At 72.1% G+C, this 112,832-nt stretch carries 100 protein-coding genes, 2 pseudogenes and 1 riboswitch (1 of these 103 only partly in view); of the genes and pseudogenes, 62 read left to right on the top strand and 40 right to left on the bottom strand.

Going from position 1 to position 112,832, the window contains the following annotated elements; all coding sequences use genetic code 11:
• Positions 1-175 precede the first annotated feature (175 nt).
• From ACFY0D_RS17695 to ACFY0D_RS17720, 6 genes are all read left to right on the top strand, one after another.
• Complete coding sequence (locus ACFY0D_RS17695) at positions 176-2,449, top strand: protein kinase (protein WP_390799149.1); 2,274 nt, start codon at positions 176-178, stop codon at positions 2,447-2,449.
• A 78-nt stretch (positions 2,450-2,527) separates the two neighbouring features.
• On the top strand, positions 2,528-5,086 hold the full coding sequence (locus ACFY0D_RS17700; protein WP_390799150.1) for a protein kinase: 2,559 nt from the start codon (positions 2,528-2,530) through the stop codon (positions 5,084-5,086).
• A gap of 125 nt (positions 5,087-5,211) precedes the next feature.
• The gene (locus tag ACFY0D_RS17705) at positions 5,212-6,855 is read left to right on the top strand and encodes a serine/threonine-protein kinase (protein ID WP_390799151.1); all 1,644 of its coding nucleotides are present in this window, start codon (positions 5,212-5,214) and stop codon (positions 6,853-6,855) included.
• A 103-nt stretch (positions 6,856-6,958) separates the two neighbouring features.
• Complete coding sequence (locus ACFY0D_RS17710; protein ID WP_301367122.1) at positions 6,959-8,590, top strand: succinic semialdehyde dehydrogenase; 1,632 nt, start codon at positions 6,959-6,961, stop codon at positions 8,588-8,590.
• An 11-nt stretch (positions 8,591-8,601) separates the two neighbouring features.
• The gene (locus ACFY0D_RS17715) at positions 8,602-10,389 is read left to right on the top strand and encodes a GMC oxidoreductase (protein WP_390799152.1); all 1,788 of its coding nucleotides are present in this window, start codon (positions 8,602-8,604) and stop codon (positions 10,387-10,389) included.
• A gap of 189 nt (positions 10,390-10,578) precedes the next feature.
• Positions 10,579-12,240 carry an LPXTG cell wall anchor domain-containing protein gene (locus ACFY0D_RS17720; protein ID WP_390799153.1) on the top strand — a complete coding sequence of 554 codons (1,662 nt, stop codon included), beginning with the start codon at positions 10,579-10,581 and terminating at the stop codon, positions 12,238-12,240.
• 273 nt (positions 12,241-12,513) lie between these two features.
• Here ACFY0D_RS17720 and ACFY0D_RS17725 read toward each other — a convergent pair whose 3' ends face one another.
• Positions 12,514-12,774 carry a chorismate mutase gene (locus ACFY0D_RS17725; RefSeq protein WP_030712793.1) on the bottom strand — a complete coding sequence of 87 codons (261 nt, stop codon included), beginning with the start codon at positions 12,772-12,774 and terminating at the stop codon, positions 12,514-12,516.
• A gap of 301 nt (positions 12,775-13,075) precedes the next feature.
• Between ACFY0D_RS17725 and guaA the strand changes: the two genes are divergently transcribed.
• The 4 genes from guaA to ACFY0D_RS17745 all read left to right on the top strand — a co-directional run bounded on the left by guaA (position 13,076) and on the right by ACFY0D_RS17745 (position 17,462).
• A complete protein-coding gene (gene guaA, locus ACFY0D_RS17730) occupies positions 13,076-14,662 on the top strand; it encodes a glutamine-hydrolyzing GMP synthase (RefSeq protein WP_327736944.1) in 1,587 nt (528 codons plus the stop codon).
• 145 nt (positions 14,663-14,807) lie between these two features.
• On the top strand, positions 14,808-15,569 hold the full coding sequence (locus ACFY0D_RS17735; protein WP_390799154.1) for a class II aldolase/adducin family protein: 762 nt from the start codon (positions 14,808-14,810) through the stop codon (positions 15,567-15,569).
• Between the two features lie 102 nt (positions 15,570-15,671).
• A complete protein-coding gene (locus ACFY0D_RS17740) occupies positions 15,672-16,928 on the top strand; it encodes a hypothetical protein (protein ID WP_390799155.1) in 1,257 nt (418 codons plus the stop codon).
• A gap of 18 nt (positions 16,929-16,946) precedes the next feature.
• Positions 16,947-17,462 carry a TQO small subunit DoxD gene (locus ACFY0D_RS17745; RefSeq protein ID WP_390799156.1) on the top strand — a complete coding sequence of 172 codons (516 nt, stop codon included), beginning with the start codon at positions 16,947-16,949 and terminating at the stop codon, positions 17,460-17,462.
• Here ACFY0D_RS17745 and ACFY0D_RS17750 read toward each other — a convergent pair.
• Positions 17,408-17,632: a hypothetical protein gene (locus tag ACFY0D_RS17750; RefSeq protein WP_390799157.1), complete on the bottom strand. Its 225-nt coding sequence runs from the start codon at positions 17,630-17,632 to the stop codon at positions 17,408-17,410. The two genes, ACFY0D_RS17745 and ACFY0D_RS17750, sit on opposite strands and share 55 nt — an antisense overlap.
• Complete coding sequence (locus ACFY0D_RS17755; RefSeq protein ID WP_390799158.1) at positions 17,619-18,947, bottom strand: PspC domain-containing protein; 1,329 nt, start codon at positions 18,945-18,947, stop codon at positions 17,619-17,621. The genes ACFY0D_RS17750 and ACFY0D_RS17755 overlap by 14 nt, the downstream gene beginning before the upstream one ends.
• A 131-nt stretch (positions 18,948-19,078) precedes the next feature.
• Between ACFY0D_RS17755 and ACFY0D_RS17760 the strand changes: the two genes are divergently transcribed.
• From ACFY0D_RS17760 to ACFY0D_RS17775, 4 genes are all read left to right on the top strand, one after another.
• The gene (locus tag ACFY0D_RS17760) at positions 19,079-20,374 is read left to right on the top strand and encodes a PspC domain-containing protein (RefSeq protein WP_351159939.1); all 1,296 of its coding nucleotides are present in this window, start codon (positions 19,079-19,081) and stop codon (positions 20,372-20,374) included.
• Positions 20,371-21,069 carry a response regulator transcription factor gene (locus tag ACFY0D_RS17765; RefSeq protein ID WP_327264045.1) on the top strand — a complete coding sequence of 233 codons (699 nt, stop codon included), beginning with the start codon at positions 20,371-20,373 and terminating at the stop codon, positions 21,067-21,069. The genes ACFY0D_RS17760 and ACFY0D_RS17765 overlap by 4 nt, the downstream gene beginning before the upstream one ends.
• A gap of 92 nt (positions 21,070-21,161) precedes the next feature.
• Entirely contained in the window at positions 21,162-22,265 is a 1,104-nt protein-coding gene (locus tag ACFY0D_RS17770; RefSeq protein WP_390799159.1) for an alpha/beta hydrolase, read from the top strand.
• 149 nt (positions 22,266-22,414) lie between these two features.
• Complete coding sequence (locus ACFY0D_RS17775; protein ID WP_390799160.1) at positions 22,415-23,512, top strand: NYN domain-containing protein; 1,098 nt, start codon at positions 22,415-22,417, stop codon at positions 23,510-23,512.
• Positions 23,513-23,518: 6 nt separating this feature from the next.
• Here the strand turns inward: ACFY0D_RS17775 and ACFY0D_RS17780 are convergent, their stop codons facing one another.
• The 3 genes from ACFY0D_RS17780 to ACFY0D_RS17790 form a co-directional block, all read right to left on the bottom strand.
• Positions 23,519-24,616 carry an NlpC/P60 family protein gene (locus ACFY0D_RS17780; protein WP_390799161.1) on the bottom strand — a complete coding sequence of 366 codons (1,098 nt, stop codon included), beginning with the start codon at positions 24,614-24,616 and terminating at the stop codon, positions 23,519-23,521.
• Between the two features lie 143 nt (positions 24,617-24,759).
• Positions 24,760-25,113 carry a hypothetical protein gene (locus ACFY0D_RS17785; protein ID WP_351159954.1) on the bottom strand — a complete coding sequence of 118 codons (354 nt, stop codon included), beginning with the start codon at positions 25,111-25,113 and terminating at the stop codon, positions 24,760-24,762.
• Between the two features lie 26 nt (positions 25,114-25,139).
• The gene (locus ACFY0D_RS17790; RefSeq protein WP_390799162.1) at positions 25,140-26,099 is read right to left on the bottom strand and encodes an alpha/beta fold hydrolase; all 960 of its coding nucleotides are present in this window, start codon (positions 26,097-26,099) and stop codon (positions 25,140-25,142) included.
• Positions 26,100-26,218: 119 nt separating this feature from the next.
• On the opposite strand from ACFY0D_RS17790, the gene ACFY0D_RS17795 reads away from it, so the two are divergent.
• Positions 26,219-26,569, top strand: a complete 351-nt coding sequence (locus ACFY0D_RS17795; RefSeq protein ID WP_390799163.1) for an ArsR/SmtB family transcription factor — start codon at positions 26,219-26,221, stop codon at positions 26,567-26,569.
• Positions 26,553-29,075, top strand: coding sequence for a DNA helicase PcrA (pcrA, locus tag ACFY0D_RS17800; protein WP_390799164.1), 2,523 nt, complete (start codon positions 26,553-26,555; stop codon positions 29,073-29,075). The genes ACFY0D_RS17795 and pcrA overlap by 17 nt, the downstream gene beginning before the upstream one ends.
• Before the next feature lie 146 nt (positions 29,076-29,221).
• Here pcrA and ACFY0D_RS17805 read toward each other — a convergent pair whose 3' ends face one another.
• Together ACFY0D_RS17805 and ACFY0D_RS17810 are read right to left on the bottom strand one after the other, a co-directional pair.
• Entirely contained in the window at positions 29,222-30,796 is a 1,575-nt protein-coding gene (locus tag ACFY0D_RS17805; RefSeq protein WP_390799165.1) for a M23 family metallopeptidase, read from the bottom strand.
• A gap of 221 nt (positions 30,797-31,017) precedes the next feature.
• Positions 31,018-31,797: an esterase/lipase family protein gene (locus ACFY0D_RS17810; protein ID WP_390799166.1), complete on the bottom strand. Its 780-nt coding sequence runs from the start codon at positions 31,795-31,797 to the stop codon at positions 31,018-31,020.
• 174 nt (positions 31,798-31,971) lie between these two features.
• On the opposite strand from ACFY0D_RS17810, the gene ACFY0D_RS17815 reads away from it, so the two are divergent.
• The gene (locus ACFY0D_RS17815) at positions 31,972-32,373 is read left to right on the top strand and encodes a cobalamin B12-binding domain-containing protein (protein ID WP_030012651.1); all 402 of its coding nucleotides are present in this window, start codon (positions 31,972-31,974) and stop codon (positions 32,371-32,373) included.
• A gap of 111 nt (positions 32,374-32,484) precedes the next feature.
• Here the strand turns inward: ACFY0D_RS17815 and ACFY0D_RS17820 are convergent, their stop codons facing one another.
• Together ACFY0D_RS17820 and ACFY0D_RS17825 are read right to left on the bottom strand one after the other, a co-directional pair.
• Entirely contained in the window at positions 32,485-34,068 is a 1,584-nt protein-coding gene (locus tag ACFY0D_RS17820; protein ID WP_390799167.1) for a DUF5691 domain-containing protein, read from the bottom strand.
• Positions 34,069-34,330: 262 nt separating this feature from the next.
• Positions 34,331-35,674 (bottom strand): SWIM zinc finger family protein, encoded by a 1,344-nt coding sequence (locus ACFY0D_RS17825; protein ID WP_390799168.1) that lies wholly within the window; start codon positions 35,672-35,674, stop codon positions 34,331-34,333.
• Positions 35,675-35,808: 134 nt separating this feature from the next.
• Here ACFY0D_RS17825 and ACFY0D_RS17830 point away from each other — a divergent pair, with 134 nt between their 5' ends.
• The 5 genes from ACFY0D_RS17830 (at position 35,809) to sucD (ending at position 42,917) form a co-directional block, all read left to right on the top strand.
• A complete protein-coding gene (locus ACFY0D_RS17830; RefSeq protein WP_389119612.1) occupies positions 35,809-36,915 on the top strand; it encodes an AAA family ATPase in 1,107 nt (368 codons plus the stop codon).
• Complete coding sequence (locus ACFY0D_RS17835; RefSeq protein ID WP_390799169.1) at positions 36,912-39,179, top strand: DUF5682 family protein; 2,268 nt, start codon at positions 36,912-36,914, stop codon at positions 39,177-39,179. Before ACFY0D_RS17830 ends, ACFY0D_RS17835 begins: the two co-directional genes overlap by 4 nt.
• Positions 39,180-39,379: 200 nt before the next feature.
• A complete protein-coding gene (locus tag ACFY0D_RS17840; protein WP_390799170.1) occupies positions 39,380-40,549 on the top strand; it encodes a VWA domain-containing protein in 1,170 nt (389 codons plus the stop codon).
• Between the two features lie 280 nt (positions 40,550-40,829).
• Positions 40,830-42,008 (top strand): ADP-forming succinate--CoA ligase subunit beta, encoded by a 1,179-nt coding sequence (gene sucC, locus ACFY0D_RS17845; RefSeq protein ID WP_030389142.1) that lies wholly within the window; start codon positions 40,830-40,832, stop codon positions 42,006-42,008.
• Positions 42,009-42,029: 21 nt separating this feature from the next.
• A complete protein-coding gene (gene sucD / locus ACFY0D_RS17850; RefSeq protein ID WP_189733229.1) occupies positions 42,030-42,917 on the top strand; it encodes a succinate--CoA ligase subunit alpha in 888 nt (295 codons plus the stop codon).
• Positions 42,918-42,988: 71 nt separating this feature from the next.
• Here the strand turns inward: sucD and ACFY0D_RS17855 are convergent, their stop codons facing one another.
• Positions 42,989-44,263: an RNA polymerase sigma factor gene (locus tag ACFY0D_RS17855; RefSeq protein ID WP_390799171.1), complete on the bottom strand. Its 1,275-nt coding sequence runs from the start codon at positions 44,261-44,263 to the stop codon at positions 42,989-42,991.
• Between the two features lie 119 nt (positions 44,264-44,382).
• On the opposite strand from ACFY0D_RS17855, the gene ACFY0D_RS17860 reads away from it, so the two are divergent.
• Positions 44,383-45,954 carry a DUF6350 family protein gene (locus ACFY0D_RS17860; protein ID WP_390799172.1) on the top strand — a complete coding sequence of 524 codons (1,572 nt, stop codon included), beginning with the start codon at positions 44,383-44,385 and terminating at the stop codon, positions 45,952-45,954.
• A 359-nt stretch (positions 45,955-46,313) separates the two neighbouring features.
• Here the strand turns inward: ACFY0D_RS17860 and ACFY0D_RS17865 are convergent, their stop codons facing one another.
• Positions 46,314-46,895 carry a hypothetical protein gene (locus ACFY0D_RS17865; protein ID WP_390799173.1) on the bottom strand — a complete coding sequence of 194 codons (582 nt, stop codon included), beginning with the start codon at positions 46,893-46,895 and terminating at the stop codon, positions 46,314-46,316.
• 243 nt (positions 46,896-47,138) lie between these two features.
• On the opposite strand from ACFY0D_RS17865, the gene purN reads away from it, so the two are divergent.
• Together purN and purH are read left to right on the top strand one after the other, a co-directional pair.
• Positions 47,139-47,762, top strand: coding sequence for a phosphoribosylglycinamide formyltransferase (gene purN, locus ACFY0D_RS17870; protein WP_109783989.1), 624 nt, complete (start codon positions 47,139-47,141; stop codon positions 47,760-47,762).
• A complete protein-coding gene (purH, locus tag ACFY0D_RS17875) occupies positions 47,759-49,354 on the top strand; it encodes a bifunctional phosphoribosylaminoimidazolecarboxamide formyltransferase/IMP cyclohydrolase (RefSeq protein ID WP_390799174.1) in 1,596 nt (531 codons plus the stop codon). Before purN ends, purH begins: the two co-directional genes overlap by 4 nt.
• Positions 49,355-49,439: 85 nt before the next feature.
• Here the strand turns inward: purH and ACFY0D_RS17880 are convergent, their stop codons facing one another.
• On the bottom strand, positions 49,440-50,111 hold the full coding sequence (locus ACFY0D_RS17880) for a hypothetical protein (protein WP_390799175.1): 672 nt from the start codon (positions 50,109-50,111) through the stop codon (positions 49,440-49,442).
• A 246-nt stretch (positions 50,112-50,357) separates the two neighbouring features.
• Here ACFY0D_RS17880 and ACFY0D_RS17885 point away from each other — a divergent pair, with 246 nt between their 5' ends.
• Both ACFY0D_RS17885 and ACFY0D_RS17890 read left to right on the top strand, forming a co-directional pair.
• Positions 50,358-51,218 carry a bifunctional methylenetetrahydrofolate dehydrogenase/methenyltetrahydrofolate cyclohydrolase gene (locus ACFY0D_RS17885; RefSeq protein ID WP_390799176.1) on the top strand — a complete coding sequence of 287 codons (861 nt, stop codon included), beginning with the start codon at positions 50,358-50,360 and terminating at the stop codon, positions 51,216-51,218.
• Positions 51,208-51,771, top strand: coding sequence for a DUF3017 domain-containing protein (locus ACFY0D_RS17890; RefSeq protein ID WP_390799177.1), 564 nt, complete (start codon positions 51,208-51,210; stop codon positions 51,769-51,771). Before ACFY0D_RS17885 ends, ACFY0D_RS17890 begins: the two co-directional genes overlap by 11 nt.
• Here ACFY0D_RS17890 and ACFY0D_RS17895 read toward each other — a convergent pair.
• Complete coding sequence (locus ACFY0D_RS17895; RefSeq protein WP_390799178.1) at positions 51,758-52,711, bottom strand: LysR family transcriptional regulator; 954 nt, start codon at positions 52,709-52,711, stop codon at positions 51,758-51,760. The genes ACFY0D_RS17890 and ACFY0D_RS17895 overlap by 14 nt on opposite strands.
• 71 nt (positions 52,712-52,782) lie before the next feature.
• Here ACFY0D_RS17895 and ACFY0D_RS17900 point away from each other — a divergent pair, with 71 nt between their 5' ends.
• The 5 genes from ACFY0D_RS17900 (at position 52,783) to ACFY0D_RS17920 (ending at position 57,646) form a co-directional block, all read left to right on the top strand.
• The gene (locus ACFY0D_RS17900) at positions 52,783-53,412 is read left to right on the top strand and encodes a short chain dehydrogenase (RefSeq protein ID WP_390799179.1); all 630 of its coding nucleotides are present in this window, start codon (positions 52,783-52,785) and stop codon (positions 53,410-53,412) included.
• A gap of 195 nt (positions 53,413-53,607) precedes the next feature.
• The gene (locus tag ACFY0D_RS17905) at positions 53,608-54,597 is read left to right on the top strand and encodes a malate dehydrogenase (protein ID WP_390799180.1); all 990 of its coding nucleotides are present in this window, start codon (positions 53,608-53,610) and stop codon (positions 54,595-54,597) included.
• A 134-nt stretch (positions 54,598-54,731) separates the two neighbouring features.
• On the top strand, positions 54,732-56,441 hold the full coding sequence (locus ACFY0D_RS17910; RefSeq protein WP_390799181.1) for a hypothetical protein: 1,710 nt from the start codon (positions 54,732-54,734) through the stop codon (positions 56,439-56,441).
• Positions 56,438-56,812 (top strand): hypothetical protein, encoded by a 375-nt coding sequence (locus ACFY0D_RS17915; RefSeq protein WP_390799182.1) that lies wholly within the window; start codon positions 56,438-56,440, stop codon positions 56,810-56,812. Before ACFY0D_RS17910 ends, ACFY0D_RS17915 begins: the two co-directional genes overlap by 4 nt.
• A gap of 3 nt (positions 56,813-56,815) precedes the next feature.
• On the top strand, positions 56,816-57,646 hold the full coding sequence (locus tag ACFY0D_RS17920; protein WP_390799183.1) for a hypothetical protein: 831 nt from the start codon (positions 56,816-56,818) through the stop codon (positions 57,644-57,646).
• Positions 57,647-57,652: 6 nt separating this feature from the next.
• Here the strand turns inward: ACFY0D_RS17920 and ACFY0D_RS17925 are convergent, their stop codons facing one another.
• Positions 57,653-58,144 (bottom strand): carboxymuconolactone decarboxylase family protein, encoded by a 492-nt coding sequence (locus tag ACFY0D_RS17925; protein ID WP_390799184.1) that lies wholly within the window; start codon positions 58,142-58,144, stop codon positions 57,653-57,655.
• A gap of 47 nt (positions 58,145-58,191) precedes the next feature.
• Here ACFY0D_RS17925 and ACFY0D_RS17930 point away from each other — a divergent pair, with 47 nt between their 5' ends.
• Complete coding sequence (locus ACFY0D_RS17930; RefSeq protein ID WP_390799185.1) at positions 58,192-59,586, top strand: PLP-dependent aminotransferase family protein; 1,395 nt, start codon at positions 58,192-58,194, stop codon at positions 59,584-59,586.
• A gap of 158 nt (positions 59,587-59,744) precedes the next feature.
• Here the strand turns inward: ACFY0D_RS17930 and ACFY0D_RS17935 are convergent, their stop codons facing one another.
• Positions 59,745-60,575 (bottom strand): hypothetical protein, encoded by an 831-nt coding sequence (locus ACFY0D_RS17935; protein ID WP_390799339.1) that lies wholly within the window; start codon positions 60,573-60,575, stop codon positions 59,745-59,747.
• Between the two features lie 116 nt (positions 60,576-60,691).
• Between ACFY0D_RS17935 and ACFY0D_RS17940 the strand changes: the two genes are divergently transcribed.
• Both ACFY0D_RS17940 and ACFY0D_RS17945 read left to right on the top strand, forming a co-directional pair.
• Entirely contained in the window at positions 60,692-60,994 is a 303-nt protein-coding gene (locus ACFY0D_RS17940) for a hypothetical protein (RefSeq protein WP_301367082.1), read from the top strand.
• Between the two features lie 8 nt (positions 60,995-61,002).
• The gene (locus ACFY0D_RS17945) at positions 61,003-62,205 is read left to right on the top strand and encodes a glutathionylspermidine synthase family protein (protein WP_390799186.1); all 1,203 of its coding nucleotides are present in this window, start codon (positions 61,003-61,005) and stop codon (positions 62,203-62,205) included.
• Positions 62,206-62,221: 16 nt separating this feature from the next.
• Here the strand turns inward: ACFY0D_RS17945 and rocD are convergent, their stop codons facing one another.
• Positions 62,222-63,427: an ornithine--oxo-acid transaminase gene (gene rocD / locus ACFY0D_RS17950; RefSeq protein ID WP_373042693.1), complete on the bottom strand. Its 1,206-nt coding sequence runs from the start codon at positions 63,425-63,427 to the stop codon at positions 62,222-62,224.
• Between the two features lie 131 nt (positions 63,428-63,558).
• A riboswitch (ZMP/ZTP riboswitch) is annotated at positions 63,559-63,649 on the top strand.
• Between the two features lie 34 nt (positions 63,650-63,683).
• Between rocD and glyA the strand changes: the two genes are divergently transcribed.
• The 4 genes from glyA to ACFY0D_RS17970 all read left to right on the top strand — a co-directional run bounded on the left by glyA (position 63,684) and on the right by ACFY0D_RS17970 (position 68,138).
• Positions 63,684-64,952: a serine hydroxymethyltransferase gene (glyA, locus tag ACFY0D_RS17955; RefSeq protein ID WP_390799187.1), complete on the top strand. Its 1,269-nt coding sequence runs from the start codon at positions 63,684-63,686 to the stop codon at positions 64,950-64,952.
• Between the two features lie 343 nt (positions 64,953-65,295).
• A complete protein-coding gene (trpS, locus tag ACFY0D_RS17960) occupies positions 65,296-66,309 on the top strand; it encodes a tryptophan--tRNA ligase (protein WP_301367079.1) in 1,014 nt (337 codons plus the stop codon).
• Between the two features lie 97 nt (positions 66,310-66,406).
• Complete coding sequence (locus ACFY0D_RS17965) at positions 66,407-67,030, top strand: 2'-5' RNA ligase family protein (RefSeq protein WP_390799188.1); 624 nt, start codon at positions 66,407-66,409, stop codon at positions 67,028-67,030.
• A 202-nt stretch (positions 67,031-67,232) separates the two neighbouring features.
• Positions 67,233-68,138 (top strand): YihY/virulence factor BrkB family protein, encoded by a 906-nt coding sequence (locus ACFY0D_RS17970; RefSeq protein WP_390799189.1) that lies wholly within the window; start codon positions 67,233-67,235, stop codon positions 68,136-68,138.
• 73 nt (positions 68,139-68,211) lie between these two features.
• Here ACFY0D_RS17970 and ACFY0D_RS17975 read toward each other — a convergent pair whose 3' ends face one another.
• The 3 genes from ACFY0D_RS17975 to ACFY0D_RS17985 all read right to left on the bottom strand — a co-directional run bounded on the left by ACFY0D_RS17975 (position 68,212) and on the right by ACFY0D_RS17985 (position 71,173).
• Positions 68,212-68,640, bottom strand: a complete 429-nt coding sequence (locus ACFY0D_RS17975) for a hypothetical protein (RefSeq protein WP_390799190.1) — start codon at positions 68,638-68,640, stop codon at positions 68,212-68,214.
• Positions 68,641-68,699: 59 nt separating this feature from the next.
• Positions 68,700-69,596, bottom strand: a complete 897-nt coding sequence (locus tag ACFY0D_RS17980) for a hypothetical protein (RefSeq protein WP_390799191.1) — start codon at positions 69,594-69,596, stop codon at positions 68,700-68,702.
• Between the two features lie 152 nt (positions 69,597-69,748).
• Positions 69,749-71,173, bottom strand: coding sequence for a D-alanyl-D-alanine carboxypeptidase (locus ACFY0D_RS17985; RefSeq protein WP_390799192.1), 1,425 nt, complete (start codon positions 71,171-71,173; stop codon positions 69,749-69,751).
• On the opposite strand from ACFY0D_RS17985, the gene ACFY0D_RS17990 reads away from it, so the two are divergent.
• From ACFY0D_RS17990 to ACFY0D_RS18000, 3 genes are all read left to right on the top strand, one after another.
• Positions 71,112-71,423: an SCO4848 family membrane protein gene (locus ACFY0D_RS17990; protein ID WP_390799193.1), complete on the top strand. Its 312-nt coding sequence runs from the start codon at positions 71,112-71,114 to the stop codon at positions 71,421-71,423. The two genes, ACFY0D_RS17985 and ACFY0D_RS17990, sit on opposite strands and share 62 nt — an antisense overlap.
• Positions 71,420-72,676, top strand: a complete 1,257-nt coding sequence (locus ACFY0D_RS17995) for a metallophosphoesterase (protein ID WP_390799194.1) — start codon at positions 71,420-71,422, stop codon at positions 72,674-72,676. The genes ACFY0D_RS17990 and ACFY0D_RS17995 overlap by 4 nt, the downstream gene beginning before the upstream one ends.
• A 122-nt stretch (positions 72,677-72,798) precedes the next feature.
• On the top strand, positions 72,799-74,355 hold the full coding sequence (locus ACFY0D_RS18000) for an ABC transporter substrate-binding protein (RefSeq protein ID WP_390799195.1): 1,557 nt from the start codon (positions 72,799-72,801) through the stop codon (positions 74,353-74,355).
• 18 nt (positions 74,356-74,373) lie between these two features.
• Here the strand turns inward: ACFY0D_RS18000 and ACFY0D_RS18005 are convergent, their stop codons facing one another.
• From ACFY0D_RS18005 to ACFY0D_RS18025, 5 genes are all read right to left on the bottom strand, one after another.
• Positions 74,374-75,114 carry a TetR/AcrR family transcriptional regulator gene (locus ACFY0D_RS18005; RefSeq protein WP_390799196.1) on the bottom strand — a complete coding sequence of 247 codons (741 nt, stop codon included), beginning with the start codon at positions 75,112-75,114 and terminating at the stop codon, positions 74,374-74,376.
• Positions 75,115-75,125: 11 nt separating this feature from the next.
• A complete protein-coding gene (locus ACFY0D_RS18010) occupies positions 75,126-75,554 on the bottom strand; it encodes a thiol-disulfide oxidoreductase DCC family protein (protein WP_390799197.1) in 429 nt (142 codons plus the stop codon).
• Between the two features lie 3 nt (positions 75,555-75,557).
• Entirely contained in the window at positions 75,558-75,962 is a 405-nt protein-coding gene (locus tag ACFY0D_RS18015; RefSeq protein ID WP_301367068.1) for a hypothetical protein, read from the bottom strand.
• A gap of 96 nt (positions 75,963-76,058) precedes the next feature.
• Positions 76,059-76,229, bottom strand: coding sequence for a hypothetical protein (locus tag ACFY0D_RS18020; protein WP_390799198.1), 171 nt, complete (start codon positions 76,227-76,229; stop codon positions 76,059-76,061).
• 190 nt (positions 76,230-76,419) lie between these two features.
• Positions 76,420-76,704, bottom strand: coding sequence for a hypothetical protein (locus ACFY0D_RS18025; protein ID WP_390799199.1), 285 nt, complete (start codon positions 76,702-76,704; stop codon positions 76,420-76,422).
• 132 nt (positions 76,705-76,836) lie between these two features.
• Between ACFY0D_RS18025 and ACFY0D_RS18030 the strand changes: the two genes are divergently transcribed.
• The gene (locus ACFY0D_RS18030) at positions 76,837-78,189 is read left to right on the top strand and encodes a tetratricopeptide repeat protein (RefSeq protein ID WP_390799200.1); all 1,353 of its coding nucleotides are present in this window, start codon (positions 76,837-76,839) and stop codon (positions 78,187-78,189) included.
• Positions 78,190-78,347: 158 nt separating this feature from the next.
• Here ACFY0D_RS18030 and ACFY0D_RS18035 read toward each other — a convergent pair.
• From ACFY0D_RS18035 to ACFY0D_RS18070, 8 genes and pseudogenes are all read right to left on the bottom strand, one after another.
• Positions 78,348-78,620 (bottom strand): annotated as a pseudogene (locus tag ACFY0D_RS18035) (UTRA domain-containing protein); the annotation flags it as partial.
• Between the two features lie 45 nt (positions 78,621-78,665).
• A complete protein-coding gene (locus ACFY0D_RS18040) occupies positions 78,666-79,226 on the bottom strand; it encodes a hypothetical protein (protein ID WP_390799201.1) in 561 nt (186 codons plus the stop codon).
• A gap of 56 nt (positions 79,227-79,282) precedes the next feature.
• The gene (locus ACFY0D_RS18045) at positions 79,283-80,401 is read right to left on the bottom strand and encodes a serine hydrolase domain-containing protein (RefSeq protein WP_390799202.1); all 1,119 of its coding nucleotides are present in this window, start codon (positions 80,399-80,401) and stop codon (positions 79,283-79,285) included.
• 325 nt (positions 80,402-80,726) lie between these two features.
• Positions 80,727-81,485, bottom strand: a complete 759-nt coding sequence (locus ACFY0D_RS18050) for a succinate dehydrogenase iron-sulfur subunit (protein WP_052873174.1) — start codon at positions 81,483-81,485, stop codon at positions 80,727-80,729.
• Entirely contained in the window at positions 81,485-83,248 is a 1,764-nt protein-coding gene (gene sdhA, locus ACFY0D_RS18055) for a succinate dehydrogenase flavoprotein subunit (protein WP_351154707.1), read from the bottom strand. The genes ACFY0D_RS18050 and sdhA overlap by 1 nt, the downstream gene beginning before the upstream one ends.
• 23 nt (positions 83,249-83,271) lie before the next feature.
• On the bottom strand, positions 83,272-83,754 hold the full coding sequence (locus tag ACFY0D_RS18060) for a succinate dehydrogenase hydrophobic membrane anchor subunit (RefSeq protein ID WP_390799203.1): 483 nt from the start codon (positions 83,752-83,754) through the stop codon (positions 83,272-83,274).
• 5 nt (positions 83,755-83,759) lie between these two features.
• Complete coding sequence (gene sdhC, locus ACFY0D_RS18065; protein WP_301367063.1) at positions 83,760-84,140, bottom strand: succinate dehydrogenase, cytochrome b556 subunit; 381 nt, start codon at positions 84,138-84,140, stop codon at positions 83,760-83,762.
• Positions 84,141-84,292: 152 nt separating this feature from the next.
• Positions 84,293-84,925, bottom strand: coding sequence for a 2-oxo-4-hydroxy-4-carboxy-5-ureidoimidazoline decarboxylase (locus ACFY0D_RS18070; protein WP_390799204.1), 633 nt, complete (start codon positions 84,923-84,925; stop codon positions 84,293-84,295).
• 340 nt (positions 84,926-85,265) lie between these two features.
• Between ACFY0D_RS18070 and ACFY0D_RS18075 the strand changes: the two genes are divergently transcribed.
• Together ACFY0D_RS18075 and ACFY0D_RS18080 are read left to right on the top strand one after the other, a co-directional pair.
• Positions 85,266-86,009: an RNA polymerase sigma factor gene (locus ACFY0D_RS18075; protein ID WP_390799340.1), complete on the top strand. Its 744-nt coding sequence runs from the start codon at positions 85,266-85,268 to the stop codon at positions 86,007-86,009.
• Positions 86,009-87,040, top strand: a complete 1,032-nt coding sequence (locus ACFY0D_RS18080) for a hypothetical protein (RefSeq protein ID WP_390799205.1) — start codon at positions 86,009-86,011, stop codon at positions 87,038-87,040. The genes ACFY0D_RS18075 and ACFY0D_RS18080 overlap by 1 nt, the downstream gene beginning before the upstream one ends.
• Positions 87,041-87,307: 267 nt before the next feature.
• Here the strand turns inward: ACFY0D_RS18080 and ACFY0D_RS18085 are convergent, their stop codons facing one another.
• Entirely contained in the window at positions 87,308-88,186 is an 879-nt protein-coding gene (locus ACFY0D_RS18085; RefSeq protein ID WP_390799206.1) for a peptidoglycan-binding protein, read from the bottom strand.
• A gap of 206 nt (positions 88,187-88,392) precedes the next feature.
• On the opposite strand from ACFY0D_RS18085, the gene ACFY0D_RS18090 reads away from it, so the two are divergent.
• Both ACFY0D_RS18090 and leuE read left to right on the top strand, forming a co-directional pair.
• The gene (locus ACFY0D_RS18090) at positions 88,393-89,973 is read left to right on the top strand and encodes a methylmalonyl-CoA mutase (RefSeq protein ID WP_390799207.1); all 1,581 of its coding nucleotides are present in this window, start codon (positions 88,393-88,395) and stop codon (positions 89,971-89,973) included.
• A 45-nt stretch (positions 89,974-90,018) separates the two neighbouring features.
• Positions 90,019-90,669, top strand: coding sequence for a leucine efflux protein LeuE (gene leuE, locus ACFY0D_RS18095; RefSeq protein WP_390799208.1), 651 nt, complete (start codon positions 90,019-90,021; stop codon positions 90,667-90,669).
• On the opposite strand, the gene ACFY0D_RS18100 is transcribed toward leuE, so the two are convergent.
• Both ACFY0D_RS18100 and ACFY0D_RS18105 read right to left on the bottom strand, forming a co-directional pair.
• Entirely contained in the window at positions 90,662-92,008 is a 1,347-nt protein-coding gene (locus ACFY0D_RS18100; RefSeq protein WP_390799209.1) for a polysialyltransferase family glycosyltransferase, read from the bottom strand. The two genes, leuE and ACFY0D_RS18100, sit on opposite strands and share 8 nt — an antisense overlap.
• Positions 92,008-92,991: a glycosyltransferase family 2 protein gene (locus ACFY0D_RS18105; RefSeq protein ID WP_390799210.1), complete on the bottom strand. Its 984-nt coding sequence runs from the start codon at positions 92,989-92,991 to the stop codon at positions 92,008-92,010. Before ACFY0D_RS18105 ends, ACFY0D_RS18100 begins: the two co-directional genes overlap by 1 nt.
• 176 nt (positions 92,992-93,167) lie before the next feature.
• On the opposite strand from ACFY0D_RS18105, the gene ACFY0D_RS18110 reads away from it, so the two are divergent.
• The 12 genes and pseudogenes from ACFY0D_RS18110 to ACFY0D_RS18165 all read left to right on the top strand — a co-directional run bounded on the left by ACFY0D_RS18110 (position 93,168) and on the right by ACFY0D_RS18165 (position 106,857).
• Complete coding sequence (locus ACFY0D_RS18110) at positions 93,168-94,529, top strand: DUF6716 putative glycosyltransferase (RefSeq protein ID WP_390799211.1); 1,362 nt, start codon at positions 93,168-93,170, stop codon at positions 94,527-94,529.
• Positions 94,526-94,894 (top strand): annotated as a pseudogene (locus ACFY0D_RS18115) (cytidylyltransferase domain-containing protein); the annotation flags it as partial. The gene ACFY0D_RS18110 and the pseudogene ACFY0D_RS18115, both read left to right, overlap by 4 nt.
• A gap of 426 nt (positions 94,895-95,320) precedes the next feature.
• Positions 95,321-96,229, top strand: coding sequence for an N-acetylneuraminate synthase family protein (locus ACFY0D_RS18120; protein WP_390799341.1), 909 nt, complete (start codon positions 95,321-95,323; stop codon positions 96,227-96,229).
• A 50-nt stretch (positions 96,230-96,279) separates the two neighbouring features.
• On the top strand, positions 96,280-97,455 hold the full coding sequence (locus ACFY0D_RS18125; RefSeq protein ID WP_390799212.1) for a hypothetical protein: 1,176 nt from the start codon (positions 96,280-96,282) through the stop codon (positions 97,453-97,455).
• Between the two features lie 137 nt (positions 97,456-97,592).
• Positions 97,593-98,837: an amidohydrolase gene (locus tag ACFY0D_RS18130; RefSeq protein WP_390799342.1), complete on the top strand. Its 1,245-nt coding sequence runs from the start codon at positions 97,593-97,595 to the stop codon at positions 98,835-98,837.
• 230 nt (positions 98,838-99,067) lie between these two features.
• Entirely contained in the window at positions 99,068-100,129 is a 1,062-nt protein-coding gene (locus ACFY0D_RS18135; RefSeq protein WP_390799213.1) for a BMP family protein, read from the top strand.
• 232 nt (positions 100,130-100,361) lie between these two features.
• Positions 100,362-102,023: an ABC transporter ATP-binding protein gene (locus tag ACFY0D_RS18140; protein ID WP_390799343.1), complete on the top strand. Its 1,662-nt coding sequence runs from the start codon at positions 100,362-100,364 to the stop codon at positions 102,021-102,023.
• A complete protein-coding gene (locus ACFY0D_RS18145; RefSeq protein ID WP_390799214.1) occupies positions 102,020-103,135 on the top strand; it encodes an ABC transporter permease in 1,116 nt (371 codons plus the stop codon). Before ACFY0D_RS18140 ends, ACFY0D_RS18145 begins: the two co-directional genes overlap by 4 nt.
• Positions 103,132-104,394 (top strand): ABC transporter permease, encoded by a 1,263-nt coding sequence (locus ACFY0D_RS18150; protein WP_390799215.1) that lies wholly within the window; start codon positions 103,132-103,134, stop codon positions 104,392-104,394. Before ACFY0D_RS18145 ends, ACFY0D_RS18150 begins: the two co-directional genes overlap by 4 nt.
• Complete coding sequence (locus tag ACFY0D_RS18155) at positions 104,391-104,789, top strand: cytidine deaminase (RefSeq protein WP_373042655.1); 399 nt, start codon at positions 104,391-104,393, stop codon at positions 104,787-104,789. Before ACFY0D_RS18150 ends, ACFY0D_RS18155 begins: the two co-directional genes overlap by 4 nt.
• Positions 104,790-104,892: 103 nt before the next feature.
• A complete protein-coding gene (locus tag ACFY0D_RS18160; RefSeq protein WP_390799216.1) occupies positions 104,893-106,170 on the top strand; it encodes a thymidine phosphorylase in 1,278 nt (425 codons plus the stop codon).
• A 96-nt stretch (positions 106,171-106,266) separates the two neighbouring features.
• Positions 106,267-106,857, top strand: a complete 591-nt coding sequence (locus ACFY0D_RS18165; RefSeq protein WP_390799217.1) for a Uma2 family endonuclease — start codon at positions 106,267-106,269, stop codon at positions 106,855-106,857.
• Positions 106,858-106,859: 2 nt separating this feature from the next.
• Here ACFY0D_RS18165 and ACFY0D_RS18170 read toward each other — a convergent pair whose 3' ends face one another.
• Positions 106,860-107,462, bottom strand: a complete 603-nt coding sequence (locus tag ACFY0D_RS18170; RefSeq protein ID WP_390799218.1) for a hypothetical protein — start codon at positions 107,460-107,462, stop codon at positions 106,860-106,862.
• A gap of 56 nt (positions 107,463-107,518) precedes the next feature.
• Between ACFY0D_RS18170 and ACFY0D_RS18175 the strand changes: the two genes are divergently transcribed.
• The gene (locus ACFY0D_RS18175; RefSeq protein WP_382539979.1) at positions 107,519-107,857 is read left to right on the top strand and encodes an STAS domain-containing protein; all 339 of its coding nucleotides are present in this window, start codon (positions 107,519-107,521) and stop codon (positions 107,855-107,857) included.
• Here the strand turns inward: ACFY0D_RS18175 and ACFY0D_RS18180 are convergent.
• Positions 107,753-108,751 carry a sigma-70 family RNA polymerase sigma factor gene (locus tag ACFY0D_RS18180; RefSeq protein WP_390799219.1) on the bottom strand — a complete coding sequence of 333 codons (999 nt, stop codon included), beginning with the start codon at positions 108,749-108,751 and terminating at the stop codon, positions 107,753-107,755. The two genes, ACFY0D_RS18175 and ACFY0D_RS18180, sit on opposite strands and share 105 nt — an antisense overlap.
• Positions 108,752-108,967: 216 nt before the next feature.
• Between ACFY0D_RS18180 and ACFY0D_RS18185 the strand changes: the two genes are divergently transcribed.
• Positions 108,968-110,284 carry an MFS transporter gene (locus ACFY0D_RS18185; protein WP_390799220.1) on the top strand — a complete coding sequence of 439 codons (1,317 nt, stop codon included), beginning with the start codon at positions 108,968-108,970 and terminating at the stop codon, positions 110,282-110,284.
• Here the strand turns inward: ACFY0D_RS18185 and ACFY0D_RS18190 are convergent, their stop codons facing one another.
• The gene (locus ACFY0D_RS18190) at positions 110,285-110,983 is read right to left on the bottom strand and encodes a L,D-transpeptidase family protein (RefSeq protein ID WP_390799221.1); all 699 of its coding nucleotides are present in this window, start codon (positions 110,981-110,983) and stop codon (positions 110,285-110,287) included.
• Positions 110,984-111,072: 89 nt separating this feature from the next.
• Entirely contained in the window at positions 111,073-112,356 is a 1,284-nt protein-coding gene (locus tag ACFY0D_RS18195) for an MFS transporter (protein WP_390799222.1), read from the bottom strand.
• Positions 112,357-112,418: 62 nt separating this feature from the next.
• Between ACFY0D_RS18195 and ACFY0D_RS18200 the strand changes: the two genes are divergently transcribed.
• Positions 112,419-112,832: the 5' end (the start) of a LysR family transcriptional regulator gene (locus ACFY0D_RS18200; protein WP_390799344.1), read on the top strand. It continues 561 nt past the right edge of the window; the window shows 414 of its 975 coding nt (coding positions 1-414); the start codon lies at positions 112,419-112,421; the stop codon falls past the right edge of the window.

Below are 112,832 nucleotides of genomic sequence, written 5' to 3' on the forward strand. Positions count from 1 at the left end.
CGCGGGCACGCCGGCGGGCGCTGCGCCTGCGGATGCGAAGCCTGTGCTGAGCGAGCGTGCGGGGTCGCCTGCGGCGAGGGCGGGCAGTGAGGAGTCCCCGGCCGACGCCGCGGACAAGGCGGAGCCCGGCGCGGAGAAGTCTGCGGCTGGTGCCGCGGATTCGGATGCGCCCGCGATGCAGCTCGTCGCCGACGCTGTTCCTGAGACGAAGCCCGGGGACTCCGGTGCTGCCGGGGCGTCTTCGGCGAAGCCCGCCGAGAGCAAGCCGGCCGACGCCGTGCCCGGGGCGAAGCCCGTGTTGAGCAAGGCCGCGGTGACGCCTGCGGCGAAGTCCGGCGATGAGGCGTCCGCGGCCGCGAAGCCCGGGTCGGGCCGGGCGGCCGGCGCGGCTGCGGCGGAGGCCGTCGGTGCCGAGCCCGCGGCCGGCGCTGCGCCTGCGGTGAAGCCCAATCCCGTCGTCGAGAAGGCCGATGCCATGGCCGCCGCCGTCAAGGCCGCCGCGGCCAAGGCCGCCGGGAGCGGGCAGGACGAGGGACGGCTGCTGGCCGGGAGGTACCGGCTGGGAGCCGTGCTCGGCAAGGGCGGGATGGGTACCGTCTGGCGGGCCCAGGACGAGACCCTGGGCCGGACCGTCGCCGTCAAGGAGCTCCGCTTCAGCACCGGAGTCGACGAGGACGAGAAGCGACGCCTCATCACCCGTACCCTCCGTGAGGCCAAGGCCATTGCCCGGATCCGCAGCGGCGGCGCCGTCACCGTCTACGACGTCGTCGACGAGGACGGCCGGCCGTGGATCGTCATGGAGCTCATCGAGGGCCCCTCGCTCGCCGAGTTCATCCGGGAGAACGGCCCCCTCACCCCGCACCGCGCGGCCGAGGTCGGCCTCGCGGTGCTCGACGTGCTGCGCGCCGCGCACGGCCAGGGCATCCTGCACCGCGACGTGAAGCCGTCGAACGTGCTCATCGCCGGCAACGGCCGTGTCGTCCTCACCGACTTCGGCATCGCGCAGGTCGAGGGCGACCCCTCGGTCACCTCCACCGGCATGCTCGTCGGCGCCCCCTCCTACATCTCTCCCGAGCGCGCCCGCGGCCACAAGCCCGGCCCGCCCGCCGACATGTGGTCGCTCGGCGGTCTGCTGTACGCCTCCGTCGAGGGAGTGCCCCCGTACGACAAGGGATCCGCGCTCGCCACCCTCACCGCGGTGATGACCGAGCCGGTGGACCCGCCGAAGAACGCCGGTCCGCTGGCCGAGGTCATCTACGGCCTGCTCGCCAAGGACCCGACCCACCGGCTCGACGAAGCCCGCACCCGGGCGATGCTGGGCGCCGTCCTCGCGGCGCCCGTGCCCGTGCCCGCCCCCGTAGCGGCTCCGGCGGCCGAGGAGACCCGGCAGATATCGCTGGCCGACGCCAAGCAGGCCGTGGAGAAGGCCGCCGCGGACAAGGCGGAGAAGGCGGCCGAGCGGGCGGCGAAGAAGGAACGCGAGCGGCGCGACCGCGAGCAGCGCGACCGCGCCCGCGTCGCGCTGAAGGCTGCCCGTAAGGCGGCGACGGCCGCGGCCGCCACCACGGCCGTCTCCGCCGCGGAGCCGCCGAAGTCCAAGCCGTCCCCCGTCAAGGCTCCGCTCACGGACGTCATGCAGCGCCGCACCATCGTGCTCGCGGCGACGGCCCTGGTCGTGGTGCTGGCGGTCGTCGGCTCGCTCATCGCCTACGCCTTCAGCGGCGACGACGACAAGGGCACCAAGGACGAGAGCAAGGGCGACGGCAAGCCCACTCCGGCGGCCTCGGCCCCGAAGGACCCGGGCAGCGGCAGCGGCAGCGGCGGGACCGGGGAGACCTCCCCGAAGCCCTCGGGGAACACGGGTGAGACGGCCGGTAGCGGCAGTGCCGGTACGGGTACCGCCACCGGTGGCCAGCCGGGCCAGGGCCAGCAGTCCCCGGGCGTGGGCCAAGGCCAGGGCGCCACGTCCGGCGGGGCCGGCGGCGCACTTCCGGCGGGATACGCCCTGGTTCAGGAGTTCGGCTTCCACTTCTCGATGGCGATGCCCGAGGGCTTCAAGCAGATAGGCATAGCGGGCGAGAACTCCGGCGCCATATACGCCCGTGAAAGCGGCGGATTCCCGCGGATCCAGGTCGACTACACCAGCAAGCCGGGCGACGACGCGCGCCTCGCCTGGACCAATTCGGTTGCCGGCGTGGCCGGCAGCAGCAAGGGGTACCGGACGATCCGCATCGACGTGGTGGACTACCGGGGCTATCCGACCGTCGCCGACTGGGAGTTCGAGCGGGAGCAGAAGGGGACCAAGGTCCGGGTGCTCAACCGCGGCTTCAAGCTGGATGCGACGCACGGCTACGCGATCATGATCAGCTGCGCCGCCGACCAGTGGGACGGCCCCGAGTGCACCCAGATGCGCAGCGTCGCCTTCGAGACCTTCCAGCCGCTCGGCTGACCTCGGGACGCGGGCGGCCCTGGCGACGTATCGTGTCGGAGGGGCCATGGGGAGCCCGCCGCACTCGGGGGAGGCGATGTGGAGGAGTACGCGGGCCGGATCCTGGCCGGCCGCTACCGCCTGCCCCTGCCGCCGTCCGACGAGTACGAACTGATAGAGACCCGCGCCTTCGACACACGCAGCGGGCAGGAAGTCCTGGTACGGCAGGTGCCGTTGCCGGAGGTCGTGGACGCGGAGCTGCTGGACGGGCCGCGGGCCGTCCCGGCGGCGCGCCGCTCGCCCGCCGATCTGCCGGCCGTGCGTCGCGCCATCGAGGCGGCGCAGGCCGCGGCTTCGATCCCGGACCATCCGCGGCTGGACCAGGTCTTCGACGTGTTCGCCGAGGGCGAGTCGCTGTGGATAGTGAGCGAACTGGTCCCGGCCCGGCCGCTGGCCGCGCTGATAGCCGATGAACCGCTGAGCCCCTACCGGGCCGCCGAGGTGGCGTCGGACGTGCTGACCGCGCTGCGGGTGCTGCACGCGCACGGCTGGACGCACCGGAACATCACCGTCCGGACGGTGTTGGTGTGCGAGGACGGCCGCGTCGTGCTGACGGGCCTCGCGGCCGGCGCGGCGGAGGAGGCCCTGTGCGGGTACGACCCCGTCCCGAGCGCGGAGGACACCGGCGGCGGAGGAGCGGGATGGGGTACCGCCACCGCCACCGCCACCGCCGCGGTTCCGACTCCGGTCCCCGCCCGAGCCCCCGCCCCTGTCCCGGCTCCGCCGCCCGTCTTGGACCCGGACCCGGACCCGGTCCCTGATCCGGTCCCGGACCCGCCCCCGGCCGCCGCCGGCCCGGTGGACGTCGCGTACGCGCCGCTCGTGGCCCCCGGATACGACACCGGGCCGCGGTACACCGATCACATCACCCCCGGCCGTCCGCAGGACCGCCCCGACGTCCAGGCCGCCGCGCGTGCCGGGGCCATCGCCGCCTACCGGGCCGGGGCGCGGGCCGCCGCCGCCCGGGTGATCGAGGAGCGCAGGGCCGGGACGGCGGCCGAGATCGAGGCCGGTGCGCCGCCGGAGCGCCGACCCGAGGGGTCGACCCTTCCGCAGGGGTACTCGTACCCGTACGGCGGCCCGGAGACCGGCGCCGCCGCCCCCTGGCACGGCGCGACCCCCCGCCGGGCGGAGCTTCCCGCGCCCGCACCCGCGCCCCCACCCGCACCCGCATCGGCGCCCGTGCCCGCCCCGGAACCGGAGCGTGCGCCCGTACCCGATCCCGAGCCCGAGTCCCTGCCCGTACCCGTACCCCAGCCGGATCCGGAGCCGGAGCAGGCAGCGCAGGCGCAGCCCGAGCGTCCCGCCCTGCCCGCCCAACTCGCCCTCCCCCAGGGCTACCGACAGGCCGACGCCCCGGCCCCGGCCGCCCCCGACCGGCCACAGCCCACCGGCAACGGCTGGTCCGGGCCGCGGACCGGCCTGGACGCCGAGCGCGCGCGGCAGACCCGGATGGCCGTCGTCGGGGCCGTCACCGAGCGGTGGGCCCCCGAGCAGGCCGGACCCGTGCACGGGCACTGGCAGCTCGCGGCCCCCGTCGGGCCGGCCACCGACCTCTGGGCGCTCGGCGCGCTGCTCTACCGCGCGGTGCAGGGGCATGCCCCGTACCCGGAGGACAACGTCGCCGAGCTGGTCGAGATGGTCTGCGCGGAGCCGCCCGCCTTCGCCGAGGAGTGCGGCGCGCTGCGTCCGATCGTGGAGTCGCTGCTGCGCCAGGACCCCACCGAGCGGCCCGACTTCGAGGAGCTCCGCGGCTGGCTGCGGTCGCTCGTACGGTCCGCGCCCGAGCCGGACGCCGGGTTCGGGGCGCTTCCGATGCCGGAACCGGATCCGGCGCGGCTGCCCGTCGTACGCCGCCGCGGTGAGGTCCACGGGCGCCACCGCAACCCCGCGGGCCCCCGTAAGCCGCGTGCCCTCGGGCGGACCCTGCTCGTCGGGATCCTGGTCCTCCTCGCCGGCGGGGTGGCGTACGCGATGCTGTTCCTGCCCCGGGCCGCCGACCAGGAGCCCGCGGGCGCTTCCCAGGGCGGCACCGCGCAGGCGCCGGCGAAGCCGAGCCCCTCCCGGGTCCCTTCGGGCACGCCCGAGTCCAAGCCCGCCCCGCAGACGACGGCGCCCGCCGAATCACCGGCCGCCCCGGCCCCCGCCCCGGCCGGTTACACCACCCAGCAGGACCCGGAGCACTTCGAGATCGCCGTGCCCGACGGCTGGGAGCGTCGCGGAATCAATGAGTCCGGTCAGGTCCGTTACACCGACGGGCAGTTCGTGCTGACCGTCGTCCCCGGCCGCGACAAGGTCCAGGGCAATCCGGATCCGGCGGCGTACCAGAAGGACAAGGAGCCGGAGCTGACCCCGTACCGGACGTCCACCTGGTCGACCGTCGGCGATGTGAAGACCACCAAGGTGGGCCAGCAACTGCGGGCGACGGGCCGGTACACGTGGATCGACGGGACCGGCCGCAACGTCTTCGCCCGCAACTTCGTCGTGGCGCTGGGCGGCAGCTACCACGTCGTCCTGGTCACCGGTCCGGAGGACGAGCAGTCCAAGGTCACCGAGGTCTTCGAGAAGGCCACGGCGAGTTACAAGGCGGGCGGTTGAACGGATACTGACGACTGATCAGTACGGCGATTGCGTCACAGTGCCGTCTTTCGGCGCCCGGGCGGTTCCGGCAGCCCCTCCGGGCTCCGTAATCTGGCCTGAAGTGCAGAGAGCGGCGGGATTTCGTGGAACAGCAGACAGGTGGGGGCGCCGTGCTGGCGGGCCGGTACCGGCTCGTCGAGCCGATCGGCCGGGGCGGCATGGGCAAGGTGTGGCGTGCGCATGATGAGCTGCTCCACAGGACCGTCGCCGTCAAGGAACTGACGGCGGGTCTGTACGTCGCCCAGGCCGACCGGGACGTCATGCACGCCCGGACGCAGAAGGAGGCCCGGGCCGCGGCCCGGATCCAGCACCCGGCGGTCGTCACCGTCCACGACGTCCTGGAGCACGACGACCGGCCGTGGATCGTCATGGAGTACATCGACGGGCCCTCCCTCGCGGATGCGGCCAAGGCGGCCGGGCGGATCGAGCCCCGCGAGGCGGCCCGGATCGGCCTGCACGTGCTGGGCGCGCTGCGCGCCGCGCACGCGGTCGGCGTACTGCACCGTGACGTGAAGCCGGGCAACGTGCTGCTCGCCAAGGACGGCCGGGTGCTGCTCACGGACTTCGGCATCGCCGCGATCGAGGGCGACTCGTCGATCACGCGCACCGGCGAGATCGTGGGCTCCATCGACTACCTGGCGCCCGAACGGGTCACCGGCGGCATCCCCGACCCCTCCTCCGACCTGTGGTCGCTGGGTGCCACCCTCTACACGGCGGTGGAGGCCCGTTCGCCGTTCCGCCGTACGTCGCCCATCTCCAGCCTGCAGGCCGTGGTCAACGACGAGCCGCCGGCGCTGCGCCAGGCCGGGGCGCTCGGGCCGGTCATCACGGCCCTGCTGCGCAAGGATCCGACGGAGCGCCCCTCGGCCGAGGAGGCCGAGCGGATGCTGCTGGAGGCGATGGAGGGCCGCGAGCCGAAGGCCGCGCAGGCGTACGTGCCCACGCGCGCGGTGACCCCGGAGGAACTGGCGCCGGCGCAGGAACGATCCGAGGTGCCGGCTCCGCCGGGGGACGTCGCGCCGACGGCCGCGCTGGCGGAGCCCGCGGTCTCCGGGGCGGTGTCCGCGGCCGCGCCCGCCGAACGGGACGGCGGCTGGCTCAAGCGCGCCGCGGTGGTGGCCCTGGTGGCGGCGCTGCTCGGCGGCGGCGGTGTCTTCGGAGTGCTCAAGTACAACGGGGACTCGGGGACGGAGGGTGATCCGGACCGGGTCGCGAGCTCGACGGGCGGGCAGTCGGGCGACGACGGGAAGGCGCAAGAGGCGACCCCTCCGGCCGGCTACAACAAGGTCACCGACCCCATCGCCGGTTTCACGCTGTTCGTCCCGGAGGGCTGGACGCGCAAGGCGAACGGCGACCAGATCGACTACACCCCGGATGACGGGAAGCACTTCATCCGGATCGCCTCCGATTCCACCCCGGACTACAAGGACCCGTACACGCACCTGCTCGACCTGGAGAAGCAGGTGGCGAAGCGCACCGACTACAAGAAGGTGCGGCTGAACCAGAACACCTTCCGGGACAGCACCAGGGCAGCGCTCTGGGACTTCACCTGGACGGAGAAGCAGAACCACCCCGGCCCGCGCAGGGCCAAGGAGCAGATGTACGTGGCCCCGGACGGCACCGAGTACGCCGTCTACATGTCGAGCCCGGTCGCGAGCTGGGCCACGACCGAGCAGCAGTTCGACATCGTGCTCAGCGGCTGGGAGCCGCCCGCCGGGAAGCCCTGATCCGCCCCGATTCCGGCATCCTGCCAGCGATCGCTGGCGGAAATGACAAAATCCGGTTACCGGCGGGTACCCAAAGGCTGTCCGGCGCAATACGCTCACCGGCATGACGGACTCGCAGGCCCCCGCCGCCCCCCTCCGGACCGCACCGGAGCCCACCAACCCGGTCGCCCCGGCCCCGGCCGGTGCCCGCACCGCCGCCGACGTGGTGACCCCCGACCTGGTCGCCCGGCTGACCCGCGGAGTGATCGGATCCGGCCGCACCGCCAACCACACCCCCTTCACCGGGGACCGGCTGGCGGAGCTCCCGGAGGCCACCCCCGAGGACGTGGCCGAGGCCTTCGACCGGGCCCGCGCCGCCCAGCCCGCCTGGGCGGCGGTCCCCGTCGCCAAGCGGGCTGCGGTCCTGCTGCGCTTCCACGACCTGGTCCTCGACCGGCAGGCCGAGGTCCTCGACCTGATCCAGCTGGAGACCGGCAAGGCCCGCCTGCACGCGCACGAGGAGGTCCAGGCGGTCGCCGTCTCGGCCCGCCACTACGGGCGCAAGGCCCCCGGGTACCTGCGCCCCAAGGGCCACACCGGCGCCATGCCCACCCTCACCAAGGTCACCGAGCTGCGCCAGCCGCGCGGGGTCGTCGGCCAGATCGCCCCCTGGAACTACCCGCTCGAACTGTCGGTCGGCGACGCCCTGCCCGCCTTCGTCTCCGGCAACGCGCTCGTCATGAAGCCCGACACCGAGACCGCGCTGACCGCCCTGTGGGCCCGCGACCTGCTGATCGAGGCCGGCCTGCCCGCCGAGGTCTTCCAGATCGTCCTCGGCGAGGGCCCCGTCGTCGGCCCCGAGGTGGTCCGGCACGCGGACTACGTCTCCTTCACCGGCTCCACCCGTACCGGCCGCGAGGTCGCCCGGGGCGCCGCCGACCGCCTCGTCGGGGTCTCCCTCGAACTCGGCGGCAAGAACGCCATGCTCGTCCTGCACGACGCCGACATCGAGAAGGCCGCCGCGGGCGCCGTCCGCGCCTGTTTCTCCTCCGCCGGACAGCTCTGCATCTCCATCGAGCGGCTCTACGTCCACGCCTCGATCGCCGACGCCTTCGTCGAGCGGTTCGCCGCCCGTACGAAGGCCATGCGGCTCGGCGCCTCCCTCGCGTACGGCGCCGACATGGGCTCCCTGGTCGGCGAGCGCCAGCTGGAGACCGTACAGCGGCACGTGGACGAAGCCGTGGCCAAGGGCGCCACCCTCGTCGCCGGCGGCACCGCCCGCCCCGACATCGGCCCGCTCTTCTACGAGCCCACCATCCTCGACGGCGTCGAGGCCCCCATGGCGGTGTGCGGCGAGGAGACCTTCGGCCCCGTCGTCTCCATCTACCGCTTCACCGACGAGGACCAGGCGATCGCCGAGGCCAACGCCACCGCGTACGGCCTGAACTCCAGCGTCTGGACCAAGGACTCCCGCCGCGGCCACGCCGTCGCCGCCCGCCTGCGCACCGGCACCGTCAACATCAACGAGGGTTACGCCCCCGCCTACGGCAGCGCCCAGGCGCCCATGGGCGGCATGAAGGACTCCGGCCTCGGCCGCCGCCACGGCTCCGAGGGCATCCTCAAGTACACCGAGGCCCAGACCGTCGCCCACCAGCGGCTGCTCCCGATGGCGCCCTCGCTGGGCATGGACGACGAGAAGTACGCGGCGTTCATGACCCGCAGCCTCAAGGTCATGAAGGCCCTCCGACTCCGCTAAGGGGCAGCACCGTGTCTGAGTCTGCATCTGATTCCCACGACTACGACGTCATCGTCATCGGGTCGGGCTTCGGCGGATCGGTCTCGGCGCTGCGCCTGACCGAGAAGGGCTACCGGGTCGGCGTCCTGGAAGCGGGACGCCGCTTCACCCGCGAGAGCCTGCCGAAGAACAGCTGGGACCTGCGCAACTACCTGTGGGCACCGGCCCTCGGGCTCTACGGGATCCAGCGGATCCACCTGCTCGGCAACGTGATGGTGCTCGCGGGCGCCGGCGTGGGCGGCGGCTCGCTCAACTACGCGAACACGCTGTACGTGCCGCCCACCGCCTTCTTCGAGGACCGGCAGTGGGCCTCCATCACCGACTGGCGCGAGGAGCTCACCCCCTACTACGAGCAGGCCAAGCGGATGCTCGGGGTGCGCCTCAACCCGACCATGACCCCCTCCGACGTCCACCTCAAGGCGGCCGCCGAGAAGATGGGCGTCGCGGACTCCTTCCACATGGCCCCGGTCGGCGTCTTCTTCGGCGACGGCGGCGACGGCGAGGCGCAGCCCAAGGTCCGGCCCGGGGACGAGGTCCCCGACCCGTACTTCGGCGGCGCCGGCCCCGCCCGCAAGGCCTGCACGGAATGCGGCGAGTGCATGACCGGCTGCCGGCACGGCGCGAAGAACACCCTGAACGAGAACTACCTGCACCTCGCCGAGCGCGCCGGCGCCGTCATCCACCCGATGACCACCGTCACCGCGCTCTCCGACCACCCCGAGGGCGGTTACCGCGTCCGCACCGTCCCCACCGACGGCCGCCGGCGGGGCCGGGCGAAGGTGCTGCGCGCCCGTTACGTCGTCGTCGCGGCGGGGACCTACGGCACGCAGACCCTGCTGCACACGATGAAGGACCGCGGCGAGCTCCCGCGCCTCTCGCACCGGCTCGGGGAGCTGACCCGGACCAACTCCGAGGGCCTGGTCGGCGCGCAGACCGACGACCGCCGCTACCGCAAGCGGCACGGAGGAGACCGCGGGGCCGACTTCACCCGGGGCGTGGCCATCACCTCCTCCGTGCACCCCAACGCCGACACCCACATCGAGCCCGTCCGCTACGGCAGGGGCTCCAACGCCATGGGGTTCATGACCGTCCTCCAGGTCCCCCACAGCAAGCACCGGGTCCGTGCCTGGCTCGGCCGGACCGTGCGGCACCCGGTGCAGCTGGCACGTTCGCTGTCCAACCGGCGCTGGTCGGAGCGGACCATCATCGGCCTGGTCATGCAGTCGCTGGACAACTCGCTGACCACGTACCGCAAGCCCGGCGGGATCGGGAAGGGCCTGCTCACGGCCCGCCAGGGCCACGGCGCCCCGAACCCCGTCCAGATCGCGGAGGCCACGCAGGCCGCGACCCTGCTGGCCGAGGAGATCAACGGCTTCCCGGGCAGCAACATCGGCGAGCTGATGGGGACCCCGCTGACCGCGCACTTCCTGGGCGGCTGCCCGATCGGCGCCTCGCCGGAAGAGGGCGTGGTGGACCCGTACCACCGGCTCTACGGGCACCCGGGCATCTCGGTGGTGGACGGCTCGGCCGTCTCCGCGAACCTCGGGGTGAACCCGTCGCTGACGATCACCGCGCAGGCGGAACGGGCGATGTCGTACTGGCCGAACATGGGCGAGCGGGACCCGCGGCCCGAGCAGGGTGCCGCGTACGTCCGCCTGGACGCGGTGGAGCCGGTCCGTCCGGCGGTCCCCAAGGAGGCCTTCGGCGCGCTGCGGCTGCCGTTCCTCGGGGTCCCGGAGATTCCGCCGCGCCGGTCCTGAGCGATCCGGAACCTGTCGTGTGACAGCGGTGGGTACCGCGCTCCCCCTCCGAGCGCGGTACCCACCGCGGTACATACGTGACAGATGTTCAGCCTTGATGGTTGTACCGGAATCCACGGTGCCGGGCTGTGGTGTCGATCACACGGTGAAGTGTGCAACTGCGACTGATGTTCGACGGTCAACGGCTGCATGAGAAAGCGCATCTCGTTGCTGGCTGTCGGCGCCCTCGTGGCCCTGGGGCTCGCCACCACTCCCGCACACGCCGCGGACCCCGTCTTCACCCTGGCCGGACCGGCCGGGATCGGTCTGCGCCCGCACCCCGGGCAGAGGGGCGAGCCGCAGAAGACCTCGGTGGAGTTCCGGATCGTCAACGACTCCACCAAGACGTTCGACCGCCCGAGCACCTTCACGATCGACCTGAGCGGCCTCAAGGGCATCGCCGACGTGAAGCTCGCCAAGGACCGGGGCGCGGACTGCAAGCTCACGGCCGCGGCCGTGACCTGCAAGCGCTGGGCGCTGTGGACGGGCGAGACCACCGTCGTGAACCTGGACCTCAGCGCCGCCAAGGACAGCAAGGCCGGTACGACCGCCGACCTGACGCTCACCGGCACGGCGGAAGGCGCCACCTTCAAGGCCGCCACCACCAAGGTGCGCGTCGGCGGCCCCGACCTGGTGCTGGAGCGGGCCCGGCTGAAGGCGGAGCAGAAGCCGGGCGACAAGCAGAACCTGTCGATCATCTTCGCCAACGAGGGCACCGACCCCGTCAACGGCGTCGTGCTCGAAATGCGCACCACGCACGGCATCGACCTGGTCGAGCAGTACGACAACTGCTCCTACTCCTCCGACGACACCAGCGCGAGCCAGCCGTGGAACACGGGCTGGACCACGGTGCAGTGCCTGCTGGAAGGCGAGTACGAGCCGGGCGCGGTCTACGGCGTCGACGGCCCGCTCACCCTCAAGGCCGCCCCGCACGCCTTCATCGACGGCCTGACCTACGCGGTGTACGCGGCCGGCGACCAGCCGAAGGCGGCGAAGAACCGCGCGCCCGCGGCCGCGGCCGCGAGCAACAAGCTGGCCGCGGCGAAGCAGGCCCCCAAGGCCGCGGCCCGGTCCGCCCAGCAGACGGCTGACCTCGACCCCTGGAACAACATCCAGGAGTTCGACTTCGCGACGAGGAACACCGCCGACATGGTGGCCACGGGCGTGTCCCTCAAGGGCAAGGCCGGCGAGACGGTCACCGCCGACTTCGGCTTCCGCAACGACGGCCCCGCGTACCTGCGCTCCGGTGAGGACGTCGCCCGCACCGACATCGTGATCCCGGCGGGCGCGAAGGTCACCAAGGTCCCGGCCGGCTGCACGGGGGTCAACGCCGACGGCACCCACCGCGACCAGACCCTGGGCGCGCCGCGCTACTTCTGCTCCACCGGCCACGTCGTAGGGGAGAAGGAGACGTTCGCCTACCCGTTCCGGCTGAAGATCGAAACGGTCGTGGCGGACGCCAAGGGCTCGATCACCGTCGGCCAGCGGACACCGGAGGGCACCACGGCCCAGCGCTGGGACCCGAACCACGGCAACAACAAGGCGGCCTTCGTGCTCAACGCGAAGGACACCGGACCGGCCCCGACCCCGACCGCCACCACCTCGGCCACGCCGGCCCCGACCGGCTCCGCGACGCCCACCGCGACCGCGACGCCGAGCGCCTCGGCCACCGGCACGGGTGTCACGCCCAACGGCGGCCTCGCCTCCACCGGCAGCTCCGCCCAGGCGATCGCGCTCGGCGGCGCGGTGCTCCTGGCCGTCGGCGGCGGGCTGTTCCTGGCGTTCCGCCGCAAGGCGGGCGGGCACGCGTAACGGCGTACGCCACGCAGGCGCGACGAAGCAGAACGACCGGCCCGGGGCGTCCCCTGGGCCGGTCGTCCTTTACGGGATGACCGGGCTGCTGTCCCCTGCCGTCCGGTCACGCGAAGGAGCGAGGTCCCACGACGCACGCTCCACGCGGCGTGCGTCTCATCGCTCCAGCGGATCCACGCGTGGTGTTGCGGTTCCGCGGCTGGCTGACGCGGACACCCTCACCAACGAAGGGCCCCGGGGCCGGTCACGGTCCGGACGGGTGACGAACAGCCGTCACACGCGCCCCCGGCACAGCTCCAGCAGGGTCATGGCGAGGGCGGTGCCGGGCTTTCCGAGCGCATCGCTCCAGTGGGAGAGCACCTCCATCTCGCGCGACAGGTGCACCCGGCGCCCGCCGGACGCGATCCGGGCGTCCTGGATGACGGTCGAGACGGCCATCCGCTCCTGGATCAGACCGATGATCCGGTCGTCGAGGGCGTCGATGCGCGTACGGGAGTCGGCGATCAGCTGCTCGGGGGTGGTGGTGACGCTCATGGTGTTCTCTCCTGTGGGTCGTGTCGTGCCGACAGGAGCGGAAACGCGGAAGCGCCCCGGTCCTGTCGGACCGGGGCGCTTCCGGGAAGTCAGTGGCTCAAGCGAGCATCACGAGGACCCATGGCGACCGGACCGACCGGTGCCATAGGTAAAGAGGAAGCTCAGCTGCTTGCGCATGGGACGGATTATTACCTTCCGTCGGCCCCGGGGCCAAGCCGATTCGGATGGTGAGACGAAGAGGGCCCTGCGTCCCCCGTTAGAATCGACAAAACAGCCACCTCTTCCGCCGGAAGGCCGCCCCGTGCCAGAAGCACCCTCCGCCGCCCACGACAGCGCCCCGGACACGGTTCTCGTCGTCGACTTCGGCGCCCAGTACGCCCAGCTCATCGCCCGCCGCGTCCGCGAAGCACGGGTCTACAGCGAGATCGTGCCGAGCTCGATGCCCGTCGACGAGATGCTGGCCAAGAACCCCAAGGCGATCATCCTCTCCGGCGGTCCGTCGTCCGTGTACGAGGAGGGCGCCCCGCAGCTCGACCGTGCGATCTTCGAGGCCGGCGTCCCCGTCTTCGGCATGTGCTACGGCTTCCAGCTGATGGCGGTCACCCTCGGTGGCCAGGTCGACAACACCGGCGCCCGCGAGTACGGCCGCACCCCGCTGGCCGTCTCCAAGGCCGGCTCCACCCTCTTCGAGGGCACCCCCGAGAACCAGTCGGTGTGGATGTCCCACGGCGACGCCTGCTCCGCCGCCCCCGAGGGCTTCACCGTCACCGCGTCGACGAACGTCGTCCCGGTCGCGGCCTTCGAGAACGACGAGAAGAAGCTGTACGGCGTGCAGTACCACCCCGAGGTGATGCACTCCACGCACGGCCAGCAGATCCTGGAGCACTTCCTCTACCGCGGCGCGGGCCTCGCCCCCACCTGGACCACCGGCAACATCGTCGAGGAGCAGATCGCGGCGATCCGCGAGCAGGTCGGCGACAAGCGCGCCATCTGCGGCCTCTCCGGCGGCGTCGACTCCGCCGTCGCCGCGGCCCTCGTGCAGAAGGCCATCGGCTCGCAGCTGACCTGCGTCTACGTCGACCACGGCCTGATGCGCAAGGGCGAGACCGAGCAGGTCGAGAAGGACTTCGTCGCCGCGACCGGTGTGCAGCTGAAGGTCGTCGACGCGCAGGAGCGCTTCCTGACCGCGCTGGCCGGCGTCTCCGACCCGGAGACCAAGCGCAAGATCATCGGCCGCGAGTTCATCCGCGTCTTCGAGCAGGCCCAGCTGGAGATCCTCCAGGAGGACGGCCCCGCGGTCGCCTTCCTCGTGCAGGGCACCCTGTACCCGGACGTCGTCGAGTCCGGCGGCGGCACCGGCACCGCCAACATCAAGTCCCACCACAACGTGGGCGGGCTCCCCGACGACATCGAGTTCGAGCTCGTCGAGCCGCTGCGCCAGCTGTTCAAGGACGAGGTCCGGATGGTCGGCCAGGAACTCGGCCTGCCCGACGAGATCGTCCAGCGCCAGCCCTTCCCCGGCCCCGGCCTCGGCATCCGCATCGTCGGCGAGGTCACCAAGGAGCGCCTGGACCTGCTCCGCGAGGCCGACGCCATCGCCCGCCACGAGCTGACCGCGGCCGGCCTGGACCGCGAGATCTGGCAGTGCCCGGTCGTCCTGCTCGCGGACGTCCGCAGCGTCGGCGTCCAGGGCGACGGCCGCACCTACGGCCACCCGATCGTGCTGCGCCCCGTCTCCTCCGAGGACGCGATGACCGCGGACTGGACGCGCATGCCGTACGAGGTGCTCGCCCGGATCTCGACCCGCATCACCAACGAGGTGCCGGAGGTGAACCGGGTGGTCCTCGACTGCACGAGCAAGCCCCCGGGCACCATCGAGTGGGAGTAGTCCCACCCGGTCCCACCCGGTCCCACCCGGATCGCCGTGAAGCCGCCGCCCCGCACCCGCGGGCGGCGGCTTCGCCGTTTCTCTGGCCACTTGGCAGGGCCCCGGGTACCTTGCGCGGCGAACCGAGCCGTTCGAAGGAGCGCCCATGCCCGACCAGCCCGTACCCGTGCCCGTGGAGCGGCTGGGCTTCGAGATGCCGCCCGTGCACGACACCGCCGACGCGGCGCGCGCCCACCGCAAGGAGCGGCTCGCCGAGGCGCTGCGGCTGCTGGGGCGCCTCGGGTACGAGGACGGGGTGGCGGGGCAGATCACCGCACGGGACCCGGAGTTCGAGGACTGCTACTGGGTGAACCCCTTCGGCCGGGCCTTCACCGCGCTCACTGCCGACGACCTGCTGCTGGTCGACGGGGACGGGCGGGTGGTCCGGGGCGGGCGCCGGGTCAACCAGCTGGCCTTCGCCGTGCACGCGGCGGTCCACCGCCGGCGCCCCGAGGTGGTCGCCGTCGTCCGCGCGCGGGGCCCGTACGGCCGGGCCCTCGCGGCGCTGGGCGAGCTGCTGGCCCCGATCACCGAGGAGGCCTGTGCCTTCTTCGAGGACCACGCGCTCCTCGACGAGTACTCCGGGGCCGGCGAACCGGAGCGGACCGCGCTCGCGCTCGGCCCGTACAAGGCGCTGATCCTGCGCAACCGGGGGCTGCTGACGGTGGGGGACTCGGTGGACGCCGCCGTCTGGTGGTTCATCGAGGCGGAACGGGCCGCGCAGGTGCAGCTGATCGCCCGGGCGGCCGGGAAGCCGGTGTCCATCGACCACCGTGCCGCGGCCCTGACGCGCGAGCGGTTCGGGTCCGATCTGGCCGCCTGGGTGAGCTACCAGCCGCTCAGGGAACTGGTGGCGTCAACATCATGAACCGTTAATCACCTGCTCTGACATCGTGCGCAATCCGGAGCACTGCCGCAGTGGTGCACAATTCGCTGGCATTGCACCGTAGTTCAGAGAGGCGGCACGTACGTGGCTGTCCAAGAGATGTCCCGAGGTACCCATACCACCGCCTGCGCCTGCGACGAGTGCGCCCGCGAGGGCCACCGGCGCGCGGTCGCGGCGTTCCTGGAGAAGCGCGACGAGTTCGCCTCCGGGCAGGGCGTGCCGGCCGCCGTGGCCCACTCGCTCGGAGCCTCCCGCCAGTGGGTCTCCGACGAGCTGACCCTGTCGGCCCGTACCGTCGCCGACCGGGGCCGGGAGGCCGGGAACTCCTGGCTGTACCTGTTCTCGCGGCGGGCCGTCCTCGCCGTCTGGATCGCCGCCGGGGTCCTGCTGCTGGTGCAGGTCGCCGCCGCGCTCGGCACCGGCTGGTCCACGGCGCGCACCGCCGGGCTGCTGGCGGCCCTGGTGCTGGCCGGACTGCTCACGGTCGCGGCCCGCGCCCAGTCCGTGCGCGGCGGGCTGCTGGCCCCGCTGGTCGGCGAGGACAACCGGCTGTCCACCTCGAAGGCCGTGCCCAGCGCCTGGGTGGTGCTGACGGCCTTCGCCACGCTGCTGCCCGCGCTGCGGCTGGCCGCCTCGGCGCCGGGACCCGAGCGGCAGGCGCTGTACGCGGGCCTGGCGCTGGACCGGGCGCTGCCGCTGCTGGCGGTGGTCTCGCTGACCTCCGCCGTGGCGGTGCTGGTGCGCCGGGTGGTCTCCGTACGGATCATGGGCCAGCGGCTGCAGAAGCTGCCGGCCGACCGGCCGCGCGGGGTGGACCTGCTGACGGACGACGCGGGCCGCGGGAGCTTCCCGGACGCGCAGTACGTGCTCGTCTCGACGGTGGTGCTCTGCTACGCCGGGGCCTCGCTGGCGCGCTTCCCGGCCCGGCTGCCACAGCTGCCCTGGGCGCTGGCCCTGCTGGTGGCGCTGTCGGCGGCGGTGTACCTGGCGGCGAAGTACGCGGAGGGCAGCCGCCCGCTGGTGCTGTCGGTGGTGCGCAGACGGGAGCCCGGGGATCTGGACGCGGCCGTCCGCCCCGGGGACGACATCGAGATCCGGGGCGTGGGCTTCGTACCCCCGGGGGCGCAGACGCCGGAGATGCTGGCCCGTCTGGTCGTACGGGTCGGGGCGGTGCACGTGCACGTGCCGTTGGTCCCGGTGGCGGGCGGATTCACCAACCCCTCCGATGCCGTGCTGACCGTGCCGGTCCCGGCGGAGGTGGAGCCGGGGCGCGTCGAGATCCAGGTGGTCACGGCCGCGGGGGTGGAATCCAACCGCTGCACCATCGATGTTGCCGAGTGATCGGGGTACACATGTTCCGTGAACCGAACCGATGTTCTTGAAACCGACGCCCCTCGCGAGGTCGTGGGCCTGCGCGAGCTGGCCTCCCGGCACGCGCTGCTGCCCTTGCGGCTCTTCCTCGGCGTGACCTTCGTGTACGCCGGTCTCGACAAACTGACCGACCCGGCGTTCCTCTCCGCCTCCGGCGACGGCTCCATCGGCGACCAGATGCGCGGGGTGCGCGACACCTCCGCGATCCCCGGCCTCGTGGACCTGTCGCTGAACTCGCCCGTCGGCTTCGCCGTCGCCCTGGCCATCGGGGAGATCCTCGTCGGCCTCGGGGCCCTGGCCGGCCTGCTGACCCGTATCGCGGCCGTCGGCGGGGCGCTCATCGCGCTCAGCCTGTGGATCACGGTGTCGTGGGCGGTGAGCCCGTACTACTACGGCAACGACCTGATCTACCTGATGGCGTGGACCCCGCTGATCCTCGCCGGAGCGCCCTACCTGTCGCTGGACTCGGTGATCCGGTCGCGCCGGTCCCGGCGTACGGCATAGGTCACCAGCCCGACCAGCGCGGCGAGCGTGAGCCCGCCCATGGTGATCGGGATGACCGCGAACCAGGGCAGGTCCGCCTCGCCGGTGGTCTCCAGCAGGTAGAGCACGCCCGCCACCACCAGGACCAGCCCCGCGATCAGCCGTCCCGGCTGGAACTCATGACGCCGCACGGGCCACCTCCACCTGTCCGAAGTCCGCACTGAGGTGCAGTTCGATCGTCCCGCCGGCCTCGGTGCCGGCCGCCGGCGCGAGGGTTTCCGTACGGTTCTGCTCTCCGACCCGCTCGATCCGGTCCGCGCGGTCCCCGGGCATCTGTACGTCGCCCATCCGCCGGATGGTGACATCGGCCAGCGCGGTGACCTCCCGCGGCAGGACCACCTTGAGCCGGCCCGCGTCGATGGAGGCCCCGACGGCCACGGTGGTGCCCTTCGGCACGTCCAGGCGGCTCAGATCCAGCGTGGCGAGCCCGGTGCCCGCCTCGTACACGGGTTTCACGTCGGCCACCGCGGCCGGACGCCACTCGACCTCCCGCCAGTCCGTGCCGATCTCCCGGGGCAGTACGGCCGCGCCCGCGAGCAGGCCCGCGGTGAACACGGCCAGCACGATCGTGCCGAAGCCGGTGCGCCCCAGCAGAGAGCTGACCGCGAGGCCCAGACCGAAGACGACCAGCGCGGCGGCGAGCCCGGTCTGCAGGGCCTCGCCGAGCGGGTTGCCCTCCCAGGTGGCGGCGGTGCCCGCGATCCCGGCCAGCAGCGCCAGCACGAAGACCCGGCCGCCGATGCCGCCGCGCGGGCGGGCCGGGGCGGCGGGCGGCTTCGCGGCCGCCGCCGGGGCGCGGCCGGTCACCACCGGGTCCGCCGAGTCGTCGGGCCCCCACAGGTATCCCGTCCCGCCGACCGGGCCGGTCGTACCGTCCTTGACCAGCGGGTCCCGCCACCAGGACGGGCCGCCGGGGGTGGGCGGCGCCTGCGTCTCCGGCGGGGCCGGCGAGTGCCCGGCGCGGGAGGCGCTGCCGGCCGGGTCGGGCGCCGCCTGCGGCTCGGGCCGGTAGGTGTGCCGCTTGCGCTGCGACCAGTACGAGGCCCCGCCCAGCGCGAGGACGACCAGCACCGAGAAGGCCGCGAGCCCGCCGTTGTCCAGCATCGAAAGGAACAGCGCGCAGCCCACCAGCGCGGCGAACACCGCCGCCAGCGTGGCGCCCTCGACCCGGCCGGTCAGCAGTTTCTTCGCCTCGCTGTCGTCCTCGCCCTCCTGGGGGAGCAGCAGCCACGCGAAGCCGTAGAAGATCAGACCGACGCCGCCGGTGACCGCGAGGACACCGAGGACGATGCGGAAGACCACCGGGTCCAGGTCGAAGTACCGGCCGAGACCGCCGCACACGCCCGCGAGGACCTTGTCGCGCTTGCTGCGGCGCAGGGGCGGCCTGGCGTCGGCGGCGCGCGGGGCCCCGGGCTCGGCCGGCGGGGCGTCGTGTACTTCGGTCATGGGTCCATGGTGACGGCCCGCCGGAGCGCGTGGCATCCGGCCCTACCCTGGTGCAACCCTGATATCCCCCCGGCAGATGTGGGGGGATGCCCTGATGACCGGCTCCCGCCGGGCGTGTGACCCTTGGTGACATGCCCGTAGCCGCCGCTCCCCGTACCCCGCACGCACCGGACGCCGACGAGGTCCCGCAGCGCAAGCTCTACCGCAGCGCCGACGGCCGGATGCTCGGCGGTGTCGCGCGCGGTCTCGCCGGGCACCTCGGGCTTCCGGTGGGCTGGGTCCGGCTCGCCTTCCTGCTGCTCTTCATGTGGGGCGACGGGCTGGGCGTGCTGCTGTACGCCGCGTTCTGGGTCTTCGTACCGCTCGGCGTCGGCGGCCGGACCGGACACCGCTCCTTCTTCGAGACCCTCCCCGACGGCACCCGCCGGCTGCGCAAACCCGACCGCGGGCAGATCACCGCGCTGATCGCCCTGTTCATCGGCGCGGGCATCTTCATCTCCAAGGTCCAGCTCGGCGGCGCGTCCGGCCGGTACGTGTGGCCGACGCTGCTGGTCGGGGCCGGGGTCGTGCTCGTATGGCGGCAGGCCGACAACGCCCGCCGCGCCCACTGGTCCACGGCCGCCGAACGGCGCGGACGCCTCTTCCAGGTCGCGCGGGCCCTCGCCGGCGTCGTCCTGGTCGGGGTGGGCCTGACCGTCTTCATCGTCGTACGGGGCTCCGCCGCACAGCTCGGCAACGTCCTCACCGCCACCCTCGCCGTCCTCGTCGGCGTGGCCCTGCTCGCCGGACCCTGGCTGATCCGGATGACCCAGGACCTGTCCGAGGAACGCCTGATGCGCATCCGCGCCCAGGAGCGTGCCGAGGTCGCCGCCCACGTGCACGACTCGGTGCTGCACACCCTCACCCTGATCCAGCGCAACGCGGAGGACGTGGGCGAGGTACGCCGCCTCGCGCGGGCCCAGGAACGCGAACTGCGGAACTGGCTCTACAAGCCCGAGGGCACCGGCAAGGACGAGGCGGAGGAGCCGGCCACCCTCGCGGAGGCCGTGAAGAAGACCGCCGCCGAGGTGGAGGACCACCACGGCGTCCCGATCGAGGTCGTGGTCGTCGGGGACTGCCCGCTCGACGAGCGGCTGGCCGCACAGATCCAGGCCGCGCGCGAGGCGATGGTCAACGCCGCCAAGTACGGTGGCGACGGCGGGCCCGTACAGGTGTACGCGGAGGTGGAGGGGCAGACGGTGTTCGTGTCCGTACGGGACCGGGGGCCGGGCTTCGACATCGACGCGGTACCCGGCGACCGCATGGGCGTACGAGAATCGATCATCGGCCGGATGCAGCGCAACGGCGGGACCGCACGACTGCGGTCCGCGCCCGACGGCGGCACGGAAGTCGAGCTGGAGATGGAGAGGGCGGCGAACACAGCATGACCGAGGCCGGAGAGAACGCAGGCGCGGGGGAGACCAGGCGCGTCCGGGTGGTGCTCGTCGACGACCACAGGATGTTCCGTACAGGGGTGCAGGCCGAGATCGGCGAGACCGAACGCACGGGCGTCGAGGTCGTCGGCGAGGCGGCCGACGTCGACCAGGCCGTCACCGTCATCACCGCCACCCGGCCCGAGGTGGTCCTGCTCGACGTGCACCTGCCCGGCGGCGGCGGCGTCGAGGTGCTGCGGCGCTGCGCCCCGCTCATGGCGGCGGCCGAGAACCCGGTGCGGTTCCTGGCGCTGTCGGTGTCGGACGCGGCCGAGGACGTCATCGGGGTCATCCGGGGCGGAGCGCGCGGCTACGTCACCAAGACCATCACCGGCACCGACCTGGTGGACTCGGTCTTCCGCGTACAGGACGGGGACGCGGTGTTCTCGCCGCGGCTGGCGGGCTTCGTGCTCGACGCGTTCGCCTCGACGGACGCGCCGCCGGTCGACGAGGACCTGGACCGGCTCACGCAGCGCGAGCGCGAGGTGCTGCGGCTGATCGCGCGCGGGTACGCGTACAAGGAGATCGCCAAGCAGCTCTTCATCTCGGTGAAGACGGTCGAGTCGCACGTCTCGGCCGTCCTGCGCAAGCTCCAGCTCTCCAACCGGCACGAACTGACCCGCTGGGCGACGGCCCGCCGCCTCGTCTGAGCCCCGGGTCCCACGTCCGGCCTGCGGTGTGACCCACACCGCAGGCCGACCTGGCAACCGGGAGCGCGCACGCCGCCCTCTAGGCTGACGTGATGAGCTTGACCGGTACACCTTTCTTCGCGACGGTGATCGCCCTGACGGTGATCGCCGTCGTCCTTCCGCTGGCCGTGTGGAGCAAGGTGCGCGGCCCGGCCGCCGTACGCACCGCCCTGCGCGCACTGATGGTGGTGTTCGCCCAGGTCACAGCCGTCGCCGTGGTGTTCGTCGCGGTCAACCGGGCCGAGCACTTCTATGCCTCCTGGAGCGACCTGCTCGGCACCGGCAAGTACGTCACGGCAGCCCCCGACCTCGGCCCGGACGGGCTCGGCGGCAACAAGGTCGAAGAGGCGCCGAAGGTCAAGCAGGAGTTCCAGCCGGTGGAGGGGCTGGGCGGGCGGGTCAAGAAGACCGAGCTCGACGGCAAGATCTCCGGGGTCAAGGGCGACGTCATGGTGTGGCTGCCGCCGCAGTACGACGACCCGGCCTACAAGGACAAGAAGTTCCCGGTGGTCGAGCTGATACCGGGCATACCGGGGACGGGGAAGTCCTGGTTCCAGGGGCTCAAGGCGCACGAGGTGCTGGAGCCGCTGATGAAGAGCGGCAAGGTGCAGCCGTTCATCCTGGTCTCGCCGCGCGCCATGCTGCTCGGCAACGGCGACACCGGCTGCGCCAACATCCCCGGCAAGGTCAACGCGGACAGCTGGTTCAGCGTCGACGTCCGCAAGATGGTCGTCGACAACTTCCGGGCCTCGGACGAGGCCCGCACCTGGGGTGTGGCCGGCTACTCGGCCGGTGCCTACTGCGCCGCCAAGCTCGCGATCGCCCACCCCGACCGCTACAGCGCGGCCGTCTCCCTGTCCGGCTACAACGACCCGGGGCAGGAGCCCTCGTCGCTGGTCGCCAAGGACCCCGAACTGCGCAAGACGCACAACCTGAAGAACTGGCTCCAGGCCGCGCCCACCCCGCCGCCGGTGGCGCTGTGGATGTCGGGGGCCGAGCAGGACGGCTACCTGTCCGGCACGGACCTCAAGGCGATCGCCAAGAGCCCGACCGCGGTGCACGCGGAGAAGGTCGTCGGCGGGCACAACCTCGAATCGTGGTCCAAGCAGCTGCCGCAGACCTTCGCCTGGCTGAGCGGCGTGGTCAAGGCCCCGTAGGCCCCGTAGGCCGCGCCGGGCCCTGCGTCTGCCGATCGGCAGACGGCCCCCGCAGAGCCCGCCGCCGATCTCTGCCGGTCGGCCGATGTGCCCGGCGGCGGCCGGCCGGGAGTCTGGTCCCAGGACGGAATCCAAGGGGGATCAGGGCCATGGCACACGCGGTGAGCAGCAGGAACGTGCAGGACCAGGCGGCGGTGCGCCGCCGGTGGTGGTCGGGCTGGCCCCACTGGGCCCCGTACGCGGCGGCCGTGTGGTCCCTCGCCTACGGACTGGCCGGACTGTACTGGGCCCTGGGCGGCGCCGGTTACCCGTTCGGGCCGGTCCCCGGGGACCGCTCGACCGGATCCGTCCTCGAACCGAGCCCGGCCGCCGTCGTGAGCCCGGTCATCGCGGCACTCGGCCTCGCGGGGGCGGTCTGCGGGGTCCTCATGGCACGCCGCCCGGTGGGCGGCCGCGCCGCGCGGTGGTTCCTGCTCGGCTTCGGCTGGGCGCAGGCCCTCGCGCTCACGGTGGCCCTGCAGGACTACACGCTGATCGCCGTGGTCGCCTTCGCGCCCCTGCTCGTGGTGTTCGCCTTCACCGGGGTGCCCGGCCCGCAGGGCGGCGTCGGCGAGATCCTCTACTGGCACCGGGACAACCTGCTCATCCTGTTCGTGGGCGGTGTGCTCTGGACCCTGGCCGTGCTGGCGTACCAGCGGCGCACCCGCGGACTGTGCGCGCACTGCGGGCGCGGAGGCCGGGCCGCGGCCTGGACCGCACCGGAGTCGGCGGCTCGCTGGGGGCGCAGGGCCGTACTGATCGCCGTGCTGTCGAGCATCCCGTACGACGTGACCCGGGTGGCCTGGTTCCTCGGCTACCCGATGGGCATCACCGACGCGTTCCTCAAGGACATGCAGGACACCCCGGGCATGCTCGGGATCGGGCTGGGCCTCGCGATCGCGTCGACCGTCGGCGGCGTGCTGACGCACGGGCTGGTCGCGCGCTGGGGCGAGGTCTGGCCGCGGTGGGTGCCGTTCAAGGCGGGCAGGCCGGTCGCGCTCGCCACCGCGATCGTCCCGGCCCTGCTCGTGGCCGTGGTGCTGATCCCCGGCGGCCTCCAGATGATCCGGGGCGGGGACCAGCCCTTCGGCTGGGGGACCAACTACCCGGCGATGCTCTGGGTGGTGTGGGGAGCCGCGCTGGGCGCCGCCACCCTCGGCTACTACTTCCGCCGGCGCGGGACCTGTGGGCACTGCGCCCGCGGCTGAGGCTGCTTAGGCGGGGCGGGAGGCGCCGGCCCAGGGCATGGAGTCGATCGGCGCCAGCCGGACCGTCGACCCGGGGCGCGGGGCGTGGACCATCTGGCCGTTGCCGACGTAGAGGCCGACGTGGGTGACCCCGGAGTAGAAGAACACCAGGTCGCCGGGGGCCAGCTGGTCGCGGGACACGCGCCGGCCGGCGTTGATCTGGGTGTAGGTGGTGCGGGGCAGGGAGACTCCTGCCGAGCGCCAGGCCGCCTGGGTCAGGCCGGAGCAGTCGAAGGACCCCGGGCCCGTCGCGCCCCAGACGTACGGCTTGCCGATCGCCCCGTACGCGAAGGCCACGGCGCGGGCAGCGCGCGAACCGTCGGCCGGGGGCGGGGGCGTGCTGCCCTTGGACGCGGCGGACGCGGCGGACCCGGCGGGCGCGGCGGACGCGGCGGACGCGGCGGGCGCGGCGGCCGGACCGCCGGGCGACCGGGCCTCGTAGGCGGCCCGCTCCTCGGCGGTGAGCCGGGCCAGCAGGTTCTTGGCGGTGGTGAGCTTCTCCTCGATCACGGCCTTGTGCCCGGCGAGTTCGTCCTGCCGGGAGCGCAGGTCCGCGAGCCGCCCGGCGGCCTGTTCGCGGAGCTTGCCGACCTCGTCGAGCCGGCGGCGCACGGTGGTGACCCCGGCGGCGTTGCGGTCCCCGGCGCGGGCGATGAAGGCGGCCTGGGAGAGGTACTCCTGCGGGTCGGAGGCCAGCGCGAGCTGGACGGCGGTGCCCAGGGACCCGCTGCGGTACTGGGAGGCGGCGAGCGTTCCGAGTGCGCTGCGGGCGGTGTTGAGCTGGTCGGTCTTGCGGGCGGTCTCCTCGCGCAGTCCGGTCAGCGCGCGTTCGGCCTCGTCCGCTTGTTCCTTCGCCCCGTTGTACTGCTCGGTCGCCGCCTCGGCCTCCTCGTAGAGCCGGTCCACCTCCGACTTGATCTGGGCGGGGGTGGGCCGGGGGTCGGCCTGGGAGGTGCCTTCGAAGACGGTGGCGGTGGCAGCGCCCGCGAGGGCGAGGGTGGCGGCGGTCGTCCGTACCGGGCCGCCGGAGAGCGGGCGCTGCCTGGGCTTTCGATGACTGGCCACGAGGGCCTCACGTCCTTCCTCTGTCGGTGCTTGGAGGAGGACGCTAGACCCGGAGGTAACGGGCGGATGACGAGATGATCGTAAGTGGCCCGATACGACCGGAGCTGGCCGCCGAGGATCGGAGTGGATCGTTCCGGTGTGGGTCAGTGCCAGAGAACGGCGATGAAGATGTTGATCACGGTCAGCCCGCCGACCGCGCCGAACAGCGCCTTGTCCACGTGCTCCTCGTCGCGCTTGACGTAGACGAGGCAGAGGATCACGAAGAGGATCGCGAGCTTCACCCCGACCTTGACGTTGTTGACGGGGTCCCCGGCCATCTGGTTGAAGCCGACCAGGAGTACGCCGGTGACGAGCATGGTGAGCGCGCCGTGCAGCATGGCGGGCGTGAAACGGGCGGTGCCCGCGCTCATCGCCTTCATCTGGGTCAGGAAGCCGCCGAGGAGCGAGGCGATTCCGATGATGTGCAGGCCGACGAAGACATCGATGAGTACGTCCATGGCGTCGAGCGTACGAGGCGGCCCGGTCAGCCGAAGAAGCGGGTCAGTTCGGCCGTGACGAACTCCGGCCGCTCCTCCGGGAGGTAGTGGCCGCTGCCGTCGACGCGGACGACCCGGGTGTCGGTGCCGAGCGCCGGAACCGCGGCGAGCAGGCGTTCGTAGTTGCTGTGCTCGCCGCCGAGCGCGAGCAGCGGGGTGGTCACGGGGGAGTAGCCGGCGAGGTCGTCGATGTCCTGGCGGAACGCCTGGTACCAGGCGTTGCCGGCCCGGATCGCGTCCGGGGAGTCGTACGCGCGGGCGTACACCGCGCGGGAGTGGTCGTCGATGGCGGCGGGGTCGGCGGTCATGGCCGCGAACAGCCAGTCCAGCAGCACGCGGTAGCGGCCGGCGAGGAGCTGCTCGGGCAGGCCCGGCACCTGGTTGAAGGCGAACCACCACAGGTGGCGGAGCCCGGGGCTGGGCAACAGGGGCATCTGCGCCCAGGCCTCCTCGGGGTGCGAGACGTCGAGAAGGGCGAGCCGGCGGGTGGCGTCCGGGTGGTTGGCGGCGTGGGCGTAGGCGACCATCGCGCCGATGTCGTGCCCGGCGAAGTGCGCCGATCCGATCGAGAGGTGCCCGAGGAGGGCGTGGACGTCGGCGGCCATCGTCTTCTTGTCGTAGCCGGTGTCGGGCTTGGCGGAGCCGCCCATGCCGCGCAGGTCGACGGCGATCACCCGGTACCGGCGGGCCAGGGCCGGCAGCACCTTGTGCCACTGCCACCAGGTCTGCGGCCAGCCGCCGAGGAGGACGAGCGGTGTGCCGCTGCCGCCCTCCACGTAGTGCAGCCGTGTGCCGTTGACCTCGGCGTGGCGGCTGGTGAAGCCCCCGTCGAGGGAGGCGGCCAGGGCGGCGTCGTCGAGCGGGGCGGTGGTGAGCTGGGCGGTGGCGGTGAGCTGGGTGGCGGTGAGCTGGGCGGTGGTGAGCTGGGCGGTGGTGAGCTGGGGCATGGCGGTTCCGTCCTGGCGGCGTTGACCGTTCGAAGATTTCGTACGGTTGGACGAGTGGACTGTACGAGATCTTCGAATGGTTTGGCAATGTCCGTACGAGATCTGCGTACAGTGGGGTCATGCCTGCCACCGCCGCCGAGCCGACCCACCCCGCCGCCGCCCGCATCGAGCTGGTCGAGGTCCTGGCGGCGCTCGGACACCCCGTCCGGCTGGAGATCGTCCGCAAGCTGTCCTCCGGCGAGGAGGTGTTCTGCGGCGAGGTCGTCCCCGACCTGCCCCGCTCCAGCGTCACGCACCACCTCAAGACGCTGCGCGAGAGCGGCGTGATCTGCCAGCGCCCCCAGGGCCGCAAGCTCTTCCTCGCGCTGCGCCGCGAGGACCTGGAGCTCCGTTTCCCCGGTCTGCTCGAACTCGTGCTGGCCTGTCGGTCCCGCCCCCTAGACTCGGAATGCGATGAGCAGCCTCTTTGACGACAGTTTCCTGGCGGACCTCACCCCCTCCGACGAGGTCCCGCCGCCGCCCGAGGACCACGCCGCCCCCGAAGCGGGCGCGGACGATCTCTTCGGGGGGCGGTTCGACGTACCCATGAGCGGGGACGCGTACTACCGGGACGGCGCCCCCAGGCCCGTCATCGACCCGGCGACGCTCCTGGACGGGCTCAACGAGGAGCAGCGCGCGGCCGTGGTGCACGCGGGCTCGCCGCTGCTCATCGTGGCCGGCGCCGGCTCCGGCAAGACCCGGGTGCTGACCCACCGCATCGGACACCTGCTGTCCGCGCGGAACGTCCACCCCGGTCAGATCCTGGCGATCACCTTCACCAACAAGGCCGCCGGTGAGATGAAGGAGCGCGTCGAGGGTCTGGTCGGCCCGCGCGCGAACGCCATGTGGGTCTCCACCTTCCACAGTGCGTGCGTGCGCATCCTGCGCCGCGAGTCCAAGCGGCTCGGCTTCACCTCCTCGTTCTCGATCTACGACGCGGCCGACTCGAAGCGCCTGATGGCCCTCGTCTGCCGCGACCTGGACCTGGACCCGAAGAAGTTCCCGCCGAAGGCCTTCAACGCCAAGATCTCGAACCTGAAGAACGAGCTGATCGACGAGGAGGCCTTCGCCGACCAGGCCGTCGACGGCTTCGAGAAGACCCTCGCCCAGGCGTACGCGATGTACCAGGGGCGGCTGCGCGAGGCCAACGCCCTCGACTTCGACGACATCATCATGACCACGGTCCACCTGCTCCAGGCGTTCCCGGACGTCGCCGAGCACTACCGGCGCCGCTTCCGGCACGTCCTCGTCGACGAGTACCAGGACACCAACCACGCCCAGTACACGCTGGTGCGCGAGCTCGTCGGCACCGGCTACCCGGACCTGCCCCCGGCCGAGCTGTGCGTGGTGGGTGACGCCGACCAGTCGATCTACGCCTTCCGCGGCGCGACCATCCGCAACATCCTCCAGTTCGAGGAGGACTACAAGGACGCGACGACGATCCTGCTGGAGCAGAACTACCGCTCCACCCAGACGATCCTCTCCGCGGCCAACGCGGTCATCGAGCGCAACGAGAACCGCCGCGCCAAGAACCTGTGGACCCAGGCCGGCACCGGCGCCGTCATCACCGGATACGTCGCGGACACCGAGCACGACGAGGCCCAGTTCGTCGCCGACGAGATCGACCGGCTGACGGACGCGGGCGACGCCAAGGCGGGCGACGTCGCGATCTTCTACCGGACCAACGCGCAGTCCCGCGTGTTCGAGGAGATCTTCATCCGGGTCGGACTGCCCTACAAGGTCGTCGGCGGCGTCCGCTTCTACGAGCGCAAGGAGGTCCGCGACGTCCTCGCGTACCTGCGTGTCCTGGCGAACCCGGAGGACAACGTCCCGCTGCGGCGCATCCTGAACGTGCCCAAGCGCGGCATCGGCGAGCGCGCCGAGGCGATGATCGACGCCCTCGCGATGCGCGAGAAGATCACCTTCCCGCAGGCGCTGCGCCGTGTGGACGAGGCCTTCGGCATGGCCGCGCGCTCCACCAACGCGGTGAAGCGGTTCAACGTGCTGATGGAGGAGCTGCGCACGATCGTCGACTCGGGCGCGGGTCCGGCGGTGGTGCTGGAGGCGGTGCTGGAGCGGACCGGCTACCTCGCCGAACTCCAGGCGTCGACCGACCCGCAGGACGAGACGCGCATCGAGAACCTGCAGGAGCTCGCGGCCGTGGCGCTGGAGTTCGAGCAGGCGCGGGAGGCCGCGGCGGCCGAGGCCGCGGAGACCGGGGCCCCGGCTCCCGGGTCCGGCACCCTGGCCGAGTTCCTGGAGCAGGTCGCGCTCGTCGCCGACTCCGACCAGATCCCGGACGAGGACACCGAGGGCACGGGCGTCATCACGCTGATGACCCTGCACACCGCCAAGGGCCTCGAATTCCCGGTGGTCTTCCTGACCGGCATGGAGGACGGGGTCTTCCCGCACATGCGGGCGCTGGGCCAGACCAAGGAGCTTGAGGAGGAGCGCCGCCTCGCGTACGTCGGCATCACGCGGGCGCGCGAGCGGTTGTACCTGACCCGCTCCAGCATGCGCAGCGCGTGGGGCACGCCCTCGTACAACCCGCCGTCGCGGTTCCTGGAGGAGATTCCGGCGGAGTACCTCCAGTGGAAGCGGACGGGTGCGACGCAGAAGCCGGCCGGTCCGATGCGGAGCTCGGGGTACGGGTCGTCGTCGTCCGGATCGGGCAAGGCGACGTTCGGCACCTCGCCGGAGGCGTTCCTGTCCTCGTCGCGTACGAAGTCGGGCCCGTCCGGATTCGCGACGCGGCGGGCCGCCGACAAGCCGGTCATCGCCCTGGTGGTCGGGGACCGGGTCACGCACGACCAGTTCGGGCTCGGCACCGTCATGGAGGTCAAGGGAGCGGGCGCGGACGCGCAGGCCACCATCGACTTCGGGGACGACAAGCCCAAGCGGCTGCTGCTGCGATACGCGCCGGTGCAGAAGCTGTAGGACGGGACGGCGGGCGGCCGCGCGGCCTTCGGGCCGCGCGGCGGTTACGCCGGGGGATTGCGTGGCGCGGTTACGCCGGGGGATTGCGTGGCGCGGTTACGCCGGGGGTTTCGCCGGGCTGCTGCGCCGGGGGATGGGTGGGGCGGTTACGTCGGGTCCAGGCCGTGGCTGCGGAGCCAGGGCAGGGGGTCGATCGCGGATCCGCCGCCGGGCCGGACCTCGAAGTGGAGGTGCGGGCCGGTGGAGTTGCCGGAGTTGCCCGAGTAGGCGATGACCTCGCCCGCCTTGACCTTGCCGCCGCGGATCTTGGTGGAACTGAGGTGGCAGTACCAGGTCTCGGTGCCGTCGGGGGCGGTCACTATCGCCATGTTCCCGTAGGCGCTGTTGTACTGCGTGCGCACGGTGCCGTCCGTGGCCGACATGACCGGTGTCCCGTAGGAGACCGGGAAGTCGATGCCGGTGTGCACCGACATCCACATGCCGCCGGCCTGGCCGAAGTTGGCGCTCAGGCCGTGCTGCTCGACGGGGATGGCGAACTTGGGGCGGGCGGCCTCCTTGGCCGCGGCCTCCTCCGCCTTCTTCTTCTTTTCCTCTTCCTGGCGCTCGCGCAGGTCGATGCGCTCCTGCGTGCGGCTCGCGCGGTCCGCGAAGTCGCCCGCGTCGGCGCTGAGCGCGACCAGTTGAGTGTCGAGCTTGGTGTTCGCCGCGACCGGTTTCACCGAGGCCGGGTCGGGCGCGGCCATCGTGGTGGGCTCCTCGGCGGGCCGGTCGGTGCCGGTGAGGCCGCCGACGGAGGCGGCCGCGACGCCCGCGACACCCATCACGCAGGCCGAGGGCACGGCCACGGTCAGCAGGGCGGAACGCTTCGCCGGGTTGCGGCGACGGCTGCTGCCGCCGGCGCCGGCGCCGGTGCTGCTGCTCGCCTTGGAGCCGGTGCCGGCCTTGCCGTTGCCCTTGGCGGCGGTCCGGCGCGCGGAGCGCGGAGCCGAGGTCACGGGCATGGCCTGGGTGGGGAGGTCGTGGACCTCGGGCGGCTCGGGTGCCTCGTGGACCTGCGGCGTTTCGTCGGAGAGCGACTCGAAGACGGCGGTCTCGGTGTACGTGTCCGTGTACGTGTCCGTCCCGGTCTCGAAACCGGTCTCGAATCCGCTCTGGTGCCCGGAGTCGATGGTGACGGCCTGGGTGGCCTCGTAGGCGTAGCCGACGGAGGTCGCCTGGTACGTGTACTCCTGCGGCGCGGGCTCGGGCTGGGGCGCGGCCTGGTACTCGTACGCGTAGGCGGCCTCGGGCTGGGCCGGGGTCTCGGCGACGGTGTTCCAGGCGGTGGCGTCGTAGGCTCCGGTCTCGGTGCCGGTGGTGCCGTAGCCCGGCATCGCCCAGTGACCGGTCTGCTCGCCGGAGGTGTCGTAGCCGAAGGAGGGCTGCTGGTACTGCGCATAGCCGGAGTAGTCCGCGCTCGGCGTGTTCCAGGCGCTCGCGTCCCAGCTCCCGGTGGTGTCCTCGGGGGCGGCCTGGGTCGGGATCGTGGACAGGTAACTGTCCTGCGAGGCCCACGCGGTGGTGTCGTACGCGCCGGTGTCGTAGGAGCCGTAGGCGGCGTAGTTGACCCCCTGGCCCTGCGTTTCGTAGGAAACGTAGGTCGAGTCACCAGCGAAAGCGGTGGTGGAGAGGCCGTCGTACCCGGCATCCGGATACTGGCCCGACGTGGGGCGGTCGTTCACCAACTTCTCTTTCGCCTCGGCAGTGGGGGCCTGGGTGGCCGGGAACTCAAGGTTCACCGGAGGAGAGCAGTGGCGTGACTGTACCCGGCGGTTACTCGCATCGACAATCTTCGCCGGGACCTCAGATCTCCGGAACCGGGCATTCGGCCGTCTTTCGGTCGCCGAAATGCGGACCCTTGGCCTTGAGTTCGAAATTAGTTCGACTGCCGGTCGCTCGTCGGCTAGGCGACGGAGGCGGTGTCCGAGCCCGTGACGGCGGCCAGGCCGGGTCCTTCGAGGGTGCGCCGGACCGCCGCGATCACGGCGGGATGGGCGGGCAGCGCCAGATGTCCGATGCCGGTGACCTGCACATTTTCCACACATAGATCCGGGTGCTCGATCCGCGCCGTCCCGGCCGGGGTCATGATCGCGTCGAACTCGCTCCAGAACGCCACGCATCGGGTGGCACAGCCGGGCGCGGGCGCGGCGAGCTCGGTCATCACCTCGGAGTCCGGCCGTATCTGCCGGATCAGCGGGTGCGCGTCCATGAAGGGGGCGACCCGGGTGCCGGAATGCGGGGTGCCGAGGGTGACGAGCGTCCGGACCCGGGTGTCGCCGCCGAGCCGCTGCACGTAGTAGCGGCCGACCAGACCGCCCAGGCTGTGCCCGACCAGATCCACCCGTTCCTGTCCGGTGCGCTCGCACAGCTCCTCGACACGCCGGGCGAGATGGCGGGCGGTGACGCGCAGATCGAGCGTGAAGGGCGAGTAGTTGTACGCCTCCACGTGCCGGCCTCCGGCCCCGAGGGCGCGGCGCAGCAGGACGAAGACGGACCGGTTGTCGGTGAACCCGTGGAGAAGGAGGACCGGCGGCCGTGTCGCCGGCGGGCGGGTGGTGACCTTCTCCTGGCACACTCCGGTGGGATACAGCAGGAGGTGTCCGCCGAACACCACCACCTCAAGCACGCCGGCCCGCAGCGCGGCACCGGACAAGGGCATGGACATGGGTATGAGCAGCCCCATCGACGGCCTCCCCTGAGCCTCTGCGGGACCGCGGCGCTCGCACCACCGTGCCGTGCGGCTGTCGGCACGGTGGCGCAATGCCGTCCCACGTGTGATTTCCCCCTCGTGATTGACCGCGAAACGGTGGCGTGCGCGATGCTGTACTTAACGTTCGTTCACTCGGGAGGCAGTGCGATGGGTGTGACCGGTCCGATCCGTGTGGTGGTGGCCAAGCCGGGTCTCGACGGCCACGACCGCGGGGCCAAGGTGATCGCGCGGGCGCTGCGGGACGCGGGCATGGAGGTCATCTACACCGGCCTCCACCAGACCCCCGAGCAGATCGTGGACACCGCCATCCAGGAGGACGCCGACGCCATCGGCCTCTCGATCCTCTCCGGCGCCCACAACACGCTCTTCGCGCGCGTGCTGGAACTCCTCAAGGAGCGCGACGCGGAGGACATCAAGGTCTTCGGCGGCGGCATCATCCCGGAGGACGACATCGCCCCTCTGAAGGAGAAGGGCGTCGCCGAGATCTTCACGCCGGGCGCGACGACGACCGCCATCGTGGAGTGGGTCCGCGCCCACGTCCGCCAGTAGCCTCCGGCGGCCCGCAGCCTCGCGTACATCCGGCCTCGCCAGCGTTTGAGGCGCGGGGTCCAGGGCGGAGCCCCGGGCTTCGGGTCCCGGCCGAGCCCCCCCCCGCAGGGGCTAGGCCGGGGCCAGTTCGGACAGCATTGCCGCGCGGAGGCGAAGGGTCGAGACGAGCCGCTGGAACGCCTCGGCCCAGTACGCGGCCGCGCCGGGGGCCGCGTCCGGCAGGTCCTCCGCGGCCGTGGTCAGGGCCTCCAGCCGGCCCGCTTCCGCGGGATCGAGGCAGCGCTCGGCCAGGCCCATCACCCCGCTGAAGCTCCACGGGTAGCTGCCCGCGTCGCGGGCGGTGTCCAGCGCGTCCACGACCGCCCGGCCCAGCGCTCCCGCCCATGGCACGACGCACACCCCGAGCAGCTGGAAGGCCTCCGACAGCCCGTGGGCCCGTATGAACTCCGCGACCCACTCCGCCCGCTCCGCGTGCGGGAGGGTCTCCAGCAGCTTGGCCCGCTCCGCGAGCGAGGCCGTGCCCGGACCCGCCGCGGGCGGCGCGGACGCCGGGCCGAGCAGCGCCCGAGACCACGGCGCGTCGCGCTGGCGCACGGCGGCCCGGCACCACGCCGCGTGCAGCTCCTCCGTCCAGCCGTCGCCCGCGGCCACCGGCAGCGCCACTATCTCCGCCGGGCCGAGCCCCCCGAACCGCTCCCGCCAGCACGACAGCGGCGCCGCCTCCACCAACTGACCGAGCCACCAGGCCCGCTCCCCGCGCCCGGCGGGCGGCCGCTTGACCACCCCGTCGCGGAGCATCCCCGCGTCGCACTCGGCCGGCGGAGTCACCCCCTCGGGGCCTACGCAGGCCAGCGCGCGCTCCGCCATCCGCCCGGCCAGCGCCGAGGTCGGAAGCGCCGACAGCAGTTCGGCGGCCGTGGCGCGGACATTGCGGCTTCGGTCACCCAGCGCCGCCTCCAGGAAGGGCTCGTCCCCCTCCGACAGCCCCACCCTCAGCGAATCGAGGAACATCAGCCGGTCCTCGGCCCGTTCGGTGGCCCAGGTCGTCGTCAGCAGCCGCGGCGCGGCCGCCGCCTCGTGGGCCCGGACGGCCCCGAGCAGGGCCACCCGCTCCGCGAACAGCCCCTCCTGCCACAGCCGTTCCACCGCCAACCGGTCCGTCACCTCCGGCAGTTCCCCGGCACCGCCCGAACCGCCGCGCAGGGCGAACCGCCAGTCCGGATTCATCCGCGCCAGCCACAGCCCCCGCGTCCCGGCCAGGGCCAGAGCCTGCGGCCGCAGGTCCGTACGGGCCCGGGCCGCGTCCAGCAGTGCCGGTACGAGCGCGGCCGGCGAGCGGTATCCGTGCCGCGCGGCGGCGGCCAGCCACTGCGGCAGCAGCTCCGTCAGGTCCGGGGCGGTCCCGCGCCGCCCGCCGCCGTTGACCGGGCCGCCGCGGCCGGCCAGCAACTGCGCGAGCCTGCGGCCGGCTGCCTCCGGCGGCGCGGGCCGGGGGTCCCGGGGCGCGGGCTCCGGGCGCGGCCCGGCCTCGGCCGGAAGCAGCCCGGCCCGGCGCCGTACGGTGTGCACGGCCGCCGCGTCCAGCAGCGCCTCCGGTGAGCCCGCCGGGCCCCCGCCCCGGCGCCGCTCGGTGCCCAGCAGCGCGGCGGCGACCAGCTCCTCCCACTCCCCGTACCCCTCGTCGGCCTTGTCCATCGGGCCCCTCCCTCGTCGCTCGTCGTCGCTCGTCGTCGGTCGTGTCATGGGCTCCGGTCCCGCCCCCTCCACGGGACCGGAGCTGTCGGTGTCCCCGTCTGCCTGCTCGCGTTCAGCTGGCGTGGTTGTCGTTCATGCAAGCCCCCCGGCTCGTCGTCGTTTCTCGTGCGGCGCCCCCCGGCGCCGTACGTCTCGCCGCCCTGTGTGACGGCACAGGACCCCCCAGGCCCCCTGCGATGTGTTTGCTTTTCTCCGCTCCTGATCAGGACAGGGCGACGGGCTCGGTCGAGTCCGGCTGCCAGGCCGTCAGAGGGGTGAAGCCGCGGTGGCCGCACTCGCCGAACACCGTCACCGGGCCCCCGCCCGACAACGCCGCCAGCTGCCACAGCCCCCCGCGGGAGCGGCCGCCGCCCCCGGTGAGGGGCACCGGCAGGGCGGAGGTGCCCTCCGCGTCCGCCAGCTGCCAGCCGAGCTCTCCCGGTATCGGAACCACCGGACCGAGCACCACCGGCCAGGACTCCAGCCACGGGTCCTGCCGCAACGCCGCCCCGTACGCCTCCAGAGCCGCCCCCGTGCTCACCCCGGCCGGAACCTCCGCGCACGGCACGGCTGCCGCGAACCTCTCACCGAGGTCCGCCCGCAGCCCCGCCGACCCGGGCCGGAAGCGCATCTCCGCCTCCAGCACCAGCCCCACCGGCAGAGCCAGCCCCGGTGGCCGCCCCGGCGGTCCGAAGTCCAGCACCAGAGCGGGCCGCCCGCCCGCCAGCCCGCGCAGCCATATCCGGCGGGTGGTGAGCCGGCCGTCCGGCGACACCGTGTCGTACTGGGCGAGCACCAGCCACCGGTCCCGTACGGCCTCCCCCTCCCCGGAGGCCGGCAGTCCCACGCGGCTGCGCACCGTCGCCGCCAGCTCTTCCGGCAGCCCGGCCACCCCCAGCCATGCCCGGTCGAGCAGGTGCAGCAGCGCCGCCTCCTCCAGCATCCGGGCGGGCCAGCCGGGGCCGCAACTGGGTATCGTCCCCAACTCCCGTACCCTTCCGGCCAGTCCGGGTGCCTGGGCGTCGACCATGCGGGCCGCCGTCTCCTCCCATCCCGCGTATCCCGCCTGCTCCTGGCCCGCGAGGCCGCCACGCAGCAGATCGGCCAGCCGCTGCTCCAGCTCGGTGACGCCCGCGCCGACGCGAGCCGCCCGCCGCTCGGCCCGCTTCCGGGCCCCCTCCTCGTCGGCCGGCGCGGCCCTCCCGCCGGGCGGCCGGGCGGCCTTGGCCGCCCGGTCCGCCAGCCACTGCGCGGCCCACTCCGGAGCCTCGCCCGGCTCGCCGACCCCCTCCGCCGACCAGAGCAGCAACAGCCCCAGCGCGTGCTTGCAGGGGAACTTCCGGCTCGGGCAGGAGCACTTGTACGCGGGGCCCGTCAGGTCCACGACCGTGCGGTACGGCTTGCTGCCGCTGCCCTTGCACAACCCCCATACCGAACCGGAAGCGGAACCTCCGATCTGCAACCACGGCCCCGCCCCGCCGAGTCTGCCCCCCGCCTTGCGTGAGGCATCGTCAGGAGCCAGATCCAGTACCTGTTCCGCTGTCCAGCGGTCCCCCTGATCAGTCATGTGAACCACCGTAGAGACCGCCACTGACAATCGCTCTGACCAGCAACAACGCTATCGGCAGGGTCCGTTGTCAGTGGCGTGGTGCACCGTGGAGTCAGCAGTCGGGAGCGGCTGCCGAGCTTTGGAGGGGGACCATGACCATGCACGGGAACGAGCAGCGAGCAGAGGCTCTGCGACCGCATGCCGAAGATGCCTTCGCACACGAACTGAAAGCCCTGGCGGCCGCCGACGACCGACCCCGACCGACCCGCTGGAAGCTCTCCCCGTGGGCCGTCGCCACGTACCTGCTCGGCGGCACGCTCGACGACGGCACGGTGATCACACCCAAGTACGTGGGGCCGCGCCGCATCGTCGAAGTAGCCGTCACCACCCTGGCCACCGACCGCGCCCTGCTCCTGCTGGGCGTCCCCGGAACCGCCAAGACCTGGGTGTCCGAACACCTCGCGGCCGCCGTCAGCGGAGACTCCACCCTCCTCGTCCAGGGCACCGCGGGCACACCCGAGGAAGCCATCCGGTACGGATGGAACTACGCCCGGCTGCTCGCCCACGGCCCCAGCCGCGAGGCGCTCGTCCCCAGCCCCGTCATGCGGGCCATGGCCGACGGCATGACCGCCCGCGTCGAGGAGCTCACCCGCATCCCCGCCGACGTCCAGGACACCCTCATCACCGTCCTGTCCGAGAAGACCCTCCCGATACCGGAGCTCGGCGAAGAGGTACAGGCCGTGCGCGGCTTCAACCTCATCGCCACCGCCAACGACCGCGACCGCGGGGTGAACGAGCTCTCCAGCGCGCTGCGCCGCCGCTTCAACACCGTGGTGCTGCCCCTGCCCGCCACCGCCGACGCCGAGGTCGACATCGTCGCCCGCCGCGTCGACCAGATGGGCCGCGCCCTCGACCTGCCGGCCGCCCCCGAAGGCCTGGAGGAGATCCGCCGCGTCGTCACCGTCTTCCGCGAGCTGCGCGACGGCGTCACCGACGACGGCCGTACGAAGGTGAAGTCGCCCAGCGGCACCCTGTCCACCGCCGAGGCCATCTCCGTCGTCACCGGCGGCCTGGCCCTGGCCGCCCACTTCGGGGACGGCGTGCTGCGCCCCTCCGACGTGGCCGCCGGGATCCTCGGCGCCGTGGTCCGCGACCCGGCGGCCGACAAGGTGGTCTGGCAGGAGTACCTGGAGGCCGTGGTCCGCGAGCGCGACGGCTGGAAGGACTTCTACCGGGCCTGCCGGGAGGTGACCGTATGAGCCCGAGCCCGGTGAAGGGCCCGCTGCTGCTGGGCGTACGGCACCACGGGCCCGGCTCGGCCCGTGCCGTCCGGGCGGCCCTGGAGGCAGCCCGGCCCGAGGCGGTGCTGATCGAGGGCCCGCCCGAGGGGGACGCGCTGCTGCCGTTCGCCGCCGCGGAGGGGATGCGGCCGCCCGTCGCGCTCCTCGCGCACGCGGCGGACGATACGGGCCGGGCCGCGTTCTGGCCGCTGGCCGGGTTCTCACCCGAATGGGTGGCCATCCGCTGGGCCCAGGAGCACGACGTCCCGGTCCGGTTCATCGACCTCCCGGCAGCGCACTCGCTCGCCGCCGGAGGGGAGGAGCCGCAAGGGACCGAGCCGGACGCCGTCCGGCTGGACCCCCTGGCCGTGCTGGCCGAGACCGCCGGGTACGACGACCCCGAGCGCTGGTGGGAGGACGTGGTCGAGCACCGCGGCGCCGGGGGCGCACGGGAGGATGTGCTCGGTGCCTTCGAGGCGCTCGGGGAGGCCATGGGAGCCCTGCGCGAGGCGTACGGCGACGGGGGCCACCGGCGCGACCTGGTGCGCGAGGCGTACATGCGCCAGCGGATGCGGGCCGCCCGCCGGGAGTTCGGCGACGCCTACGCCGTGGTGTGCGGAGCCTGGCACGTCCCCGCGCTGCGGGCCAAGGCCACCGTGGCCGCCGACAAGGCCCTGCTGAGCGGCCTGCCCAAGGTCAAGGTGGAGACCACCTGGGTGCCCTGGACCCACCGCAGGCTCGCCCGGGCCGGCGGGTACGGAGCGGGGATCACCTCGCCCGGCTGGTACGCCCACCTCTTCTCCGCCCGGGACCGGCCCGTCGAGCGCTGGCTGACCAAGGTCGCCGGCCTGCTGCGCGAGGAGGACCGGCAGGTCTCCTCGGCGCACGTCATCGAGGCGGTCCGGCTGGCCGAGACCCTCGCAGCGATGCGGGGCCGGCCGCTGGCCGGCCTGACGGAGACGCTGGAAGCGGTCCGGGCGGTGATGTGCGACGGCTCCGACATACCGCTCGCACTGATCGAGGACCGGCTCGTCGTCGGCGACGTGCTCGGTGAGGTCCCGGACGGAGCCCCCGTCGTACCCCTCCAGCGCGACCTGACGCGACAGCAGCGCACGCTGCGGCTCAAGGCCGAGGCGCAGGACCGCGAGCTGGAACTGGACCTGCGCAAGGACACCGACACGGCGAAGTCCCTGCTGCTGCACCGGCTGCGGCTGCTCGGCATCGCCTGGGGCACACCGGCCGCCTCCCGGGCCGGCACCGGAACCTTCCGGGAGACCTGGCGGCTGCGGTGGGAGCCGGAGCTGTCGGTGCGGATCGCCGAGGCCGGCATATGGGGGACCACCGTCCTCGGGGCGGCCACCGCCAAGGCCGAGGCGGACGCCGCCGGGGCCGGGGAACTGGGCGAGGTGACCGCCCTGGCCGAACAGTGCCTGCTGGCCGGGCTCGCGCAGGCGCTGCCCGCCGTACTGCGGGCCCTCGCCGACCGGGCCGCGCTGGACACCGACGTGGCGCGGCTCGCCAAGGCCCTGCCGGCCCTGGCCCGTTCGCTGCGGTACGGGGACGTCCGGGGCACCGACGCGACGGCGCTCGGCGCCGTGGCGGCCGGGCTCGCCGAGCGGATATGCGTGGCGCTGCCGTCGGCCTGCACGGCCGGCCTGGACGCCGACGCGGCGGCGGAGATGCGCGGGCACGTGGACGGGGTGCACGGGGCGATCGGCCTGCTGGCGGACGCCGACGAAGGGCTGCGGGAGCGCTGGTCCGCGGTGCTCGCCACGCTGGCCGGCCGGGACACCGTGCCCGGCCTGATCCGCGGCCGGGCGGCCCGGCTGCTCCTCGACGACGGGCGGCTGCCGGCCGAGGAGACGGCCCGGCTGATGGGGCTCGCCCTGTCCCCGGCGTCCTCCCCGGCCGATGCGGCGGGCTGGATCGAGGGCTTCGCGGGCGGGAGTTCGGGCGGGGGCACGCTGCTGGTCCACGACGACCGGCTGCTGGGCCTGATCGACACCTGGCTGGTGGGGGTGCCGGAGCGGGCGTTCACCGATGTGCTGCCGCTGCTGCGGCGGACGTTCGGGGCGTACGAGCCGGGCGTGAAGCGGACCCTGGGCGAGCTGGTGCGGCGCGGGCCGGGCGGTTCCGCGGCCCCGGTGCCCGGTGGCTCGGCTCCGGCGGGTTTCGCCCCGGAGCTGGATCCGGAGCGGGCGGACGCGGTGGTCGGGCTGGTGCGGATGCTGCTTGCCGGGTGAGGTGCCGGTCCGTTGCCGGGGCTCCGCCCCGGACCCCGCGCCTCAAACGCCGGCGGGGCTGAAAAGAGCGCCTCGAACGTCGGCGGGGCTGAAAAGAGCGCCTCGAACGCCGGCGGGGCTGGATCGGCGCGGCGGGGCTGGATGAGCGGGGCCGGATGGAACAGCCCACGTGGACACGACGAGTGGAGGGGGACGGACGGATGAGCGGTACGGACAACATGGGCACGGCCGGAGACGAGCGGCTGCGGCGGTGGCGGATGGTGCTCGGCGGGGGCGAGGCCGACGGCACTGGGTGCGCGCTGGCCGGGCGGGACGCGGCGATGGACGCCGCGCTCGGCGCGCTGTACGGCGGGGGCGGCGAGGCGGGGTCCCGCAGGACATCGGGGGCGCGGTCGGCCGGGCTCGGCGGGTCCGCGCCGAACGTGGCCCGCTGGCTGGGGGACATCCGTACGTACTTCCCGAGCTCCGTGGTCCAGGTCATGCAGCGCGACGCCATCGAGCGGCTGGGCCTGGCCGCCCTGCTGCTTGAGCCGGAGATGCTGGAGGCCGTCGAACCGGACGTGCACCTCGTCGGCACCCTGCTCTCCCTCAACAAGGCGATGCCCGAGACGACGAAGGAGACGGCGCGGGCCGTGGTCCGCAAGGTCGTCGAGCAGCTGGAGAAGAAGCTCGCGGCGCGGACCCGGGCGACGCTGACGGGCGCCCTGGACCGGTCCGCACGGATCAGCCGCCCGCGCCACCACGACATCGACTGGAACCGCACGATCCGGGCCAATCTCAAGAACTACCTGCCCGAGTACCGCACCGTCGTCCCCGAGCGGCTGATCGGCTACGGCCGGGCGGCGCAATCGGTGAAGAAGGAGGTGATCCTCTGCATCGACCAGTCGGGTTCGATGGCGGCCTCCGTCGTCTACGCCTCCGTTTTCGGCGCGGTCCTCGCCTCGATGCGCTCGATCGCCACCCGTCTGGTCGTCTTCGACACCGCGATCGTCGACCTGACCGACCAGCTCGACGACCCGGTCGACGTCCTCTTCGGCACCCAATTGGGCGGTGGCACCGACATCAACCGCGCTCTCGCCTACTGCCAGTCGAAGATCACCCGGCCCGCCGACACCGTCGTCGTCCTGATCAGCGATCTCTACGAAGGCGGTATCCGCAACGAGATGCTGAAGCGGGTCGCCGCGATGAAGGCGGCGGGCGTCGAGTTCGTGACCCTGCTGGCCCTGTCCGACGAGGGGGCCCCGGCCTACGACCGCGAGCACGCCGCAGCCCTTGCGGCGCTGGGGGCCCCGGCCTTCGCCTGCACCCCCGACCTGTTCCCGGAGGTGATGGCCGCGGCGCTGGAGAACCGCCCCCTGCCGATCCCCTGACGGCCGCGTCCCGGCCTTTGCTGTGAATCGGTGAATCACACGAACTTCCAGTTCAACCGTGAGGCGATCTGTGACAGGTATCACCGCTCAGGTGTGATCTGCGATTTAGGGACCCACGTCCCTCGGGGATAACCTGCGGGACGGACATGCCGCGTCCACGGTCACCGTGTGCGCCTTCCTTGTGACAGCGCCGTCACGTTGCCCTCCGCGGCACGCCCACGCAGATAGCAGACAACCGCGAATCACTGCGAATCTTTAAAAAGACAAGGGACGGACGCGCGTGGACCTGTTCGAGTACCAGGCGAGGGACCTCTTCGCCAAGCACGGTGTACCGGTGCTGGCCGGTGAAGTCATCGACACGCCTGAGGCGGCTCGCGAGGCCACCGAGCGGCTGGGCGGCAAGTCGGTCGTCAAGGCGCAGGTGAAGGTCGGCGGCCGCGGCAAGGCCGGCGGCGTGAAGCTGGCCGCCACCCCGGACGAGGCCGTCGCCCGGGCGACGGACATCCTCGGCATGGACATCAAGGGCCACACGGTCCACAAGGTGATGATCGCCGAGACGGCTCCGGAGATCCTGGAGGAGTACTACGTCTCGTACCTCCTCGACCGGACCAACCGCACCTTCCTCGCCATGGCGTCCGTCGCGGGCGGCATGGACATCGAGCAGGTCGCCGAGGAGACCCCGGAGAAGCTCGCCAAGGTCCCGGTGAACGCCAACGAGGGCGTGACCATCGAGAAGGCCCGCGAGATCGTCGCGCTGGCGCAGTTCCCGGCCGAGGTCGCCGAGAAGGTCGCCGAGGTCCTCGTGACCCTGTGGGCGACCTTCATCGCCGAGGACGCGCTCCTCGTCGAGGTCAACCCGCTCGCGAAGGTCGCCAACGGCGACGTCATCGCGCTCGACGGCAAGGTCTCGCTCGACGAGAACGCCGAGTTCCGCCAGCCGGGTCACGAGGAGTTCGTGGACCACGCGGCCGCGAACCCGCTTGAGGCCGCCGCCAAGGCGAAGAACCTCAACTACGTCAAGCTCGACGGTGAGGTCGGCATCATCGGCAACGGCGCGGGTCTCGTCATGAGCACCCTCGACGTCGTCGCCTACGCCGGCGAGAACCACGGTGGCGTCAAGCCCGCCAACTTCCTGGACATCGGCGGTGGCGCCTCCGCCGCCGTCATGGCCAACGGCCTTGAGATCATCCTCGGCGACCCGGACGTCAAGTCCGTCTTCGTCAACGTCTTCGGTGGCATCACCGCCTGTGACGAGGTCGCCAACGGCATCGTCCAGGCGCTGCAGCTGCTCGCGGACAAGGGCGAGGCGGTCACCAAGCCGCTGGTCGTCCGTCTCGACGGCAACAACGCCGAGCTGGGTCGCAAGATCCTCTCGGACGCCAACCACCCGCTGGTCCAGCGCGTGGACACCATGGACGGCGCGGCCGACAAGGCCGCCGAGCTCGCGGCTGCGAAGTAAGGGCAGAGGTCACAGACTCACATGGCTATCTTCCTCAACAAGGACAGCAAGGTCATCGTCCAGGGCATGACCGGTGCCACGGGCATGAAGCACACCAAGCTGATGCTGGCTGACGGCACCAACATCGTCGGCGGCGTGAACCCGCGCAAGGCCGGCACCACCGTCGACTTCGACGGCACCGAGGTCCCGGTCTTCGGCTCCGTCGCCGAGGCGATGGAGAAGACGGGCGCCAACGTCTCCGTCCTCTTCGTCCCGCCGGCCTTCGCCAAGGCCGCCGTGGTCGAGGCGATCGACGCCGAGATCCCGCTGGCCGTCGTCATCACCGAGGGCATCGCGGTGCACGACTCCGCCGCCTTCTGGGCGTACGCGACCGCCAAGGGCAACAAGACCCGGATCATCGGCCCGAACTGCCCGGGTCTGATCACCCCCGGCCAGTCCAACGCCGGCATCATCCCGGGCGACATCACCAAGCCCGGCAAGATCGGTCTCGTGTCCAAGTCGGGCACGCTGACCTACCAGATGATGTACGAGCTCCGTGACATCGGCTTCACCTCCGCCGTCGGCATCGGTGGCGACCCGGTCATCGGCACCACGCACATCGACGCCCTGGAGGCCTTCGAGGCCGACCCGGACACCGAGCTGATCGTCATGATCGGCGAGATCGGCGGCGACGCCGAGGAGCGTGCGGCGGACTTCATCGCGAAGAACGTCACCAAGCCGGTCGTCGGCTACGTCGCGGGCTTCACCGCCCCCGAGGGCAAGACCATGGGCCACGCGGGCGCCATCGTCTCCGGCTCCTCCGGTACCGCGCAGGCCAAGAAGGAGGCCCTTGAGGCCGCCGGCGTGAAGGTCGGCAAGACGCCGACCGAGACCGCGAAGCTGGCGCGCGAGATCCTCGCCGCCAAGTAAGCGCGACATCGCACGGGCGTGGCCCGCACCCCCCCTGGGGGTGCGGGCCACGCCCGTTCCCATGCCCGTTCTCATTCGACCTTCGGGGCGATCCGCGCCGGTCCGGCCTCCGGGTCGGCGAGCAGCTTGTCGTGGAGCTTCCTGCTCCGTTCGGTGAGCTGCTGGGGGCCGGCGAGCGGGGGCACGCCGGAGACGCTCTCGCCGGGGGCCAGCGGGGGCTCGTAGTGGGTGGGCGCTGTCATGAGCGTGTAGGCCGTCGAGACGGCGATCATCGCCGTCAGGCTGAGGGTCGCGCGGGTCCACAGCCGGGTGCGCCGCTCGCCGCCGCCGCGGACGGCGGCCGCCGGACGCGGATCGAGGTCGACGGCCGGTCGCAGCGCGGTGAACAGGTCGCGCAGCAGCGCCGACTGCTTTTCGAGCGGTACGTCGGCCAGTTCGGGGAGCCGGTCGGCGAGGTCGGCGTGCGCGTGCACGAGCCGGTTGCCCGCCGTGGGCGTGGTGGCCTCGGTCTCGGCCGCGGTGTCGGGGAGGTCGAGGCCGACGCCGTCGTAGAGCAGGACGGTACGGCGGTTCGCGGGGGACAGCGAGAGCAGGGCGTCGAGCAGGATCCGGTCGGCGGGCTCGGCGGGCGGCTTGTCGAGATGGCGGTGGGCGCGCCGGAACCGGTGCCAGGGCGAGAGCGCGTACTCGTACACGATCGCGCGCACCCAGCCCACCGGGTCCGGGTCGGTGGCCACCTCGGGCCACCGGTCCCAGGCCTGGACGAAGGCCTTCTCCACGGCCTCTAGGGCGAGTGCCCGGCGGCCGGTGAGCAGGTAGGCCTGCCGGGCGAGGTCGCGGGCGGCGTGAACGTAGAGGGCGTCGAAGGCCTCGGCAGGTCCCGATACCAGGGCCCTTGCGGGGTCCTCGGCGGGGAGCTCACCGGGCTCGGCCTGCCCGTCCGCGGCCTGCGCGCCCGCGGCCGGTCCGTCCACGGTCGGTCCGTCCGAGGCCGTTCCGACCGTGGTCGGTCCGTCCGGGACGGGCGGGCCCGCGGCGGGTGGGTCCGCGGCGGGTTCCTCCGCCGCCCTGGCCGTCTTCGCCTCCCCGGGCGCCCCGGCGGGACCGGCGTCCTGCGGCGGGGCCGCCAGGCGCGCCAGGAACTGCGTGTACAGGTCGCGCTTGCGCCCGCGGGGGGCCGTGCGGCCCGATTCCCAGGAGCGGATGGTCGCCGCGGTGACCCCCACGGCCGCGGCGACCTCATCGTGCGTCAGTTCCGCCGCCTCGCGCAGTCTGCGGCGCTCCTTGGGGGCGGGCAGGCTCAGCTCCGAGTCCTCTGAGGAGGTCGTCTCGACGCTTCGTGTCATGCCACACTCCCCGCGAACCGGCCGCTCTGGGCGAAAAAGTACATAAACGTATATTGAGCGACACCACGGGCATTCGCCTGTTACCCGTCCATAGCGCGTGTCGTTGGCACCATGGCGGGGTGACCCAAGTGACCGAACGCGGGACCCCGTTGTCAGCGGCCCCGCGAGCCGGCGTGCGGCGCCGTTCACCGGCCGCCGCCGCATGCGTCGTGGGCGGCGCCGTGGCGGCCGGACTCGGGCTCGGCTTCCTCGCCGTGCTCGTCATCGTGCTGTGGATCAGCTCCCCCTATCCCGACAGCGGCCCCGGCGGGGCCCTGCACCTGGCCGCCGGGCTGTGGCTGCTCGCCCACGGGACCGAGCTGGTGCGCTACGACACCCTGTCCGGCGTCCCCGCACCCGTGGGAATGACGCCCCTGCTCCTCGTCGTGCTGCCCGTGCTGCTCATGCGGCGGGCCGCACGGCTGGGGAGCGCCGCCGAGGAGGACGACGAGGAGGTGCTGCCCGCCGGAGCCGTGTTCTCGGCCGTGCTCTGCGGATATCTCGCCGTCGGGGCCCTCGTCACGGTGTACGCCGCCGGCGGCCCCATGTCGGCCGACCCCATCAGCGCGGCCTGGCACATCCCACTGGTGGCCGTACTCGCCGCCGCCGCCGGGGTGTGGGGGGCCCGGGGGCGTCCGCTCGGGCCGCTGCCGTCCTGGCTGCCCGGGGGCGTGCGGAAGGCTGTCGTGCGCCCCCGTTACGCGCTGGCGCTCCGGGCGGGCGCGGGCGGTGCCCTGGTGCTCCTGGGCGGCGGCGCGCTCGTCGTCGGCGCCTCGCTCGCATGGCACGGCGCCGAGGTCCAGGCCTCCTTCCTGTCGCTGACCGGGGTCTGGTCGGGCCGCTTCGCCGTGCTGCTGCTCGCGCTCACCCTGATCCCCAACGCCATGGTCTGGGGAGCGGCTTACGCGCTCGGGCCCGGCTTCGCCCTGGGCGCCGACGCCACGGCCACCCCGCTCGGCTTCCCGGGCGCGCCGGGACTGCCCCGCTTCCCGCTGCTGGCGGCGCTCCCGGCCGAGGGGCCGGGGACCCCGCTGACCTGGGCGGTCGCCGGGGTTCCGGTGGTCGCCGGGCTCGCGGTGGGCTGGTTCGCGGTACGCCGGGCACGCGAGGTCTCGTACGGGGAGACCGCGCTCACGGCGGCCCTCGGCGCGGTGGTGTGCGGTCTGGCGATGACCGGGCTCGCGGCGGCCTCGGCGGGGCCGCTGGGCTCGCGGCGGCTGTCGGAATTCGGGCCGGTGTGGTGGACCACCGGGGTGGCGGCCTTCGCCTGGACGGCGGTACTGGCCGTGCCGCTGGCGGTGGCGGTGCACGCGTGGCGGACCCGCCCGGCCATCGGGCCGTCCGCCCTGGATGCCGATGACGCGGTGGCCGTGGACGACAGGTGGCACGACAGCGGGGTGCGGGAGATGCGGTGGGCGGCGATGCGGAAGGCTGCGGGGGCGCTGATTCCGGATATCTCACCGGTGCCGCCCGTGCCGCCCGTGCCGCCGGCGGTGGTGCGGCGGCGGGCCGTGACCGTGGTGTCCGGGCTGGATCTGGATCCGGGCCTGCTGGCGAAGCCGGCCGAGCCGGCCGAGGCGGTGTCAGCACCGTTGGCTCCGCCGGTGGTTGGGGCGCGGGTGCTGGCCCGGCGGAAGCCGCCACCGGAGTAGGCCGTTCGGGTGGGGCGGGTGCGGCGCCGCTGCTGGGGCTCCGCCCCAGACCCCGCGCCTCAAACGCCGGCGGGGCTGAGAAGGTGCGGCGCCGTTGCCGGGGTTCCGCCCCGGGCCCCGCGCCTGAAATGCCGGTGAGGCTGAGAGGGTGCGGCGCCGCTGCCGGGGTTCCGCCCCGGGCCCCGCGCCTCAAACGCCGGCGGGGCTGAGAAGGTGCGGCGCCGTTGCCGGGGTTCAGCCCCGGGCCCCGTGCCTGAAGCGCCGGCGAGGGTGAGAAGGTGCGGCGCCTCTGCTGGGGTTCCGCCCCGGGCCCCGCGCCTGAAATGGCGGCGGGGCTGGAACGGCCCCTGGTCGGAGGTCTACTGGCGGACCTTCAGGACGTCGCCCACCAGGTTGTCCGGGAGGAGGGTGTTGCACTGGAGTTCCGCCGACTTGGTGAGGGCGTCGTCGCGGCAGACGTAGAAGTCCTTGTAGGCGAGCTGCAGGGCGTACGAGCTGAACGCCAGCAGGATCGCCAGTGAGGCCGTGACCAGGCCGCTCACCGCCGCGGTGCGCTGGGGGCGGGCCGCGGGGCCCAGGGCGTCCAGGCCGGCCGGTGCCGCCGGGGCGCCCTCGGCGGTCGCCGGTGCGGGCTTGCCGCGCAGCGCGCTGATTCCCCAGTAGAGGGCGAGTGCCCCGAGCAGCAGCCCCATGGACGGGATCCCGAAGATGCCGAAGAAGAAGCCCCACATGCCGGCCAGCAGCGCGTAGCGGGCGCGGCGCTGGATCGGGTCCGTCGGGTCCCAGCGCGCCGGTCCCCGCCGGCCGTCCGAGTCCTTCGGGCCGTCGCCGTTCCCGCCACCACCGCTGCGCGGCTGCCACGGCTGGTCGGGCCGGCCTTCCGGCGGAGCCGCGAAGGGGTTGTCGTCGGTGGGGGAGTCGGGCTGACGGCGGTCCGGCATCGGGTGTGTTTCTTCCCCTGTGTCATGGACGTCGCGGGGACGTCGTGGCGAGGTGAGGCCAGTTTGCGGCTTGTACGCCAGACGCTACCGCCCGGCCGTCCCCCCGTCCCTCGGGGGCTGTCCGGTGTACCGGTATCGTTGCAGGCGGTCGGTGGCTTCGTATGGTTCCCCATATATCGGTACCCCGAAGTTTCGTATGACCACACAAGACGAACACCGCAATCCCGCGAGAAAGGGCCTCCCATGGCCGCCTCCCGCCTGGTCGTGCTGGTCTCCGGTTCCGGCACCAACCTCCAGGCCCTGCTCGATGCCATCGACGCCCACCCCGGCGGATCCGAGGGCTTCGGCGCCGAAGTCGTCGCCGTGGGAGCCGACCGCGAGAACATCGCCGGCCTGGAGCGGGCCGAGAAGGCGGGGATCCCGACCTTCGTCTGCCCGGTCAAGGGCTACGGCAGCCGCGCGGAGTGGGATGTCGCCCTCACCGAGGCGACCGACGCGTACGCGCCGGACCTCGTCGTGTCCGCCGGATTCATGAAGATCGTGGGCAAGGTGTTCATCGACCGCTTCGGCGGCCGGTTCATCAACACCCACCCCGCCCTCCTCCCCGCCTTCCCGGGTGCGCACGGCGTACGGGACGCCCTCGCCTACGGCGCGAAGGTCACCGGCTGCACGGTCCACTTCGTGGACAGCGGCGTGGACACCGGTCCGATCATCGCCCAGGGTGTGGTCGAGGTCCGGGACGAGGAAGACGAAGCCGCTCTCCATGAGCGCATCAAGGAAGTCGAGCGCCAGCTGCTCGTCGATGTCGTGGGGCGTCTGGCCCGGCACGGCTACCGCATTGAGGGACGAAAGGTAACAATCCAGTGACCGCCGTAGAGAGCAACGACCCGACCACGACCCAGCGGCCGATCAGGCGTGCGCTCGTCAGCGTCTACGACAAGACGGGACTGGAAGAGCTGGCCCGCGGGCTGCACGCGGCGGGCGTCGCGCTCGTCTCCACCGGCTCCACCGCCTCGAAGATCGCCGCCGCCGGGGTGCCCGTCACCAAGGTGGAGGAGCTGACCGGCTTCCCCGAGTGCCTGGACGGCCGGGTCAAGACCCTGCACCCGCGCGTGCACGCCGGCATCCTCGCCGACCTGCGCCTGGAGGACCACCGCAACCAGCTCGCCGAGCTGGGCGTCGAGCCCTTCGACCTGGTGATCGTCAACCTCTACCCCTTCCTGGCGACCGTCCAGTCGGGCGCCACCCCCGACGAGTGCGTGGAGCAGATCGACATCGGCGGCCCGTCGATGGTCCGCGCCGCCGCCAAGAACCACCCCTCGGTCGCGGTCGTCACCAGCCCGGCCCGCTACGCCGACGTCATCGCGGCGGCCCAGGGCGGCGGCTTCGACCTCACCGCCCGCAAGCGGCTCGCGGCGGAGGCCTTCCAGCACACCGCCGCCTACGACGTGGCCGTGGCCTCCTGGTTCACGAACGCGTACGCCCCGGAAGCCCCCGAGGACGACGCCGCGGCGCTGCCCGAGTTCCTGGCCGGCGCCTGGGAGCGCAAGTCGACCCTGCGCTACGGCGAGAACCCGCATCAGGCCGCCGCCCTCTACACGGACGGGCAGCCTGGCGGACTCGCCAATGCCGAGCAGCTGCACGGCAAGGAGATGTCCTTCAACAACTACGTGGACACCGAGGCCGCGCGCCGTGCCGCCTACGACCACGACGAGCCCTGCGTCGCGATCATCAAGCACGCCAACCCGTGCGGCATCGCGGTCGACACGGATGTCGCCGCGGCCCACCGCAAGGCGCACGCCTGCGACCCGCTGTCGGCCTTCGGCGGCGTCATCGCCGTCAACCGCCCGGTGACCGTCGAGCTCGCCGAGCAGGTCGCGGAGATCTTCACCGAGGTCATCGCCGCCCCCGCCTACGAGGACGGCGCGGTCGAGATCCTGGCCAAGAAGAAGAACATCCGCGTCCTGAAGGTGGACGGCACCCCGCACCAGCCGGGTGACCTCAAGCCCATCTCCGGCGGTGCGCTGCTCCAGCAGAGCGACCTCTTCCAGGCCGAGGGCGACGACCCGGCGAACTGGACCCTGGCCACCGGCGAGGCCCTGTCCCCGGCGGAGCTCGCCGAGCTGGCCTTCGCGTGGAAGGCCTGCCGGGCCGTCAAGTCCAACGCGATCCTGCTCGCCAAGGACGGCGCCTCGGTCGGCGTCGGCATGGGCCAGGTCAACCGTGTCGACTCGGCGAAGCTCGCCGTCGAGCGGGCGGGCGCCGAGCGCGCGCAGGGCTCGTACGCCGCGTCCGACGCCTTCTTCCCGTTCCCGGACGGGCTGGAGATCCTGACGGCCGCGGGCATCAAGGCCGTGGTCCAGCCGGGCGGTTCGGTCCGTGACGAGCAGGTCGTCGAGGCCGCGCAGAAGGCCGGTGTGACCATGTACTTCACCGGCACCCGGCACTTCTTCCACTGAGTCCGGCCCACGGCCCCGACCTACGGCGAAGGCCGCGCCCCGCACTGCGGGGCGCGGCCTTCGCCGGTTCTGCGGACGGGCGGGGTCAGTAGCTCGGGCGCTTGAAGTAGTCGCCGGCCTTCGCGAGGCCGATGACGATCGTGAGGCCGAGGGCGAGGGAGACCAGGGCGGGCAGCACCGCGACGGCGGTGGGGCTGGTCGAGTGCTCGCTGGCACTCACCGCCACCAGGTTGACGAGCACGCTGAGGCCGGCGAAGAAGGTCTGGATCGAGCCGTAGACGATGCCGGAGACGCGCACCCCGTTTCGGCCCTTGCCCATCTTGGCCGCCGTCAGGAACGGCCACAGGGCCAGGCCGATCAGGACGAGACCGCCGACGACGAAGCCGATGCCGACGGCGGCGCCCGCCTCTTCCGCCGAGGAGCTGGAGGAGCCCGAGAGGGCCGAGGCGAAGACGGCGCCGCCGATGATCACCAACAGGCCGAGCAGCGCCTGCAGGCTGCCCAGGATGAAGAGGATGACGCGGGCGGCCTTGGCGCCGCCCGGCATCTCCATGTGGGCCCCGGGGTATCCGCCCGGACCGCCGGGGTAGCCGCCGGGCCCGCCCGGGTAGCCCTGCGGGGCCTGCTGCGGGTAGGCGTAGCCGCCCTGCGGCGGGATGCCCTGGGGTGCCTGCTGGGGGTAGCCGTAGCCGGGCTGGCCCTGCGGGGCCTGGGGCGGCTGCTGTCCGTACGGATTGTGCGGTTCGCCGAAGCTCATGTTGGGGTGTTCCTCCGTGGAAGTGCGGGGACGCACGGCATGAGCGCGGAGGAATCCTGCACGGTGCGGTCCCGCCCCCCGGCACTGCCCGCGGCACATCAGTCGTTTCATCGTGGTCCGACGGGCCCTGGCTTGTCCAGTTGGTTGGCGAACGGCCGGTGACTTGTTGTGCAAGTGCAATGAACCCTGAGCCCCTGCGAGTGCCTTGACTGGAACCGGGGCCACCTCATCCGGGAGGATGGGGGCATGACTGCCCAGATTCTCGATGGCAAGGCCACCGCCGCCGCGATCAAGTCCGAACTGACCGCCCGCGTGGCGGCCCTGAAGGCCCGGGGCATCACCCCCGGCCTCGGCACCCTCCTGGTCGGTGACGATCCGGGCAGCCGCTGGTACGTGAACGGCAAGCACAAGGACTGTGCCGAGGTCGGCATCGCCTCCATCCAGCGCGAACTGCCCGGAACGGCCTCCCAGGAAGACATCGAGGCGGTCGTCCGGGAGCTCAACGCCAACCCGGAGTGCACCGGCTACATCGTCCAACTCCCGCTCCCCAAGGGCATCGACACCAACCGGGTCCTGGAGCTGATGGATCCGCTGAAGGACGCCGACGGCCTGCACCCCATGTCGCTCGGCCGGCTGGTGCTGAACGAGCCGGGACCGCTGCCCTGCACCCCGTACGGGATCGTCGAGCTGCTGCGCCACCACGGCGTCGGCATCAACGGCGCGCACGTCGTCGTCCTCGGCCGCGGGATCACCGTCGGGCGCTCCATCGGCCTGCTGCTGACCCGCAAGTCCGAGAACGCCACCGTGACGCTCTGCCACACCGGTACGCGCGACCTCTCCGCGCAGCTGCGCCAGGGGGACATCATCGTCGCGGCGGCCGGTGTCCCGCACCTGGTCAAGCCGGAGGACGTGAAGCCGGGCGCGGCCGTGCTCGACGTGGGCGTCAGCCGCGACGGGGAAGGGAAGATCGTCGGCGATGTGCACCCCGGCGTGGCCGAGGTGGCCGCCTGGATCTCGCCGAACCCGGGCGGGGTCGGCCCGATGACCCGCGCCCAGCTGCTCGTCAATGTCGTCGAGGCGGCGGAACGGACCACCAGTGCAGGCTGAACCGGACGCGGAGAACGCGGCGGGCGGCGGCGCGGCCCGGGCGAACGGCACCCCTGTGGCTCCGGTCGTGCCCGCGAAGCCCGTCGTGCCCGGCGCGCAGGCCGGTCCCGCCGCGGCCGCGGCCCCGGCCCCGGCCCCGACCCCGGCCCCGGCCGAGCCGGTGGCCAAGTCCCGCAGGTTCCCCTCGATCACCCGGGACACGGCCCGCCCCGAGGGCAGCGGCCGTGCCGTTCCCGGGGCCGTGTCCACGCCGGCCCGTCAGTGGCCGATGCTCAGCGTGCTCACCGCGACCGCGGTCGGGCTGCTGGCCACGGCCTTCGGGCATCCGCGCGTCGGCTGCCTGGCCATCGGCGTGGCCCTGATCGCGGCCTCGGTGATGCGGCGCGTGCTGCCCTCGGTGGGGATGCTCGCGGTGCGCTCCCGCTTCACGGACATGATCACGTACGGGCTGCTGGGTGTGTCGATCACGCTGCTCGCGCTGGTGATGGCGGCGCCCAAGCCGTGGCTGGTGATCCCGTTCATGGAGAGTGCGGTCCGCTTCACCGTGCGGTGAGCGGCGCGGGCGGCGCGGGCGGTGCTGGTGGCGCGGCCGGTGCGGGTGGCATGAGCGACATGAGCGACGTGAGTGCGGCCAGGGTGGCCGCGACGGCCGGCTGGGTCTCCGTGCCCGCCCGGACCAGGACGTCCAGCGTTCGCCCCGGGCCCGGCAGCTCCCGTACGGCGACGCCGGGCGGCGGGGCGTCGCACAGCAGCTTCGGCAGGATCGACACGGCCTGCCCGGTGGCGACGAGCCAGAGCCCGGACCGCAGGTCCGCGCACTCGTGCGCGATGCGCGGGGTGAATCCGGCGCTGCGGCAGGCGTGCAGCAGCATCTCGCGGCAGCTGCTCGGGGCGGGGGCCGAGACCCAGGCGCCCTCCCGCAGCGCGGCGAGCCCGTCCCGCTCGTAGGCGGGGAGCAGGGCCCGCGGCAGCGCCAGGCACAGCGGGTCGTCGAAGAGCGGCACCGCGGTGGTCCCGGCCGCGGGCGGGGCTCCGAGCAGCGGGTAGGCGTAGGTCACCGCCAGGTCCAGGCGGCGCTGCCGCAGCCGCGGCACGGCCTCCTCGGGGTCGGCCTGCACGATGCGCGGGCGCAGCCCGGGGTGGCGTACGGCGAGCTCGGCGACGAGCGGGGCGGCCACCGTGGCCAGGGCGCTGGGGGCACAGCCGATGGCCAGCTCCCCGATCGGCTCGGCGTCGAGGGCGCGTACGGCCCCCTCGGCCCGCTCCAGGGCCGCGAGCACCGGTTCGCACGCCGCCGCCAGTGCCACCCCGGCCGGGGTGAGGCGCAGCCCGCGCCCGTCCCTTTCGACCAGGGCGGCCCCGGCCTCGGCCTCCAGGGCGCGCAGCTGCTGGGAGACGGCGGAGGGGGTCACTCCGTGCAGGTCGGCGACGGCGGTCACCCGGGTGTGCTCCGCCAGGTCCCGCAGGATGACCATGCGCTTCACATCAAGCATGAGTTCATCTTAACGATGGCTGTAGCTGAGGTAGCTGGACTTAACAGTCGTGTCCCGGTGATGCTCGTGCCATGAACGCGAAGACGAAGAAGGTCGTACTGATCGGCGCGCACGGAACGCTCGGCCGGGCGGTCCACGAGGCCCTGCGCGAGCGCGGCCACCAGGTCGTCACCGCCTCCCGCACGGGCGCCGACGTCCACGTCGACATCACCGACCCGGAGTCCATCCGCGCCATGTACGCCCAGGTGGCCCAGCAGGTGGGGGAGATCGACGCGGTGGCGAGCGCCGCCGGCAGCGTGCCCTGGCGCCCGCTCGGCGAGCTGACCACGGACGACATCCGCGGTGGCCTCGAAGGCAAGGCCGTCAGCCAGATCGAGCTGGTCCGCCAGGGCGCCCGGCACCTGCCCGCGCACGCCTCGTACACGCTGGTCACCGGCATCCTGGCCCGCGAGCCCCTGCTCACCGGATCGGTGGCCGCCCTGGTCAACGGGGCCGTAGAGGCGTTCGTGCGTGCCGCCGCCGTCGAACTTCCCGGCCGTCAGCGGATCAACGCCGTCAGTCCCACCGTCTTCGAGGAATCCCTCGACGCGTACGGGGACACCTTCGCGGGATTCGACGCCGTGCCCGTGGCCCGCGCGGCGAACGCCTACGTCAAGTCGATCGAGGGGCACCGGACGGGCCAGATCTTCCTGGTCGAATAGCGGTCCGGGGACCGGTCGGACCTTCGAACACCGGGGTCCGTGTGCCGTGCACCACAGGGACCCGGGGATTAGCCCGGTCCCGGGTCGGATAGCCTGACCGCGGATGTCTCTTCACGTCAAGATTTACTGGGGAGCGGCGTCCTCCAGCACATGGGGCAGGGACGCCCCACCGCCAGCTGTCTAACGGAGAAGGCCATGACCCGCACTCCCGTGAATGTCACCGTCACCGGCGCCGCCGGCCAGATCGGCTACGCGCTGCTCTTCCGCATCGCTTCCGGTCACCTGCTCGGCGCGGACGTGCCGGTCAAGCTCCGTCTTCTGGAGATCCCCCAGGGCATGAAGGCCGCTGAGGGCACCGCCATGGAGCTCGACGACTGCGCCTTCCCGCTGCTCGCCGGCATCGACATCTTCGACGACCCGAACCAGGGCTTCGACGGTGCGAACGTCGCGCTGCTCGTGGGCGCCCGCCCGCGTACCAAGGGCATGGAGCGCGGCGACCTGCTCGCCGCCAACGGCGGCATCTTCAAGCCGCAGGGCCAGGCCATCAACGCGCACGCCGCGGACGACATCAAGGTCCTGGTCGTGGGCAACCCGGCCAACACCAACGCGCTCATCGCGCAGGCCGCCGCCCCGGACGTACCGGCCGAGCGCTTCACCGCGATGACCCGCCTGGACCACAACCGCGCGATCTCGCAGCTGGCCGCCAAGACCGGCAGCGCCGTCTCCGACATCAAGCGCCTGACCATCTGGGGCAACCACTCGGCGACCCAGTACCCGGACATCTTCCACGCGGAGATCGCCGGCAAGAACGCCGCCGAGGTCGTCAACGACGAGCTGTGGCTGGCCGACACCTTCATCCCGACCGTCGCCAAGCGCGGCGCCGCGATCATCGAGGCCCGTGGCGCGTCCTCGGCCGCCTCGGCCGCCAACGCCGCCATCGACCACGTGCACACGTGGGTCAACGGCACCGCCGAGGGGAACTGGACCTCGATGGGCATCCCGTCGGACGGCTCCTACGGCGTCCCGGCCGGTCTGATCTCCTCCTTCCCCGTCACCTGCACGGACGGCACGTACGAGATCGTCCAGGGCCTGGACATCAACGAGTTCTCCCGCACCCGCATCGACGCCTCCGTCCAGGAGCTGGCCGAGGAGCGCGACGCGGTTCGTGAGCTCGGCCTGATCTGATCCGGTCTCCCGACCCGATCCGCTCGTCCGAAAGGCCCCGGCGCACTGCGCCGGGGCCTTTTGGCGTGATCGCGCCTGTCGCGTTCCTGATGATCGCCTTATCGTTTCCCTCCGCACACCGAAAGGGGGATTCGGTGACAAGCACCGCGGACGACAGAACGCCTGTACACCCTTCGCTCAGCGAGGCCGGCCGGCTGCTGTGCGCCGGCAGCTATCTCGACGCCGCGTACCGCGACCGGGTGATCCAGGAGCTCTATGTCCACGAGGAGCGCTTCGTAGCGCCCTCCTACGGCTTCGACGCCGCCCGCGTCCTCGCCCACGCACTCCAGGCCCGCCGCGCCGAAGCGGCCTGGGCCTCCGCCGTCCTGGCGGTGTGGGGCCTCGGGCTGCTGCTGGCCCAGCCGCTCCTGCTCTTCCTGCTCGTCCCGGCCGCCTTCCTGAGCGGCGCCGGGCGGATCGCGCGCCGCCGGGCGGCGACGGCACGCGGCAGCCGTTTCCTCGAACTCCTGCTGCGCGGCTGCGGCTACGTGCTGCTCATCGGCGTCGGCCTCGGCGTAGTGCAGGGCGCATTCGAGGGCGAGACGAACGTCGGAGGGGCCGACGACTCGCTCGTGGTCTACGAGCAGATCCTGCGCGAGATCGAGCGGGAGCCCTTCGCCGTCATCTTCGCGCTGCCCAAAGTCGGCTACGTGATCGCAGGCCGATACGCATGGACCGCCCTGATCGTCTTCGCCCTGCTCATCCTGGTCGTCGGCCTCCAGCGGGGCCACTTCGCCCGCGTCATCAGCACCTCGCTCAGCCGGACGCGGTACGCCGACCCGAACGCCGACCCCGCCTCCGGCAGCCGTTTCGCCAGGATCCGCGACCGGATCCGGCGGACCCAGCACAGCCGCCTGGTCATCTACAACGTCGACGATCCGTTCTGCGGCGCCGGCGCGGCCTACCGCCCCTGGCACCTGTCGGTCGAGCTGCGCCCCCGCACGGACGGGGTCCCGCCCGAACCGCTGGACAACGAGCGGATCGTGGCCCGGATCCGGCCGCGGCTGGAGGCCCTGCGCGTCCCGTCGCCGCACGGCTCGCCGGAGGCCGAGCAGGCCGTACTGGACCGGCTGCGGGAACTGGTCATCGACGAGTGCGTGTTCCTCCCGGCCTCCGGGCTGCCCGCGGCGCACGAGCCGGACCTCTCGGACCGGGCCTTCGCCGCGCACCGGGCCGGCGCCGTGGAGGAAGGCGGGGAGCGCCGCCGGCACTTCCTGCGGGTACGGGTCGGGGGCTGGGACGAGAACCTCGTCATCACCGTCTTCGTACGCGTCCACACCCAGGGCGGGATGCTGATGCTGGAGGTGGCGCCGCACGTGCTGCTGCCCGTGCGGCCCCAGTTCCAGGAGGCCGACGACGTGGCCCGGCGCCACCTGCGGAACAACCCCTTCGCCAAGACGGTCTGGGCGCTGAGGCACGCCCCGCGCTCGCTCTCCAAGGCGCTCACCACCCTGTCGGGCGGCAGCCGCGGCCCGTGGCAGATCGCCACGGAGGGCCACGGCGGCGCGCTCCCGGCCGGCCCGGCCGTGTCCGTACGCGAGCTGGCGGCGCAGGAGGACGCCTCGCTGTTCCAGCTGATGGACCTGGACCGGTACCTGAAGACCATCCAGGACCGGATCGTCGGCGGCGTGACCCTGGCCCTGCACGAAGCGGGCTGGCACACGGAGGAGTTCGCGCAGCGCGCGGTCACCGTGGCCGAGGGCGGGGTGTACATCCAGTCGGTGAGCCACAGCGCGTTCAGCGTGGGTGGCAGCGGACACCACAATCAGACGAGCCACCACACGAGCAGGGGAGACCGGCAGTGACGCACGACGGGGGAAGCGGGGAGGTGCGGATCAACCGCATCGAAGGCAGCACCTTCAGCATCGGCGGTACCGACATCACCAACACCACCGTCCACCACGGCGGTACGGGGGCGGCCGCCCCGGGCGCGGCCGAACTGCTGGAGGCCGTACGGGAGCTGCGCATCGCCCTCGTCCACCTGCCCCGCAGCGCCGACCGGTCGGCCCTCGACGCCGAACTGGACGAGGCCGCCGGCGAGCTGGAGGAGGCCGGGGAGATCCGGCCCGGCCTGCCCGCCCGGCTGCGGGATGCGCTCCGGCGCTGGGCCCCGGTGGTGGACTCGGTGAACGCGGCCGCCGCCCTCGGCGGGCTGCTCGCCTCGCTGGGGAGCTGACCGGTGGCCACGGGCGGCGGTGCCCACTGGAACCCGCAGTCGCAGCGCTGGGAGTGGGCGGATCAGCCGCCGCCCCCGCCCTCCTACCCGCCCCCGGCCCCGCCCTCGTACCCGCCCCGCCCGCAAGGGGGCGGGGCGGGCGGCCAGGGCGGCCAGGGCGGCCAGGGCGGTCCGGGCCGGGAGCGGTCGTGGAAGATCCCGCTGCTGGTGGCCCTCGGGGCCGTGGCGGTGGGCGGCTGCGCCGTGGCGGGATGGTTCGTCCTGGGCGACGGGGGGCCGAAAACTCCCGCCGCGGCCCCGTCGGCTTCGGGTACCCCGGCCCCGCCGTCCGGTACGGGTCCGAACGCGGCCCCGAGCGCAGCCGCCCCCTCGCCGTCCTCCGCGTCGCCCTCGGTCCCGCCGCCGTACACGGTGGTCCGCGACGACGGCGGCTTCTCGGTCGCCGTGCCCACGGGCTGGGAGCGCAGCCGCGACGAGGACGGCAGCGGCTCCTTCTACCGGCGGCCCGGGGACCGCAGCGCGCTGGTCCAGATCTTCCGCGTCACCGAGGCGGACAGTGTCGGAGCGTGCGAGCTGCTGCGGATCTCCTCGCAGGCCCTCGGTGGCCGTCCCGGCTACCAGGAGGTCTCCATCGATCCGGCGCCCGGCGGGTCCTGCGAGCTGGTGTACGAGTACGACAACCAGGAATCGCACGGACGCCGCCGTGCGATCGAGCGCATCACCGTCGCCCCGGACGGCAGGCGGTGGGCGCTGCTGGCGGCCGGCCCGGCCGCCGACGGCACGGCGGTGCGCGCGAACCTGACGGCGGCCGTGGAGTCGTTCAGGCCGGAATGACCGCTCCTACTTGTACATGCCCGGGGTGTAGTGGCCCGGCACCAGACGGGTGGTGACGCCGATGCGGTTCCAGACGTTGATCGTCGCGATGACGGCGATCAGCTGGGCGAGCTCGCGCTCCTCGAACTGCTTGGCCGCCTTCTCGTAGACCTCGTCGGGCACGAAGCCGTCCGTCAGGACGGTGACGGCCTCGGTGAGCTCGATCGCGGCGAGCTCCTTCTCGGTGTAGAAGTGCCGCGACTCCTCCCAGGCGCCCAGCTGGACGATGCGCTCGACGCTCTCACCGGCGGCGATCGCGTCCTTGGTGTGCATGTCGAGGCAGAAGGCGCAGTGGTTGATCTGGGAGGCGCGGATCTTGACGAGCTCGACCAGGGAGGGGTCCAGGCCCTTCTTGGAGGCGATCTCCAGGGCGAGGACGGCCTTGTAGACCTCGGGGGCGAGCTTCGCCATCTGCAGGCGCGGGGTGTGCTCGGGGGCGTGTTCGTGTGTGGTCGTCATGTGATCCACCCTAGGAGTCAGGCGGCCCACCGATATGGTCCATATCCATGACGGAATCATGGGCCACTTTCGGCGCCGACCTGCACCTGGACCTCACCGCCGGACGCGGCCTGCGGGCCGGGCTCACCGAGGCCCTGCGCGAGGCCGCGCGCAGCGGGCGGCTGGCGGCCGGGACCCGGCTGCCGTCGTCGCGCACCCTCGCCGCCGACCTGGGCATCGCCCGGAACACGGTCGCCGAGGCGTACGCCGAGCTCGTCGCCGAGGGCTGGCTGACGGCCCGCCAGGGCTCCGGCACCCGCGTCGCCGAACGGGCCCGTCCGCGCCGGCCCGCGGCCGCCGCCCCCGTACGGCGCCCCGCGCGCAAGGGGCCCGCGTACAGCCTGATCCCCGGCTCCCCGGACCTGGGCGGCTTCCCGCGCGCGGCCTGGCTGTCGGCGGCCCGGCGGGCGCTGACCGACGCGCCGAACGAGGCCTTCGGGTACGCGGCCGACCCGCGCGGCCGGATCGAGCTGCGGCAGGCGCTGGCCGGATACCTGGCGCGGGCGCGCGGGGTGTACGCGGACCCCGAACGGATCGTGCTGTGCGCGGGCTTCCTGCACGGGCTGGCGCTGCTGGCGGGCGTACTGCGGGCGCGGCGGGTGCGGGAGGTGGCGGTGGAGGGCTACGGCCTGGACTTCCACCGGGACCTGCTGGTGCGGGCGGGTCTGCGGACGCGCCCGCTGGGCGTGGACGGGGAGGGAGCCCGGACGGGGGAGCTGACCGCGGCGGCGGGAGCGGTGCTGCTGACCCCGGCGCACCAGTTCCCGACGGGCGTCGCCCTGACCCCGGCCCGGCGGGCCGCCGCGGTCGACTGGGCCCGGACCACGGGCGGGCTGATCCTGGAGGACGACTACGACGGGGAGTTCCGCTACGACCGTCAGCCGGTCGGCGCGCTGCAGGGCCTGGACCCGGACCGGGTGGTGTACCTCGGGACGGCCAGCAAGTCACTGGCCCCCGGGCTGCGGATGGGCTGGATGGTGGTCCCGCCGGGGCTGCTGGAGGAGGTCCTGGCGGCCAAGGGGCCCACCGAATGGGCGTCCAGCGCGCTGGACCAGCTGACGCTGGCGGAGTTCCTCACCTCCGGGGCGTACGACCGGCACGTGCGCGGGATGCGGCTGCGGTACCGGCGGCGCCGGGACGAACTGGTGGCGGCGGTGGGGGACCGGGTGGGCGTGTCGGGGATCGCGGCGGGGCTGCACGCGGTGCTGGACCTCCCGGAGGGGCTGGAGCGGTCGGTGCTGCAGTCGGCGGCGTGGCAGGACCTGGCCTTGCACGGACTGGAGCGCTTCCGCCATCCGCAGGCCCCGGCGCTGGGCCGCGACGCGGTGGTCGTGGGCTACGGGACGCCGTCGGACAGCGCGTGGTCCCCGACGTTGGCCGCCCTCGCCGCCGCCCTTCCCTGACGGGCCGCCCCCCCGATCACGCGCCTCAATCGCCGGCGGGGCTGAAATACCGGGGCTCCGCCCCGCACCTCGCTCCTCAAACGCCGGAGGGGCTGGATTGTGCCGGCGTTTGAGGAGCGGGGTCTGGGGCGGAAGCCCCGGCGGCGGCGCGGCCCTGGTCACCCGGCCGGGGACGGCTTCGGTGGGGCCGGTTCGCCGAAGCGGGCCAGGGCCAGGGAGCCGGCCACCGCCACCGCGAAGCCGGTCACCGCCAGCCAGGCCAGGCCCTCGCGGGTGCTGTCGCCGAGCCAGGCCACGCCCACCACCGCCGGGCCGATCGTCTCGCCGAGGACCATGCCCGCCGTCGCCACCGTCACCGAGCCGCGTGCCAGGGCCGAGGTGAGGAGCAGGAAGGCCGCGCCGCCGCCCAGCAGGAGGGCGTACAGGGCCGGGTTGCGCAGGTCCCAGGGGGAGTCGATGAGCCGGACCGAGACTTCTACCACCCCGAAGCCCGTCCCCGCCGCGAGGCCGAGGACCAGCGCCCGCGGTCCGTCCGGGAGCCGGCCCGCGACCACGCCGACCAGCAGCACCAGCCCGGCCACCACCAGCAGCCCCACTTCGAGCGCCGTCGACCCGGTCCCCGTGCCCTCCTCCCCGGCGGAGAGCCCGAGCATCAGCAGCCCCGCGCACACCACCGCCACCGCGCCCCACTCGGTCCGGGACAGCCGCACCCGCAGCAGCCGCGCCGCGACCACCGCCGTCACCGCCAGGCTGGCCGCCAGCGCCGCCCCCACCGCGTAGATCGGGACGTGCAGCAGGGCGATGATCTGGAGCACGAAGCCGGCTCCGTCGAGGCCCAGACCCGCCAGGTAGCGCCACTGCCGCACGGCCCGCAGGAACAGTGCCGTGTCCACTCCGGACCCGGTACCGGGCTCCGCCGCACGCGCCGCGACCGCCTGCAGAACCGAGGCCGTACCGAAGCAGACCGCCGCACCGAGCGCGCAAATCATCCCAATCAGCACGAACTGACTCTAGGTCACGGATCTCACGGCGGCCGGATTCCATCGGCCGGTGGCCCCGCTCTACTCTGTCGGCAGCACGCGAGGCCCCAGGGGGAGCACCAGACATGGACAGCAGCAGCACCAATCAGCGCCGCATGCGCTCCGGCGCCGTCGCCCTCGGAGGCATGGGCCTGCTCGCGGCCACGCTCGTGGCCTGCGGCAGCAGCGACGAACCGGACAAGCGTTGCGCCTCCCGTTCGACGCTCAACCAGCTGAACAACAAGGAGTGCAAGACCGGCGGCACCGGCGCCTACTACTACGGCGGCTACGTCAGCTCCGGCAAGGTCGCCGGCGGCAGCTTCGACAAGTCCGCCGTCACCCGCGGCGGCATCGGCGGCCACTCCAGCTCCGGCTCCAGCGGCGGCTGACCGAGACCATGCAGCGGCACACCATCGAGCCCCGTCCCGACTGGCAGAAGACCGTCGAGGAGCAGGGTCTGATCTATCCCCTGACCCGCTACCCCGACGACTCCCTGCGCCCCTACTGGGACGAGAGCGCGTACTACTCCTTCTCGCTCCCCGAGGTCGAGGCCCTGGAGAACGTCGTCGAGGAGCTGCACGCCATGTGCCTGGCCGCGGCCGCGCACATCGTCGAGCACGACCGCTTCGCCGACCTCGGCATCACCGACCCGAAACTGGCCGCGCTGATCGCCGAGTCCTGGCGGCGCCGCGCCGAACAGCCCTCCCTCTACGGCCGTTTCGACCTGCGCTACGACGGCGGCGGCAGCCCGGCCAAGATGCTGGAGTACAACGCGGACACCCCCACCTCCCTCGTGGAGGCGGCCAGCCCCCAGTGGTTCTGGATGGAGGAACGCTTCCCCGGCGCCGACCAGTGGAACTCCCTCCACGAGCGCCTCGTCGACGCCTGGCGGCGCCAGGCCGAGCTGCTCCCGCCCGGCCCGCTGCACTTCGCGCACTCCGAGACCGACGAGCTCGGCGAGGACCTGATGACGGTCGCCTACCTCCAGGAGACCGCCGAACAGGCCGGCCTGGACACGCACGCCCTCTCCGTCGAGCAGATCGGCTGGGACAGCCTGTCCGGCCGGTTCGTCGACGAGAAGCTCCGCTTCATCCGCTCCTGCTTCAAGCTCTACCCGTGGGAGTGGCTGGCCACGGACGAGTTCGGCCCGCAGGTCCTCGGCACGTACGACCACGGCGGCGGCTCCGGCTCCACCTGCTGGATCGAGCCGCTGTGGAAGATGCTGCTGTCCAACAAGGCGCTGCTCGCGATCCTGTGGGAGCTCTTCCCGGAGCACCCCAACCTGCTGCCCGCCTACCTCGACGGCCCGCGCGAGCTCGCCGAGCCCGGGTCCGCCGGCTACGTGGCCAAGCCCCTCCTCGGCCGTGAGGGCGCGGGGGTCACCCTGCACGAGGCGGGCGACGTCGGCGAGCCCTTCGTACCGGAGGAGGGGGAGCGGTACTGCTTCCAGGGCCTGGCCCCGCTGCCCGACTTCGACGGCAACCGGGTGGTGCTCGGCGCATGGGTCGTCGAGGACGAGGCGGCGGGGCTCGGCATCCGCGAATCGGCGGGGCCGGTCACGGACGAGTACGCCCGCTTCCTGCCCCACGTCATCCTCTGACCGAACCGGGGAAGCCCTACACGCCGAGCACCGACCGGAGCTGGTCCAGGCCCCAGTCCAGGTCCTCCTTGCTGATCACCAGCGGCGGGGCGATCCGGATCGTCGACCCGTGGGTGTCCTTCACCAGCACCCCGAGCTCCATCAGCTTCTCGGAGATCTCCCGGCCGGTGCCCCGCGACGGGTCGATGTCGACGCCCGCCCACAGCCCGCGGCCGCGTACGGCGGTCACCGCGCCCCCGCCGACCAGCAGGTTCAGCTCCCGGTGCAGGTGCTCGCCCAGTTCGGTGGCGCGGCCCTGGAACTCGCCGGTCCGCAGCATCGCGATGACCTCCAGCGCGACCGCGCACGCGAGCGGGTTCCCGCCGAAGGTGGACCCGTGCTGCCCGGGCCGGAACACCCCGAGCACGTCCCGGTCGGCGACCACGGCCGACACCGGCACCACGCCGCCGCCGAGCGCCTTGCCGAGGATGTACACGTCCGGGACGACCCCCTCGTGCTCGCACGCGAAGGTCCGGCCGGTCCGGCCCAGCCCCGACTGGATCTCGTCCGCCATGAAGAGGACGTTCCGCTCGCGGGTCAGCTCCCGTACGCCGCTCAGGTACCCGGCGGGCGGCACCAGCACCCCCGCCTCGCCCTGGATCGGCTCCAGCAGCACGGCCACGGTGTTCTCGGTGACGGCGTGGGCCAGCGCGGTGAGGTCCCCGTACGGAACGATCTCGAAGCCCGGCGTGTACGGGCCGAAGTGGTCGCGGGCGTCGTGGTCCGTGGAGAAGGAGACGATGGTCGTGGTGCGCCCGTGGAAGTTGTCGGCGGCGACCACGATCTTGGCGTGCCCGTCCGGGACGCCCTTGACCTCGTAGCCCCACTTGCGGGCGGTCTTCACCGCCGTCTCCACGGCTTCCGCCCCCGTGTTCATGGGGAGCACCATCTCCTTGCCGCACAGCGCGGCGAGCTCGGTACAGAAGTCGGCGAAGCGGTCGTGGTGGAAGGCGCGCGAGGTGAGCGTGACCCGTTCCAGCTGGGCGCGGGCGGCGTCGATCAGACGGCGGTTGCCGTGCCCGAAGTTGAGGGCCGAGTACCCGGCGAGCATGTCGAGGTATCTGCGGCCCTCGACATCGGTCATCCACGCGCCTTCCGCGGACGCGACGACCAGGGGCAGCGGATGGTAGTTGTGCGCGCTGTGCGCGTCTGCGGAGCGGATGGCATCAGCAGTTGTCGACACGGGGTCTCCGATCGTCCGTCCGGCGGGGTGAAGCGCCGGGTGAAGCGGTGACGAGGGTGGCGTCACCTTCTTATCGTCGCTCGTATCCCGGACGCAGAAACCTCTCTCCCGGCGCGCCCGCTAAGGTGTCCGGTACGCACGGCGACTGGCGTACGGAGAACCAACTCCGGGGGAGTCGTGCGCGCTCGACCGCATACAGGGCCGCTCGCCTGGGCCTCGCGGGGTACCGATCACATCGACCCCGGAGGAGCCCGCCATGTCCGCGAGCCGCCATTCCGCCCTTTTCGCCACCGACCCCGAGCTGGCGTCCTTCGTCGCGGCGGAGGAAGAGCTGCAGGCACAGACCCTGCGCCTGATCCCCAGTGAGAACTACGTGTCCGCGGCCGTCCTCGAAGCCTCCGGCACCGTGCTGCAGAACAAGTACAGCGAGGGCTACCCCGGCCGCCGCTACTACGAGGGCCAGCAGAACATCGACCGCGTGGAGGCGCTGGCGATCGAGCGGGCCAAGGGCCTGTTCGGCGTGGACCACGCCAATGTCCAGCCGTACTCCGGCTCGCCGGCCAACCTGGCCGTGTACCTGGCCTTCGCGAAGCCGGGCGACACCGTGATGGGCATGGCCCTGCCGATGGGCGGGCACCTGACGCACGGCTGGGGCGTCTCGGCGACCGGCTCCTGGTTCCGGGGCGTGCAGTACGGCGTCCGCGCCGACACCGGGCTCATCGACTACGACGCGGTGCGCGAGCTGGCCCTCGCCGAGCGGCCCAAGGTGATCTTCTGCGGCGGCACCGCCCTGCCGAGGACCATCGACTTCGCCGCCTTCGCGGAGATCGCGCGCGAGGCGGGCTCGGTCCTGGTCGCCGACGTCGCCCACATCGCGGGCCTGATCGCGGGCGGCGCGCACCCGTCCCCGGCGGACCACGTCGACGTCATCTCCACCACCACGCACAAGACCCTGCGCGGTCCGCGGGGCGCGATGCTGATGTGCCGGGAGGAGCACGCGAAGGCCATCGACAAGGCGGTCTTCCCGGGCCTGCAGGGCGGCCCGCACAACCAGACGACGGCCGGTATCGCGGTGGCGCTGCACGAGGCCGCGCAGCCGTCCTTCGTCTCGTACGCCCACGCGGTCGTCGCCAATGCCAAGGCGCTGGCCGCGGCGCTGCTGCAGAAGGGCTTCGACCTGGTCTCGGGCGGTACGGACAACCACCTGATCCTGATCGACCTGACGGGCAAGGACGTGCCGGGCAAGATCGCGGCCAAGGCCCTGGACCGGGCGGGCATCGTCGTGAACTACAACACGGTGCCGTTCGACCCGCGCAAGCCGTTCGATCCCTCGGGGGTGCGGATCGGTACGCCGTCGCTGACCTCGCGGGGCCTGTCCACAGAGCACATGCCGCTGGTGGCCGACTGGATCTCGCGCGCGGTCGACGCCGCCGCGAAGGGGGACGAGCAGGCGCTCGCCGTGATCCGCGCGGAGGTCACGGACCTGATGGCGGCCTTCCCGGCCCCGGGCCTGCCCCTGTCCTGACCTGCGGCACCGCTGCTGGGGCTCCCGTCCCGGACCCCGCGCCTCAAACGCCGGCGGGGCTGGAAAAGATCGCCTCAAACGCCGGCGGGGCTGGATTTTCCGGCCCCGCCCGGCGTTTTGAGGGCGTCCCTCGGCCGGAGACGCCGGGTCTGGGGCGGAGCCCCACGCAGCGGTGTTGGCCCGGCCCGTCCCGGAACGGAAACCGGTCGCTCGGCCGGGGCCGGATCCGGCCGCACCGCTACCGCCCGGTACCCCCGCACCGCACCGGGAGCGGCGCTGCGACCCGGAATGATCCGGCCAGCGGCGGGCACGGGCCCGCCCCCGCACCTGAGAGAATGAAGCCATGGCTTCTGATCGTCCTCGCGCGCTCTCCGGCATCCAGCCCACCTCCGGTTCGTTCCACCTCGGGAACTACCTCGGAGCCATCCGCCAGTACGTCGCCCTGCAGGAGACGCACGACGCCTTCTACATGGTGGTCGACCTGCACGCGATCACCATGCCGCAGGATCCGAAGGATCTGCGCGCGAACACCCGCCTCTCCGCCGCCCAGCTGCTGGCCGCCGGCCTGGACCCCGAGCGCTGCACGCTCTTCGTCCAGAGCCACGTGCCCGAGCACGCGCAGCTCGGCTGGGTCATGAACTGCATCACCGGCTTCGGCGAGGCCAGCCGGATGACCCAGTTCAAGGACAAGTCCGCCAAGGGCGGCGTCAACAGCGCCAGCGTCGGCCTGTTCACGTACCCGATCCTGCAGGTCGCCGACATCCTGCTGTACCAGGCGAACGCCGTCCCCGTCGGCGAGGACCAGCGCCAGCACATCGAGCTGACCCGCGACCTGGCGGAGCGCTTCAACCAGCGCTACGGCCGGACCTTCACCCTCCCCGCCGCGCACATCGTCAAGGAGGTCGCGAAGATCTACGACCTCCAGGACCCGGCGATCAAGATGTCGAAGTCCGCGTCGTCCCCCAAGGGCCTGATCAACCTCCTCGACGAGCCCAAGGTCACCGAGAAGAAGATCAAGAGCGCGGTCACCGACACCGAGGCCGAGATCCGCTTCGACTCCGAGAAGAAGCCCGGCGTCAGCAACCTGCTCACGATCTACTCCACCCTCACGGGCGAGACGATCACCGAGCTGGAGGCCAGGTACGAGGGCAAGGGCTACGGCGCGCTGAAGACCGACCTGGCCGGCGTGATGGTCGATTTCGTCACACCGTTCAAGAAGCGGACCCAGGAGTACCTGGACGACCCCGAGACGCTGGATTCCCTCCTGGCCAAGGGCGCGGAGAAGGCCCGCGCGGTCGCCGCCGAGACCCTCGCGCAGGCCTACGACCGCCTCGGTCTGCTGCCCGCCAAGCACTGACGAACGCAACTACGGACAGAGAGCCCTGGCACGAATGGGGGTGCTGCCGCCACACTGGGGCGGCAGCAGTCCACAGCGACAAGCGGAGGAGAGATTCGTGGGGACCGTAACGCTCGGCGTTTCGATCGCGGTCCCGGAGCCGTACGGCAGCCAGCTCCAGGAGCTGCGCGCGGGCTTCGGGGACGCTGCCGCGCACGGTATCCCCACGCACGTCACCCTCGTCCCGCCCACCGAGGTGGAGGCGGACCGGCTCCCCGCGATCAGGGCCCACCTGGTCGAGGTCGCGGCCGCCTTCCGGGCCTTCCGGATGCGACTGGCCGGCACGGGAACCTTCCGCCCCCTCTCGCCGGTCGTCTTCGTCAAGATCGCCGAAGGGGCGGCGGGCTGCACCCGCCTCCAGAGCGAGGTCCGCGACCCCCGGGGGCCGCTCGACCGGGACCTGGCGTTCCCGTACCACCCGCACGTCACCGTCGCCCACGGGATCTCCGAGGAGGCGATGGACCTGGCGTTCACGACCCTCGCCGAGTACGCCGCCGAGTGGGTCTGCGACGGCTTCGCGCTCTACGAGCAGGGCTCGGACGGGGTCTGGCGCAAACTGCGCGAGTACCCGTTCGGGAGCGGACCGAACTGTGTCCCGGCACAGGCGGGCTCACCCGCCGACCAGGCCACCGAGGCGGCGGGCACGGCCGGGGCCGCCGGGGCGACCATAGCGCCGTCCTGACGGGGCGGGCGCGGGGCCAGGGGCAGGCGCAGGGTCAGGGGGAGCCGGGCGATGAGCCGGGCACGGAATCTCAGCCTTCGCAGGACCAGGGTGTGGAACGGGCGACCCGTAGGGCGCGTTTCGGGAAAAGTCACAATCGACGACCGTAGCCGCCAGAAGCGACAATCCCGGCTATTTCCGGCGGCTGAATTACGGTGACCCCATGGACTGGCTGACGAAACTCCCGGTGATCGGGCCGCTGGCGGCCCGTCTGATGCGGACGCACGCGTGGCGTTCGTACCAACGCCTGGACCGCGTGCACTGGACCCGCCTCGCCGCCGCCATCACCTTCATCAGCTTCCTCGCGCTCTTCCCGCTGATCACCGTGGCCGCCGCGGTCGGCGCGGCGCTGCTCAGCCCGGAGCAGCTGGACCGGCTGGAGAAGAACCTCTCCGAACAGGTCCCGGGCATCTCCGACCAGCTCAACATCCAGGGACTCGTCGACAACGCCGGGACGGTCGGTCTCGTCGCCGGCGCCCTCCTGCTGCTGACCGGCATCGGCTGGGTCGGCTCCATGCGGGACTGCCTGCGCGCGGTCTGGGAGAAGGACGACGAGGACGACGGGAACCCGTTCGCCCGCAAGGGCAAGGACGCGCTCGTCCTCCTCGGCCTCGGCGGCGTGGGCCTGGCCTCCGCCGCCGCCTCCATCCTCGGATCCAGCGCGGTCGGGAAGTCCGCCGACTGGCTGGGCATCCCGCGCGAGGGCGCGGGCGGCGCGCTGCTGCGCACCTTCGCCTTCCTCGTCGGCGTCGTGGCCGCCTTCCTGCTGCTGCTCTACGTCCTGACCCTGCTCCCGGGCGTCGAACCGCCGCGCGGCCGCCTGATCCAGGCGGCCCTGATCGGCGCGGCAGGCTTCGAACTGCTGAAGCTGCTGCTCAGCGGCTATATGCGGGAGGTCGCCGCGAAGAGCATGTACGGGGCCTTCGGCGTTCCGATCGCTCTGCTGCTCTGGATCAACTTCATGGCGAAGCTGCTGCTGTTCGTCTCGTCCTGGACGGCCACGCGCGACGGCGCGGACGGCGACGGCGCGGAAGACCCTCCCGCTGCCGAGGCGACGCAGAAGGCGTAGAAACGCAGAAACGCGCCGGTGGCGCACCGGTGTGGGGCCCGGTGCGCCACCGGAGTACTGCCGGCGGGACGTCCTACCAGGTGCCGTTGCCGCAGCCGTACACCCACCGGTGCGAGGCGGCGTTGTCGTGGACCGCCTTCCACTGACCGCTGGCGTCGCCGTTGCGGGTCCAGTTGAACGACTGCGCGTTGCCCCGCAGGTTCCATTCGGTGCCGTAGCCGATGCAGGCGTAGGCGCCGGTGTTGTTCTCGTTGTAGTAGATGTTGACGTGGTCGCGGCCGCCGGCGCTGCCGCTGTTGCGGACCCAGTCGACCTTGTTCTTGACCTGGTACGGCCAGTCGTTGGAGTTGCCGGCGTTCTGGTAGAGGTAGTTGTAATCGTCCGAGTAGGCACAGAAGTTCGTGTAACCGCAGCCGCCGTCGGCCTGCGCCGCGGCCGGAACGGCCACCACCGCCGCACCGGCGATCGCGAGCCCCGCGAGGAGCGTCCTGAGCTTGTTCATTTGGGGTCCCTCCCAATGAGTGCCGTACATGGTTCACCGCCGGTCGGCGGTACGCGATGTCAGCTCCCGGCGTGCCGGGCGACCACATCGCGAGCTGTGGGCAGGGCCGCCACCTGCATCCGCCGCATGGCGTCGAAGGCGGCCCCGTTCTCGGCGCGGATCATGTCCGAATGGCGCCGGTGCAGGTCCTGCGCGGTAGCGGCGAGGCCCGTCGAGCGGGCGCACTCGGCCTGGGCGGTGGCCATCGGCACGTCCTGCGCCTCGGCGGCCGGCCCGGTCCGCGCCAGTTGTTCGTCGCGCTGCCGGACCGGGTGCACGGCCGGGAAACCGCGCCGGCCGACGCACTCGCTCCACCCGGCCAGCGCCGCCCGGAAGGCGGGGTCCTGGTCGACCCGGCCGGTGCGCACCGCGCCGAGCTGCTTCACGGTCTCGCTGGAGCCGTACCAGAGGCGCACGTCCCCGTAGAGCTGTCGCCACGACGCGGTGATGCAGCCCCGGTCGCTGTGGCTCAGCGTGCCGCCGCCAGGGTTCTCGACCGCCAGCCCCTTCGAGTCGGGTCCCATGAGGGCCACCCCCAGAGCCTCCAGCCGCTCCGCGGAGAGCCCGCCCTGGTACCGGCCGCGCGGGCCCCCCGCCGCCTCCTCGTCCAGCTGCTGCTCGATCCGGCGCCCGAACCCGTGGCGGCGGGCCCAGTCCACGTCGTCCACGCCGTACGGGAAGTCCCGCCAGTCCGGGTGCGGCACGCGCGGGACCGGCCAGTACGAGAATCCCTGCGCCCGCATGCAGTCCTGTACGAGCAGCTCTCCCGCCGTGTGGAGCAGGTCCAGCTCGGCGCTCTCCAGGGCGCGCGCCGGGGTCCGCTGCCCGGCGCCGTCCGCCGGGAGAGCGGTCCACGCCGCCACGGCGAGCAGCGCACCGCAGGCCACCACGACGACGGCCGACCATCTCCTCCGCATGGGAGGACCCCCTTCCCGCCGGCGTCATGCCGACGGGAGCGAGCAAACCCTGCCGAAGTCCTGTGGTGAACCTGTGAGTTGATAGGTGGCGCCGGCCCGGTGGCCGGGTTAGGCCATCTCTTCGGAGACGGCCTGACGCCGCTGCGGCCGTCTCAGATCAGGTCCTCGCCCCGGCTCCGGCGTCCCCGGGGCCAGCGGCGGTTGACCGCGAAGGCACCGCCCGCCAGGACGGCCAGCACGCCGCCCGCGACGGCCAGCGCGGTGCCCGCACCGCCGCCCGAGTCCTTGCCGGCCGCCGACGGGTCGTTCTCGTGCGACTGGGCCGGAGAGCCGTGCGAGGAGGTGTCCGCGCTCTTCGGCGGCACCAGCTCACCCACCGGCTTGACCTTCCCGGCCGCCGCGAAACCCCAGTCGAGGAGCGCGGCGGTCTGCTCGTACACCTGGTTCGCCCCGCCCCCGTCCGGGTTCATCACCGTGACCAGCAGCTTCCTGTCACCCTGTTGGGCGGCGCCGGTGAAGGTGGCCCCGGCCATCGAGGTGTTGCCGTTCTTCACCCCCGCCATCCCCTTGTACGGGGTGATCCCGGCCGCGCCCGTCAACAGCCGGTTGGTGTTCGAGATCTCGAAGTACTCGCGCGGCTTCCCGGGCTCCTGCAGCCCCGGGAACTTCGCGGTCACCGTGCCGCAGTACTCCCTGAAGTCCTGCTTCTGCAGTCCGGAGCGGGCGAACAGCGTGAGGTCGTACGCGCTCGACACCTGCCCCGGGGCGTCGTACCCGTCCGGGGACACCACATGGGTGTCCAGTGCCTGGAGCTCCTCGGCGTGCGCCTGCATGTCCTTGACGGTCTTGTCGATGCCGCCGTTCATGGCCGAGAGCACGTGCACGGCGTCGTTGCCGGACTTGAGGAACACGCCGAGCCACAGGTCGTGGACCGAGTATTCGAGGTGCTCCTTGACCCCGACCATGCTGCTGCCCGGGCCCACGCCCTCCATGTCCTTGTCGGTGACCTGGTGGATCTGGTCCTTGGGCAGGCTCGGCAGCACGGTGTCCGCGAAGAGCATCTTCATGGTCGAGGCCGGGGGCAGCTGCCAGTGCGCGTTGTGCGCGGCCAGCACCTCGCCGGACTCGGCGTCCGCCACGATCCACGACCGCCCGGTCAGGTTCGCGGGCAGCGCCGGCGCGCCCGGCAGCAGGTTCACCTGGGTCCCCGGCTGGCCGAGCAGGGATCCGCCGACCGTGGACATCGAGACCGGCGGTGCGGGGGCCGGGGCCTGGGCCGGCTGGCCCTTCGCGTCGGCCGGCGGGGTCGGCGCGGCGTGCGCGGGGGCCACCAGCACGATGGGGACCAGCAACGCGGCGGAAAGGACCGTCAGCGCGGTCGTCTTGGCAGACACGCAGGTGAAAGTACATCCCGATGAGCTGGAGGGCGCAGCGGACCGGCCAATTCGAGGCAACCAACCCCGGGACAGCCCACCCCGGCGCGTCCGTCCTGGGGACGAATCCGATACTGAAGGCATGAGACTCAGCCGTACCGCCTCCTGGTTCCTGCTCGCCTTCGGAGTGTGGAGCTGGTTCATCTGGGTGTCTTTCGTCCGGAACCTGTGGAAGAACGGCAGTGGTCTTGCCTTCGATGCGGCCGGCGATCCCACTTCCTACTTCTGGGTGCACCTGACGCTCGCGGTGACGTCCTTTCTCCTGGGGACGGCCGTCGGTCTGATCGGGTTGCGCAGCGTTCTCGCCCTGCGGCGTGAATCACGTACGGAGCGTGCGGACGGTGCGGACCGCACGGACCGTGCCGACCGTCCGGACGGGGGAACCTCGGCATGACGATCCTGGTCTTCGCCCTCGTCGCGCTGGCGGTCTGCGCCCTGCTGGTCCTGGTCCACCGCTGGCTCTGGATCCGCCTCGTCCGCGACACCACCGCCCCCGGCGGCCGGACCCGGCGCATCGGCACGGCCTTGGCCATCACCCTGCCCCTCCTCTCTGTGGCCGCGCTCACCACGGGCCGCGCGGGCGCCCCCTTCTGGCTCCAGCAGACGGTGGCCTGGCCCGGGTACCTCTGGCTCGCGGTACTCCTGTACCTGACCCTGACGATGCTGGTCGCGGAGCCGATCCGCGCGCTGTTGCTCCGCCGTCTGGCCCACCGTGATTCCGCCGGATCGGTGGCGGAACGGCCCGAGCCCGTGGAGGTGCCCGCCGCGGCGGCACCCGCGGCCGCCCCGGCCACCGCGGAGCGGCCCGCCGTGGGAGACGGGCTGAGCCGCCGCCGGTTCGTCGCCCGTACGGTCGGCGGGACGGCCGCCGCCGTGGCCCTCGGCACGGTCGGGGCCGGGACCCACGGGGTCCTGCGCGGGCCGAGCGTGAAGCGGGTGCGGGTCCCCCTCGCGAAGCTGCCGCGCGCGGCACACGGTTTCCGGATCGCCGTCGTCAGCGACGTCCACCTCGGCCCGGTGCTCGGCCGCGCCCACACCCAGCGCATCGTCGACACCGTCAACCGCACCCAGCCCGACCTCATCGCCATCGTCGGCGACCTCGTCGACGGCAGCGTCCCCGACCTCGGGTCCGCCGCGGAGCCCCTGCGCCGGCTCGCCGCCCGCCACGGCACGTACTTCGTCACCGGAAACCACGAGTACTTCTCGGGCGCCCAGCAGTGGATCGACCACGTCCGTGAGCTGGGGCTCAACCCGCTGGAGAACGCCCGCCGCGAGCTGCCGTACTTCGATCTCGCCGGGGTCAACGACATCCAGGGGGAGCAGGAGGGCAAGGGCCCCGACTTCGGCGCGGCCCTCGGTGACCGGGACCGCGCGCGGGCCGCCGTACTCCTCGCGCACCAGCCCGTCGTCATCCACGACGCCGTCCGTCACGGCGTCGACCTCCAGCTCTCCGGCCACACCCACGGCGGCCAGCTCTGGCCCGGCAACTACCTCGCGGAGCTCGCCAACCCCACCGTGGCCGGTCTGGAGCGCTACGGCGACACCCAGCTCTACGTGTCCCGCGGGGCCGGAGCGTGGGGGCCGCCGGTCCGGGTGGGGGCGCCGTCCGACATCACCGTCGTCGAACTCGCCTCATTTCAGGCCTGATCCGCCTCAAACCTCGAAGCGCCCTCGTCAACTCGCCTTCCGGTGGCTGATATTCCGTGATGGGATGACCGTTAATCGGACAGCGCGTCGCTGTCATCGGGTCATGGGGTGGGGTTCAGGGGATGCGGTCTGTCCGCTCGAAGGTAATCGCGGCCGGGCTGGTCCTCGGCGTGGTCGGCGTGGGTGCCTGGCAGTTGCTGCCCGAGGACGGAAGCGGCCGCGGTGCCGTCCGGGTCGGCACGAGTGACGTCGTCTCCTCCCTCGACCCGGCCGGGGCGTACGACGCAGGTTCCTGGGCCCTGTTCAGCAACATCTACCAGTCGCTGCTGACCATCAAGCCCGGCTCCGACGCCCCCGTGCCGGACGCCGCCGCCTCCTGCGGTTTCGTGGGCCAGAAGCTCACCACCTACCGGTGCGAGCTCCGCTCCGACGTGAAGTTCGCGGGCGGCCGCACCATCACCGCCGAGGACGTCAAGCACTCCTTCGACCGCATCAAGGCGATCAACTCCGACCAGGGGCCGGCTCCCCTCTTCAACACCCTGGAGTCGGTCAAGGCCGAGGGGCGCACGGTCACCTTCAACCTCTCCGCCGGCGACTCCACCTTCCCCTTCAAGATCGCGACGGGCGCTGCCTCGATCGTCGACAAGGACACGTACCCGGCGAAGGCCCTGCGCGAGGACGGCAAGGCGGACGGCTCCGGCCCGTACACGCTGGGCGGCTACAAGGCCGGTACGAGTGTCGAGCTCAAGCCCAACAGCTCGTACAAGGGCCAGGGCAAGCCGGCCCACACGCCTGTCACCGTCAAGTACTTCAAGGACTCCGAGCAGCTCGACCAGGCCTGGAAGGGCCACCAGATCGACGTCGCCCACCGGGACATGCCGCCCGCCGTGCTCGCCGGCCTCAACCCGGGCATGAAGGACACCCGCTACCAGGCCTCCGGCGGCAGCGAGACCCGCTCCGTCGTCTTCAACGTCCGCCCCGGCTCCACCGCCGCCCCGCTCGCCGTCCGCCAGGCCGTCGCAGCCGTCCTCGACCGCGCCAAGGTGGCCGCCGAGGTCCACAAGGGGACCGTCACCCCGCTGTACTCCCTGGTCCCGGCGGGCATCGCCGGCCACAGCACGCCGTTCTTCGACGCCTACCCGGCCCCGAACCCGGCCACCGCCAAGAAGCTCTTCAAGGACGCCGGCATCACCTCTGCCGTCCACCTCAATCTCGGCGTGAACGTACGCGGCGCGAACATGCCCGAGGCCGAGGAGATCAAGCGCCAACTGGAGTCCACCAGCCTCTTCCAGGTGACGATCAAGCCGGTCGAGAAGTGGAGCGACTTCCAGAAGGGGTACGCGGCGGGCGAGTTCGACGCCTACACCATCGGCTGGATCGCGGACTTCCCGGACGCGGACAACTTCCTCGCCCCGCTCGTCGGCACCGACTCGTCCATGAACAACGGCTTCTCCGACAAGCACGTCGACGAGCTGATCGCCCGTACCCAGTCCCACGTGGAGCGGAGCGAGGCGGCCGGCGAGTTCCGCGACCTCCAGAAGCTGGTCGCCCAGCAGGCCCCGATGGTGCCGATCTGGCAGAAGAAGGACTACGTGATGTCCCGCGAGGACGTCACCGGAGCCCAGTACCTGTCCGACGGCACCGGCGTCTGGCGCCTGTGGGAACTCGACTGGCTGTAGCCGTCGCGTTCCCGGCGGCTACGCGGGGTCCGTCTGCGGGTCCGGGTCCGAGGCCCTGCGCCGGGCCCCGGCCGTGGCCGTCTGGGCCATGCCCGGCAGGAAGTCCGCGAACAGCTCGTGCACTTCGCGCACCAGCGGCCGCAACACCCGGAAGCGGGCCAGCACGATGCCCCGCGTCGTCAGCTGCGCGCCGCGCTCGGCGAGCCGCCGCGTCTTCTCGCTGTTCGGCGAGCGGTCGAAGACCCAGTACAGGACCAGGCCCATCTGCGAGAGCCACATCAGCTCCGGCAGTACGTCCTCCAGTTCGGCCGGGACCTTCGTCTTCGCGCCCGCCAGCACCTCGCGGTGGATGTCGATCGCGGCCTTGCGCGCCGGTTCGGATTCCGGCGAGAACGGGCTGAGCGGACTCTCCGGGTCTGCCGCGTTCTTGAAGAACTGCGAGGCGAACTCGTGGTACGGGGCGGCGATGTCCATCCAGCTCGTCAGCACGCCCGCGAGCCGCTTCTGCAGATCGGTCTCGCTGTCCAGGATGGGCCGGACCGCCGCCTGGTGGGCGGCGCCGATCCGGTCGTAGAACCCCTGGACCAGGTGTTCCTTCGACTCGAAGTAGTAGTAGGCGTTGCCGACCGAGACGCCGGCCTCCTTCGCGATACCCCGCATCGTCGTCTTGTCGAAGCCGCGCTCCTGGAAGAGGCGGAGCGCGGTTTCGAGGATGAGCGTGCGGGTCTGCTCGCTCTTGGGAGCCTTCTGATCAGTCACGGTGTATGAGCCTATCGGGGGACGGGGCACTGGTCGTCACAGGCCGGTCCCTCGGCGCCCTCGGGGTGACCCTCGGTACGCACGGCCTGCCGCCAGGCGGAGGCCGTGTGCATGGCCGCCCGGGCGAAGGGCCGGCCGGCCGGGGTGGCCAGCCAGTTCGCCTTCGGCCGGTGCTCGACCAGCGCCCACAGGCACACGATGAAGGCATCGGTGCCGGTCCACACCTGCCCCGAGTCCCCGATGACGGTGATCTCCCGCAGCGTCGAGGCGTGATCGAGCCGGGGGAACCGCCGCTGCGCCTCGAAGGACGCGGCGGGAACCAGGGCGAGCGGGACGAGCCACCGCTGCGCGAGCAGCCAGTGCCGGATGTGCACGCAGAGCGGGCAGTCGGCGTCGTAGAGGACGGTCAGCTTCCGCACGGGCGCGGCGGCGGTCGTCACGGCTCAGGCCCCGACCGGTGCGGTCCACGCCTGCGGGGGGACCGGCGGAGTCTGCTGGCGCTCCATGATCCCGCGGCGGCGCATCTTGTTCAGCACCCACACGTTGCCGAGGTGCATGACACCGAGGACCAGCAGGACGACGCCGAGCTTGACCGAGAGCGCCTCGAAGAGGGCGCGGGGGGTCTGGATCTCCTCGCTCGACCGGAGGTAGAGGGTCACGAAGCCGATGTTCACGAGGTAGAAGCCGACCACGAGGAGCTGGTTGACGGCGTCCGCGAGCTTCTCGTTGCCGTGCAGGACGTCGCCGATGAAGACGCGGCCGTTGCGGCTGAGCGTGCGGGCCACCCAGATGGTGAGGGCGATGCTGATGAGCAGGTAGATGACGTACGTGACTACGGTGAGGTCCATGATCCCCAGCCCCTTTGAACGTGTTCAAGCTGCTGACAGGGATGACTGTAGGCCTCTTTTTGAACAAGTTCAAGCGAATCGTCGATGGCTGCGGGCTCAGGCGCGCGGCAGGAACCCCGGCATCAGACGGGTGGTCTCCGCGGGGCGCTCCAGCGAGGGGAAGTGGCCCGCCCAGGGCAGTTCGAGGCGGTCGGCGCCCGGGATCAGGGCGGGCGGCTCGTGGCTCTCGGTGACGGTCAGGCCGTTCTCGAAGTTCCGCAGCTGCATGGCCCGTACGAGGGCGTGCGCGTCGGCGTCGGCGTCCGGGGCGAGCCAGGTGCGGGTGTTGCACTCGTGGCCTGAGACGTCCTGCCGGGCCGGTGGGCGCGTCCGATCGCTGCGCGCTCCTCACGTCTCGGCGTCCGACGACCGTCCGGGGCCGGTGCCTCCCCGTCGGCCGGGCAGGCAATGCGGGCGGCTAGGCCGAGGCAACGACCTCGCCGGCTGTGACCTGCGGCGGGTTGGGCAGGAACCGGGCCAGGTGGTCGCGTACGAAGTGCGCTGCCCGCTCGATGGATTCGTCTGCGCCCGCACGGTCCCGGAAGACGCTGGTGGACACCATCACCCCGCCACCGGCATCAACCCAGTAGTACGCCACGAATCCGGGGACCTGGCGCATGATCGGCACGAACCCCTCGTCCACGAGGCGCCCGGCCTCGGCCGGGTCCGTCACGCCTTCGTACCGCCGCACTGCTGCGTACATGGTCGATCTCCTGAATGGGTCTCGGCATCGGTCGGTGCGGAGAGGGCGTACCCGGTGCGGACGGTGGTCGGCTCGTGCGGCGCCCGGCAATCACCGGAAGGGGGTGGGACGAGCGCCCGTTAGGGTGCGGCTATGGACGCCGCCGTACTCAATCGCAGGGCCAACATGCACGACGAGTGCGTGCCGCCGGACCTCGTCGACCGCCTCCTCGCCCTTGGACACGCCGAACTCGTGCGCGGGCAGGCCGTGGCGGAGGACGGCGACTGGTTCTGCGCCCGCGCCTGGGCACGCCTCCTGGCCGGCCGCGGCGAATTGGACGAGGCCCTTGAGGTCCTGGCCCCGTACGTCGCCACCGGCTGGTGGACGGCAGCCGCAGAGGCCGCGCGGCTGCTGGAGGCCGGAGGCCGGGGCGAGGACGCCGTCGCCCTCGTCCGCCCCTTCGCGTCGGAGGGGGAGCGGTCGGCCCTGCACGACCTGGCTCTGCTGCTGGCCCGCCACGGGCAGCGGGAGGAGGCGTACGAGCTGCTCCTGCCGCACGTCACCGACTGGTTGCTCGCCGAGGCCCTGGTCGAGGTGGGCGTCGGGCTGGGACGTGGCGACGAGGTCGCCGAGCTGCTGGAGGCCCGCAGAGCCCCTGACATGCCGTGCGCCCATTGCGGCAGTCCGGAGTGCGGCAGACCGTACCTGGAGCCGTTCAACGCGGTGAACCTCCTGGCGCTCGTGCGCGAGAAGCAGGGCCGTACGGACGAAGCGATCGCGGTGCTGCACTCGCCCGGCTCCACGGTCGTCAACAACCGCGACCCGCTGGCCGAACTGTTGGTCCGGCACGACCGGATCGACGAGCTGCGCTCTTACGTGGCCGGTACGGGCACGCAGGAGGCCGTCCGACAGCTCGCGGAGCTGCTGGAGGAGCGCGGCGACGTGGCGGGCGCGGTCGACGTCTACCGGAAGCATGCGGAGGAGGACAGCCTGAACACGGCGGTACTCCTCGCGGAGCTCCTGGCCCGGCACGGGCGGGGCGCCGAGGCCATCGAGGTCGTACGCGCCCAGGACAGCGCCGAGGACTGGGTCGTCGACGTGCTGTGCAAGCTGTTCGCCGCCGAGGGCCGTGCCGAGGAGGGCCTCGCCCACCTGGACGCGCTCAAGGCCCGGCGGGGCGGGGAGGAGTGGGAACTGTTCCGGCTGCGCGGGCCGCTCATGGCCGCCTGCGGCCGACTCGACGAGGCGGTGGCGGAGGCCCGCGCACACCCCGAGGGCGGCAGCTGGTACACGATGGAGAGCCTGGCCTGCCTGCTGATCGACGCCGGGCACCCGGAGGAGGCCATCGCCCTGCTGGACACGGACCGCCTGGACCACCGGCGGCCCCTCGGTCCGCTCCTGGTGGAGCTGGGCCGCGTCGAGGAGGCGGTGACACTCCTTCGCACCCCCCGCCCCCGCACCCCACCACCCCAGCCGACGGCCTACAGCGACACTCCGCCCTTCTAGGGCCTGTCTTTCGGATCATGCCGGGCCCGCGACGCCTGGCACCGCACCTCGCTGCGTTCTCGTCGGTCGTCGATGCTCCGCATGGACTCCCTCCTCGGCCTTGCGATGCACGGCACCAGACGCCGCGGGCTGACCCGGCCTGATCCGAAAGACAGGCCCTAGGCGTCGAAGTCGTACTCCAGCACATAGGAAGCGGAGTCGAGAGTCATCTCGTTGACCTCGACGACCCGCCCACTCTCGGCGAACGCGGTGCGGAGGATCCGGACGACCGGCGTGCCCGTGGAGAGTGACAGCCGCTCGGCCTCGTCCGCCGAAGGCATCCGGCAGCGGATCTCCTCCCGGAAGCGGACGGGCGCATGCCCCAGCTCCGCCAGACGTGCGTACGTCCCGCCGGGACCGGTGTCGACCTGGGTGACGGCCGAGTCCACAACGATGTCCGACCCCGCCCCGCCCCGCCCCGCCTCGACCCCGCCCCCCTACATGCTCAGCGACCGCGCGTGGTTGAGCTGCGACATCACCCACTGGTAGGTGTAGGCGTCCACCGCCGGGATCATCGTGGAGTGGTGGCGGCCGCCGCTGGCGACCGTGACCTGGATGTAGCCCGTGGTGGTCTTCTGCTTCATCAGCAGGAAGAGCAGACCGAGCAGGCAGAAGAGGAAGAAGATGATCGCGAGCACGATCGCGTGCGGCGGGATCTTCTCCTCGGTGCGCGAGAAGTCGGTCGCGTTCCACATCGCGCCCCTGAGCGGCATGTTGCCCGACGGGGTGATGATCTGGTCCCCGGCGATGGTGATGTCGCCGAGGGACATGCCGGCTCCGCCGACCGGGGCGGCGGCGTTGTAGGCAGGGGCGGGGATGCCGGCGCCGCCGATGGTCGGCTGATAGGCCGGCGGCGCCGGGTAGGGCTGCGGGTAGCCGTAACTGGCCTCGCCGGGACCCCACTTGTAGTCGCCCTGGCCGGGGGTGGCGGGCATGCCGGGCTGACCGCCCTGGCCTGTGGGGTCGCTCGTGTACGGATTCGGCTGCTGCTCGCTCATACAGCCGATCCTTCCACAGGGACTCGCGCCCTGTATCCCCGGTCCCGCAACCCAGGTCAGAGCGCCGCGCCGACCAGAGCCGTGATGTGCCCCCGCATCAACTCGCGGTCCCTGCTTGCCGGAAGGAGGGAATAGACGACCGTGCGGCGCCCGCCCTCGGTGGCGAACACCCCGCTCGTGGAGCGGCCCATGGAGCCGGTCTTGCCCCAGACGACGGTGCCGTCGATCTCGGCGCGCATCAGCCCGCCCGTGCTGAAGCGGTCCACCGCGCCCTCGGAGAGCGCCGGCATGACGAACAACTGCCGCTGCTGGGCGGGTTTCAGCAGCCGTCCGCGCAGCAGGCTGGTCATGAAGCGCTCCAGCTCCGGGCCGTTGGAGAGCATCCCGCCCTCGGCCCAGGCCCACGGCTCGATCTCGCCGCCGTCGGCGAGCACCGGGCCGGGGACGGAGCGGTCCCCGGGCTTGGGGGAGTACGTGTGGCGCAGGCCCAGCGGGCGGGCGATGCGGCGCTGGATCTCGTCCGCGTAGGAGCGGCCGGTGACCTTCTCGACCACCATGCCGAGGAGGAAGTAGTTGACGCCGTTGTACTGCTGCGCGCGCACGGGGTACTGGGGCGCGGCGCACTTCGGGTCGGTCCAGTGGGAGACGACCTGCTCCGGGGTCGGCGCCTCGTCCTGCCCGAAGCCGGCACAGGGCTCCTGGATGCCGCTGGTGTGGCTCAGCAGCCGGCCGACGGTGATCGGCTTCCAGTGCGCCGGGAGGGTCCCCGGGAGGAGCTCCTGGACGGGGGTGTCCAGGGTGAAGCGGCCCTCGCCGACGAGCTGGAGGACCAGGGTGGAGGTGAACAGCTTGGTGATGCTGCCGATACGGAAGTTCGCGGCCGGGTCCTGCGAGAGCGGGCCGGTGGCCCCGGTCCACCCCGGGCCCGTCCCGCCCACCCGGACCATGGCGCCGCTCGCCATGGCGCCGGGCTTCATCAGCGCGGTCAGGGCGGCGGTGTCGACCGGGCGGTGCACGCGGGCGGTGCCGGCCACCGGTGCGCCCTGCGGCTCGGCGGCCGAGGCCGGCAGGACGGCGCCGGCGGTGACGGACGCGAGGGCCGCGCCCGCGAGGACCAGGGCGGTCCAGCGCGTCGGGCGCGTGGCGGCGGGAGCGGCGTGCGGTGTCTTCGTCATGCCTGTGAGTCTGCTGCGGTCAAGATCCACCGGCCATGGGTGAAGCCCCCCACCGGACCCTGAGGGGCCCCTGACCGCCGCTGGGGGGCCGCACGGCCCGTTGTCGGTGGCCAACGCCCTGCGCGGCCTGGCCTGGCTGCTGTCGTTCCTCCCGCCGCACCCCGGCACGGTCCGCACGCTCGGCGCACTGGCGCAGAGCGCGCTGCGCAAGGTCGCCGGGATGGGGCCGCGCGACCCCAAGGAACGGCGAAGGCCCCGCCCCCGGACGAACCGGGGACGGGGCCTGTGCCGAGACCGACGGACGGAGTCCGTCGCGTCGAGAAGGCTAGAAGCGGCGCGTGATCAGTGCACGCTTGACTTCCTGGATCGCCTTCGTGACCTCGATGCCACGCGGGCACGCGTCGGTGCAGTTGAAGGTCGTGCGGCAGCGCCACACGCCGTCCTTGTCGTTCAGGATCTCCAGCCGCTGCTCGCCGGCCTCGTCACGCGAGTCGAAGATGAAGCGGTGCGCGTTGACGATCGCCGCCGGGCCGAAGTACTGGCCGTCGTTCCAGAACACCGGGCACGAGGACGTGCACGCGGCGCACAGGATGCACTTGGTGGTGTCGTCGAAGCGCTCGCGGTCCTCGGCGGACTGCAGACGCTCGCGCGTCGGCTCGTTGCCCTTGGTGACCAGGAACGGCATGACGTCGCGGTACGCCTGGAAGAAGGGCTCCATGTCGACGACAAGGTCCTTCATCACCGTGAGGCCCTTGATGGCCTCGACGGTGATCGGCTTCTCCGGGTTGATGTCCTTGATCAGCGTCTTGCAGGCGAGCCTGTTCTTGCCGTTGATCCGCATCGCGTCGGAGCCGCAGATGCCGTGCGCGCACGAGCGACGGAAGGTCAGCGTGCCGTCGAGGTCCCACTTGATCTTGTGGAGACCGTCGAGCACGCGCTCCTTCGGGTCGATCTCGACCTGGAAGTCCTGCCACTGAGACTCGTCGGAGATCTCGGGGTTGAAGCGGCGGATCCGGAAGGTGACCGTGATGAAGGGCGAGGCCGCGGCCGCGGCCTCCATCTTGTCCAGGGTCGGGGTGGCCATCAGTACTTACGCTCCATCGGCTGGTAGCGGGTGACGACGACGGGCTTGTAGTCCAGCCGGACTGAATCCTTGGCGGACTCGCCCTCGCCGACGACCTCGCGGTACGCCATGGTGTGGCGCATGAAGTTGACGTCGTCGCGGTTCGGGTAGTCCTCGCGGTAGTGACCGCCGCGGGACTCCTTGCGCGCCAGCGCGGACACGGCCATGACCTCGGCCAGGTCGAGCAGGTTGCCCAGCTCGATGGCCTCCAGCAGGTCCGTGTTGAAGCGCTTGCCCTTGTCCTGGACGGACACGTTCTTGTAGCGCTCGCGCAGCTCCGCGATCTTCTCGACCGCGGTCTTGATGGTCTGCTCCGTACGGAACACCATCACGCACGCGTCCATCGTCTCCTGGAGCTCCAGACGCAGGTCGGCGACCCGCTCGTTGCCCGTGGAGTTGCGCAGCTGCTCGACGAGGTCGACGACCTGCTGCGCCGGGTTCTCCGGGAGCTCGACGTAGTCGTTCTCCTGGGAGTACCTGGCGGCGGCGATGCCGGAGCGCTTGCCGAAGACGTTGATGTCCAGCAGCGAGTTGGTGCCCAGGCGGTTCGCGCCGTGCACCGACACGCACGCGACCTCGCCGGCCGCGTACAGGCCCGGGACGACGGTGGTGTTGTCGCTGAGGACCTCACCCTCGACGTTGGTCGGGATGCCGCCCATGGCGTAGTGCGCGGTGGGCTGGATCGGGATCGGGTCCGTGTACGGCTCGATGCCCAGGTAGGTGCGCGCGAACTCGGTGATGTCCGGGAGCTTCGCGTCGAGCTGCTCCGGCGGCAGGTGCGTCAGGTCCAGGTACACGTGGTCACCGGCGGGACCGCAGCCGCGGCCCTCACGGATCTCGGTGTAGATGGAGCGCGAGACGACGTCACGGGACGCGAGGTCCTTCATGACCGGCGCGTACTTCTCCATGAAGCGCTCGCCGTCCTTGTTGCGGAGGATGCCGCCCTCACCGCGGGCGCCCTCCGTCAGCAGGATGCCCATGCGCCAGATGCCCGTCGGGTGGAACTGGAAGAACTCCATGTCCTCCAGCGGCAGGCCGCGGCGGTAGCAGGCCGCCTGGCCGTCACCCGTGAGGGTGTGCGCGTTGGAGGTCACCTTGAAGAACTTGCCGGTGCCGCCGGAGGCGTAGATGACGGCCTTGGCCTGGAACACGTGGATCTCGCCGGTGGCGAGCTCGTACGCGACCACACCGGCCGACTTCTTGACGCCGTCCTCCTCGACCAGGAGCTGGTCCAGGACGTAGAACTCGTTGAAGAACTCCACGCCCTCCTTGACGCAGTTCTGGTACAGCGTCTGGAGGATCATGTGACCGGTGCGGTCCGCGGCGTAGCAGGACCGGCGGACCGGGGCCTCGCCGTGGTTGCGCGAGTGACCGCCGAAGCGGCGCTGGTCGATGGTGCCGTCCGGGGTGCGGTTGAACGGCAGGCCCATCTTCTCCAGGTCGAGGACCGCGTCGATGGCCTCCTTCGCCAGGATCTCGGCGGCGTCCTGGTCGACCAGGTAGTCACCACCCTTGACCGTGTCGAAGGTGTGCCACTCCCAGTTGTCCTCTTCCACGTTGGCCAGCGCGGCGGCCATGCCGCCCTGCGCGGCGCCCGTGTGGGAGCGGGTGGGGTAGAGCTTCGTCAGCACGGCGGTGCGGCTGCGCTTCGTCGACTCGATGGCGGCGCGCATGCCCGCGCCGCCCGCGCCGACGATGACGGTGTCGTACTTGTGGATCTTCATTGGTTTCGCCTCAGCCCCGTTGCCTAGCGGATGTTCGGGTCGAAGGTGAAGATCACCAGCGTGCCCAGAAGGATGGTGAACACCGTGGCGGTGTAGAGCAGGCCCTTCAGCCACAGCCGCGTGTTGGCACGCTCCGCGTAGTCGTTGATGACGGTACGCAGACCGTTGGCGCCGTGCAGCATGGCCAGCCACAGCATCAGCAGGTCCCAGACCTGCCAGAACGGGGACGCCCAGCGGCCGGCCACGAAGGCGAAGCCGATCTTGGACACGCCGCCGTCGAGCACCAGCTGGATCAGCAGGTGGCCGATGACCAGGACGACGAGCACGATGCCCGAGAGGCGCATGAAGAGCCACGCGACCATCTCGAAGTTCCCGCGGGTCGAGCGCGGGGTCTTGCCGGTCCGCTTGCGCGGGGCCTCGATGTACGGCGCCGGGTTGTCGATGTCGTAGAGGGACACGCCCTCCACGTCACCGACGCCCTTTTCGAAAGAAGTGTCAGAAGACATGCGTGTCACTTCCCGAACAGTTCAAGGTAGGCGTGGCCCAGGACGGGGTACAGAGCCCCGCCCATCAGCACGATCCAGGTGACCACGACGGTCCAGAGCATCTGCTTCTGGTAGCGCGGGCCCTTGGACCAGAAGTCCACGGCGATGACACGAAGACCGTTGAGCGCGTGGAACAGGATGGCGGCGACGAGGCCGTACTCCAGCAGCGCGACGATCGGAGTCTTGTAGGTAGCCACGACATCGTCGTACGCCTCAGGGGAGACGCGGACGAGAGCGGTGTCGAGGACGTGTACGAACAGGAAGAAGAAAATGAGGACGCCGGTGACTCGATGAGCCACCCAGGACCACATTCCTTCCCGGCCGCGGTACAACGTTCCAGCCGGCACGGAAAACCCTCCGGAAGCGGGGCGGGGGCCAGCCGGCTTCTTTGTCGGTCGGGCCCGGCCGGGTACGGTCCTCCGGCCCCGGACATCGTAGCGACGCTTTGTCGGTTCCCTTGCGCGGGGGCCATCGGTGTGATCAAACAGGCACGTACGGGCTATCCCACAGGGGCGAATAGCCCGATTTCCGTGGCAGTCAGCCCATCCGGCGAGGTCAGCCAGCGTGTCAGATCCCGGAGCCGGGACTGTGCGACACGGCGCAGCTCGTCCGCGGAGATCGAGCGCTCCTCGTCGACCTCGTGGCCCATCCTCCGGCGGATCGCGCCCAGCAGCTGGTCGGCCTGCTCCTCCGGCGGATGTTCGTCGAGGCAGATCACGAAGGCGTGGCCGAACTTCCGTTCGTACTCCGCGTGGGCCGCGTCGAGGGCCAGCAGTGCGGCGTACGGAGCCCCGTGGTCCAGCTCCGCCGAGCACTCCGCGGCCAGCGCCTCGGTCAGATCGCCCTGCGAGAGGTCGTACGAGGCCTCGTCGGCGGCGGCGATCAGGGTCCCGGCATCCGGGTAGGGACGGTGCGCCGCCAACCGGTGCGCCCAGCGCCGGCTTCCGCAGCAGTGCAGCAGGACGGCCCGGGCGGCTTCGGGGGACAGGGCGTTGAAGCGGGCCAGTCCGAAGCCGTGGGAAGGGTCGGGACCTCCCCCGGATCCGGTCCGGGAGGTGCGCCCTGGGGCCTGTGCCGGAAGGTGGCTGGACAGCAGGGGGCTCCTCGGGGCGCGGCGGGGGTGTACCGCCACGCTATCGACGCAGGGCAGGGTGTGTCGTACCGATTCGGGGATTTCACCCGGAAGTGAGCCGAAAGGATGACGTGAGCGCCACGGGCAGGCATGGTGAGGGCCCCGGGAAGGGGAGGGCGACCGAGGCCGCCACCCCCCACAGGAGAGGCCCCGGCCGCCATCCGTCACGGGCTCGTGCGACAAGCCCGTACCCATGTCAGCGCCTCGGGTGCGTTTTGTGTCACACCTCGCTCCGCACAGGATTGGTTGCACGTTGTATCACTCGTGGACGAGAGGTGCTTGAAAGCCGTAACGTGCTGATTTGCGCCACACGTACAGGACAGTGAACGGGTTGGGGACTTTGCTGGGGGACGACGCGGAGCTGACCGCCGCGGTGCTCGCGGCACAGGACGGCGACGAGAACGCGTTCCGTGCTGTGTACCGCGCCGTGCACCCACGGCTGCTGGGATACGTACGCACGCTCGTCGGGGACGGCGACGCCGAGGATGTGACTTCGGAGGCCTGGCTGCAGATCGCCCGCGACCTCGACTCCTTCACCGGCGACGCCGACCGCTTCCGCGGCTGGGCGGCCCGGATCGCCCGCAACCGCGCCCTCGACCACATCCGCATGCGCGGCCGCCGCCCCGCCATCGGCGGCGACGACACCGAGCTGACGAGCTGGGCCGCCGAGTGCGACACCGCGGGCGCGGCCATGGAGTCCCTCTCCACCGGGCGGACCATGGCGCTCATCGCGCAGCTTCCGCAGGACCAGGCCGAGGCCGTCGTCCTGCGGGTCGTGGTCGGGCTGGACGCCAAGAGCGCGGCCGAGACCCTGGGCAAGCGGCCCGGCGCCGTGCGGACCGCGGCCCACCGGGGCCTGAAGAAGCTGGCCGAGCTGCTCGGCCCGGAGGGCGGCTTCGAGCCGGACCCGGACACCGGCGCGGATGCGGGCCCGACGGTCGGCCATAATGCCCGTGGCCAGGCATGGGGCGGCGGGGGCGGGAGGGATCTCGACGCCGTACCCGCGCAGCGTGGCCGGAGCGGGGGCTTCGCAGAACAAACCGGTGTGACGGATTCACGTTGGCGGACGCAGAAGGACATGTGATGGCCGACGAGCGCAACAGGTGGCTGGACGAAGCCGCTGCGGAAAAACTGCTGCGCGGCGAACCGGTGGAACCTGTGGGACCGGCCGCCGATCAGCTTGCCCGCGACGAGGCCGCCCGGCTGCGTGCCGCTCTGGACGCCCTGGGTGGCGTGAACGGATCGCTGCGCGCGGGCACGGAACTGCCCGGTGAAGCCGCGGCGGTGGCCGCCTTCCGTACGGCGCGCGGTGGCGCGCGCCCTTCCGCGGCGCCTCCGCTGGCGGCCGCGTCCGCCGAACCCCTGATCGACCTCGGCCGCGTCATCCCTGCCCCCGCCCCCCGGCGCCGCCGGGCCGTGAGCTTCGGTCTGGCAGCGGCCCTGGCCAGTGTCGCCGTCGGCGGACTGGCCGCCGCGGCGGGCGCCGGGCTGCTGGAGCGGTCCCGGCACGACAGCGCGGGACCCGGTCCGGCGATGTCCGTGAGCGCCGGCGAGGACCCGGCCCCGGGCATCGGCAGCGGAGCTCCGAGCGCCAGTCCGAAGCCGACACCCACCCCGCTGCCGAGTGGCTCGAACACGACGGCCGCCACGGGTACGGCGCAGCCGCCGGGTACGGACGGGCGTGCCGCGACACCCGGGACCGGCGCGGGCGCCGGCACCTCCTCGGGCTCGTCGGCGACGCCCGGCTCGGGCAAGGACCTCCAGGGCGGCACGGGAGCCACGGGCGGCATCGGCGGCAAGGACGGCGACCGGGACACCTTCGGCGGCGGCGACACGGGCGGCAGGGACCGCGACCGCGACGGCGACAACCGTCTCAAGGTCGCCGACCTCTGCACGGATTTCAAGGCGGGCCGGCTCGACGAGGCCCGCCGTGAGCGGCTCTCGCGCCTGGCCAACGGCCTCACCCGGATCCCGGACTACTGCAAGTCGGTGCTCGACGACGGGGGCTCCGGCGGCGGCAAGCGCAGCGACACCCAGCTGGGCGGGACGCTCAGGGCGCCGACCCTGACGCCGGCGGTTCCGCGGGGTTCGGCCGACCTGCGCACCGGCCGCTGACACATGTGCTGACCTGCCTGTAACACTTTTCGAACCGGCGGCGCAGTACATATCGAGCCGACTGGTCATCGGCCGCGCATGAGCCGGGGTTCCCCCCGTACCCCTGGGCTCTGCGCAACCGGCGCGGGCGGGGCACGTTCCCCCGGCCCTGCCCGCGCCCATTACTTCGGACCTCTGCGGGGTGGCGTGCCGATCAGGCCGGATCAGGGCACGAGGCTTCGCGGGACCGGATTCCGGTCCCGCCTCCCGCCTCCGGCCCCGGCGGCATCACCAGTAGACGACGACCTTGTCGCCGACCTTCACCTGGTCGAACAGCGCCGACAGCTTGCCCTTGTCCCGGACGTTCACGCAGCCGTGCGAGGCCCCGCTGTAGCCGCGGGCCGCGAAGTCGGCCGAGTAGTGGACCGCCTGGCCGCCGCTGAAGAACATCGCGTACGGCATCGGCGTGTGGTAGATCGTCGACGTCCACTCCTTGGCCTTCCAGCCCACGTCGAAGACGCCCTCGCGGGTCGGGGTGTTCTCGGAGCCGAAACGCACGTCCATCGTGGAGACGACCTTGCCGTCGATCATCCAGGCGAGGGTGCGGCTCTCCTTGCTGATGCACATGACGCGGCCCTGCATGCAGCGCGGGTCCGGGGCGTCGACCTCGTTGACGGTCGACGGACGCAGCTCGTCGGCGGTGGGCTTCTTGCTGGCGCCCTCGATCTTCTTCCAGGTGGCCTCGTCGACCGAACCGGTCGCGTTCAGGCCGGTCTTCGACTGGAAGGACTTGACCGCGGCGGTCGTCTTGGAGCCGTAGAAGCCGGTCGGCGCGACCGACATCAGCTTGAGCTGGCGCAGCCGGGCCTGGAGCTCGCGCACCTGCTCGTTCTCGTCGCCGTTGGCCATGATCTGCTTCACCGAGGGCGAAGGCGAGGCCGAGGGGGAGGCCGACGCGGAAGCGGAGGCCGACGGCGACGCCGAGGCCTCGCCGGGCTTGTTGTCGGTGGAGGGGGAGGCTTCGGGGGAGGCGTCCGCCGTGGGCGAGGACGAAACCGAGGAGGCGGAGGCGGCAGGCTCCGTCTTCTGCGGTCCGCAGGCGGTCGCGGCGAGTGCGACGGCGGTTGCCACCCCGATCGTGCGGATTATGACTCTCTGGCGCTGCATTGCAGTCCCCCCGGTCTCTGTGTCGTGTATCTAGGTGATGCTCCGCGTGCATGGACAGTTGCACTCGGCTCCGGGATGTTGCGCCATTGTGACCGGCAGCCGTCCGCAGCCTTACGGGGCGATGCGCGGCTGGGGGCACCCCAGCGGCGGCTCGGGGGAGGTTCTGCCAGTCCCGGGCCCGCTTGCTCCATGGAGGACTACGTCACATGGCACACACCGAGAGCGGAATCCCCATCGAACCCGTCTACGGGCCCGGCGACCTGACGGGGTGGGACCCGGAGGCCGAGCTCGGGCAGCCGGGCGACTTCCCCTACACAAGGGGGATTTATCCGACCATGTACACCGGTCGGCCGTGGACGATGCGGCAGTACGCCGGCTTCGGCACCGCGGCCGAGTCCAACGCCCGCTACCGGCAGCTCATCGAGGGCGGCGGCACCGGGCTGTCCGTCGCCTTCGACCTGCCGACCCAGATGGGACACGACTCCGACGCCCCCCTCGCCCAGGGCGAGGTCGGCAAGGTCGGCGTCGCCGTCGACTCGCTCGACGACATGCGGACGCTGTTCCACGGGATCCCCCTCGACCGGGTCTCCACCTCGATGACGATCAACGCCCCCGCCGCCCTGCTCCTCCTGCTCTACCAACTGGTGGCGGAGGAACAGGACATCCCGGGCACGCAGCTGACGGGGACGGTCCAGAACGACGTACTGAAGGAGTACATCGCGCGCGGGACGTACATCTTCCCGCCCGGCCCCTCGCTGCGGCTGACGGCCGACACCTTCCGCTACTGCCGGGCCGAGATCCCCCGGTGGAACACCATCTCCATCTCCGGCTACCACATGGCCGAAGCCGGCGCCTCGCCCGCGCAGGAGGTGGCCTTCACCCTCGCCGACGGCATCGCCTACGTCCGTACCGCCCTGGGGGCCGGGATGGCGGTCGACGAATTCGCGCCCCGGCTCTCCTTCTTCTTCGTCGCCCGCACCACCCTGCTGGAGGAGGTCGCGAAGTTCCGCGCGGCCCGGCGGATCTGGGCCCGCGTCATGCGGGAGACGTTCGGGGCCCGGGACCCGAAGTCGCTGATGCTGCGCTTCCACACCCAGACCGCGGGGGTCCAGCTCACCGCGCAGCAGCCGGAACTCAATCTCGTACGGGTGGCCGTGCAGGCCCTGGCCGCCGTCCTCGGCGGCACGCAGTCGCTGCACACCAACTCCTTCGACGAGGCGATCGCGCTCCCGACCGAGAAGTCCGCCCGCCTCGCGCTGCGCACCCAGCAGGTCCTCGCGTACGAGACGGACGTGCCGCACACCGTGGACCCCTTCGCCGGGTCGTACGCGGTGGAGCGGATGACGGACGAACTGGAGGCGGCGGCGCTCGCGCTCATGCGCCGGATCGAGGACCAGGGCGGGGCGGTGGCCGCGATCGAGGCCGGGTTCCAGAAGGCCGAGATCGAGCGGAACGCCTACCGCATCGCGCAGGAGACCGAGAACGGCGAGCGGGTGGTGGTCGGGGTCAACCGCTTCACGCTGGAGCGCGAGGAACCGTACGAGCCGCTGCGCGTGGACCCGGCGATCGAGGCACGGCAGTGCGCGGCACTGGCCCGGCTGCGGGCGGAGCGCGACGGGACGGCGGTGACGGCGGCGCTCGCGGCCCTGAAGGAGGCGGCGGCGGGGACGGCGAACGTGCTCTACCCGATGAAGGCGGCGCTGCGCGCCCGGGCCACGGTGGGGGAGGTGTGCGGGGCGCTGCGGGAGGTGTGGGGGACGTACGAGCCGACCGGTTCCACCTGGTGAAACCGACTGGCGCGACAGGTGCAACCTTGTGGGACACTCCTGCGCATGCTGGGTGTGACAGATCTTCCGACTTATCTCGCCGGCCTGGTGCTGATCATTCTGCTGCCGGGTCCGAACTCCCTCTACGTGCTCTCCGTGGCCGCCCGCCGCGGGGTGCGCACCGGGTACAAGGCCGCCGCCGGGGTGTTCACCGGCGACGCCGTGCTCATGCTGCTGACCGCCGTGGGCGCCGGGGCGCTGCTGCGGGCGAGCCCGCTGGTGTTCACCGTGGTGAAGTTCCTCGGGGCCGGCTACCTGGCGTGGCTGGCCGTGGGGATGATGCGGGGCGCCTGGGCGCTGTGGCGCACGCGCGCGGAGCGGGCCGAGGCGGAGGCCGCCGTCCCCGCCGACCCGGCCGAGACCGAGCGGCCCTTCCGGCGGGCGCTGCTGATCAGCCTCCTCAACCCGAAGGCCATCCTCTTCCTGATGTCCTTCTTCGTGCAGTTCGTGGACCCGTCCTACGCCTACCCGGCGCTGTCCTTCCTGCTCCTGGGCGGTCTCCTGCAGACCGGCAGCTTCCTGTACCTGACGATGCTGATCTTCGGCGGGACCCGCCTCTCGGCGGCCTTCCGGCGCCGCAAGCGGCTGTCGGCCGGGGCCACCTCGGCGGCGGGCGTGCTCTTCCTCGGCTTCGCGGCCAAGCTCGCCGTCAGCTGAGCACCCGGCGCAGCCATCCCATCCGCCGCACGGCCCGGCGCACCGCCCGGCTGCGCGGCAGGAACGACAGCTGCGCCGGGATGCCGCCCGGCAGGCCCAGGGCGGTCAGCCGGCGGCGCGTGAAGTACCGCCAGGTGTGCGGGGTCAGCCGCTTGGCCAGGTAGGCCTCGGCCGCCGGGCGCCGCGCGGCCAGGATCTGCGGCTGCATGGTGAACCCGACGGCGGCGAGCAGCGCGGCGGGTTCCGCCCGGACCTGCTCGGGGGTCGGGGGCGTCCAGGCGCGGACCGCCTCGGCGTCGGCGAGATCCGGAAGCAGGGCGTCCACCAGGGCCAGCGGGACACGGTTGCTGTTCGGGTACGGGGTCAGGGTGGCCAGCACCGCGTCGGTGCCGGTCCGGGCCACCGGGAGCCCGTACAGCGTGGCGGCGGTCAGCAGCCCGGTGGAGAAGCAGCCCACGACCAGTGCCGGGCGCAGCCGCTGGTAGAGGGTCTCGGCCAGGACCGGGGCGGCGATCACGGTCAGCCGGGCGCCCAGCCGCTCGGCCTCCTCCTCGGCCCGGCGGCAGTACGCGGCCGGGGCGCCGGGATGCGGTTTGAAGACCAGCTCCCGGTGGCCCAGGGCGTACGCGCCCCGGACCATCGACACGTGCAGCTCCTCCTCCTCGGCCAGGGTCATCAGGTCGAGCGCGGAGAGGTACTGGCCCAGCAGGAGGGCCGGGGGCCCGGCGGGCTCGGCCGCCCCGTCCGGGGTGGCCTCGGCGAGCTCCGCGAGGACCTTCAGGAACGGCTCCGTCGGCACCAGTTCCACCCGCACCCCGAACTCCGACAGCAGCAGGGGCTCCAGCCCGGGCACCAGGTCCAGGTGGAGCACCCGCCGTACCCGCATCCCGAGCTGCGGGTCGAGGCGGAAGCGGGTGGGCCCGTAGCTCATGAGCCCGTCGGCGTAGACGTCGACGGCCGCGCCCGGGAAGAGCCGGCACAGGCTCTGGGCCGGAGGGACCTGGAGGGACTCCACGATCAGCTCGACCCGGTCCTCGCCCAGGTTCCACAGCGTGCGCAGCTGCCGCTCCCAGATCGGGACGTCCTCCGCGCGCGGGGCCCAGGTGCTCGGGTGCTGCGGCTCGATGACGCGGTTCCAGTCGAGGACCTCGTCGAAGCGGGGGCGCAGGGCGGCGAAGCCCGGCATGTCCGTGACCCCCGGGGTGACCTCGGCGGTGACGGCGTGGTTGCTGGTCAGCAGGATGCGCCGGCCGGCGGGCGGGAAGGAGCCCGCGTCGATGCCCGCCGCGAGCGTGGCCGCACCGTAGAGGGTGGAGGCCAGGAAGATCTGGGTGGGCATCAGGCACTCGCTCCCGAGGGGGCGGCGCGGCGGCCGGTGCGCAGGCGGCGCAGCACGGTGGAGCGTTCGACGTCCATCGAGTCCAGGACCTGGTCCAGCACGTCCTGCGGCATGCGGCCGAGCGCGGCCGCGCTCATGAGGCGGAGTTTCTTGGCCACGTCCGGCTCGAACCTTTCGATGGACCCGAAATGGTGGGCGATAATTGCACAATAGGTTCGGACGGCTTTCGGGAGCAGGCGATCGGATTCCCGGTCGGCGATGACCTCCGCGAGCACTTGATCGAATGCGCGGATGAAATCGAGCTGCCGTTCGTCCCCCACCTGCGTCAACGAGGTGGAAATCCCGCGCCGGTAGAAGATGCCGGGCAGCCCGACCGCGGCGAACGACTCCGCCTCCCGGTGCAGCCGCCAGATCCACGGCCGGTCCTCCGCGGTCCGCAGCCCGTCGGTGAAGTGCAGCACCCCGCGGTCCAGCAGCCGCCGGTGGTACATCCCGGCCCAGGCGTACGGATAGTCCACCGAGGTGGCCCGGTCGGCGGGCAGGATCGCGCTGCGCGGCGCGGCGACCACCGACTGCGGGCCGAAGGGGACGCGCTGCACGCTCCGTGTCCGGCCGGTGCACCGCACATGGTCGGTACGGACGAAATCGCAGCTCAGAGCCTCTATGGCGGCCAGGGTGCGGGCCAGATGGCCGGGCGCCAGCCAGTCGTCCCCGTCCAGGAAGGTCAGGTACTCGCCGCGGGCCGCGTCCAGACCGGTGTTGCGCGCGGTGGCCAGGCCCCCGTTGCGCTCGTGTCTGAGGTGCACCGCCCCCGGCAGCTCGCGCGCCGCCCGTTCCAGCAGGCCGGGCGTCCCGTCCGTCGAGCAGTCGTCGACGAGCAGGAACTCGAAATCCTCCCGGGCGTTGAGTTCGAGACTCTTCAGGGCGTCCGGTGCGTATGTCTGCACGTTGTAGAACGGCACGACAACAGAGAGCTTGGGCACCTGCGAGACATTAGGGCGCCGCCCGTCATTCACTGTGGCCCGGATGCGGATTCCATGTGAACGGCGCGGGGCGGGCGAGTTAACCCGTGCGCTTTCGCATTTAGTCGACGCGTTGTTAACCCGCTGTTGTGCAGTCGTTGGGCCGATCACCGAAATTGCGGAATAGCTTCTGCCGCGTGCCAGAACGCAAACGCGTCGCCGTACTCGCCGATTCCGATACGCGATGGAAATGGGGCGCACTCACCGCCCGCCGTCTCGTGCCCGACCACCAGCTCACCGGGTTCCTGCTGCGCGGCCGGGCCACGCCCACCGCGCGCCAGCTCGGCGAGGTGGGGGTACGGGCCGACCGGCTGTCCGAGGTGACCTGCGCCGAGTTCCTCGCCGAGATCGAACGCGAGCGCTACGACGTGGTCGTCCTCGCGCTCGTCGGCGGGGCCGTCCAGGCCGTCCTGCACGGGGCCCGCGCCCTGTGGCCCGCCCCGGCCCGGCGCCCCGTGCTCGTCACCGGCTACGTGGGCGTCGTATACGAGAAGCTCGCCGACGGGCTGCTGCTGCGCCACGGCGCCGACCTCGTCCTCGCCAACTCCCGCCACGACGCGCAGCGCTTCCGCGCCGTGTACGAGGGCGTCGGCGCGGACGCCGCCGCCGTCACCGAGACCGCGCTGCCCTTCCTGGGCGGGGCGCCGTACGAGCCGGCCGGGAGCCGGGCCCACACGGTGGTCTTCGCCGTCCAGCCCTCCGTGCCCGACAGCCGCGCCGACCGCGCCTACCTGCTGGAACGGGCCGCCGGACACGCCCGGCTGCACCCCGACCGGGAAGTGCTGATCAAGCTGCGCAGCAAGCCCGGGGAGCACACCACGCACCTTGAGGAGCAGCCGTACCAGCGGCTCGCGGAGCGGCTCCCCGGCGGACTGCCCGCCAACTGCCGCCTGGTGTACGGGAACATGGGCGAGGTCCTGGACGGCACCGACCTGCTCGTCACCGTCTCCTCCACGGCCGCCCTGGAATCCCTGCACCGGTCCATCCCGACGGCGATCCTCACCGACCTCGGCATCCGAGAGGCCCTCGGCAACCACCACTTCCTCGGTTCCGGCTGCCTGGCCTCCTGGGACCAGATCGACTCCGGCCTCCTCCCGACCGGGGATCCGGTCTGGCTGGCGGCGCAGGGCGTCCTGCCCGCACCGGACGCCGTGCCCGCGCCGGGCGGCGACCCCGTGCCGGGCGCGGACCCCGCGCCGGGAACGGACGCCTACGCCGTCGCCCGGGCCAAGGTCGCCGGGCTGCTCTCCGCGGCCCGGCTCCCCTCGCCCGCCCCGTACTACACGCGCACCACCGCCCCCGGATACCTCCCCGGGATCCTCGCCCGCCACCACCTCGCGCCCGACGGCACCCTGCTGCCCGGCGCGGTGCGCCCGGCCGCGGGGGAGTCCCGGCTGCGCCGCAGGCTCCGCGCCCACCTGCGCGAAGCCGCCCGCGGGGCCTACCGGCACGGCGTGCAGCGCGTGGCCCCGGTGATCCGCAGGCTGGGGGAGCTGTGAGGGTCCTCGCCGTCATCCCGGCCCGCGGCGGCTCCAAGGGAGTCCCGGGCAAGAACCTCGCCGAAGTCGCCGGCACCCCGCTCGTCGCCCGCGCCGTCCTGGCCTGCCGGGCCGCGCCGACCGTCACCGACGTGGTGGTCTCCACCGACTCCGAGGCGATCGCCGCCGCCGCCCGCGCCGCCGGGGCCGACGTCATCGCCCGCCCCACCGCGATCTCCGGCGACACCGCGAGCAGCGAGGCCGCCGTCCTGCACGCGCTCGCCGCCTTCGAGGAACTGCACTCCCTCGCCGTGGACGTGGTCCTCCTCGTCCAGTGCACCAGCCCCTTCCTCGCCACCTCCGACGTCGAGTCGGTCGCCGTGGCCGTCGCCTCCGGGGCGGCCGACTCGGCCCTGACCGTGGCCCCGTTCCACGGGTTCCTCTGGCGGGACGACCCCGACGGCGCCGGGACCGGGGTCAACCACGACCCGGCGTACCGGCCCCGCCGCCAGGACCGGCCGCAGGACCTGCTGGAGACGGGCGCCGCCTACGCCATGGACGCCGCGGGCTTCCGCACCGCCCGGCACCGGTTCTTCGGCCGCACCCTCCCCGTCGCCACCGACCCCGCGCGGGTCCTGGAGATCGACGACCCGCACGACCTGGCCCGCGCCCGACTGCTCGCACCCCTGCTCGACCCGCGCCCCGGAGCACACCCCGCACCGCCCGCCCCGGACCGCGACGCGCACCCCGACCCGCAGCCCGAACCCCAGTCCACACCCCGTACACCCCCGCACCGAAGGACGCCTCCTGCCATGACGACCACCCCCGACTCCCGCCTGCGCACCTTCGGCTCCCGCACCGCGGGCCCCGGCCGCCCCGTCTACGTCGTCGGCGAGATCGGCATCAACCACAACGGCGACCTCGGCAACGCCTTCGCCCTCATCGACGCCGCCGCCGAAGCCGGCTGCGACGCCGTGAAGTTCCAGAAGCGCACCCCGGAGATCTGCACCCCGCGCGACCAGTGGGACATCGAACGCGACACCCCCTGGGGCCGGATGACCTACATCGACTACCGCCACAAGGTCGAGTTCGGCGAGGACGAGTACCGCGCCATCGACGACCACTGCGCCAAGCGCGGCATCGACTGGTTCGCCTCCCCGTGGGACACCGAGGCCGTCGCCTTCCTGGAGAAGTTCGACGTCCCCGCCCACAAGGTGGCCTCCGCCTCCCTCACCGACGACGAGCTGCTGCGCGCCCTGCGCGCCACCGGCCGCACCGTCGTCCTGTCCACCGGCATGTCCACCCCGCAGCAGATCCGCCACGCGGTGGAGGTGCTCGGCAGCGCCAACATCCTGCTCTGCCACGCGACTTCGACGTACCCGGCCAAGGCCGAGGAGCTCAACCTGCGGGTGATCAACACCCTCCGGGAGGAGTACCCGAACGTCCCGATCGGCTACTCCGGCCACGAGACGGGCCTGCAGACCACCCTCGCCGCCGTCGCCCTCGGCGCCACCTTCGTCGAGCGCCACATCACCCTCGACCGCGCGATGTGGGGCTCCGACCAGGCCGCCTCCGTCGAGCCCGGCGGCCTCACCCGTCTGGTCCGCGACATCCGCACCATCGAGACCGCCCTCGGCGACGGCGTCAAGCGCGTCTACGAGTCCGAGCTCGGCCCCATGAAGAAGCTCCGCCGCGTCCAGGGCGAGCTGGCAGCCGTCTGACCTCTCGGTCCCCGCGCGTACGAGATCCGCCCCCTGACAAGGAGTACGTGGTGACCCCCTCCGCCCCCGCCGCCCCCTCCACCCTGGCGTTCGTCGAGAGTCCGGTCCAGCTCCTGAACGTGCTGGAGTGGGCGTACGCGCGCCCCGGAGCGCAGCCGCAGCTGGACGGCGTCCCGCGCCAGCGGGGGCGCCGCGCCGGCGGCGGGGACCTGCCCGGCACCGCCCCCCGGCCGGAGGGCGCCGCGTCCCCCCTGCGGATCGTCGTCCTGCCGCCCACCGACCCGATGTCCCGCGGCCAGCTGCGCCGGGTGGCCGCGCTGGCGCGGGACGAGGGGCACGAGGTCCGGTGGCAGGAGGCGCGCGGCAGCCGGTTCGCGCCGCTGAAGGCGCTCGCCGCGCTGGCGCACGACGTGCGCGCCGCGCGTACGGTCGTCGTCGGCGACCCCTTCTCGCGCTATGTCCAGCTGCTGCTCACCCTCGTGCGCGCCGAGGAGCTCGTGGTGGTCGACGACGGCACCGCCACCATGGAGTTCATGGCCCAGACCGCCCGCGGCGAACGCCTCGTACGGTGGCACCGGGTCGGCGGCGGCGGACTGCCCGGCCGGGTCCGCGAGCTGGCGTACGCACCCGTCTCGGCGACCGCGCGCCGCCGCTTCACCCCGGCCGCGCACCGCGGCCACCGCGTCGAGGTGTTCAGCTCGATGCCCGTCACCGCGCACAGCGGGATGACCCTGCGGATCAACGACTTCGCCTGGACCCGCGCCCGGTTCGGCCCGCCCCGCCTGACCAAGGGAACCGACCTGGTCGGCACCTCGCTCGTGGAGACCGGGGTGGTGGACCCGGACCGCTATCTCGACGCGGTGCGCGCCCTGACCCTGGAGCACGGAGCCACCCGCTACTTCGCCCACCGCCGCGAGTCCCCGGAGAAGCTGCGCGCCCTGAGCCGGGCGACGGGGCTGGAGATCGTGCGCCCGGACCTGCCGCTGGAGCTGATCGCCCGGCGCGGTCCGGTCGGCCGGACGATCGTCAGCTTTCCGTCCACCGTCGTCCACACGCTGCCGTACGCCCTGACCGGTACCGGTGTCACGGTCGCCGTATGCGATGTGGACCCCGCCTGGCTCACCGGGTCCGCCTCCCCGCGCGCCCGCAGCTTCCTCGCGGGGGTCACCGACACCGCCCGTGATGTGCGCAGACTGCCTGCCCAGGCGGCTCCCACGGCCGGATGAGCGCGCGAGTTTACCCCCGGGCGCATCCGGTCATGCGTCCAGAGGCCGGGTTTCTTTCCCCTAACGGCATGAACTTTTGGTGATCCCCGGCCAGTTGACCCGTCCGTGCGCCTACCCTTCAACGGGTGAACCAGTTGATGTCCCGCGAGTCCCAGACCGCCCAGCCCGCCGCGTCCGACCGGCCCGAGCTGCCCGGCAAGCTTCCGGACCACCTGCGTACCGAACTGATCGCCTTCCGCCGGGACTTGCACATGCACCCGGAGCTCGGACACCAGGAATTCCGGACCACCGCGGCGATCAAGGCCCGGTTGGAGAAAGCCGGCCTGCGACCACGGGTACTGAAGTCCGGCACGGGCCTGATCTGTGACGTGGGCACCTGGGACGGGGGCCGGCCGATGCTGGCCCTGCGTGCGGACATCGACGCCCTGCCCATCCCGGATGCCAAGACGCACGTCCCGTACCGCTCGACCTTCGCGGACCGCGCCCACGCCTGCGGCCACGACGTGCACACCGCGGTGGTCCTCGGCGCCGGCCTGGTCCTCGCCGAGCTCGACCGGCAGGGGCTGCTGCCCCGCCCCGTGCGGCTGCTCTTCCAGCCCGCCGAGGAGGTGCTCCCGGGCGGGGCCACCGACGCCATCGAGTCCGGGGTCCTGGACGGTGTCGGCCGGATCGTCGCCGTGCACTGCGACCCCCGGGTCGACGCCGGGCGCATCGGGCTGCGGGCCGGGCCCATCACCTCCGCCTGCGACCGGCTGGAGGTCACCCTCTCCGGCCCCGGCGGGCACACCGCGCGGCCGCACCTGACCACCGACCTGGTGACGGCCGCCGCCCGGGTGGCCGTCGACGCCCCGGCCCTGCTGGCCCGCCGGATGGACGCCCGCTCGGGCATGTCCGTCACCTGGGGCCGGATCGAGGCCGGGCACGCCTGCAACGTCATCCCGATGCACGCCGAGCTCTCGGGAACCGTGCGCTGCCTGGACCTGAACGCCTGGCACGAGGCGCCGGACATGATCCACGCGGCGATCGACGAGATCGCGACCATGCACGGGGCCAAGTTCGAGATCAACCACGTGCGCGGGGTGCCTCCGGTGGTCAACGACCCGGTGATCACCGAGCTGCTGCGGGAGGCGATGGGGGTCCGCTGCGGAGCGGAGTCGGTCGAGGACACCGAGCAGAGCCTGGGCGGGGAGGACTTCTCCTGGTACCTGGAGCACGTTCCGGGCGCGATGGCCCGGCTGGGGGTCCGTGCGCCCGGTGACACCGCCAAGCGTGATCTGCACCGGGGCGACTTCGACGTGGACGAGTCCGCGATCGGCGTCGGCGTGGAGTTCTTCACGGCCGCCGCACTGATCGACGGGCATCGCGCCGTGTCCTCGCGCTAGTCGGCCGGACCGGACTGCTTACAGCATCCGCAGAACTCCTGGCGGGCGTGTCCAGCCCTTGGTACACAAGGGCTGGGCGCGGAAGGAGTCACCAATCGGTCACTGTCCGGTTCACGACGATCCGATAACGACTCATGAACGGGCCTTTAACTGACATCTACGCGCGTTACGATCGCCGCGAAACCAGCGCCGGTCGTGGCGCTTCGGTCAGGTTTTGAAGGAGCCTCCCCTTGCGCCGGATCACCAGGATCGCCACCGTGGGCATCGCGTCCGCGGCGCTGGCCCTCTCGGCCACCGCCTGTGGCGGAAAGAAGTCGTCGGACGCCTCGGCCTCCCCCTCGGAGTCGGGTCAGAAGTCCGCCGCGATCGCATACGACATCGGTGGCCGCGGCGACCAGTCGTTCAACGACGCCGCCTACGCCGGCCTGAAGAAGGCGGAAGGCGATCTGAAGATCAAGACCGCCGAGGCCGAGCCCACCGACGGTGAGGGTGAGGCCGACAAGGTCCAGCGCCTCACCGAGCTCGCCCGCAAGGGCAACAACCCGGTCATCGGCGTCGGCTTCGCCTACGCCCCGGCCATCAAGAAGGTCGCGCCGAAGTTCCCGAACACCACGTTCGGCATCATCGACGACACCTCGGTCACCGGCCCGAACATCGCCAACCTCGTCTTCAACGAGGAGCAGGGCTCCTACCTGGCCGGCGTCGCCGCCGCCAAGGTGTCGAAGACCGGCACGGTCGGCTTCATCGGCGGTGTCGAGGTTCCGCTGATCAAGAAGTTCGAGGCGGGCTTCACCCAGGGCGTCAAGGACACCAACCCGAACGCCAAGGTGCTCTCCGCGTACCTGACGCAGCCGCCGAACTTCGACGGTTTCGCCAAGCCCGACCTCGGCAAGGCCGCCGCGCTGGGCCAGCTCGACGCGGGCGGTGCCGACGTGGTCTACGCCGCCGCCGGTCTGGCCGGTTCCGGTGCCATCGAGGCCGCTTCCTCCAAGGGCAAGTGGGCCATCGGCGTCGACTCCGACCAGTACAACCAGGCCGGTCTGGCGAAGTACAAGGACGCCATCCTGACCTCGGTCACGAAGGACGTCGAGGACTCGGTCTTCAACCTGATCAAGTCGGTCGAGGACGGCAAGCCGACCACCGGCGAGATCCGCTACGGCCTGGACAAGGACGGCGTCGGCCTGGCCGACTCCAACCCGAAGTACAAGGAGATGGCTGACGTCGTCGCCGCGGTCGAGAAGGCCAAGGCCGACATCATCGCCAAGAAGATCACCGTCAAGACCGCGCCGTAAGGCCGTTCCTGACATGTAGTCCTGGTCTCCGGGGTCCGGGAAGCGGTCGTTATCGCTCCCGGGCCCCGAGCCACGTTCTGTGATCACTAGTCTGTGACCAAGTGGCCTGCCTGGCCGCAAGTTTTCACTTCCGACAGTGCTACGCGCGTAGAAGCATCGTGGACGCGATACTTTCACTCCCCGCCCTGTCCCCCCCTGCCTTCCGCTCCTTCCGCGCCAAGGAGAGTGCGTCATCAACGCGTCCAGCCCGCCCCCCGCCGTAGAACTGCACGGCATCACAAAGCGCTTCCCCGGCGTCGTCGCCAACAAGGACATCGCGATCACCGTCCGCAAGGGCACGGTCCATGCCTTGATCGGTGAGAACGGCGCCGGCAAGTCGACTCTGATGAAGATCCTCTACGGCATGCAGAAGCCGGACGAGGGGACCATCGCCATCGACGGGGAGCAGGTCACCTTCAACACCCCCGGCGACGCCATCGCCCGCGGCATCGGCATGGTGCACCAGCACTTCATGCTCGCCGACAACCTCACCGTCCTGGAGAACGTGGTTCTCGGCGGCGAGAAGCTCTACGGCATCGGCGCCAAGGCCCGTAAGAAGATCAAGGAGATCTCGGACGCGTACGGCCTCGGCGTACGCCCCGACGTCCTGGTCGAGGACCTCGGTGTCGCCGACCGGCAGCGCGTGGAGATCCTCAAGGTCCTCTACCGCGGCGCGAAGATCCTCATCCTCGACGAGCCGACCGCAGTGCTCGTGCCGCAGGAGGTGGACGCACTCTTCGACAACCTGCGCGAGCTCAAGTCCGAGGGCCTGACCGTCATCTTCATCTCGCACAAGCTGGGCGAGGTCCTGAAGGTCGCCGACGACATCACCGTCATCCGGCGCGGCACCACGGTCGGCACCGCCGACCCGAAGACCGCCACCACCAAGCAGCTCGCCGAGCTGATGGTCGGCTCCGAGCTGCCGTCGCCCGAGACCCGCGAGTCCACGGTGACGACCACGCCGATGCTGACGGTCGACGGCCTGACCGTCGTGGAGACCGGAGTCGTCGCGCTCGCGCCCGAGGCCTCGGCGCGCTTCGTCATGCCGACCGACTCCTACGTCCACGAGGGCGCGCTGGTCGGCCGGCGGCTGCTCGACGACATCAGCCTCACGATCCACAAGGGCGAGATCCTCGGCATCGCCGGTGTCGAGGGCAACGGCCAGACGGAGCTCATCGAGGCCCTCATGGGCATGATCACCCCCGCCACGGGCGCGATCACGCTGGACGGCCAGGAGATCACCAAGACCTCGGTGCGCAAGCGCCGCGAGGGCGGCATCGGCTACATCCCCGAGGACCGCCACCGCCACGGCCTGCTGCTGGAGTCCCCGCTCTGGGAGAACCGCATCCTCGGTCACGTCACCGAGGCGCCCAACTCCAAGAGGGGCATCCTCGACCCGAAGGCGGCCCGCAAGGACACCGAGCGGATCGTGCGCGAGTACGACGTCCGCACGCCCGGCATCGACGTCACCGCGGCCTCGCTCTCCGGCGGCAACCAGCAGAAGCTGATCGTCGGCCGCGAGATGAGCCACAACCCGAAGTTCCTCATCGCCGCCCACCCCACCCGCGGTGTGGACGTCGGCGCGCAGGCGCAGATCTGGGACGCGATCCGCGAGGCCCGCCGCGAGGGCCTGGCCGTGCTGCTGATCTCCGCGGACCTGGACGAGCTCATCGGCCTGTCCGACACCCTGCGCGTGATCTACCGCGGCCGCCTGGTCGCGGACGCCGACCCCGCGACCGTCACTCCCGAGGAGCTCGGCACCGCGATGACGGGCGCCGCTTCGGGGCACCTGGAAGCAACCGACAACCACTCCGCCGCTGCCGACGGTGACACGACGGAGGACGAGGCCCGATGAAGAAATTCGACAAGGACCGGCTGATGCTCGCCATCGCCGGGCCCGCGCTCGCGCTGGTGGCCGCCTTCGTGCTGACCATGATCGTGCTGGGGGCGACGGGCATCAACCCGATCGAGCCGCTGCGCCTCATGGTCGAGAACGGTGGCTACGAGGACATCCAGGTCCTCATCGTCAACCAGGCCGGCACGTACTACCTGGCAGCCCTGGCCGTCGCCATCGGCTTCCGCATGAACCTCTTCAACATCGGCGTCGACGGCCAGTACCGCCTCGCCGCGATGATCTCCGCCGTGGTCGGTGGCGCCATCGCGCTGCCCGGCCCGCTGCACATCCTGCTGATCGTGATCGTCGCGATGGCGACCGGTGCCTTCTGGGCCGGTATCGCGGGTGTCCTGAAGGCCAAGCGCGGGGTCAGCGAGGTCGTCTCCACGATCATGCTGAACGCCATCGCGACCAGCCTCATCGCCTACCTGCTTCTCCCGAAGAACCTCGGCGTCCAGGTCGAGGGCTCCAACGACCTCACCACCGGTGAGATCGCCCAGTCCGGCTGGTTCCCGGCCCTCTCCCTCGGCGACTCGGGCGAGATCTACGGCTTCACCTTCGTGGCCTTCGCCCTCGGCTTCGTCTACTGGTTCGTGCTCAACCGCACCCGCTTCGGCTTCGACCTGCGCGCCAGTGGCGCGAGCGAGTCCGCCGCCGCGGCCTCCGGTGTCGACTCCAAGAGGATGATCATCACCGCGATGCTCATCTCCGGTGCCGTCGCCGGCCTGTCCGGCATGCCGGTGCTGCTCGGTGAGAGCCACACGTACACCCTCGTCTTCCCCCTGGGTGTCGGCTTCACCGGCATCACCATCGCCCTGCTCGGCCGCAACAGCCCCGTCGGCATCGTCTTCGCCGCACTCCTGATGGCCTTCATCGACAAGGCGTCCGCCGGCCTCGACACGGCCGGCTACGCCAAGGAGATCGGCACGATCATGAAGGGCCTGATCGTGATCGCGGTCGTCGTCTCGTACGAGCTGATCCGTCGCTACGGCCTGCGCCGCCAGCAGCAGAAGGTCGGCGAGGAACTGGCCGCGGGCCACGCCATGAAGACCGAGAAGGAGGTCGCGGCGTGAGCGCCAGCACCGTTTCCACGAAGAAAGCGGCACCCGCCACGGGCGGGCGCAAGAAGCTCACCCTGCCCTGGATCCTGCTGATCATCGCGGGTGGCCTCGCGCTGGTCTCGATGGTCCGCCTGATCTCCGGGGCCAACGACCTGACCTCCGTCGGCCAGGTCTCCGGCGCCCTCTCCCTCGCCGTGCCGATCGGCCTCGCCGGTCTCGGCGGTCTGTGGGCCGAGCGCGCGGGCGTCGTCAACATCGGCCTCGAAGGCATGATGATCCTCGGCACCTGGTTCGGTGCCTGGGCCGGCTACCAGTGGGGTCCGTGGACCGGTGTGCTCGTCGGCATCGCCGGCGGCGCCGTCGGCGGCCTGCTGCACGCGATCATCACGGTGACCTTCAACGTCAACCACATCGTCTCCGGTGTGGCCGTGAACATCCTGGCGCTGGGCTTCACCCAGTACCTGTCGAACTTCACGTTCGCCGAGGCCCCGGGCGGCTCCTCCAAGCAGTCCCCGCAGGTCGAGCCGATCACCAAGATCACTGTCCCAGGGCTCTCCGACTGGATGGGCGACCTCCAGGGCAAGCACTGGTTCTTCGTCTCGGACCTGGCCGGCGTCATCGGCGGTCTGGTCACCGAGATCTCGCTGCTGACCATCGTGGCCCTGCTGCTGATCCCCGGCACCTGGTGGGTGCTGTGGCGGACCTCCTTCGGTCTGCGCCTGCGCTCCTGCGGTGAGAACCCGATCGCCGCCGAGTCGCTCGGTGTCAACGTCTACAAGTACAAGTACATCGCCGTGATCGTCTCGGGCGCCCTCGCGGGCCTCGGTGGCGTGTACCTGTCCGAGGTCGCGAGCCCCATCTACCAGGAGGGCCAGACCGGCGGCCGTGGCTACATCGGTCTCGCCGCGATGATCTTCGGCAACTGGATGCCGGGCGGCATGGCGCTCGGCGCGGGCCTGTTCGGCTTCATCGACAGCCTCAAGCTGCGCGGTGGTGCCGAGAACGTCCACGCGATGCTGCTGCTGATCGCGATCCTGCTCGTCATCGTCTGCGTCTGGCAGCTGTACAAGAAGAAGTACATCCAGGCCGGCGTCGCGGCGGCCTTCGCCGCGCTGCTGTTCCTCTGGTACGCGACGACGGACTCGGTGCCGAGCCAGTTCGTGGACGCTGCCCCGTACCTGACCACGCTGCTCGTGCTCGCCCTGTCGGCGCAGCGCCTGCGCATGCCCAAGGCGGACGGCATGCCGTACCGCAAGGGTCAGGGCAAGTGACCTCCGGCCCGACGGTGGACTGGGAAGCCCTGCGGACGTCCGCCCGGGAAGCGATGACCCGGGCGTACGCCCCGTACTCGGGCTTCCCGGTCGGTGTCGCCGCCCTGGTGGACGACGGCCGCGTCGTGACCGGCTGCAACGTCGAGAACGCCAGCTACGGGCTGGGCCTGTGCGCCGAGTGCGGGCTGGTCTCCTCCCTGCAGGCCACCGGCGGCGGCCGCCTCACGCACTTCACGTGCGTGGACGGCAAGGGCGAGATCCTCGTCCCGTGCGGCCGCTGCCGTCAGCTGCTCTACGAATTCGGCGGCGACGAGCTGCTGGTGGAGACCCCGGACGGGATCCTCCCGCTGGCGGCGATGCTGCCGCAGGCCTTCGGGCCCGACCACCTGAGATAGCCGTGCCGACGGCCCTTCGCCCCTGCCGGGGCGGAGGGCCGTCGTACTTCCGTTCCTGAACCTCTCATCTCCCCCTCTCTATGCGCGTAGAAGGAAGCACCTCATGGACGTCATCTCCGTCATCCGGACCAAGCGGGACCGCGGTGAGCTGAGCCCCGAGCAGATCGACTGGGTCATCGACGCGTACACCCGCGGTGTCGTGGCCGACGAGCAGATGTCGGCGCTGGCGATGGCCATCCTGCTCAACGGCATGAACCGGACCGAGATCGCCCGCTGGACCGCGGCGATGATCGCCTCCGGCGAGCGCATGAACTTCGACTCCCTCTCCCGCCCGACCGCCGACAAGCACTCCACCGGCGGCGTCGGCGACAAGATCACCCTCCCGCTCGCCCCGCTCGTCGCCGCGTGCGGCGCGGCCGTGCCCCAGCTGTCCGGCCGCGGCCTCGGCCACACCGGCGGCACCCTCGACAAGCTGGAGTCCATCCCCGGCTGGCGCGCGCTGCTCTCCAACGAGGAGATGCTGCACGTCCTGGACACCACCGGCGCGGTCATCTGCGCGGCCGGCGACGGCCTGGCCCCCGCGGACAAGAAGCTCTACGCGCTCCGCGACGTCACCGGCACGGTCGAGGCCATCCCGCTGATCGCCTCCTCGATCATGTCGAAGAAGATCGCCGAGGGCACCGGCTCGCTCGTCCTGGACGTCAAGGTCGGCAGCGGCGCCTTCATGAAGAACCTCGCGGACGCGCAGGAGCTGGCCCACACGATGGTCAGCCTCGGCAAGGACAGCGGGGTGAAGACGGTCGCGCTGATCACCGACATGTCGACCCCGCTCGGCCTGACCGCCGGCAACGCCCTCGAGGTCCGCGAGTCGGTCGAGGTCCTGGCCGGCGGCGGCCCCTCGGACGTCGTGGAGCTGACCATCGCGCTGGCCAAGGAGATGCTGGACGCCGCCGGCATCAAGGACGCCGACCCTGCGAAGGCCCTGGCCGACGGCTCCGCGATGGACCACTGGCGCCGGATGATCGCGGCCCAGGGCGGCGACCCGGACGCGACCCTCCCGGTGGCCCGCGAGCAGCACGTGGTCACCGCCCCCGAGTCGGGCGTCCTGACCCGCCTGGACGCGTACGGGGTCGGCGTCGCCGCCTGGCGCCTGGGCGCCGGCCGTGCGCGCAAGGAGGACCCGGTGCAGGCGGGCGCGGGCGTCGAGCTCCACGCGAAGCCGGGCGACATGGTGACGGCGGGCCAGCCGCTGATGACCCTGCACACGGACACCCCGGAGAAGTTCGACTACGCCCTCGCCTCCCTGGCGGGCACGTACGACATCGCCACGGCCGGCACGGCCTTCTCCGCCACTCCGATCGTCCTGGACCGCATCGCCTGACCTGCGGCTTCCCTTTCGGGTGAACGGGACCGGTGGACCCCCACCGGTCCCGTTCGGCATGCTGGGATCGGTGACGAACCGGATGAGGAGCACACCATGAGCGCACTCACCGTCCAGCAGGAGCCGCGGGGCGGCGACAGCTGGGAGGGCCTCGTCCGTCTCTGGGAGGAGACGGACTGGCCCGAGGGCTGCAAGGTGGAGATCATCGAGGGGATCGTCACCGTGGCGCCACCGCCTGTCAATGACCACAACTTGATCGCAGTGTCGGTGCAGCGCCGCCTGTACACCGTGATCCCTGACGACTGGGATGTCTTCCAGACCCTCAACGTGGCCGTGCCCAGCCGTAGCGGGCTCTACATCCCGGACCTCGTGGTCGTTCCCAGGGAAGACGTTCCGGGAGGTGAGAATTACGTTCCTGCGGCCGCCGCCGAGCTCGTCGTCGAAGTCACCTCCAAGTCGAATGCCGTCAACGACCGCGTGTCCAAGCTCAAGGGATGCGCCGCGGCGGGAATCCCGCTCTACCTGCTCATCGACCCGCACGCGAAGGGCAGCCCTACCATCCACCTGTACGGCGAGCCGAGCGGTGGCCAGTACCGCCTTCTGCACGAGGGCAAGTTCGGCGAGGCCGTCCACCTTCCCGAGCCGTTCGACCTCGTCCTCGACACCTTCGGCTTCCCCCGCCCCTGACCTCAGAGCCGCGGCAGGGCCTCGCCCGGCTTCGGCTCCCGGCGCTGGTCCAGCCAGAACAGGTAACCGCGCAGGTAGGACTCCAGGCCGTCGTCGATGTAGGCGATGAAGTCCCGGTGGCCCTGCGCGGCGTCGTGGTAGTGCCCGAGATACTGCGGGTCGTTGTTGTAGCCCCAATGGGGGTGGGTGTCGGCGCCCCAGTCGGCGGCGATCTCGACCGCCCAGGCGCGGATCCGGCCCCGGTCCGCCCACCAGCCGCGGACCGCCCCGGTGGTCCAGTGCTCGTCGCCGTCCCAGTTGTAGCCCTCGCAGAGATCCAGCGAGGCCCCGCACAGCAGGTCGAAGACCTGGGCCTCGTCCGTCGGCTGCCGGAAGACGAACACCCCGCCGAAGCCGCCGCCGTGATCGTCGTCGTAACAGATGTGGTCGGGGGCGTCCAACCGCCCGAGGGCCATCGAATCGGTCTCGCCGGCGTAGAACGGGCCCGGCACGTTGCGCCAGTTCCGCTCCTCCCACGCCCCCCGGAACGACTCGGCCCGCAGGGGGGACCCGGTCTCGGTGAGTCGGCGGGCGGTGGGGAGCGGATCCCAGTAGGCAGGCTTCATCGCGTCATTGTGCGCGGCCGCCGATGAGTTCCGGCGGGCGGGGGAGTCACCCTCTCGTGGAGATCCGACGACTCGTGCTGCCAGGACCCGGACCGGCCGCCCCGCAGGACACCGCGCTGCTGTGCGCCCGGCTGGCCCTGCTCTACGACGGCGGGGCGGGCGCGGTGGTCTGCGACGCCGCCGCGGTGACCGCGCCCGGGCTGGCCGACGTCGAGGTGCTGGCCCGGCTGCGGCTGGCCGCCCGGGGGCGGCCCCTGCGGGTGACCGGGGCCGCGCCCGCCCTGCGGGCCCTACTGGACCTCGTAGGCCTCGTCGAGCTGCTCGGGGAGGCCGAACAGCGGGAACCACCGCGCGGTGTCCAGGAAGGCGTTGAGCCCGACGATCTTGCCGTCTGAGATCTCCAGCACCTGGAGCGCCCACGGGGTGTGGCCCGGCCGCCCGTCCTCGCGCGGACGGTACTGGCCGAAGGCGGGCAGGCCGTTCGCCGTCGTCGGGACGAGCCGGGAGCCCTTGCAGCCGATGCCCTGGTTCAGGTGCCAGGCCGCGATGTCCTCGTGGCCCTGGAGCCACAGGTCGAACGGCGGCATCGAGAGCACCGCGTCCTCGTGGAGGAGGGTGGTGAGCCGCGCGATGTCGTAGGCCTCGAAGGCGGAGAGGTACCGCTCCAGCAGCTTCGCCTGGTCCGCGTCGAGCGGATCCGCGGGGTCGCTGTCGCGCAGCGACTGCCCGGCCAGGGTGGCCCGCGCCCGCTGGAGGGCGCTGTTCACCGAGGCCGTCGTGGTCTCCAGGAGCCGGGCCACCTCGTCGGCCTTCCAGGCCAGCACCTCGCGCAGGATGAGCACCGCCCGCTGCTTCGCCGGCAGGTGCTGGAGCGCCGCGACGAAGGCCAGGCGCACGGATTCCTTCGCCAGCGCCATCTCCGCCGGGTCGGCGGTCTGCGGCAGCACCCGGCCGTCCGGGACCGGCTCCAGCCAGGTCACCTCGGGGCGCTCGTTGAGCACGGCGGAGGCCTGGTGCTGCGGGGCGCTCAGGTCCATCGGGCGGGCCCGCCTGTTCCCGGCGTTCAGCAGGTCCAGGCAGACGTTGGTGGCGATCCGGTACAGCCACGACCGCAGCGAGGAGCGGCCCTCGAACGTGGCGTGGCTGCGCCAGGCGCGGATGTACGTGTCCTGCACCGCGTCCTCGGCGTCGAAGGACGAGCCGAGCATGCGGTAGCAGTAGCCGGTGAGCTCGACCCGGTACCGGTCCATCGCGGTGTCGAGGTCCATATCGGTGGCGAGGTCGCTCATGTCCGTCCATCCCCCTGGTCGTTCCGCTCCTTCGGAACCTACCGGAGGGGTCTGACAACGGCAGCCGGAAGCGCCGGACCGCCCTATTTATGTCGCCATCAAGTTTCTTGACGTCAAGATTAATCTGCGGCAGGCTTCCGTCATGTATCTCGACGTCGAGATACATGACGGTGGGCACGGTCGACACGGGGGACTGGGATGCGGCGCGGCAGGCGGATGCGGACGGCACGGCAGGGGGACGGCGGTCTGCTGGCGCAACTGCGCCGGCCGCCCGGCGGCCGTGATGCGCGGATCATGCTCCTCACCCAGGCGCTGGACCGAGCGGGTACCGGTGTGTGGGCCGCGTCCTCCGTCCTCTACTTCACCTTCGTCGTCGGCCTCGACGCCGGGCAGCTGGGCCTGCTGCTGGGTGCGGCCGGGGTGGCGGGCATCGCCGGATCGCCGCTGGCGGGCCACCTCGCCGACCGGTTCCAGGTGCGCACCCTGCTGATCGGATGCCACCTCCTCCGCCTCGGGGCCCTCTGCGTGCTGCTGGTGGTCACCGACTTCGGCCTGCTGATGCTCCTGTTCGCCGTCACCCACCTGGGAGACCGGGCGGCCAAGACGCTGGAGATGCTCTTCGCCACCCGGGTCGCGGGCGAGCGGCGCTCCACCTACCAGGCGCTGTCGCGCAGTTCGGCGAACGCCGGATACGCCCTCGGCGCGGGCCTCGCCGTCATCGGACTGGCCGTCGGCACCCGGGGCGCCTATCAGGTGCTGATCCTGGCCAACGCCCTGTCGTTCCTCGTGGCCGCAGCCCTGGTGTGGCGCACCCAGGAGCCGCACGGCCGCGGGCTCGTGGTCGCACGGCCCGGGGCGGAGGAAGGCGCTCCGGTGGCCGGGCTTAGCCCCTGGCGGGACCGCGGCTACCTGCGGTTCGTCCTGCTGGACATCCCGATGAACCTGGACGACTCGATCCTCGGCGTCGGCGTGCCGCTGTGGCTCGTCGGCCACACCGCGGCCCCGCACGCCCTGATCCCGGCCTTCCTGGTCATCAACACCGTGCTCGTCGTCGCCCTGCAGCTACGGGTGTCGGCGCGGGTCCGGGACGCCCGCCAGGCGACGGGCGCGGTCGGCCTGTACGGCCTGACGACGCTCGCCTGCTGCCTCTTCCTGGCCACCGCCCCCGCGGGCGGGGCCTGGGCCGCCTCGGCGGCCCTGCTCGCCGCGGCCGTGCTGGCCACCGCGGCGGAGCTGATGCGCTCGGTGAGCTCCTGGGAACTGGCGGTCTCCCTCGCGCCGCAGGAGGCTCGCGCCTCGTACCTCGGCGTGGCCGGCATGGCCCAGTCCGTCCAGAAGTCCGCGGGCCCGCTGCTGCTCACCGGCGCGGTGATGGCGGCCGGCCCGGCCGGCTGGCTGGCCCTCGGGGCCGGGGTGGCGGGCCTGTCCCTCGTCCAACGCCGCTCCGCCCAGCGGCGGTTGGCCCGCCTGAGCGCCGAGCCCGCGCCCGCGCCCTCGCCCGCCCCCTCCGAGCCTGTAGCCCCGCCGGCCTAGCTAGGTGCCGGGCTTGCGCCCGTACACGTAGACGTCCTCGCCCTGCCCCAGCAGGTTCCAGTACGCCTTGGCGTCGGCGGAGCGCATGTTCACGCAGCCGCCCGAACCGGGCGGGTTCCACATGCTCTTGGTGGTCGAGTGGAAGGCGATGCCGCCGTCGAAGAACTGCGCGTACGGCATCGAGACGTTGTAGAGCGTCGACCAGTGGTCGATGTTCCGGTAGTAGATCTTCTTCAAGCCGGTGCGCGTCTCCGTGCCGTCCTTGCCGGTGCGGACCGGGACGGGCCCGTACTTCAGGGTGGCGCCGTCCTGGATCCAGCTGAGCTGCCGCGTCAGGTCGACGCAGGCGATCCGCCCCCGGTTCACCGGGCAGGCACCCGCCTTGTTCGGCGTGCTGCCGGCCGCCCGCTGGGCCAGCATCGTGCTCATCGTCTGCCAGGTCAGCGGCCCGGCGTAGCCCTGGGTCGGGGTGATCCCGTGGCTCGCCTGGAAGGACCGGATCGCCGTGCAGTCGGCCGCCGACTGCTTCCCGTCCACCGGCCGGCCGAGGAACTGCTCGACCTGCCGCTGGTACGGCCCGGTGGTGAGGTTGCAGGAGACGGCGGCCTGCGCCGCCCCGCCTCCCGCGACCACCACCGGCAGCGCCAGCGCGACCGCCCCGCCCAGCACCGCCGCCCGCGCCCCGAACCTCGTACCCATCCGGTCCTCCCCTGCTCGCACAGCATGTCCTCCGTGTTGAATGCCCGGAAAACAAGCAGGGGTTGCCTACGGCGGGGGCGTAGATTTCGTCAGCGCGCGCCCACGGCCGACGCCGGCATCCGCCGCTCCGCGCGCGCCGCGTGGGACCCATACAGGGTGATCGACACGACGCCGAGCACCGCCAGCAGCGCGATGCCGACCGTGGCCGCCCAACCGGCCCCGTGGTAGGCCAGGGCGCCCAGGGTGCCACCGGCGCTGGAGCCGAGGTAGTACGCCGACTGGTAGAGCGCCGAGGCCTGCGCCCGGCCCGTCTTCGCCGTCCGGCTCACCGCGGCCGAGGCCACCGCGTGCCCCGCGAAGAAGCCCGCCGTGATCAGGACCAGCCCGAGCACGATCACCGCCAGGGAGTCGGACAGCGACAGCAGCAGCCCGAGCGCCGTCGTCGTCACGGCCAGGTACAGCGCGCCGCGCCGCCCGGTACGGGCGACCAGCTTGCCGGCGGCGGCCGAGGAGACCGTGCCGACCAGGTAGATCAGGAAGATCGACCCGACCACGCCCTGCCCGAGCGAGAACGGCTCGTCCACCAGCCGGTAGCCGATCACGGTGTAGACCGCGCCGAAGACCGTCATGAACAGCGCGCCGATCCCGTACAGACGCAGCAGCAGCGGGTCGCGCAGGTGCCCTGCGACGGTACGGCCCACCGCGCGCGGGTTCAGCGACGCCGGGCGGAAGAACCGCGCCCGCGGCAGCAGCACCAGGAAGGCCACGGCGCACGCCAGCGCCATCAGGGCGACGGCCAGCAGGCCCGCCCGCCAGCCCCACAGCTGAGCCGCCCAGCCGGTGACGAGCCGGCCGCTCATCCCGCCGATGGAGTTCCCCGCCACGAACAGGCCGATCGCGGCCACCAGAGCCTTCGGCTTGACCTCCTCCGCCAGGTACGCCATCGCGGAGGCCGGGATCCCGGCGATCGCCGCGCCCTGGACGGCGCGCAGCGCCACCAGCCACTCCACGTTCGGCGCGAACGGCACCAGCAGACCGACGCCGACGGCGATCACCATCGAGTACGTCATCATCCGGGTGCGGCCGAACCGCTCGGACAGCGCGCTCAGCGGGAGGACGAACAGCGCGAGCGCGCCGGTGGCCGCCGACACCGTCCAGCTGGCCTGGCCCGCCGTCACCCCGAAGCCGGCGGAGATCGCGGGCAACAGCGCCTGGGTGGAGTAGAGGAGGGCGAACGTCGCGAGTCCGGCGGCGAAGAGCGCGAGGCTCATCCGGCGGTAGCCGGGGCGGCCGGGGGAGAGGGGCTGCGGTGCGGGGGACGACGGGGTGGAGGCACCCGGGATGACGGGTGCCCCGGTATGAACGGGAGGCATGCTTCGACGGTAGGCCTGTCTTTTTCATGCGTCCAATGCACGGAATCGCAATAATCAATCCACTGCTGCATCAACCCAGCTCAGGAGCGTGGATGTCAATGAACCGTTACGAAGAAGACATGGCCGTGACAACCTTGCTGGCGCCACGGCTGGCCCATTTCGTCGCCGTCGCCCGCCACGAGCACGTCACCCGCGCCGCCCACGAGCTGGGCGTCCCGCAGTCCACCCTGTCCCGCGCCATGGTCCGGCTCGAACAGGACCTGGGCGTCACGCTGTTCGCCCGCAAGGGCCGTACGGTCGCCCTCACCACGGCCGGCCGCACCTTCCTGGCCTCGGCCGAGCAGGCCCTCACGGAGATCGGCCGCGCCGCCGAATCCGTGCAGCAGGACGCCGATCCGGCGGCCGGCAAGGTGGCCTTCGGCTTCCTGCACACCCTCGGGTCCGAGACCGTACCCGGCCTCATCCGCGCCTTCCGC

The sequence above is a fragment of the Streptomyces sp. NPDC001502 genome (assembly GCF_042894785.1).
Lineage (GTDB): Bacteria > Actinomycetota > Actinomycetes > Streptomycetales > Streptomycetaceae > Streptomyces > Streptomyces kutzneri.

Excerpts from the sequence above, each read along its gene's own strand:
- ACFY0D_RS18000 (WP_390799195.1), top strand. The coding sequence starts at position 72,799 with ATGCGGTCTGTCCGCTCGAAGGTAATCGCGGCCGGGCTGGTCCTCGGC.
- ACFY0D_RS18190 (WP_390799221.1), bottom strand. The coding sequence starts at position 110,983 with ATGGGTACGAGGTTCGGGGCGCGGGCGGCGGTGCTGGGCGGGGCGGTC.
- ACFY0D_RS17945 (WP_390799186.1), top strand. The coding sequence starts at position 61,003 with ATGCAGCGGCACACCATCGAGCCCCGTCCCGACTGGCAGAAGACCGTC.
- ACFY0D_RS17710 (WP_301367122.1), top strand. The coding sequence starts at position 6,959 with ATGACGGACTCGCAGGCCCCCGCCGCCCCCCTCCGGACCGCACCGGAG.
- ACFY0D_RS18195 (WP_390799222.1), bottom strand. The coding sequence starts at position 112,356 with ATGCCTCCCGTTCATACCGGGGCACCCGTCATCCCGGGTGCCTCCACC.
- ACFY0D_RS18020 (WP_390799198.1), bottom strand. The coding sequence starts at position 76,229 with ATGCAGCTGCGGAACTTCGAGAACGGCCTGACCGTCACCGAGAGCCAC.
- ACFY0D_RS18025 (WP_390799199.1), bottom strand. The coding sequence starts at position 76,704 with ATGTACGCAGCAGTGCGGCGGTACGAAGGCGTGACGGACCCGGCCGAG.
- ACFY0D_RS17985 (WP_390799192.1), bottom strand. The coding sequence starts at position 71,173 with ATGAACCAGCTCCACACTCCGAAGGCGAGCAGGAACCAGGAGGCGGTA.
- sdhA (WP_351154707.1), bottom strand. The coding sequence starts at position 83,248 with ATGAAGATCCACAAGTACGACACCGTCATCGTCGGCGCGGGCGGCGCG.
- ACFY0D_RS17840 (WP_390799170.1), top strand. The coding sequence starts at position 39,380 with ATGAGCGGTACGGACAACATGGGCACGGCCGGAGACGAGCGGCTGCGG.
- ACFY0D_RS17755 (WP_390799158.1), bottom strand. The coding sequence starts at position 18,947 with ATGACCGAAGTACACGACGCCCCGCCGGCCGAGCCCGGGGCCCCGCGC.
- ACFY0D_RS17880 (WP_390799175.1), bottom strand. The coding sequence starts at position 50,111 with ATGAGCTTCGGCGAACCGCACAATCCGTACGGACAGCAGCCGCCCCAG.
- ACFY0D_RS17785 (WP_351159954.1), bottom strand. The coding sequence starts at position 25,113 with ATGGACGTACTCATCGATGTCTTCGTCGGCCTGCACATCATCGGAATC.
- ACFY0D_RS17815 (WP_030012651.1), top strand. The coding sequence starts at position 31,972 with ATGGGTGTGACCGGTCCGATCCGTGTGGTGGTGGCCAAGCCGGGTCTC.
- ACFY0D_RS17935 (WP_390799339.1), bottom strand. The coding sequence starts at position 60,575 with ATGATTTGCGCGCTCGGTGCGGCGGTCTGCTTCGGTACGGCCTCGGTT.
- ACFY0D_RS18160 (WP_390799216.1), top strand. The coding sequence starts at position 104,893 with ATGGACGTCATCTCCGTCATCCGGACCAAGCGGGACCGCGGTGAGCTG.
- glyA (WP_390799187.1), top strand. The coding sequence starts at position 63,684 with ATGTCCGCGAGCCGCCATTCCGCCCTTTTCGCCACCGACCCCGAGCTG.
- ACFY0D_RS18130 (WP_390799342.1), top strand. The coding sequence starts at position 97,593 with ATGTCCCGCGAGTCCCAGACCGCCCAGCCCGCCGCGTCCGACCGGCCC.
- ACFY0D_RS17820 (WP_390799167.1), bottom strand. The coding sequence starts at position 34,068 with ATGGACAAGGCCGACGAGGGGTACGGGGAGTGGGAGGAGCTGGTCGCC.
- ACFY0D_RS17790 (WP_390799162.1), bottom strand. The coding sequence starts at position 26,099 with ATGCCCCAGCTCACCACCGCCCAGCTCACCACCGCCCAGCTCACCGCC.
- ACFY0D_RS17830 (WP_389119612.1), top strand. The coding sequence starts at position 35,809 with ATGACCATGCACGGGAACGAGCAGCGAGCAGAGGCTCTGCGACCGCAT.
- ACFY0D_RS18045 (WP_390799202.1), bottom strand. The coding sequence starts at position 80,401 with ATGACGAAGACACCGCACGCCGCTCCCGCCGCCACGCGCCCGACGCGC.
- ACFY0D_RS17855 (WP_390799171.1), bottom strand. The coding sequence starts at position 44,263 with ATGACACGAAGCGTCGAGACGACCTCCTCAGAGGACTCGGAGCTGAGC.
- trpS (WP_301367079.1), top strand. The coding sequence starts at position 65,296 with ATGGCTTCTGATCGTCCTCGCGCGCTCTCCGGCATCCAGCCCACCTCC.
- ACFY0D_RS17825 (WP_390799168.1), bottom strand. The coding sequence starts at position 35,674 with ATGACTGATCAGGGGGACCGCTGGACAGCGGAACAGGTACTGGATCTG.
- ACFY0D_RS17925 (WP_390799184.1), bottom strand. The coding sequence starts at position 58,144 with ATGACGACCACACACGAACACGCCCCCGAGCACACCCCGCGCCTGCAG.
- ACFY0D_RS17865 (WP_390799173.1), bottom strand. The coding sequence starts at position 46,895 with ATGCCGGACCGCCGTCAGCCCGACTCCCCCACCGACGACAACCCCTTC.
- ACFY0D_RS17810 (WP_390799166.1), bottom strand. The coding sequence starts at position 31,797 with ATGGGGCTGCTCATACCCATGTCCATGCCCTTGTCCGGTGCCGCGCTG.
- pcrA (WP_390799164.1), top strand. The coding sequence starts at position 26,553 with ATGAGCAGCCTCTTTGACGACAGTTTCCTGGCGGACCTCACCCCCTCC.
- ACFY0D_RS17980 (WP_390799191.1), bottom strand. The coding sequence starts at position 69,596 with ATGCGGAGGAGATGGTCGGCCGTCGTCGTGGTGGCCTGCGGTGCGCTG.
- ACFY0D_RS18100 (WP_390799209.1), bottom strand. The coding sequence starts at position 92,008 with ATGCCCACCCAGATCTTCCTGGCCTCCACCCTCTACGGTGCGGCCACG.
- ACFY0D_RS18030 (WP_390799200.1), top strand. The coding sequence starts at position 76,837 with ATGGACGCCGCCGTACTCAATCGCAGGGCCAACATGCACGACGAGTGC.
- ACFY0D_RS17895 (WP_390799178.1), bottom strand. The coding sequence starts at position 52,711 with ATGCTTGATGTGAAGCGCATGGTCATCCTGCGGGACCTGGCGGAGCAC.
- ACFY0D_RS17770 (WP_390799159.1), top strand. The coding sequence starts at position 21,162 with ATGAGCTTGACCGGTACACCTTTCTTCGCGACGGTGATCGCCCTGACG.
- ACFY0D_RS17795 (WP_390799163.1), top strand. The coding sequence starts at position 26,219 with ATGCCTGCCACCGCCGCCGAGCCGACCCACCCCGCCGCCGCCCGCATC.
- ACFY0D_RS17885 (WP_390799176.1), top strand. The coding sequence starts at position 50,358 with ATGACTGCCCAGATTCTCGATGGCAAGGCCACCGCCGCCGCGATCAAG.
- ACFY0D_RS18145 (WP_390799214.1), top strand. The coding sequence starts at position 102,020 with ATGAAGAAATTCGACAAGGACCGGCTGATGCTCGCCATCGCCGGGCCC.
- ACFY0D_RS17930 (WP_390799185.1), top strand. The coding sequence starts at position 58,192 with ATGACGGAATCATGGGCCACTTTCGGCGCCGACCTGCACCTGGACCTC.
- ACFY0D_RS17940 (WP_301367082.1), top strand. The coding sequence starts at position 60,692 with ATGGACAGCAGCAGCACCAATCAGCGCCGCATGCGCTCCGGCGCCGTC.
- ACFY0D_RS17905 (WP_390799180.1), top strand. The coding sequence starts at position 53,608 with ATGACCCGCACTCCCGTGAATGTCACCGTCACCGGCGCCGCCGGCCAG.
- ACFY0D_RS18170 (WP_390799218.1), bottom strand. The coding sequence starts at position 107,462 with ATGAAGCCTGCCTACTGGGATCCGCTCCCCACCGCCCGCCGACTCACC.
- ACFY0D_RS18060 (WP_390799203.1), bottom strand. The coding sequence starts at position 83,754 with ATGTCTTCTGACACTTCTTTCGAAAAGGGCGTCGGTGACGTGGAGGGC.
- ACFY0D_RS18120 (WP_390799341.1), top strand. The coding sequence starts at position 95,321 with ATGACGACCACCCCCGACTCCCGCCTGCGCACCTTCGGCTCCCGCACC.
- ACFY0D_RS17990 (WP_390799193.1), top strand. The coding sequence starts at position 71,112 with ATGAGACTCAGCCGTACCGCCTCCTGGTTCCTGCTCGCCTTCGGAGTG.
- purN (WP_109783989.1), top strand. The coding sequence starts at position 47,139 with ATGGCCGCCTCCCGCCTGGTCGTGCTGGTCTCCGGTTCCGGCACCAAC.
- ACFY0D_RS18085 (WP_390799206.1), bottom strand. The coding sequence starts at position 88,186 with ATGCAGCGCCAGAGAGTCATAATCCGCACGATCGGGGTGGCAACCGCC.
- ACFY0D_RS17725 (WP_030712793.1), bottom strand. The coding sequence starts at position 12,774 with ATGAGCGTCACCACCACCCCCGAGCAGCTGATCGCCGACTCCCGTACG.
- ACFY0D_RS17900 (WP_390799179.1), top strand. The coding sequence starts at position 52,783 with ATGAACGCGAAGACGAAGAAGGTCGTACTGATCGGCGCGCACGGAACG.
- ACFY0D_RS18040 (WP_390799201.1), bottom strand. The coding sequence starts at position 79,226 with ATGAGCGAGCAGCAGCCGAATCCGTACACGAGCGACCCCACAGGCCAG.
- ACFY0D_RS17695 (WP_390799149.1), top strand. The coding sequence starts at position 176 with ATGCAGCTCGTCGCCGACGCTGTTCCTGAGACGAAGCCCGGGGACTCC.
- ACFY0D_RS18015 (WP_301367068.1), bottom strand. The coding sequence starts at position 75,962 with ATGGACCTCACCGTAGTCACGTACGTCATCTACCTGCTCATCAGCATC.
- ACFY0D_RS18050 (WP_052873174.1), bottom strand. The coding sequence starts at position 81,485 with ATGGCCACCCCGACCCTGGACAAGATGGAGGCCGCGGCCGCGGCCTCG.
- ACFY0D_RS18080 (WP_390799205.1), top strand. The coding sequence starts at position 86,009 with ATGGCCGACGAGCGCAACAGGTGGCTGGACGAAGCCGCTGCGGAAAAA.
- ACFY0D_RS18165 (WP_390799217.1), top strand. The coding sequence starts at position 106,267 with ATGAGCGCACTCACCGTCCAGCAGGAGCCGCGGGGCGGCGACAGCTGG.
- ACFY0D_RS17975 (WP_390799190.1), bottom strand. The coding sequence starts at position 68,640 with ATGAACAAGCTCAGGACGCTCCTCGCGGGGCTCGCGATCGCCGGTGCG.
- ACFY0D_RS17760 (WP_351159939.1), top strand. The coding sequence starts at position 19,079 with ATGCCCGTAGCCGCCGCTCCCCGTACCCCGCACGCACCGGACGCCGAC.
- ACFY0D_RS17970 (WP_390799189.1), top strand. The coding sequence starts at position 67,233 with ATGGACTGGCTGACGAAACTCCCGGTGATCGGGCCGCTGGCGGCCCGT.
- ACFY0D_RS17720 (WP_390799153.1), top strand. The coding sequence starts at position 10,579 with ATGAGAAAGCGCATCTCGTTGCTGGCTGTCGGCGCCCTCGTGGCCCTG.
- ACFY0D_RS17775 (WP_390799160.1), top strand. The coding sequence starts at position 22,415 with ATGGCACACGCGGTGAGCAGCAGGAACGTGCAGGACCAGGCGGCGGTG.
- ACFY0D_RS18185 (WP_390799220.1), top strand. The coding sequence starts at position 108,968 with ATGCGGACGGCACGGCAGGGGGACGGCGGTCTGCTGGCGCAACTGCGC.
- leuE (WP_390799208.1), top strand. The coding sequence starts at position 90,019 with ATGCTGGGTGTGACAGATCTTCCGACTTATCTCGCCGGCCTGGTGCTG.
- ACFY0D_RS17835 (WP_390799169.1), top strand. The coding sequence starts at position 36,912 with ATGAGCCCGAGCCCGGTGAAGGGCCCGCTGCTGCTGGGCGTACGGCAC.
- sucD (WP_189733229.1), top strand. The coding sequence starts at position 42,030 with ATGGCTATCTTCCTCAACAAGGACAGCAAGGTCATCGTCCAGGGCATG.
- ACFY0D_RS18180 (WP_390799219.1), bottom strand. The coding sequence starts at position 108,751 with ATGAGCGACCTCGCCACCGATATGGACCTCGACACCGCGATGGACCGG.
- ACFY0D_RS17995 (WP_390799194.1), top strand. The coding sequence starts at position 71,420 with ATGACGATCCTGGTCTTCGCCCTCGTCGCGCTGGCGGTCTGCGCCCTG.
- ACFY0D_RS17765 (WP_327264045.1), top strand. The coding sequence starts at position 20,371 with ATGACCGAGGCCGGAGAGAACGCAGGCGCGGGGGAGACCAGGCGCGTC.
- ACFY0D_RS18090 (WP_390799207.1), top strand. The coding sequence starts at position 88,393 with ATGGCACACACCGAGAGCGGAATCCCCATCGAACCCGTCTACGGGCCC.
- ACFY0D_RS17735 (WP_390799154.1), top strand. The coding sequence starts at position 14,808 with ATGCCCGACCAGCCCGTACCCGTGCCCGTGGAGCGGCTGGGCTTCGAG.